This is a genomic window from Natronolimnobius sp. AArcel1 (genome assembly GCF_011043775.1).
Classification (GTDB): Archaea; Halobacteriota; Halobacteria; order Halobacteriales; family Natrialbaceae; genus Natronolimnobius.
The window spans coordinates 510,241-624,329 of record NZ_JAAKXY010000001.1; the positions used below are offsets into that span (position 1 = coordinate 510,241).

General features: G+C 59.4%; 112 protein-coding genes (2 of these 112 only partly in view). 58 read left to right on the plus strand and 54 right to left on the minus strand.

Annotated elements, in window-relative coordinates; translation table 11 throughout:
• Positions 1-106, minus strand: the 5' portion of a protein-coding gene (locus G6M89_RS02445; protein WP_165160205.1) for a hypothetical protein. Its footprint begins 98 nt before the window's first position; 106 of the gene's 204 nt are visible here — the first part of the coding sequence; it begins with the start codon at positions 104-106; the stop codon falls past the left edge of the window.
• Between the two features lie 217 nt (positions 107-323).
• On the opposite strand from G6M89_RS02445, the gene G6M89_RS02450 reads away from it, so the two are divergent.
• From G6M89_RS02450 to G6M89_RS02515, 14 genes are all read left to right on the plus strand, one after another.
• The gene (locus tag G6M89_RS02450; RefSeq protein WP_165160206.1) at positions 324-683 is read left to right on the plus strand and encodes a hypothetical protein; all 360 of its coding nucleotides are present in this window, start codon (positions 324-326) and stop codon (positions 681-683) included.
• Positions 684-775: 92 nt separating this feature from the next.
• The gene (locus tag G6M89_RS02455) at positions 776-1,804 is read left to right on the plus strand and encodes an LLM class flavin-dependent oxidoreductase (protein ID WP_165160207.1); all 1,029 of its coding nucleotides are present in this window, start codon (positions 776-778) and stop codon (positions 1,802-1,804) included.
• Between the two features lie 345 nt (positions 1,805-2,149).
• Positions 2,150-2,536 (plus strand): hypothetical protein, encoded by a 387-nt coding sequence (locus G6M89_RS02460; protein ID WP_165160208.1) that lies wholly within the window; start codon positions 2,150-2,152, stop codon positions 2,534-2,536.
• Positions 2,537-2,660: 124 nt separating this feature from the next.
• Complete coding sequence (locus G6M89_RS02465; protein ID WP_165160209.1) at positions 2,661-3,272, plus strand: translation initiation factor IF-2 subunit beta; 612 nt, start codon at positions 2,661-2,663, stop codon at positions 3,270-3,272.
• Positions 3,273-3,365: 93 nt separating this feature from the next.
• A complete protein-coding gene (locus G6M89_RS02470; RefSeq protein WP_165160210.1) occupies positions 3,366-4,583 on the plus strand; it encodes a Xaa-Pro peptidase family protein in 1,218 nt (405 codons plus the stop codon).
• A gap of 86 nt (positions 4,584-4,669) precedes the next feature.
• Positions 4,670-5,314: an HAD family hydrolase gene (locus G6M89_RS02475; RefSeq protein WP_165160211.1), complete on the plus strand. Its 645-nt coding sequence runs from the start codon at positions 4,670-4,672 to the stop codon at positions 5,312-5,314.
• Complete coding sequence (gene cbiB, locus G6M89_RS02480) at positions 5,311-6,285, plus strand: adenosylcobinamide-phosphate synthase CbiB (RefSeq protein ID WP_343162615.1); 975 nt, start codon at positions 5,311-5,313, stop codon at positions 6,283-6,285. The genes G6M89_RS02475 and cbiB overlap by 4 nt, the downstream gene beginning before the upstream one ends.
• Positions 6,282-7,130: an adenosylcobinamide-GDP ribazoletransferase gene (gene cobS / locus G6M89_RS02485; RefSeq protein ID WP_165160212.1), complete on the plus strand. Its 849-nt coding sequence runs from the start codon at positions 6,282-6,284 to the stop codon at positions 7,128-7,130. The genes cbiB and cobS overlap by 4 nt, the downstream gene beginning before the upstream one ends.
• Positions 7,130-7,705: an NTP transferase domain-containing protein gene (locus G6M89_RS02490; RefSeq protein WP_165160519.1), complete on the plus strand. Its 576-nt coding sequence runs from the start codon at positions 7,130-7,132 to the stop codon at positions 7,703-7,705. Before cobS ends, G6M89_RS02490 begins: the two co-directional genes overlap by 1 nt.
• A gap of 18 nt (positions 7,706-7,723) precedes the next feature.
• The gene (gene cobT, locus G6M89_RS02495; protein WP_165160518.1) at positions 7,724-8,764 is read left to right on the plus strand and encodes a nicotinate mononucleotide-dependent phosphoribosyltransferase CobT; all 1,041 of its coding nucleotides are present in this window, start codon (positions 7,724-7,726) and stop codon (positions 8,762-8,764) included.
• Complete coding sequence (locus tag G6M89_RS02500) at positions 8,754-9,827, plus strand: aminotransferase class I/II-fold pyridoxal phosphate-dependent enzyme (protein WP_165160213.1); 1,074 nt, start codon at positions 8,754-8,756, stop codon at positions 9,825-9,827. Before cobT ends, G6M89_RS02500 begins: the two co-directional genes overlap by 11 nt.
• Complete coding sequence (locus G6M89_RS02505) at positions 9,827-10,639, plus strand: adenosylcobinamide amidohydrolase (RefSeq protein ID WP_165160214.1); 813 nt, start codon at positions 9,827-9,829, stop codon at positions 10,637-10,639. Before G6M89_RS02500 ends, G6M89_RS02505 begins: the two co-directional genes overlap by 1 nt.
• A 53-nt stretch (positions 10,640-10,692) precedes the next feature.
• A complete protein-coding gene (locus G6M89_RS02510) occupies positions 10,693-11,175 on the plus strand; it encodes a hypothetical protein (RefSeq protein WP_241175188.1) in 483 nt (160 codons plus the stop codon).
• 110 nt (positions 11,176-11,285) lie between these two features.
• The gene (locus G6M89_RS02515) at positions 11,286-11,516 is read left to right on the plus strand and encodes a hypothetical protein (RefSeq protein ID WP_165160215.1); all 231 of its coding nucleotides are present in this window, start codon (positions 11,286-11,288) and stop codon (positions 11,514-11,516) included.
• A 42-nt stretch (positions 11,517-11,558) separates the two neighbouring features.
• On the opposite strand, the gene G6M89_RS02520 is transcribed toward G6M89_RS02515, so the two are convergent.
• A complete protein-coding gene (locus tag G6M89_RS02520) occupies positions 11,559-11,759 on the minus strand; it encodes a hypothetical protein (protein ID WP_165160216.1) in 201 nt (66 codons plus the stop codon).
• A gap of 114 nt (positions 11,760-11,873) precedes the next feature.
• On the opposite strand from G6M89_RS02520, the gene G6M89_RS02525 reads away from it, so the two are divergent.
• The 3 genes from G6M89_RS02525 to G6M89_RS02535 all read left to right on the plus strand — a co-directional run bounded on the left by G6M89_RS02525 (position 11,874) and on the right by G6M89_RS02535 (position 13,540).
• Positions 11,874-12,596, plus strand: coding sequence for a fumarylacetoacetate hydrolase family protein (locus tag G6M89_RS02525; protein ID WP_165160217.1), 723 nt, complete (start codon positions 11,874-11,876; stop codon positions 12,594-12,596).
• Positions 12,597-12,672: 76 nt separating this feature from the next.
• Positions 12,673-13,185: a hypothetical protein gene (locus G6M89_RS02530; protein WP_165160218.1), complete on the plus strand. Its 513-nt coding sequence runs from the start codon at positions 12,673-12,675 to the stop codon at positions 13,183-13,185.
• Positions 13,186-13,255: 70 nt separating this feature from the next.
• Positions 13,256-13,540 (plus strand): translation initiation factor eIF-1A, encoded by a 285-nt coding sequence (locus G6M89_RS02535; RefSeq protein WP_087713748.1) that lies wholly within the window; start codon positions 13,256-13,258, stop codon positions 13,538-13,540.
• Between the two features lie 115 nt (positions 13,541-13,655).
• On the opposite strand, the gene G6M89_RS22835 is transcribed toward G6M89_RS02535, so the two are convergent.
• Positions 13,656-13,772 carry a phosphohydrolase gene (locus G6M89_RS22835; protein ID WP_394352354.1) on the minus strand — a complete coding sequence of 39 codons (117 nt, stop codon included), beginning with the start codon at positions 13,770-13,772 and terminating at the stop codon, positions 13,656-13,658.
• 205 nt (positions 13,773-13,977) lie between these two features.
• Here G6M89_RS22835 and G6M89_RS02540 point away from each other — a divergent pair, with 205 nt between their 5' ends.
• From G6M89_RS02540 to G6M89_RS02555, 4 genes are all read left to right on the plus strand, one after another.
• A complete protein-coding gene (locus G6M89_RS02540) occupies positions 13,978-15,492 on the plus strand; it encodes an NAD(P)/FAD-dependent oxidoreductase (RefSeq protein WP_165160219.1) in 1,515 nt (504 codons plus the stop codon).
• Positions 15,493-15,573: 81 nt separating this feature from the next.
• Complete coding sequence (locus tag G6M89_RS02545; protein ID WP_165160220.1) at positions 15,574-16,431, plus strand: prenyltransferase; 858 nt, start codon at positions 15,574-15,576, stop codon at positions 16,429-16,431.
• Positions 16,424-17,305, plus strand: coding sequence for a bisanhydrobacterioruberin hydratase (gene cruF, locus G6M89_RS02550; protein WP_165160221.1), 882 nt, complete (start codon positions 16,424-16,426; stop codon positions 17,303-17,305). Before G6M89_RS02545 ends, cruF begins: the two co-directional genes overlap by 8 nt.
• A gap of 71 nt (positions 17,306-17,376) precedes the next feature.
• On the plus strand, positions 17,377-17,700 hold the full coding sequence (locus G6M89_RS02555; RefSeq protein ID WP_165160222.1) for a hypothetical protein: 324 nt from the start codon (positions 17,377-17,379) through the stop codon (positions 17,698-17,700).
• A gap of 349 nt (positions 17,701-18,049) precedes the next feature.
• Here the strand turns inward: G6M89_RS02555 and G6M89_RS02560 are convergent, their stop codons facing one another.
• From G6M89_RS02560 to G6M89_RS02575, 4 genes are all read right to left on the minus strand, one after another.
• Positions 18,050-19,006 (minus strand): phytoene/squalene synthase family protein, encoded by a 957-nt coding sequence (locus G6M89_RS02560; protein ID WP_165160223.1) that lies wholly within the window; start codon positions 19,004-19,006, stop codon positions 18,050-18,052.
• 63 nt (positions 19,007-19,069) lie between these two features.
• Entirely contained in the window at positions 19,070-20,704 is a 1,635-nt protein-coding gene (locus G6M89_RS02565) for a bacterio-opsin activator domain-containing protein (protein WP_165160224.1), read from the minus strand.
• Positions 20,705-20,888: 184 nt separating this feature from the next.
• Entirely contained in the window at positions 20,889-21,917 is a 1,029-nt protein-coding gene (locus G6M89_RS02570; protein WP_165160225.1) for a hypothetical protein, read from the minus strand.
• A gap of 119 nt (positions 21,918-22,036) precedes the next feature.
• On the minus strand, positions 22,037-23,266 hold the full coding sequence (locus G6M89_RS02575; protein ID WP_165160226.1) for a TIGR00300 family protein: 1,230 nt from the start codon (positions 23,264-23,266) through the stop codon (positions 22,037-22,039).
• Between the two features lie 127 nt (positions 23,267-23,393).
• Here G6M89_RS02575 and G6M89_RS02580 point away from each other — a divergent pair, with 127 nt between their 5' ends.
• The 14 genes from G6M89_RS02580 (at position 23,394) to G6M89_RS02645 (ending at position 36,833) form a co-directional block, all read left to right on the plus strand.
• On the plus strand, positions 23,394-23,555 hold the full coding sequence (locus tag G6M89_RS02580) for a hypothetical protein (RefSeq protein ID WP_165160227.1): 162 nt from the start codon (positions 23,394-23,396) through the stop codon (positions 23,553-23,555).
• A gap of 56 nt (positions 23,556-23,611) precedes the next feature.
• Positions 23,612-24,028, plus strand: a complete 417-nt coding sequence (gene msrB / locus G6M89_RS02585) for a peptide-methionine (R)-S-oxide reductase MsrB (protein WP_165160228.1) — start codon at positions 23,612-23,614, stop codon at positions 24,026-24,028.
• Between the two features lie 69 nt (positions 24,029-24,097).
• A complete protein-coding gene (locus G6M89_RS02590; protein ID WP_165160229.1) occupies positions 24,098-24,304 on the plus strand; it encodes a DUF2196 domain-containing protein in 207 nt (68 codons plus the stop codon).
• Between the two features lie 89 nt (positions 24,305-24,393).
• Positions 24,394-25,275, plus strand: a complete 882-nt coding sequence (locus G6M89_RS02595; RefSeq protein ID WP_165160230.1) for a YihY/virulence factor BrkB family protein — start codon at positions 24,394-24,396, stop codon at positions 25,273-25,275.
• 42 nt (positions 25,276-25,317) lie between these two features.
• Positions 25,318-25,800, plus strand: a complete 483-nt coding sequence (locus tag G6M89_RS02600; RefSeq protein WP_165160231.1) for a hypothetical protein — start codon at positions 25,318-25,320, stop codon at positions 25,798-25,800.
• 54 nt (positions 25,801-25,854) lie between these two features.
• The gene (locus G6M89_RS02605) at positions 25,855-28,785 is read left to right on the plus strand and encodes a bacterio-opsin activator domain-containing protein (RefSeq protein WP_165160232.1); all 2,931 of its coding nucleotides are present in this window, start codon (positions 25,855-25,857) and stop codon (positions 28,783-28,785) included.
• 107 nt (positions 28,786-28,892) lie between these two features.
• The gene (locus G6M89_RS02610; protein WP_165160233.1) at positions 28,893-29,033 is read left to right on the plus strand and encodes a rubrerythrin-like domain-containing protein; all 141 of its coding nucleotides are present in this window, start codon (positions 28,893-28,895) and stop codon (positions 29,031-29,033) included.
• Between the two features lie 4 nt (positions 29,034-29,037).
• Positions 29,038-30,357, plus strand: coding sequence for a glutamate dehydrogenase GdhB (gene gdhB / locus G6M89_RS02615; RefSeq protein ID WP_165160234.1), 1,320 nt, complete (start codon positions 29,038-29,040; stop codon positions 30,355-30,357).
• Between the two features lie 174 nt (positions 30,358-30,531).
• On the plus strand, positions 30,532-32,370 hold the full coding sequence (locus tag G6M89_RS02620) for a PAS domain-containing protein (RefSeq protein WP_165160235.1): 1,839 nt from the start codon (positions 30,532-30,534) through the stop codon (positions 32,368-32,370).
• 158 nt (positions 32,371-32,528) lie between these two features.
• Positions 32,529-33,305, plus strand: coding sequence for an NAD(P)H-hydrate dehydratase (locus G6M89_RS02625; protein WP_165160236.1), 777 nt, complete (start codon positions 32,529-32,531; stop codon positions 33,303-33,305).
• A 43-nt stretch (positions 33,306-33,348) separates the two neighbouring features.
• Complete coding sequence (locus tag G6M89_RS02630) at positions 33,349-34,038, plus strand: class I SAM-dependent methyltransferase (RefSeq protein ID WP_165160237.1); 690 nt, start codon at positions 33,349-33,351, stop codon at positions 34,036-34,038.
• Positions 34,039-34,062: 24 nt separating this feature from the next.
• A complete protein-coding gene (locus G6M89_RS02635) occupies positions 34,063-35,190 on the plus strand; it encodes an alanine--glyoxylate aminotransferase family protein (RefSeq protein WP_165160238.1) in 1,128 nt (375 codons plus the stop codon).
• 61 nt (positions 35,191-35,251) lie between these two features.
• Complete coding sequence (locus G6M89_RS02640) at positions 35,252-35,539, plus strand: hypothetical protein (protein WP_165160239.1); 288 nt, start codon at positions 35,252-35,254, stop codon at positions 35,537-35,539.
• A gap of 94 nt (positions 35,540-35,633) precedes the next feature.
• Positions 35,634-36,833, plus strand: a complete 1,200-nt coding sequence (locus G6M89_RS02645; RefSeq protein ID WP_165160240.1) for a redox-regulated ATPase YchF — start codon at positions 35,634-35,636, stop codon at positions 36,831-36,833.
• A 29-nt stretch (positions 36,834-36,862) separates the two neighbouring features.
• Here the strand turns inward: G6M89_RS02645 and G6M89_RS02650 are convergent, their stop codons facing one another.
• Positions 36,863-37,069 (minus strand): hypothetical protein, encoded by a 207-nt coding sequence (locus tag G6M89_RS02650; protein WP_165160241.1) that lies wholly within the window; start codon positions 37,067-37,069, stop codon positions 36,863-36,865.
• 109 nt (positions 37,070-37,178) lie between these two features.
• Between G6M89_RS02650 and G6M89_RS02655 the strand changes: the two genes are divergently transcribed.
• Positions 37,179-37,823, plus strand: a complete 645-nt coding sequence (locus G6M89_RS02655) for a hypothetical protein (RefSeq protein ID WP_165160242.1) — start codon at positions 37,179-37,181, stop codon at positions 37,821-37,823.
• Here the strand turns inward: G6M89_RS02655 and G6M89_RS02660 are convergent.
• From G6M89_RS02660 to G6M89_RS02675, 4 genes are all read right to left on the minus strand, one after another.
• The gene (locus G6M89_RS02660) at positions 37,820-39,664 is read right to left on the minus strand and encodes a carbon starvation protein A (protein ID WP_165160243.1); all 1,845 of its coding nucleotides are present in this window, start codon (positions 39,662-39,664) and stop codon (positions 37,820-37,822) included. The genes G6M89_RS02655 and G6M89_RS02660 overlap by 4 nt on opposite strands.
• 185 nt (positions 39,665-39,849) lie before the next feature.
• Positions 39,850-40,800 carry a TRC40/GET3/ArsA family transport-energizing ATPase gene (locus tag G6M89_RS02665; protein ID WP_165160244.1) on the minus strand — a complete coding sequence of 317 codons (951 nt, stop codon included), beginning with the start codon at positions 40,798-40,800 and terminating at the stop codon, positions 39,850-39,852.
• An 8-nt stretch (positions 40,801-40,808) separates the two neighbouring features.
• Positions 40,809-41,105: a hypothetical protein gene (locus G6M89_RS02670; protein WP_165160245.1), complete on the minus strand. Its 297-nt coding sequence runs from the start codon at positions 41,103-41,105 to the stop codon at positions 40,809-40,811.
• Positions 41,106-41,225: 120 nt separating this feature from the next.
• Complete coding sequence (locus tag G6M89_RS02675) at positions 41,226-43,199, minus strand: hypothetical protein (RefSeq protein ID WP_165160246.1); 1,974 nt, start codon at positions 43,197-43,199, stop codon at positions 41,226-41,228.
• A 160-nt stretch (positions 43,200-43,359) separates the two neighbouring features.
• On the opposite strand from G6M89_RS02675, the gene G6M89_RS02680 reads away from it, so the two are divergent.
• Positions 43,360-44,607, plus strand: a complete 1,248-nt coding sequence (locus tag G6M89_RS02680) for a GTP-binding protein (RefSeq protein WP_165160247.1) — start codon at positions 43,360-43,362, stop codon at positions 44,605-44,607.
• A gap of 17 nt (positions 44,608-44,624) precedes the next feature.
• Here the strand turns inward: G6M89_RS02680 and G6M89_RS02685 are convergent, their stop codons facing one another.
• Positions 44,625-45,032, minus strand: coding sequence for an SRPBCC family protein (locus G6M89_RS02685; protein ID WP_165160248.1), 408 nt, complete (start codon positions 45,030-45,032; stop codon positions 44,625-44,627).
• A gap of 89 nt (positions 45,033-45,121) precedes the next feature.
• Between G6M89_RS02685 and G6M89_RS02690 the strand changes: the two genes are divergently transcribed.
• Positions 45,122-45,346: a hypothetical protein gene (locus G6M89_RS02690; protein WP_165160249.1), complete on the plus strand. Its 225-nt coding sequence runs from the start codon at positions 45,122-45,124 to the stop codon at positions 45,344-45,346.
• A gap of 55 nt (positions 45,347-45,401) precedes the next feature.
• A complete protein-coding gene (locus G6M89_RS02695) occupies positions 45,402-47,045 on the plus strand; it encodes a spermidine synthase (protein WP_165160250.1) in 1,644 nt (547 codons plus the stop codon).
• A 65-nt stretch (positions 47,046-47,110) separates the two neighbouring features.
• On the opposite strand, the gene G6M89_RS02700 is transcribed toward G6M89_RS02695, so the two are convergent.
• The 9 genes from G6M89_RS02700 to G6M89_RS02740 all read right to left on the minus strand — a co-directional run bounded on the left by G6M89_RS02700 (position 47,111) and on the right by G6M89_RS02740 (position 57,745).
• Positions 47,111-47,326 carry a hypothetical protein gene (locus tag G6M89_RS02700; RefSeq protein WP_165160251.1) on the minus strand — a complete coding sequence of 72 codons (216 nt, stop codon included), beginning with the start codon at positions 47,324-47,326 and terminating at the stop codon, positions 47,111-47,113.
• Positions 47,327-47,802: 476 nt separating this feature from the next.
• Positions 47,803-50,007, minus strand: a complete 2,205-nt coding sequence (locus G6M89_RS02705) for a glycoside hydrolase family 3 N-terminal domain-containing protein (protein ID WP_165160252.1) — start codon at positions 50,005-50,007, stop codon at positions 47,803-47,805.
• A 125-nt stretch (positions 50,008-50,132) separates the two neighbouring features.
• Positions 50,133-51,245, minus strand: coding sequence for an ABC transporter ATP-binding protein (locus tag G6M89_RS22725; RefSeq protein WP_165160253.1), 1,113 nt, complete (start codon positions 51,243-51,245; stop codon positions 50,133-50,135).
• Positions 51,242-52,387: an ABC transporter ATP-binding protein gene (locus G6M89_RS22730; protein WP_165160254.1), complete on the minus strand. Its 1,146-nt coding sequence runs from the start codon at positions 52,385-52,387 to the stop codon at positions 51,242-51,244. Before G6M89_RS22730 ends, G6M89_RS22725 begins: the two co-directional genes overlap by 4 nt.
• Positions 52,388-52,389: 2 nt before the next feature.
• Positions 52,390-53,463: an ABC transporter permease gene (locus G6M89_RS02720; protein WP_343162616.1), complete on the minus strand. Its 1,074-nt coding sequence runs from the start codon at positions 53,461-53,463 to the stop codon at positions 52,390-52,392.
• Positions 53,450-54,463 (minus strand): ABC transporter permease, encoded by a 1,014-nt coding sequence (locus tag G6M89_RS02725; protein ID WP_165160256.1) that lies wholly within the window; start codon positions 54,461-54,463, stop codon positions 53,450-53,452. The genes G6M89_RS02720 and G6M89_RS02725 overlap by 14 nt, the downstream gene beginning before the upstream one ends.
• A gap of 36 nt (positions 54,464-54,499) precedes the next feature.
• Positions 54,500-56,284 (minus strand): ABC transporter substrate-binding protein, encoded by a 1,785-nt coding sequence (locus G6M89_RS02730; RefSeq protein ID WP_165160257.1) that lies wholly within the window; start codon positions 56,282-56,284, stop codon positions 54,500-54,502.
• Between the two features lie 198 nt (positions 56,285-56,482).
• The gene (locus tag G6M89_RS02735; RefSeq protein ID WP_165160258.1) at positions 56,483-57,421 is read right to left on the minus strand and encodes a HEAT repeat domain-containing protein; all 939 of its coding nucleotides are present in this window, start codon (positions 57,419-57,421) and stop codon (positions 56,483-56,485) included.
• Between the two features lie 78 nt (positions 57,422-57,499).
• Positions 57,500-57,745: a hypothetical protein gene (locus G6M89_RS02740; RefSeq protein ID WP_165160259.1), complete on the minus strand. Its 246-nt coding sequence runs from the start codon at positions 57,743-57,745 to the stop codon at positions 57,500-57,502.
• A gap of 154 nt (positions 57,746-57,899) precedes the next feature.
• On the opposite strand from G6M89_RS02740, the gene G6M89_RS02745 reads away from it, so the two are divergent.
• A complete protein-coding gene (locus G6M89_RS02745; protein WP_165160260.1) occupies positions 57,900-59,000 on the plus strand; it encodes a Gfo/Idh/MocA family protein in 1,101 nt (366 codons plus the stop codon).
• A gap of 22 nt (positions 59,001-59,022) precedes the next feature.
• Here the strand turns inward: G6M89_RS02745 and G6M89_RS02750 are convergent, their stop codons facing one another.
• The 5 genes from G6M89_RS02750 to G6M89_RS02770 all read right to left on the minus strand — a co-directional run bounded on the left by G6M89_RS02750 (position 59,023) and on the right by G6M89_RS02770 (position 65,616).
• Positions 59,023-59,760: a sugar phosphate isomerase/epimerase gene (locus tag G6M89_RS02750; protein WP_165160261.1), complete on the minus strand. Its 738-nt coding sequence runs from the start codon at positions 59,758-59,760 to the stop codon at positions 59,023-59,025.
• A 96-nt stretch (positions 59,761-59,856) separates the two neighbouring features.
• A complete protein-coding gene (locus G6M89_RS02755) occupies positions 59,857-60,738 on the minus strand; it encodes an NAD(P)-dependent oxidoreductase (RefSeq protein ID WP_165160262.1) in 882 nt (293 codons plus the stop codon).
• A gap of 66 nt (positions 60,739-60,804) precedes the next feature.
• The gene (locus tag G6M89_RS02760; protein ID WP_165160263.1) at positions 60,805-63,381 is read right to left on the minus strand and encodes a glycoside hydrolase family 2 protein; all 2,577 of its coding nucleotides are present in this window, start codon (positions 63,379-63,381) and stop codon (positions 60,805-60,807) included.
• A 299-nt stretch (positions 63,382-63,680) separates the two neighbouring features.
• Complete coding sequence (locus tag G6M89_RS02765; protein WP_165160264.1) at positions 63,681-64,484, minus strand: IclR family transcriptional regulator; 804 nt, start codon at positions 64,482-64,484, stop codon at positions 63,681-63,683.
• Positions 64,485-64,536: 52 nt separating this feature from the next.
• Positions 64,537-65,616 (minus strand): Gfo/Idh/MocA family protein, encoded by a 1,080-nt coding sequence (locus tag G6M89_RS02770; RefSeq protein WP_165160265.1) that lies wholly within the window; start codon positions 65,614-65,616, stop codon positions 64,537-64,539.
• Positions 65,617-66,285: 669 nt separating this feature from the next.
• Between G6M89_RS02770 and pdhA the strand changes: the two genes are divergently transcribed.
• The 3 genes from pdhA (at position 66,286) to G6M89_RS02785 (ending at position 68,363) form a co-directional block, all read left to right on the plus strand.
• Complete coding sequence (pdhA, locus tag G6M89_RS02775; RefSeq protein WP_165160266.1) at positions 66,286-67,413, plus strand: pyruvate dehydrogenase (acetyl-transferring) E1 component subunit alpha; 1,128 nt, start codon at positions 66,286-66,288, stop codon at positions 67,411-67,413.
• Between the two features lie 73 nt (positions 67,414-67,486).
• Entirely contained in the window at positions 67,487-68,011 is a 525-nt protein-coding gene (locus G6M89_RS02780) for a hypothetical protein (protein WP_165160267.1), read from the plus strand.
• A 172-nt stretch (positions 68,012-68,183) separates the two neighbouring features.
• Entirely contained in the window at positions 68,184-68,363 is a 180-nt protein-coding gene (locus G6M89_RS02785; RefSeq protein ID WP_255487951.1) for a zinc-ribbon domain-containing protein, read from the plus strand.
• 184 nt (positions 68,364-68,547) lie between these two features.
• Here the strand turns inward: G6M89_RS02785 and G6M89_RS02790 are convergent, their stop codons facing one another.
• The 9 genes from G6M89_RS02790 to proC all read right to left on the minus strand — a co-directional run bounded on the left by G6M89_RS02790 (position 68,548) and on the right by proC (position 77,172).
• On the minus strand, positions 68,548-68,907 hold the full coding sequence (locus G6M89_RS02790; protein ID WP_165160269.1) for a cupin domain-containing protein: 360 nt from the start codon (positions 68,905-68,907) through the stop codon (positions 68,548-68,550).
• 3 nt (positions 68,908-68,910) lie between these two features.
• Positions 68,911-69,699, minus strand: a complete 789-nt coding sequence (locus G6M89_RS02795) for an SDR family oxidoreductase (protein WP_165160270.1) — start codon at positions 69,697-69,699, stop codon at positions 68,911-68,913.
• 73 nt (positions 69,700-69,772) lie between these two features.
• Positions 69,773-70,081: a hypothetical protein gene (locus G6M89_RS02800; protein WP_165160271.1), complete on the minus strand. Its 309-nt coding sequence runs from the start codon at positions 70,079-70,081 to the stop codon at positions 69,773-69,775.
• Between the two features lie 200 nt (positions 70,082-70,281).
• On the minus strand, positions 70,282-71,982 hold the full coding sequence (locus G6M89_RS02805; protein ID WP_165160272.1) for a methylmalonyl-CoA mutase: 1,701 nt from the start codon (positions 71,980-71,982) through the stop codon (positions 70,282-70,284).
• A 100-nt stretch (positions 71,983-72,082) separates the two neighbouring features.
• Positions 72,083-73,213, minus strand: a complete 1,131-nt coding sequence (locus G6M89_RS02810; RefSeq protein WP_165160273.1) for an acyl-CoA dehydrogenase family protein — start codon at positions 73,211-73,213, stop codon at positions 72,083-72,085.
• A gap of 87 nt (positions 73,214-73,300) precedes the next feature.
• Complete coding sequence (locus G6M89_RS02815) at positions 73,301-74,260, minus strand: NAD(P)-dependent oxidoreductase (RefSeq protein ID WP_255488033.1); 960 nt, start codon at positions 74,258-74,260, stop codon at positions 73,301-73,303.
• Positions 74,261-75,577 (minus strand): glutamate-5-semialdehyde dehydrogenase, encoded by a 1,317-nt coding sequence (locus G6M89_RS02820; RefSeq protein ID WP_165160275.1) that lies wholly within the window; start codon positions 75,575-75,577, stop codon positions 74,261-74,263.
• Positions 75,570-76,403: a glutamate 5-kinase gene (gene proB / locus G6M89_RS02825; protein WP_165160276.1), complete on the minus strand. Its 834-nt coding sequence runs from the start codon at positions 76,401-76,403 to the stop codon at positions 75,570-75,572. The genes G6M89_RS02820 and proB overlap by 8 nt, the downstream gene beginning before the upstream one ends.
• On the minus strand, positions 76,396-77,172 hold the full coding sequence (gene proC, locus G6M89_RS02830) for a pyrroline-5-carboxylate reductase (protein ID WP_165160277.1): 777 nt from the start codon (positions 77,170-77,172) through the stop codon (positions 76,396-76,398). Before proC ends, proB begins: the two co-directional genes overlap by 8 nt.
• An 833-nt stretch (positions 77,173-78,005) precedes the next feature.
• Here proC and G6M89_RS02835 point away from each other — a divergent pair.
• A complete protein-coding gene (locus G6M89_RS02835; RefSeq protein WP_165160278.1) occupies positions 78,006-78,449 on the plus strand; it encodes a universal stress protein in 444 nt (147 codons plus the stop codon).
• Between the two features lie 149 nt (positions 78,450-78,598).
• Here the strand turns inward: G6M89_RS02835 and G6M89_RS02840 are convergent, their stop codons facing one another.
• Positions 78,599-79,522 carry a TRAP transporter substrate-binding protein gene (locus tag G6M89_RS02840; protein ID WP_165160279.1) on the minus strand — a complete coding sequence of 308 codons (924 nt, stop codon included), beginning with the start codon at positions 79,520-79,522 and terminating at the stop codon, positions 78,599-78,601.
• A 361-nt stretch (positions 79,523-79,883) separates the two neighbouring features.
• Here G6M89_RS02840 and G6M89_RS02845 point away from each other — a divergent pair, with 361 nt between their 5' ends.
• Together G6M89_RS02845 and G6M89_RS02850 are read left to right on the plus strand one after the other, a co-directional pair.
• Positions 79,884-80,414 carry a TRAP transporter small permease gene (locus G6M89_RS02845; RefSeq protein ID WP_165160280.1) on the plus strand — a complete coding sequence of 177 codons (531 nt, stop codon included), beginning with the start codon at positions 79,884-79,886 and terminating at the stop codon, positions 80,412-80,414.
• 2 nt (positions 80,415-80,416) lie between these two features.
• Positions 80,417-81,712: a TRAP transporter large permease gene (locus tag G6M89_RS02850; protein WP_165160281.1), complete on the plus strand. Its 1,296-nt coding sequence runs from the start codon at positions 80,417-80,419 to the stop codon at positions 81,710-81,712.
• 297 nt (positions 81,713-82,009) lie between these two features.
• Here the strand turns inward: G6M89_RS02850 and G6M89_RS02855 are convergent, their stop codons facing one another.
• The 3 genes from G6M89_RS02855 to G6M89_RS02865 form a co-directional block, all read right to left on the minus strand.
• Complete coding sequence (locus tag G6M89_RS02855; protein ID WP_165160282.1) at positions 82,010-84,193, minus strand: LUD domain-containing protein; 2,184 nt, start codon at positions 84,191-84,193, stop codon at positions 82,010-82,012.
• Positions 84,186-84,686, minus strand: coding sequence for an LUD domain-containing protein (locus G6M89_RS02860; protein ID WP_165160283.1), 501 nt, complete (start codon positions 84,684-84,686; stop codon positions 84,186-84,188). The genes G6M89_RS02855 and G6M89_RS02860 overlap by 8 nt, the downstream gene beginning before the upstream one ends.
• Before the next feature lie 208 nt (positions 84,687-84,894).
• Positions 84,895-85,674: an IclR family transcriptional regulator gene (locus tag G6M89_RS02865; RefSeq protein ID WP_165160284.1), complete on the minus strand. Its 780-nt coding sequence runs from the start codon at positions 85,672-85,674 to the stop codon at positions 84,895-84,897.
• A 667-nt stretch (positions 85,675-86,341) separates the two neighbouring features.
• Between G6M89_RS02865 and G6M89_RS02870 the strand changes: the two genes are divergently transcribed.
• On the plus strand, positions 86,342-88,600 hold the full coding sequence (locus tag G6M89_RS02870; RefSeq protein WP_165160285.1) for an NADP-dependent malic enzyme: 2,259 nt from the start codon (positions 86,342-86,344) through the stop codon (positions 88,598-88,600).
• Between the two features lie 31 nt (positions 88,601-88,631).
• Positions 88,632-89,984 carry a glycerate kinase gene (locus G6M89_RS02875; RefSeq protein ID WP_165160286.1) on the plus strand — a complete coding sequence of 451 codons (1,353 nt, stop codon included), beginning with the start codon at positions 88,632-88,634 and terminating at the stop codon, positions 89,982-89,984.
• Between the two features lie 23 nt (positions 89,985-90,007).
• Here G6M89_RS02875 and pdxA read toward each other — a convergent pair whose 3' ends face one another.
• A complete protein-coding gene (gene pdxA, locus G6M89_RS02880) occupies positions 90,008-91,042 on the minus strand; it encodes a 4-hydroxythreonine-4-phosphate dehydrogenase PdxA (RefSeq protein ID WP_165160287.1) in 1,035 nt (344 codons plus the stop codon).
• The gene (locus G6M89_RS02885; RefSeq protein WP_165160288.1) at positions 91,029-92,297 is read right to left on the minus strand and encodes a four-carbon acid sugar kinase family protein; all 1,269 of its coding nucleotides are present in this window, start codon (positions 92,295-92,297) and stop codon (positions 91,029-91,031) included. Before G6M89_RS02885 ends, pdxA begins: the two co-directional genes overlap by 14 nt.
• Positions 92,298-92,568: 271 nt before the next feature.
• Between G6M89_RS02885 and rdfA the strand changes: the two genes are divergently transcribed.
• A complete protein-coding gene (gene rdfA, locus G6M89_RS02890; protein ID WP_165160289.1) occupies positions 92,569-93,201 on the plus strand; it encodes a rod-determining factor RdfA in 633 nt (210 codons plus the stop codon).
• 153 nt (positions 93,202-93,354) lie between these two features.
• On the opposite strand, the gene G6M89_RS02895 is transcribed toward rdfA, so the two are convergent.
• A complete protein-coding gene (locus tag G6M89_RS02895) occupies positions 93,355-94,431 on the minus strand; it encodes a Vms1/Ankzf1 family peptidyl-tRNA hydrolase (RefSeq protein ID WP_165160290.1) in 1,077 nt (358 codons plus the stop codon).
• Positions 94,432-94,546: 115 nt separating this feature from the next.
• Complete coding sequence (locus G6M89_RS02900; RefSeq protein WP_241175189.1) at positions 94,547-95,557, minus strand: DMT family transporter; 1,011 nt, start codon at positions 95,555-95,557, stop codon at positions 94,547-94,549.
• Positions 95,558-95,806: 249 nt separating this feature from the next.
• On the opposite strand from G6M89_RS02900, the gene G6M89_RS02905 reads away from it, so the two are divergent.
• The 3 genes from G6M89_RS02905 (at position 95,807) to G6M89_RS02915 (ending at position 99,342) form a co-directional block, all read left to right on the plus strand.
• Entirely contained in the window at positions 95,807-96,622 is an 816-nt protein-coding gene (locus G6M89_RS02905) for a winged helix-turn-helix domain-containing protein (RefSeq protein WP_165160292.1), read from the plus strand.
• Positions 96,623-96,910: 288 nt separating this feature from the next.
• Positions 96,911-98,605, plus strand: coding sequence for a methyl-accepting chemotaxis protein (locus tag G6M89_RS02910; RefSeq protein ID WP_165160293.1), 1,695 nt, complete (start codon positions 96,911-96,913; stop codon positions 98,603-98,605).
• Entirely contained in the window at positions 98,602-99,342 is a 741-nt protein-coding gene (locus G6M89_RS02915) for a bacteriorhodopsin (RefSeq protein WP_165160294.1), read from the plus strand. Before G6M89_RS02910 ends, G6M89_RS02915 begins: the two co-directional genes overlap by 4 nt.
• A gap of 39 nt (positions 99,343-99,381) precedes the next feature.
• Here G6M89_RS02915 and G6M89_RS02920 read toward each other — a convergent pair whose 3' ends face one another.
• Positions 99,382-100,773, minus strand: coding sequence for a uracil-xanthine permease family protein (locus tag G6M89_RS02920; RefSeq protein WP_165160295.1), 1,392 nt, complete (start codon positions 100,771-100,773; stop codon positions 99,382-99,384).
• Positions 100,774-100,891: 118 nt separating this feature from the next.
• Positions 100,892-101,446, minus strand: coding sequence for a hypoxanthine/guanine phosphoribosyltransferase (gene hpt, locus G6M89_RS02925; RefSeq protein ID WP_165160296.1), 555 nt, complete (start codon positions 101,444-101,446; stop codon positions 100,892-100,894).
• A 178-nt stretch (positions 101,447-101,624) separates the two neighbouring features.
• Between hpt and lrp the strand changes: the two genes are divergently transcribed.
• The gene (gene lrp / locus G6M89_RS02930) at positions 101,625-102,083 is read left to right on the plus strand and encodes an HTH-type transcriptional regulator Lrp (protein ID WP_165160297.1); all 459 of its coding nucleotides are present in this window, start codon (positions 101,625-101,627) and stop codon (positions 102,081-102,083) included.
• 976 nt (positions 102,084-103,059) lie between these two features.
• Here the strand turns inward: lrp and G6M89_RS02935 are convergent.
• The 3 genes from G6M89_RS02935 to G6M89_RS02945 form a co-directional block, all read right to left on the minus strand.
• Positions 103,060-103,425 (minus strand): zinc ribbon domain-containing protein, encoded by a 366-nt coding sequence (locus G6M89_RS02935; protein WP_165160298.1) that lies wholly within the window; start codon positions 103,423-103,425, stop codon positions 103,060-103,062.
• A gap of 81 nt (positions 103,426-103,506) precedes the next feature.
• Positions 103,507-104,130 carry a TetR/AcrR family transcriptional regulator gene (locus G6M89_RS02940; RefSeq protein WP_165160299.1) on the minus strand — a complete coding sequence of 208 codons (624 nt, stop codon included), beginning with the start codon at positions 104,128-104,130 and terminating at the stop codon, positions 103,507-103,509.
• 175 nt (positions 104,131-104,305) lie between these two features.
• The gene (locus tag G6M89_RS02945; protein ID WP_165160300.1) at positions 104,306-104,977 is read right to left on the minus strand and encodes a DUF502 domain-containing protein; all 672 of its coding nucleotides are present in this window, start codon (positions 104,975-104,977) and stop codon (positions 104,306-104,308) included.
• A gap of 441 nt (positions 104,978-105,418) precedes the next feature.
• Between G6M89_RS02945 and G6M89_RS02950 the strand changes: the two genes are divergently transcribed.
• The 3 genes from G6M89_RS02950 to G6M89_RS02960 all read left to right on the plus strand — a co-directional run bounded on the left by G6M89_RS02950 (position 105,419) and on the right by G6M89_RS02960 (position 108,603).
• Positions 105,419-106,750 carry a metallophosphoesterase gene (locus G6M89_RS02950; protein ID WP_165160301.1) on the plus strand — a complete coding sequence of 444 codons (1,332 nt, stop codon included), beginning with the start codon at positions 105,419-105,421 and terminating at the stop codon, positions 106,748-106,750.
• A gap of 72 nt (positions 106,751-106,822) precedes the next feature.
• Complete coding sequence (locus G6M89_RS02955; protein WP_165160302.1) at positions 106,823-107,836, plus strand: ATP-binding cassette domain-containing protein; 1,014 nt, start codon at positions 106,823-106,825, stop codon at positions 107,834-107,836.
• Entirely contained in the window at positions 107,833-108,603 is a 771-nt protein-coding gene (locus G6M89_RS02960; protein ID WP_165160303.1) for an ABC transporter permease, read from the plus strand. The genes G6M89_RS02955 and G6M89_RS02960 overlap by 4 nt, the downstream gene beginning before the upstream one ends.
• A 4-nt stretch (positions 108,604-108,607) precedes the next feature.
• On the opposite strand, the gene G6M89_RS02965 is transcribed toward G6M89_RS02960, so the two are convergent.
• Positions 108,608-108,886 carry a hypothetical protein gene (locus tag G6M89_RS02965; RefSeq protein WP_165160304.1) on the minus strand — a complete coding sequence of 93 codons (279 nt, stop codon included), beginning with the start codon at positions 108,884-108,886 and terminating at the stop codon, positions 108,608-108,610.
• A 64-nt stretch (positions 108,887-108,950) separates the two neighbouring features.
• Positions 108,951-109,976: an LLM class flavin-dependent oxidoreductase gene (locus G6M89_RS02970; RefSeq protein ID WP_165160305.1), complete on the minus strand. Its 1,026-nt coding sequence runs from the start codon at positions 109,974-109,976 to the stop codon at positions 108,951-108,953.
• A gap of 306 nt (positions 109,977-110,282) precedes the next feature.
• Here G6M89_RS02970 and G6M89_RS02975 point away from each other — a divergent pair, with 306 nt between their 5' ends.
• Complete coding sequence (locus tag G6M89_RS02975; RefSeq protein ID WP_343162619.1) at positions 110,283-110,744, plus strand: DUF4385 family protein; 462 nt, start codon at positions 110,283-110,285, stop codon at positions 110,742-110,744.
• 37 nt (positions 110,745-110,781) lie between these two features.
• Here G6M89_RS02975 and G6M89_RS02980 read toward each other — a convergent pair whose 3' ends face one another.
• From G6M89_RS02980 to G6M89_RS02990, 3 genes are all read right to left on the minus strand, one after another.
• Entirely contained in the window at positions 110,782-111,657 is an 876-nt protein-coding gene (locus G6M89_RS02980) for a M48 family metalloprotease (RefSeq protein WP_165160306.1), read from the minus strand.
• 217 nt (positions 111,658-111,874) lie between these two features.
• A complete protein-coding gene (locus G6M89_RS02985) occupies positions 111,875-112,915 on the minus strand; it encodes a hypothetical protein (RefSeq protein WP_165160307.1) in 1,041 nt (346 codons plus the stop codon).
• A 234-nt stretch (positions 112,916-113,149) separates the two neighbouring features.
• Complete coding sequence (locus tag G6M89_RS02990) at positions 113,150-113,386, minus strand: hypothetical protein (protein ID WP_165160308.1); 237 nt, start codon at positions 113,384-113,386, stop codon at positions 113,150-113,152.
• Between the two features lie 296 nt (positions 113,387-113,682).
• Between G6M89_RS02990 and G6M89_RS02995 the strand changes: the two genes are divergently transcribed.
• Positions 113,683-114,089, plus strand: partial view of a glycosyltransferase family 2 protein gene (locus tag G6M89_RS02995; RefSeq protein WP_165160309.1) — the 5' portion only. It continues 304 nt past the right edge of the window; 407 of the gene's 711 nt are visible here — the first part of the coding sequence; its start codon is at positions 113,683-113,685; its stop codon lies beyond the right edge, outside the window.

Here is a 114,089-nt window from a genome sequence, read left to right on the forward strand (position 1 = left end):
TTGGGACGAATCTCTCATCATCGAGGCGGCGCGCAGCGTAAGCAGATCCGCAGGTGGTACACTGCACCATTGTTCGATCGGTTGATTCGGACTCTCCCTGTTCCATTGACGAAGCGATTGGTAGTGTCAAATATAACCGTATTGTTGTTACAACAAGAACAACGGTACTGCGGATTCAATAGGTGATGAGCGGCGAGTAAAACGCGTATACATGCGAAAGAGAGATGTCAAGCGACGTGCTATTGCAGTTCGAGAGTGGCATATCCAACGTGATTAGCCGATGTGATTTTTATATACCAGCCCGATTGACTTCTCATGGGCGTATGAACCGGACGGATACAGTGCACATTCTTGCCAGTGCGGACCGCCAGATCGTCCTCGATGAGTTACTCGTCCGCAACGAGGAGTTGGCTGTCGAGACGCTCTCGGAAATTGTCGCTGCCCGTCGGCACAAACTCTCTCCAGAGAGCGTCACCGAGACGATGGTCAAACAGGCACAGATTCGACTGGTTCATGAACACCTGCCGACGTTGGCCGATGCGGGCATTATTAACGTTTCGTGGTCGACACAGACGATAACACTGTGTGATGGCGAGAATACGACACGATTGCTCGAGACGGCTGCGGAGTTAGATAACTGGCCGCCAGCGGATCTACAGGAGCCCTCGCGTCGCAAACACTGAGCTTCCGCAGTGATTTTCTCGAGATTGTCACGGATGGCGGTTAGATTCGCCGAGACGAATGGACTTAGTGGGGCTTCGACGTAGCTACGAGCATGGTTCGATTCGGCTGGTTTGCCTCTCTCGAGGAGTTCACGCCAGATGAGTGTTTGCAACAGGTCGAGCTCGCCGAACAGTACGGGTTCGACACGGCATGGGTTAATGATCACTTCCACCCCTGGTTCGATCACAAACAGGATGGCTCGTCGGCCAACGGCGGGAACTGTTGGGCGTGGCTGCCGGCCGCGCTCGACCGCACTGACGACCTCGTCATCGGGACGGGCGTCACGGGCATTATCCACCGCTATCATCCCGGTAACGTCGCCCACCGACTGGCCACGCTCGAGGAGATGTACCCTGATCGGGTCTTCCTTGGCGTCGGCTCCGGCGAGGCACTGAACGAGAGCCCACTGGGGCTGCCAATGCCTGGCTTTGGCGAGTCCGCAAAGCGAACCGCCGAAGCGATTCGGATGATCCGCGCACTGTTCGAAAACGAGTTCGTCAGCTACGACGGCAACTTCTGGTCGCTCGAGGAGGCAAACCTCTATACGGGGCCAGATGAGGCACCGCCGATCTACATCGCCAGTAACGGCTCGACGCTTGCGCGAATGGCCGGCGATCTCGGCGACGGCTACGTGACCGTCTTTGAACACCCAGAGCGCGTCCAAGACGAGTTGTTCCCGGCCGTCGAAACGGGCGTCGAGAAATCCGATCGCAACGAGTCGATTAACGACCTCGATCGCTCGATCCACTTGCACGTTTCCTACGACCCCGACAGCGAGGAGGCCGCACTCGAGCCATGTCTCCCGTGGCGAGGCACGATGCTCGATATCTTCTTCCAGGCGGATATCGCCGACCCGCGCGTCGTTCAGGACCACGGCGACAAGGTCGACCCGAACGTCCTCCGCGAGGAGATGACGATTACGACCGACCCACAGGACATCGTCGACGTCACCCAGAAGTACGTCGATGCTGGCTTCAACCACATCGTCTATCAGAGCCACAGCCCCGATCAGGAAGCGTTCTGTCAGGTGCTCGAGGAAGAGGTCTTCCCGCGCTTCGACGAGGGCGACGCCGACCTGTAGACGCTCAGTGCCCGGCACACATTTTTGAACGAACGACTGCTTCTCACGGAGCCGTCGCTCTCGGTTGTGGGAAATGACCCTGGATAAGAGGTAGCCGTTGGGCAACGCGCCACCGTTTTCCAGGGGCAGGTATCAGTTGGTACTCAGGGCACATAAATTGTTCTTGAGGAGTGTGCAAGTGTCTCATACACACTCCCAAATACTGTCTTTTGAATGTCAATACATTCGAAATACCACTGCCAAAGTGGCCGTATCACATAGCTACCTTAGTGACACGTCAGTAATGACAATCACCACGCAAACGCCAGCCGATTTCTTTTCTGTCAAGTCCTGAAACGCCCTAGTATGAGCGACGATGATCCCTCTCGAGACCGTGTGCAAGATCGCGCTGCCCAACGCAAATCCCAGCGTGCAGACACTACAGAATCGATTCTCGAGGACGTCGAGCGCCACCTGGGTGACCTCGAGTATCCGACGACGAGCGAGGAGATAGCGGCGGAGTATGGGAGTGAGCCAATCGATATGCCGAACGAGACGGAGTCACTCGGCAGCGTGTTTGACCGGCTCGCGGGAGAACAGTACGACAGTCCGGAGGAGGTTCGCGAGGCCGTCTACGGAGAGATTACCGGGGAGGCTGGCAATCAAAACGAAGCCAATCCGGAACGCGATCTGTCGGCGGTCGACGAGAGCACGCAGGGGTCGCCGAGCGAACGCGGCGGCGACTCGCTGTAAGTGGCGATTGCCGTGGGCCGCGAGTGCGAGCAAAACCGCCGCACTAGCGGCGCTCTCGAGGGTCGGCCGGTCGCCGGACCACGATAGCAGAACCGATTTACGTCAGCGTCGTTTGGTCTCGCGTATGGATTACGAATCGAGTCTCGACCGTGCGATGGAGGACGTTCCCGACATTGGGGGCGACGAACAGCGATTGCAGATCCCGGACGCCAAAGCCCAGAAAGACGGGGCGTTTACCCGATTCCGGAATCTCGGCGAGATTGCCGATGTGCTCTCGCGTGAGGACGAACACCTCCACCGGTTCGTCCAGCGTGAGATGGGGACCAGCGGCAAACTCGAGGACGGACGCGCCCGCTACAACGGGACCTTCTCGGATCGGGACTTCGAGCTGGCCGTCGATGCCTACGTTGATGAGTACGTGCTCTGTTCGGAGTGTGGACTGCCGGATACGCGCCTCGTGCGCGAAGACCGCACACCGATGCTTCGCTGTGACGCCTGTGGTGCGTTCCGCCCGGTTACGAAACGCTCGGCGGCAAGCCAGCAGCAACAGCAGGCCGACGCCGTCGAAGAGGGCAAGACGTACACCGTCGAAATCACCGGCACGGGCCGCAAAGGCGACGGTGTCGCCGAGAAAGGCGAGTACACCATCTTCGTCCCCGGCGCATCCGAAGGCGATGTCGTCGAGATTTACATCAAGAACATCTCGGGCAATCTGGCGTTCGCGCGACAGGCCTGAGTTTCGGACACAGCGAGACGCGTTCGTGTCGGGATGAACCGACCGACTGCCGCCTCCTGAACGTTTTTATCGTCCGTCCGTTGTTGATGGCGTATGTCGACACCCACACGAGTTCCACCCGAGGAGTTCGACAGCCGCCTCGAGTGCATCCGCGAACACCTCGCTGAGACCGACGCTGACGCGGGCATCTGGTTCGGCGCGACGAGCATTGAGTACCTCACTGGATTCGACCATATCCAGACCGAACGGCCAGTTATTCTCGCAGTAACTGACGAAGAGGTCGCCCTCACGGTACCCCGACTCGAGGTCGACCGCGTCCAAGAGAATCCCTGGATCGACATCGTCGCCCACTACGACGACTACCCCGGTGGCGAGCCGGTTCGGACCGCAATCGAAATGTTCGAGGGGCTCGAGCGACCGATAGAGAGCGTTGCGGCCGACGCCGAGGGCGCGCCGGGGACGATGGGGTATCAGGGGCCGGCGCTGACGGAGTTTCTCGAGGTCGAGACGCACCGTTGGGTCTCGCGCATGCGCTGGGAGAAATCCGAGACAGAAGTTGAGCTGATACGTGAGTCCGCAAAATGGGCAAACCTTGGCCACCGGTATCTTGCGGACTACACCGAGGTCGGCGCACACCCGGCGACAGTGAGCCAGCGCGCCTCGATGGACGCGTCGCGAGCGATGCTCGACGCACTTGGCGATCAGTACGCTCCACGCACTCGCGGTGGTGGTCCCGTTCATGCGGGCTACATCACCGGCGAGCAGACGCGCCTCCCCCATGGCCACACAGCGAACCGTCGCCTCGAGGCCGGTGACGCGATGATCACCGGCGCGACTGCCACCGTCGATGGGTACTACTCCGAACTCGAGCGAACGATGTTTCTTGGTGAGCCAACAGATGAGCAAGAACACTACTTCGAGCTCATGTGTGAGGCCCAAGACATTGCAATTGACAAACTCGGTCCTGGCGTGCCGATCGCAGCCGTCGACCGCGCGGTGCGAGAGTACGTCGAGGAACAGGGAATCGCGGACCTCGCCCAGCACCACGTCGGGCACAATATCGGACTTGGTGGCCACGAACCGCCCTACATCGACCGTGGTTGGGGCGACCATTGCGAGAGCGAGCACACGACCTACAACTCCGACGACGCAGTGATGCAACCCGGCCACGTCTGGACAATCGAACCTGGCATCTACACGGAGACGGACGGCTACCGTCACTCCGATACGATTGCGATCACGGAAGACGGCATCGAGTGGCTTACCTACTATCCACGCGACCTCGAGTCGAACATCATTTCACTCGAGTGAGCCAGGACGTGAGCGAAGAGACCGAGGCGAACGCGAGACGCGCCTGAACCGCGACAGTAAAGTCCACTTGTGCTAGTCACACTGCTGTGGCAGTCTCGTTCGATCTCTTTGGAACGCTGGTTCGTGTTGAGACGCCGGATGACCCGGCAACAGCCGTTGCGACGGAACTGTCCGCACGCGATGTGGACGTGCCTGCCGACTGGGCCGACGCTTACACCGAGGCTCACGTCGACGCGCCCGAACACGCCGAGGTGCCACTCCCCGCACACGTCGGCCACGCACTCGCGAGTCGCGGCGTCGACTTCGAACACAACGCTGTCAGACGCGCCGTCGTCGCCGCGTTCGATCCCGACGTCGAGACCAGAGACGGCGCACTCGAGGCGGTCACTGCCGCCCGCGAGCGAGGACCAATCGCTATCTGTTCGAACTGCAGCGTCCCCGAACTCGTCGCTCGCACGCTCATTCGCGCTGACGTAGACCGCGACGCGTTCGATGCCGTCGTTACGAGCGTCGGCTGTGGCTGGCGCAAGCCCGCGCCCGAAATCTTCGAACTGACGGCCGAGGAACTCGGTGTCCCTGCCGACGAACTGACCCACGTCGGAGACGACCCCCAAACTGATGGCGGGATCGAAGACGTTGGTGGGACAGCGCTGTTACTCGAGGACCGAACACTGACGACCGTTGCTGAACGGTTCCACAACCGTAGCCCAGCAGACAACGAACAGTCGTGATACTGACCACGCTCGGGGTGATCGCGCTCGCCTGTAGCCTCGACCTGCTGGTCGGCGAGCCACGGACCGGCCTCCATCCCGTCGCGTGGTTCGGCCGACTGGTCGATCACCTCGAGCGTGACTGGAGCGCGACGGCACGAGGCCAGCGACTGGCAGGCGTCGCAATCGCAGTCCTCGCACCGCTCGTCCCCGCTGGCGTCGCCGCAGGCGTTGTCCTCGCGGGAACCGCACTCCACCCGTTCATCGGTGCCGTCGCCGCTGGCCTCGTGCTCTTTCTGACGACCAGTTTGCGTGCCTTGCTCGAGTTGACCGAAACGGTCATCGCAGCAACCGAGGGCGACCTCGAGACTGCCCGCGAGGACGTTCGGGGGCTGGTCGGCCGCGACGCCTCGAGTCTGTCCCCGGCGGAGATCCGCAGCGCCGCGGTTGAGAGCGCGAGCGAAAACCTCGCGGACGGGTTCGTCGCGACGCTGCTTCCGTTTGCGCTGTTCGCACCGCTCTCGTTGCCCCTCGCTGCCGCCGCTGCAGCGTGGGTCAAAGGCGTCAATACGCTTGATTCGATGCTTGGCTACCCCTCGAAGCCCATCGGCACCGCGAGCGCGAAACTTGACGATTACGTCATGTGGATTCCCGCACGAGTAACAGCCGTGACACTCGCGATTGGTGGGGCAGATCCGTTCGCACTTGGACGCGCTCGAGCGTGGGCGCGCGAACCACCCTCTCCGAATTCGGGGTGGCCGATGGCGACGCTCGCCTGCGTGCTCTCGGTGCGCCTGCACAAGCCGGGCGTGTACGATCTGAACCCCGACGCAAACCTGCCGACGCTCGCAGATGGCGAGCGCGCGATCACCGTCGTTGGCGTCGCGGCAGTCGTCGCAGTCGTCGTCGCTCTCGGGGTTGCGCTCGGAACCGCAACGCTCGGTTCGACACTCACGGAGTCAGCAGCGGTGACGGTGGTGAGCGGGCGATGACCGAGAGAACAGAGCCGAGTGAGAATGTGGACGCTGAAGGGGACGCAAACGGCGCTTCGGCGGGATCGGATCCGGCCTCGAGCGACCCGGAAACCGGTTGGATCGGCGCGATCCGCGGCGGCGTTGGCTTTCTGACGCGGCTTCCGGTGGGTCATCGGGAAGGCGACTGGGCGGCGTTCCGGTCGCGACCCGCCGTGTTTCCGCTCGTCGGACTGATTGTCGGCGCTCTCGCGGCGATTCCGTTACTCGCGACCGAGACGCTTCCCGGGCCGACCGTTGCCTTCGGCTACGTGCTCGCAGTGTACGCCGTCGCGGGCATTCACAACCTCGACGGTGTGGCAGATTTGGGCGATGCGCTGGTCGTCCACGGCGACCGAGAGCGACGCCGCGAGGTGCTCAAAGAGACGACGACCGGCGTTGGCGCGATACTGGCAGTCGCCGTCGTCATCATCGGACTCGCCCTCGCAGGACTCGGACTGGCCGGACTCCCCGTCCTCGTCGCCGTCGGCATCGCCGTCGGTGCCGAGGTCGGCGCGAAACTCGGCATGACCGCAATGGCCTGTTTCGGCGAGGCGAGCCACGACGGGATGGGAAAACAGGTCATCGACGCGGCGTCTCCCGGGCGATTCATCCTCCCCGCTGGGGTCGTCCTCGGCGCGGCAGCACTCGTCTGGCCACAGCCGGTTGCAGTTGCCGTCTGTGGTGCACTCGCAGGCATCACACTCCCCTGGTACTGGGCGAACCGCAAACTCGACGGTATTAACGGCGATATCTTCGGCGCGGCCAACGAACTCGGCCGCGTCGTCGGCGCGCACGCGGGGGTGATCGCATGGATGCTCTTGTGATGTGTGGCGGCGACGGCACCCGCCTCGAGAGCGCCCACGAAAAGCCGTTGCACCCCATTGACGGGGTTCCGATGGTCGAGCGTGTGCTCGCAGCGCTCGAGTCAAGCCACATCGAAACGAACTACGCTGCCGTCTCGCCAAACGCGCCAAAAACACGGACCCACCTCGAGTCCATCGCGAGCGACGAGGCAAGCGTCCACCTGCTCGAGACGCCCGGCAATGGCTACGTGTCCGACCTCGTGGCACTACTCGAGCGCGACGAGATCGACCGACCGGTGCTGACCGTCGCCGCGGACCTGCCGCTGCTCGAGGCGGCAACGATTGACCGCGTGCTCGAGTCGCATGAACGCGGCCCGCGCGAGTGCTCGCTGACCATCTGCGTGCCCGTTGCGCTCAAGCGTCGACTCGGCGTGAGCGTCGAGACGCGACTCGAGGAGGCCCCCCACCTCGCGCCAACGGGGCTCAACGTCGTGGGTGCTGGCGAGCTGACCGAGCACATGCGAAGCTACAACCCGCGACTGGCGGTAAACGTGAATCGACGCGAAGACAGCCACCGTGCGGCCCAACTCCTGTAAGACACCCAGATTTAGATGATGCGCGTACTTCTCGCCGCTGGAACGACCGAAACGGCACTGATCGACGGCATTAGCGCCGCTGGCGCGACCCCGGACCTGATGAACTACACGCCCGCAGCAGATGCAGAAATTCTCGCCTATGGCGAGCCGACGGGGGCACCCGTGACGCCGGTGAGCCCGACCGGCTGTCCGACGCCCGCGGCGATCACCCGCGCGGTGCGGGAGGTCGTTGGCTTCGACCTGACAGTCGTCGACGCCGGACTCGCCCGGCCGACGATGGCCCCCACAGTCGCACTCGGCGCGGCTCCCGGTACTGATATTCGCGTGCCTGAGGCCGTTTCCGACGCGGCGGCGATTTTCGACCGCGCGTACGACTACGGCGCGAGTCTCCCTGACGATGAACTCCTGATCGGCGAAACCATCCCCGGCGGAACGACGACCGCACTCGGCGTTCTCACCGCGCTTGGCGTGCCTGCTGGCGTGTCCTCGTCGCTCCCCGAAAATCCGCTCGAGCAAAAACGCCGGGTCGTCGAGACTGGCCTCGAGCGAAGCGGGCTCGATCCCGGCGACTGTGAGACGGAGCCACTCGCAGCAATCCGCGCCGTTGGCGACCCAGTACAGGCAACCGTTGCGGGTATCTCGGCTGGCGCACTCGAGTCGGGAACCGACCTCACTCTCGCAGGCGGCACGCAGATGGTCGCTGTCGCGGCTCTTCTGCGCCAATCCGGCGTCGACGCACCCTTCTCGGTTGCCACCACGTCGTTCGTCGCCGCCGAGCAAGGGGACGAACTCGCGGACGCCTGCGCCCGCCTCGAGTGTGAGCTAACGGTGACTGATCCGGGCTTCGACGACCGTGATCACGTCTCGATGGAACGCTACTGTGTCGGCGAAGCAAAGGAGGGCGTCGCGATGGGTGGGGCGCTCTCGCTCGTTCCAGACGGACGGCTCGAGGCGGTACTCGACCGAATCGAACTCGTCTGTGATCGACTCGGTGTCGACGGCGGCGACGGTGCTGGGACTGAGCCGACAGACCCACCGGAGGGCGCTCATGGACCCTGAGTCGATACGGACGGGCGAGCGCGTCCCACACGGCGGCGAACCCGATCAATCGCTGCTCGATTTTTCTGCGAACACGAACCCGCAAACGCCGGACGGCGTCGAGGCGGTGTACGCCGACGCACTCGAGGCCTCGCGGCGCTATCCCGACGATAGCTACGCCGACTTTCGAGACGCGGCAGCCGCGTTCGTTGGCTGTGATCCCGCGCAGATCATCCCGACGCCCGGCGGGCTGGCTGCGATCAGACTGGCGATGGAACTCACGCTCGAGCCCGGCGACGAAGCGCTGGTACCTGCGCCCAGTTTCGGCGAGTACGCTCGGGAGGTCCACTTGCAGGGCGCGACGCCACGATATATCGACGCCTCTGAACTGCTCGAGGTAGAGACCGACCTCCTCGAGTCCTGTGCGCTCGCGGTCGTCTGCACGCCGAACAACCCCACGGGAGCGGCCGCCGATCCGGACGCGCTGACTGCGTTCGCTGCTCGCTGTGACGACGCCGAAACGACGCTGCTGGTCGACGAAGCGTTTCTTGGCTTTACTGACCTGCCGTCGGCAGCCACACTCGAGCGCGAGCACGTCATCGTTGCCCGGTCGCTGACCAAACTGTTCGGTTTGCCGGGATTACGCGCCGGCTTCGCCGTCGCATACGGAGAGCAACGTGATGCCCTCGAGACGGCCCGGCGCGCCTGGTCGCTGGGAACGCCAGCCGCACGAGTTGGTGCCTACTGTTTGCGACAGGAGGCGTTCGTCCGTGAGACGCGCGACCGCGTCGCCAGCGAGCGCGCTCGAGTATGTGGAGCACTCGAGACCGAGTGCGGATTCGACGTGGACCACTCCGATGCGCCGTATCTGCTCTGTGACGTCGGTGAACGCTCGGTGACGGACATCCTCGCGTCTGCGCGCGAAGCGGGTGTCGTCATCCGGGACGCAACGACCTTCCCCGGCCTCGAGTCACACATTCGGGTTGCGATCAAAGACCGCGACGCGAACGACGAACTGCTCGCCGCGCTCGGTGCTGAGATGGATGGAAACGAGACGAACGACTCGAGCGGAGGGGCTGACTGATGGACGAGGCCGACACCGACTCGGTGGATGAGCCCGCATACGCTGCGGTCCGACGAGACGGCGTGCTCTGTGTTCGTCGCTCTGGAACCGAGTGGCTCTCGACCGGCTGGGACGGTGGGCGGTGTCAAGCTGATCGAGCGTACAACATTTCCGTCCCCGAAGAGTGGGCGCGAACCGATCTTGAGGCCTACACGAGCGAGCGGATCGGACGGGCCGGATTCAACGAAGCAGATTCCAAGCGTCCGGTTCTGCTGACCGGTGTCGACATCGCCGATGCTCGAGGCGCACGCTGTGGGTCGGTCACAGCCTACGCAACTGCCGGGATTTCGAACCCGGCGGCGCTGCCGATGAACCCCGACAAATCGGATCAATCTGGCTCGAACTCGAGCGGCGACGACGCACCGACCCGGCCCGGAACGGGCACTGTCAACCTCATCGTTGGGACAACGCGTGCGCTTGCGTCGGGCGCATTAGCGAACTTGATCGCCGTGGCAGCGGAGGCGAAAGCGGCGACATTACTCGCCGAGACCGGTTTTCCGGGGACCACGACAGACGCCATTGTCGTCGGCCACGATCTGGAGGGTGAGTCGGTGCCCTTCTCGGGGACCGGAACCGAGGTCGGTGGCGCAACGCGTGCCTGTGTCCGTGAGGCCGTTCGCGCCTCGTTGCAGGCACACTACGCCGAACGGACAGAACAGGTGCCTGCATCGGTCGACGAGGCAACCCACGGCGTCTCGACAACCGAGCGAGCGACTGTGTTTCGACCGGGAGACGCCACCACGGACGGCGACAACGAGCAGCGCCCGTCATAACAGCGACCCTCGAGAACAGATCAGATAAACGTCCTCGAGCGTAACAGAGACCAATGGGGGACCACGATACAGCGCCGAAGGACGAGGACGAAGCAGACGGCAACTCCGAGCCTGAACCTAAGACACGGCCAGATCCGTCCGCAATCCGCTCGCTTGCCGTCTCACCCGATGATGTCGTCAACGCCTATATCTACACGCAGGAAAACCCCGGCGAGGCCGTCCTCCGCGTCACACCGCCGTTTCACGGCCGAATGCGAGCGCGTCTCCACGCCTACCGTGTCGACGATACCCACATGACCGGCGCACTCCACATCCGGCCCGCCGAACTCATTGCAGACGAGATCGTCGATGCGTATCCACAACTCGAGGATGCCGCCGAGACGTCCGTGGATGAGACAGACACCGAACGCATCCGAGAGCGCCACGCCGATTCACACGAGCAGTGGCGCGAAAACGCAACGGAAGCGATTGCAGAGACCATCACACTCGAGACGCCCGCCGGTTCACAGCAGGTGTCGATCAAACGACTCGGCTGAGAATAGAGTCGACCCACCCACCAATTCACCGGCGTCACGCGATTTGTCGTCTACTTTCACTTTCACTGCGGACGGATCGGTTTGACATACAAACAGTCTAACTACTCGGTATGACACTGATCGTCGACGCCACGACCGACCCCACGATGACGGCCGCCTCGAGCGAGGACTCCTCAGCCGATTCGACTGAAACAGCAGCGAACGCTCGAGAACGCCGTCGAATCGACGTCACCGAGATGCCGGCTGACGATATCGCAGGGTTCGTCGATGAAAACGTCGACACGCATCGCGTCTCACTCGAGAACTGCGGCGCGCGAACCTACCTGCTCATCGAAGAGTAACGCACTCGGTCCCGAAATACCGGACACAAGCCAACCGACACGCTATCGGAGCCGACGGTACGCACGCAGTCCAATTGAGACGGCCGTTCCGAAGCCGGGGATGCGCGAGGAAACGGCGGCTGCACCGAGCAACAGCGCGCCGCTCTTTCGTCTCCCCTTCAGAAACTCCATGCCCGCGTCGACAAGCGTCGTGACGACGCCTGCGTTCTGTAGCAGCTTCGTCCGGTCGGTTGTGGTTGCCATAGGCGTCATACGAACCTGCGCCGAAAAGTCGGCCGGGTTGCACATGCCATGGACTCGAGGTGGACACAGTACCGGTATCGGTACGACTAATCCGTCAGCGACCACAGCACCAGTATGCGAGTCGCGAGAATCGCGACGGCCGACGGGGTAGTGACCGGACGATACGAAAACGGCGTCGTGTACGGCGACGACGAGATATATGAGGTCGGCGAAGATGGCGAGTTGTGCGCTCCCTGTGAGCCGTCTGCCCTCTATTGCGTTGGGCGAAACTACGCCGAAACGCTCGAGCAGATGGAGTACGACCGTCCCGACGAACCGGACTTCTTCATCAAACCACCCGTCTCGGTGCTGGCCCACGAAACGGACATTCTCTATCCAGAATTCACGAACGAACTCACATACGCGGGTGAACTCGCTGCAGTCATCGACAAGGAGTGTCACGACGTGAGTGAGGACGAGGTATCAGACGTTGTCCGCGGCTATACGATCATGAACGACATGGATGCACTCGACCAGCAGGGCCGCACCGCACGGAAGGCATTCGACGGCTCCGGGCCACTCGGGCCATGGCTCGAGACAGACCTCGATCCGACGGGTATCGATATGTACACAGATGTTGGCGGCGAGCGCCGTCAGGAGGCGAACACGGAATTGATGTTGTTCGAACCCGACGAGATCATCTCGTATCTCTCGCGGCGATTTACGTTCCAACCGGGCGACGTTGTGGCGTTTGGCAGCCCGGCGAATCCGGGAGTAGTCGAACCAGGTGAGGCGGTCGAAATAACTTACGAAGGCGTCGGGACACTCCGAAATACGGTTGTTGACCCGAGTAAATGAGTACGACTGACCGAGCGGATCCAACGCCTCGACTCGGGAAGAAAGGCACTTCCGCACGCGCTTCCTCCCCTCGTTCGTGAGCAGCGAGGCCCCCCGTCGCGTCGAAGTCTATCCCGACCGCGAGGTCGTCGTCGAGTTCGATCCTACCCTCACGTTCGAGTGCGTCGACGACTGTACGTGGTGTTGTCACCACGGCGTCTTACTCTACGACCGCGACTTACTCGAGTTAGCCCAGCGGGCAAACCTCGCGGAGACGACGACGGACTTTCGCGGCGAGAAGTTCGTCACCCGCGAGGAGAAAGGCCGCGACGAACACGTCGCCGAGGACGGCTGTGCCTGTGCCTTCCTCCGGGAGGACGGCCTCTGTACGCTGCATCTCGAGGAGGACTGGAAACCCACCCGCTGTTCGGTGTTTCCGCTGGGCGTCTGGCTCGAGGATGGCGACCTCCACGTCGATATCCGTGAGTCGGCCCACGAGCACTGTGAGGGGTTAAACGTCAGCGAACGCAGCGTGATCGACAATCTCGAGGCGTTCTTACCAGAAATTCTGTGGGACCTCGAGAATCCGGACTCTGATCGAGAGCTGTGAGCAGTCTTTTCAAGAGTCATGTTACCACGGCTCTCCAATCTTTTAAACGTCTTCCGTTCGTAGGACAAGTGTGACAGAAGAATCCGGGCGTCGGAATCTCCGTATGCCCAACAACGATGAAGTATTCGCCGTCGTCACCGAGCACCTCGGTGGGAACCACGTTCAACTCCGCTGTGCAGACGGCGAGGAGCGTCTCGGACGCATTCCGGGACGAATGAAATACCGGACCTGGATCGAGCAAGACGACATCGTCGTCGCCGAGCCCTGGGATTGGCAGGACGAGAAAGCAACGATTGAATGGCGCTACACCAGCCAGGACGCAGATCAGCTCCGTCGCGAAGGCCACATCGACTGATTTCTACGTGCGGATACCGCCGCGTGCTTGCTGCCCGACGGGGGCCGAGCGATTGCACTCGAGGCGGAGTAGACGATAGAGGGCGCTAGATACGCAGGCCAAAGTGTGAGCGATATTACTGATAGCCACGCTGTGTCTGATACATTAGTTCCCACAGCGCATCCTCGATGGACTCGTCGGTCTGTTCCTCGAGCTTTGCGTACAATTGCTCCGAGACGGTGACTTCTGGCATCATGTGGGTGTATACCAGCATTGAATATAAAGGTACGCAGATACGGAATCGAGTTAATTATGCTGATGACAGTCATCAGATTGGATCGATGACGTGAGCGACCACCACAGATGAGTGTTCGATTCTCGCGTGTTGGCACCGTTCGGTCCGATACCCTACACAGTATGGTATAGGCTTTTCACTGCGGCGACAGTCACGAATACCTATGCAACCGCTGACCGATGAGTCTGTAGTCGTTGTTGGAGGTGGTGTCGGTGGCCTCTCGAGTGCGTGTTATCTCGCTGATGCCGGCGCTGACGTCCACGTCCTCGAGAAAAACGAGCAACTCGGCGGCCGAGCAAGTCGACTCGAGCGCGATGGCTTCCGATTCGATATGGGACCGTCGTGGTATCTGATGCCCGATGTCTTTGAGCGGTTTTTCGACCATTTTGACCGGACGCCCTCGGACTACTACGAGTTGACGCATCTTGACCCACACTATCGAATTTTCTTCAAGGACGGGGATCAGGTCGACATTACGCCAGACCTCGAGCGCACGAAAGAACTGTTCGAGGAGTACGAGGAGGGCGCTGGCGAGCAGTTAGAACGCTATCTCGAGAAGTCACGCGAGAATTACGAGGTTGGGATGGAACACTTCGTCTACGAGGATCGCTCGAGACTGCGGGATTTCATCGACCTCGATGTGGCGCGTCAGGCCCGCGGCCTGTCGCTGTTGGGGTCGATGCAGGGCCACGTCGAGAGCTACTTCGACCATCCAAAACTCCAGCAGATCATGCAGTACACGCTGGTCTTTCTCGGGGGGTCGCCCTCGAACACGCCAGCGTTATATAACCTGATGAGCCACGTCGATTTCAATCTCGGTGTCTGGTATCCTGAGGGTGGTATCGGCGCGGTCATCGACGCCATTGTTGAACTGGGAACCGAACTTGGCGTTACCTACGACACGGACCGGCCAGCAACAGCGATCAAAGGCCGCGAAGGTGCCTTCCTCGTCGAGACGCCCGACGGGCCGGTTCGCCCCGACTTGGTCGTGAGCAACACCGATTACGCCCACACGGAACAGGACCTGCTGCCAGCAGAACAACGTGGCTACGACGCCGACTACTGGGACTCACGCACGTACGCTCCCTCCGCGTTCTTGCTCTACCTCGGCGTCGAAGGCGACGTCGAAGAGTTGGCCCACCATACGCTCGTCCTGCCGACGGAGTGGGACGGCCACTTCGAGCAAATTTTCGATGAGCCAGCGTGGCCCGACGATCCGGCGTACTACTGTTGCGTTCCATCCGAAACGGACGACACCGTTGCACCTGATGGCCACAGCGCCCTGTTCGTCCTTGTGCCGATCGCGCCAGGGCTCGAGGATACCCCAGAGATCCGCCAGGAGTACCGCGACGAAGTGCTTGCGGATATTGCGACCAACACTGGGACGGATATTCGTGACCGGATCGTCCTCGAGGAACAGTTCTCGGTCGAGGATTTTGCCTCACGATACAACAGCTACGACGGGACGGCGCTTGGACTCGCGCATACGCTTCGCCAGACGGCGCTGTTTCGGCCGCCGCGGCGCTCGAAGGAGGTTGATGGTCTCTACTTCGTCGGTGGGGATACGACCCCCGGAATCGGCGTCCCAATGTGTCTCATCAGCGGCGGGTTGACGGCCGAGGCAGTCGAAGCGGATTACGGCCACGCATCACACCAGCACCACTCGAGCGCGGAGTGATCGACACGTGAGTACAGCGTCCCGATCGACGCATCGCCAGCGGGCACGGAGCCACTGGATTCGCGAGGACGGGTGGCCCTGATGGGAGACAGCAACAAGACGCAGACAGGCTCTCTCGTGTATCTGCTCTCGCTCTCGAGGCCGCGTTTTTGGCTCTACCTCGCGGGACCGGTGCTGGTTGGGGTTGCCTACGGGGCGGCCGCTCCAGCCGAGGTAGTCACGCCTGCAGCGGTCGTGTTGTTTGCATACTTTCTGCTCCCGGCGAATGTGTTTCTGTACGGAATCAACGACATCTACGACCGCGAGATCGACGCTGCAAATCCGAAGAAAGACGAAAAGGAGAGCCGGTATCGTGGGCAGCGAGTCGTCCCACTGCTGGTCGGACTCTGCGGGGCGCTCCCGCTCGTTTTCGCGCCGGTTGTACCGACTCCCGCGTGGCCGTGGCTCGCTGCATTTGTCGTGCTTGGGGCCGCCTACAGCGCGCCACCAGTGCGATTCAAGACAACTCCCCTACTGGATTCGGTCTCGAACGGCCTGTACATCCTCCCGGGCGCGGCGGCCTACGCGGCCGTCGCTGGGACGCAGCCACCCGTCCTCGCCGTTGTCGGCGGCTGGCTCTGGGCGATGGGCATGCACACGTTTTCGGCGATCCCAGACATCGAACCCGACCGTGAAACGGGTATTCGGACCACGGCGACCGTGTTGGGAGCACAACGGACCTACGCCTACTGCGGGGCCTGCTGGCTCGCGAGCGCACTCGCCTTTGGCGCACTCGACGTGCGACTGGGCGCGGTCATGCTCGTCTACCCCGTCCTCGTGGGGGCAATTGCCACCGCGAGCGTCGACGTCGACCGCGCGTACTGGTGGTTCCCGGCAATCAACACCGTCGTCGGCGCAGTGCTGACGATGGGCGGACTCTGGAGGTTGCTCTATGGATAATACAAACACTCGAGCACACGATCACGACGACCGCAACAGCACACGAGCGAACATACAGCATCGACTCGAGCAAATTATTCGGGAGAATCGGTTTACGATCGCGGTTGTGTTCCCGTTCGTTGGCGCGGTGACGCTCGTTGCGAGTGCTGAAGGCTGGCTGACGGGGCCGCTTGCGTACAATCCGCTGTTTATCCTCTTTGGTACGGCAGTTATGCGCTCACCGCTGCTGGTCGGCCTCTTACCACGGATTGGCTGGTGGGCGCTTGGCTGTCTCGGCGTGTTGACGATCTATACGTACGCAATCGAGATGATTGGCGTTCGGACGGACTGGCCCTATGGCGCGTTCGAGTACACGATTCAACTCGGGCCGATGCTCTTCGGTGAGGTCCCGATAGCGCTCCCGCTGTTTTTTATCCCACTCGTCTTGAACGCATATCTGCTGACGTTGTTGGTACTCGGTGACTGGCGTGATCGGCTGTTCGTCCGAGTGCCGGTCGCCATCGCTGCCGTCGTCGCAGTGGACGTCGTCCTGGACCCTGCTGCCGTCGCTATCGGCTTCTGGGAATTCGACTCGGGTGGATTCTACGGCGTTCCGCTCTCAAATTACCTTGGATGGGTTCTCTCCGGAACTGTTGCTATCCTCCTCGTGGAGTTGGCCTTCGACCGAGAAGCACTCCTCGAGCGCGTCGAAGAGTGCGTGTTCATCCTCGACGACCTCGTGAGCTTCGTATTGCTGTGGGGCGCGATTAATCTCCTCTATGGCAACTGGATTGCAGCAGGTGTCGCCGGGCTGTTCTGTCTTGGACTGTTCAGTACGGATCGGTACGACTGGGAGATGGTTCGAACCGCGATTCCGTCAATAAATATGCGGTAAAATATCTCTTAGAAGTTCTCTTTGGCTAAATTTGAAGAGGATTTTTACGTAAGGGCGTTATTGGACCGAGTATGTCCGAAATTGGAACTATGATCTTGGCGCTCGGATTGATCGGCGCAATCATCGTCCTGCCGCCGACGGCAGCGGTGTACTACAACGCCCGCCGGAAGCGCCTCTCGACGGCGATTCCCTGGGCCGTAGCGATGGGGCTCAGTACCTGCCTCGCAGTCGTGGCGTTCGGACTCGAGGCCTATGGTGGCTTGGCCACACCGCTGCTCGTCGGTGGCTTGTACCTCTATCGGACGCGGTCGGTTGAGACTCCCATGTCTCGCAAAGAGCGGGCGAACGAAAAAAACGAGGGAGACTACGAACACAGACACAGCTGGTACCGGTAACAGCACGGTCTACAACTGCAAACCGAACTCGCGGGTCGATTAGACGAACACTGCCGAAATCGAATCGCCGGTCAGCATGAGCAGACCGACAGCAGCGAGCGTCAGTACCAGCCAGACGCCGAGAGAGAGACCACCGCCGTCCTAATTCCTGCTCACTCGCTTCAACTGCGAGCAGGTCGTTCTCCGAATCCGGTGCTGCTGGCGACTGCGACTCTCTCGAGGCGTTGTTCGAACCACGCTGGGTGTGTGCCTACGAGGACGGCGTTTGCGTACTGTTGCTCATACCTCTGTGTTCGGACGAACCAGACACAAACGGATGGCTACGATATTTGCGGCCTTGATAAGCAGGTTACTGCGTCGGGACGCTGTCACCGTGACCGGGGCTGCGGCCATGGGGGTCGGGATCAACGGTCGGAACCGCCGAGACGCGGTGAAATACCGCTTCCGGGTCTCGATTCCAGTGCCAGTGCCAGCGCGTTTTCGCTAGACACCAGAGTTTGCGCGTTGTCGAGAGAGCGGGCTCAGTGGAGAGTACATCGTACTCCTGGTGACGAATAAGTGCATGATGTTCCGCGTAAAGCACGGCCGACAGTAACACCGGCAACTGGCAATCTTCGGGCAAGTACCGAATTCCAGCCACGCCCTCTCGATACAGTTCTTCTGCTCGTTGCAGTTCGTGTGCCATCGCCGCCGCAAAGTCATCGGAGTACTCGAGACGTTCGATCTGTGCGTCACTGACGCCGTGTTCCTCGAGGGTCGCTTGCGGAAGATAGATACGATCCCGGTCAAGGATGTCTTCGCGAACGTCACGGAGGAAGTTCGTGAGTTGGAAGGCTTCGCCGAGTTTGACCGCGTGTGGAAGCGCCGCCTCCTCCATGTCGGGTTCCATGATCGCCGTCATCATCACACCGACAGCAGCCGCTGATCCGCGCATGTAGGCCTCGAGATCAGCATACGTGTCGTAGCGACTCGTCTCAATATCAGTCGCCATGGCATCGATGAACTCGTTGACCTCCTCATCGGCAATGCCGTGCCGGTCGCGAAGTTCGATGAACGCCTCGAGAACCGGGTCGTCGGGATCCGTCTCACCAAGTGCCTGTTCACGAAGCGACTCGAGTTCGGCCCGTTGTTGTGCTGGCGGGACGCCGTCGGCATCGTCGACAACCTCGTCTGCGATCCGAAAGAACGCATAGAGGACGTGTGTCGAGTGTCGAACACGCTCCGGGAGGAATTTTGTGGCAAGATAGAACGTCTTTCCGGTGCGGCGTTGTATCGCCTTCCCGGCGTCGATGTGTTCCTGTTTCATTGGTGACTAGTAATCCGGACGCACCGGTTGGTGTCTCCCCTACAACAAGTATATATAAAATAGCTAGCCCTCACTAGTCGGGTCCGCGGCAAACAGTTCCTCGAGCAATTTTCGCTGTGCGGCGCGGAGGTGCTGGTGAAACGTCGATCGGGAGACGCCCATCGAATCAGCCAGTTCCTCACCCGAGACATCACGTGGCCACTCGAAATAGTTGGCGTAGTAGGCCTTTCGAAGCGCCATCTGCTGGCGGTCAGTCAGGCGTTCGTCGAGTTGTGCGGTGATGTCGCGAGGCGTCTGTGTTGGCTGGTCAGTCTCGTGGTAGCTGAGTAACTCGACCCGGTCGTAGCGCTCCGTGACGGTATTGTACGCCGACCGAGCAGACTGCCCGTTTGGCAACTCGAGTGCCAGATCAGCGACGCGATCGTCGACGTCAAGGCGCTGGATCATCGCGCCGTGGTTCGCAAGCGCCGTTACGAGCCCAGACGAGAGTGCGACCTCGAGTAAGACGCCTTCCTCGTACTCGGTTACAACAGACGCCCGCTCGATGGCATCGATATCCGCGGCCGCATCGACCACGCCCGCTGTCCGATCGACATGAAAGAACGCAAGCGGCGTGCCGTGTTCGTCGTAGGTTATTCCTCGATAGGTAAGCGTCGCCTCGAGTGCATTGGCAAGCGCCGTGACGAACAGCGACGAATCTTCGATCGCCACCTCGAGTTCGACGACGGTCTCAGTCGTAAGCATACGTCGGGTTTCGATCGCATTGAGTGCGGTCGAGACCGTTCCCGCGAGCGACTCGAGAACTGGCAGTTCGCGGCCGTCAAAGACGTTCGGTTCGTCGGCAAACAAGACGAGTACGCCGTAAGTCACATCGCCGTACTCGAGTGGAATCGCGACGACAGAGTGAAACCGCTCACCGGCACAGGTGGGCCACCAGCGGTCGGCGTCATCGAACGTCGCAATATCCTGAATAACGTGTGAATCCCCACCCTCGAGCGCCTGCACGGCGGGGTGGCTCTGGGCATCGCCAGCGTCGAGGACGAGGTCGGCATCCTCGAGTGGGACGTCGTCGTGGCCAGCCCATGCCTGTGGCGTGATTCGCTGTGTCGCGACGTCGACGCGGCCGATCCAAGCGAGGACGTACGGCTCGGTATCAACGAGGCGCTGACAGACGCGTCGTTCGATGTCATCGCGGTTGCCTGCGCCGACAGCGGCATCGGTGACGTCACGGATGAGGCCGTCGACGCGATGGAGGACGTGCTCTAAGGCGCGATGCTCTTCACGTACCTGTTCGGCTGAGGCTTCGGCGGCGATTTCGGCGAGTTTCCGTTCAGTGATGTCGAGGTGGACAACCGAAACCCGTGTCTCATCATCGACGGTAAATCGACTCGCACGCATCAGGAACCATCGTTTCTCCTCCGGAGAGTGACATGGATACTCCATCGAGAACGTCTCCTGTTCACCAGCGAGAACGGCTGTGATACCGTTGACTGCTTGTTCGGCGTGTTCGTCGTCATCACGGTCCATCGCCGCGGTTGCGACGTAATTAACGCCAATGTGATCATTGGGTATCTCTTCGCCCTCAAACGTGCGCCACGACTGATTTGTGAGTAGAATCTCCCCTTCGTCGTCGAGTATGGCGACGGTGATCGGGAGTGTCTCAAGGGCGGCAGCGGCGAGGTTATCCCGGGAATCCATCGTTGCACACGATAAGGTGCAGACGACTATAATGGACACGGACGAAGGATTTCATCACGAACTCGTCCCGACGGTGAGTTCTCGGTTCAGTGATCGGCGGATTGTGAATCTGGACTGCGTCGGCACCGATACTCATTTTCGGTCCGCTCGCTGTCTTGGGACATCCGCAGTTTTCGCCGATCGCTTACCGGAGACCGAAGGCGACGTCGTCATTTTCACAGCGGGATTCGGCCGTTTCGCCGGCTTCGAAATGTTCGTCACCCTCAGCGAAATTACCGCTCGCGTACGCGTCGGCGCCGCGGGAGTAGTAATCCGCCGCGTCACTGAACGCCTCCATCTGACAGGAGAGATCAATCAGATCTGCACGGAACGCAGCCGGTGCATCGTCTTCGGCGTCGTTGAACGTAGTATACGCAATGTCGAATTTTCCCGCCGCCGACGAGAACTCGTCTGATGCCGTGGTGAAGTCCTCCCGTTCAAGGGCATCGGCGCCGGATTCGAGCGGAATCATTGCTTTTGTCAGCTGTTCGCACCCGGTAAAGAACACGTCAAGAACGGCCAGCGTTTCGTCGATTTCTTTGAGATCAGTCTCCAGTTCCACGCGGTCAATCTCGTCGACATCTTCGAGCGCCGCCGTATCGATGTCGTCGAACGTCGATTGAGCGACTGTCACGCTATCCTTCGCCTCGTCGTTGTACGCGCTCGCCTGTGCTGCAGCGTCGACCGCATCATCCCACCGCCCTTGATCCAAGTACTGTTCCCAGACCTCAAACTCGTCGAACGCGTCGCTAACTGCCGAGATCGCACCGACAAAATCGCGGAAGAAGTCTGCTGTGTCTTCGAGCGCGTGGATCGTCTCGAGTTGGTTGTCGGTCGCCCCATCACGAGCGTCCTCAAGGTCGCTCTCAGCGTCGTCAATCCGTGCATTGATCGGCGCGGTCTCGATTGCATATGACTCGCTCATTGGATCGTCGGCTTCGTCGAGCGCTTCCTCAAACTCGTCAGCAGCCTCGCCAAGGGTTCTATCGCTCGACTCAATCAGTTCCGCCGACTCTCCCCCCGTTTCGTCATCGGTTGACTCGTCGTCGGTTCCGGACTGACCAGTATCCGAATCATTGGGAGTCGAACCGGTATCACTGTCGTCGAGACATCCCGCAATCGAAAGGGTCACAGCCGTTCCCCCGAGAGCAGTTAAGACCTGTCGTCGTTCCATAGCAGGTTATGTAATCGGCTCCGTAAATACCTCTCGCTGAAGAATCATTTTTGAGTTACAATTTCGCTCAAAGATCTATCAATCAAGTCAACACATCGTATGGGAGACGATACCGCAGGTCACTCGAGTAACTCGTCTCGGAGCATCGGCAGGAACGCCCCGATATCGGTGACGAGTCCGACGGCCTGTGCACTGCCCCGGTCGAGTAACTGGGTGACGGTCGCGGGGTTGATGTCGACACAGACGGTTTTCGTGGTCGAGGGAAGGCAGTTGCCGACGGCCACGGAGTGCAACAGCGTCGAGAGCATGAGGACGAGGTCGGCCTCGTGGGCCTGCTCGCGGATAGCGTTCTGGGCCTCGAGTGCGTCGGTGATCGTATCCGGCAACGGGCCATCGTCGCGGATCGAACCCGCGAGGACGTAGGGCACGTCGTTTTCGATACACTCGTACATCACGCCCTCGTCGACGACGCCCTCATCGACGGCCGCCTCGATTCCACCGAGACGGACGATCTCGCTGATCGTGTAGATGTGGTGTTTGTGGCCGTTCCGCGGGTGCTCGAGACTCTCGGTGTCGACGCCCAGCGAGGTCCCATAGAGGTCTCGCTCTAAGTCATGCACTGCAAAGCCGTTACCGGCGCTGAGTGCGTCGATGAATCCCGCGCTAACGAGGTCTGCCAGCGCGTTCCGACCACCGGAGTGAACGATTGCCGGGCCGCAGACGACAAGCACAGTGCCATCGGCTTCACGCACGTCACGCATTTCGTCGGCGATCTCTTCGATCAACGATGCGGATGGTCGCTCGCTCGAGACGCCTCCTTGCATGAATCCGAAGGAGCCACCGCCGTCGCGGGGGCGTTCAGGCGGTTCGACCCGGATGCCAGTCTCGCCGGTGACGACCAGGTCGCCTTCCTCGACGGCGTTTAAGACTCTGGTCGTGACTCGTGGGGACGACTCGCCGTTTGGTTCCACCACGAGCGCACAGTCCATTTCGACGTTTTCGACGTCGATCCACTCGCCCCCGACGCGAACGGCGGTCGGGTGATTCGTCGTCGAGTAGAACTCGACCGGGACGACACCGTCTTCCGGTGCCTCCTCGAGCGTGGCATCTCGAGGGTCAGCCACGGTCGCACCCTGCTGGTTGAGTTCGTGGAGAATCGCCCGCAGATCGGACTCGGTCTCGGCCATCACCCGTAGCCGGCAGTACGATTCCGCGTGTTTGTGGCGGCCGACCTCGAACTCCTCGACGTCGAACTCGCCGCCCATGTCCATGACGACGCCGAAGCAATGGCCCATCGTCCCCGAGTCGATGATGTGGCCCTCGAGTTCGACGGTACGCGCGACAGTCATTGATTGGCGTTAGCGGTCGAGGGCCGTGAATGTGTGCGTTGTGGGCTGGCAATTGATACTCGCACAGGCTGACAATTCCGATCACGCTGAACGAACCTATATGAGACTCAATAGCATACATTCGCGCATGGCCAGTAACACAGCCACCACGAACTACTCGCGGTGTCGCAACTGTGGGTTCGAAGCACCCGGCGGAGACGACGAGTGGCTCCGCCTCGAGGTGCCGAAACTCGGCCGGATGACCCAATGCCCACAGTGTGAGAGTACAGACGTGATGACCCACCGATAGGAGACGGTTGCGATCGGTGCGGACAGATTCTTTGCCGTCACCGCCATACGGAGCGTATGGGACAACGAGGCGACGCTGACGACCGTCCAGCAGACGACGCAGAGTGGCGTGAGCAACTCAGCGACGAGGAGTATCGCATCCTGCGCGAAGCCGGCACGGAAGCCCCATTCAGCGGCGAGTACGTCGATCACAAAGACGACGGCAGCTACGCCTGTGCCGGCTGTGGGACCGAACTGTTCGACTCCGAAACCAAGTTCGACTCCGGCTGTGGCTGGCCGAGTTTCTACGACACCGACGACGACCGCATCGAGACCCGTCTCGACACCAGCAACGGCATGCGCCGCACCGAAGTACTGTGTGCCGAGTGTGGGGGCCACCTCGGGCACGTCTTCGAGGACGGCCCCGAACCGACGGGCAAACGCTACTGTATCAATTCCGTTGCCCTCGAGTTCGAGGACGAAGACGGGGCGTAAGCTGCCAACACCGGCCGACGCGAATGCAGGCACGACCCTTTTTGACGCCACTGGCTCACACCCACCTGTATGTCAAGCGAATGCCCCACCGCTTCTGAACTCCGCCAGGGCATCACCGTCGAACTCGTCCAGGGCGACCAGGACATCCAATCCGAGGACAGCGAGCCACTCATCGGCGAAATCGGCACGATCTACGAGGACGATCCAGCAGGCCCCAAAGTCGAACTGAAAAACGGCGCAGTCGGCCACGTACAGTCGATCGTCCACGACGAATAGGGCCACTCGAGTGCTCGAGAACCCCAATCCACCACTGAACACTGCGGTGCCGGCCAAACGGACTTGTATCCCCCCGTTGAGGCCACCGTATGGCCGAGTCGGACTCGAGATCGAGTCTCTTTGCCCTCGCTCGAGACGTCGCCGCTGTCGCCCGCGAGCGCCAGATCAGCGTCAAATCCGCTGGTCTGGCCTATCACGGGTTCAACACGCTCGTCCCGCTCGTCATCCTGTTGCTCGTCGGCGTCACGCTCGTCGACGCACTCGAGCCCCTGCTCACCGCGCTCGAGGAAGCAACCGGACTCGAGGGGATGGTCTCGGAGGAGGGCCTCGAGGCGGCGACTGCGGAGGGGAACACTGCTCGGACGTACGCGGCGATTCTGGCGCTCGTGATCTTGCTCTGGAGCGCCATCCGGTTGTTTCAGGCAGTCAACAGCGCCTTTACCGATGTCTATGGCTCACGCAAGACGGAGTCGTACATGACGACGGCGGCGACAGTGACGCTCGTCACGGGATTCAACGTTGTACTGATGATGCTCACGCTGGTCGCCAGTGTGGCACTGGTCAGTATCGTCGGCATCAGCGTCTCAATTCGCGGCGGTGGGCTCGCCGCGACAGCGGCCGGCTCTGTCGTCTTGACCGGCCTGCTGATGGTCGTCTTCCTTCCGATGTACTACCTCTTTCCGCAGGTTGAGGTCTCAGTCCGGGAGGTGTTCCCAGGAACGATCTTCGCGGCGCTGTCATGGGCAGTCCTCGCCGCGAGCTTTCGCTTCTACGTTGCAACCTCCGATAGCGTCGCCCTGTTCGGGATCGCCGGCGCAATCTTGCTCATCCTGACGTGGGTCTACTTCGGAAGCCTCTGTCTGTTACTCGGGGCCGTCCTCAACGCTGTCCTCGCAGATCGCGTCTCGCCCGACGACGGCTGGGTCCCCCTCTGGGGCGTCTGGTCGAAGTACGCCGGCCTGTTCACGTGAGCGACCGGAATCACTATTATTCAGAAGAACAACAGGTTTCCTATGTCGAGTCCACTGCGGTCGGCGTGTGCAGATGCGCTGTCGCAGGCAAAAATCGCCATCGCCATCGGTCTTCCGGCAGCGATGGCCGTCTTTCTCGTCCTCATTGTGGCCCTCGAGATCGCAGGACAAACAACGCTCCTCTCGTCGACACTCGGCCTCGTCGGACTGGCCGCGTGTGCGCTCGTGATCGGACTGCAGGTCGCTGTCGAAGTCAGTGCCATTTCCGAACGCGGTACCGACGCACTGCGTCGCGGTTCGCCGCCCGCAACGACCGCACGATACGTCGCCGTGTCGCTGGTGGCTGGCGCAACCGCCCTGTTTTTGCTCGCAGTCACCGGCATTGGGCTCTCGGCTGCGCTTGGGGCCGTTCGTGGGGACTCCCTCGAGCCCGGCCTGTTGATCGGCCTCGCTGGGGCGTACGTGCTCTATCGCAGTGTAGAGGCGTTTGCTGCGGGTATCCGGGATGAACAGCCCCGCTCGTAGGGACTCCCATCGCGACCGATGGATTCTATCCACCGGCCGTCGTAGAGCCATCGAATGGGTTTTGCATACGCCGACGACGAGCCACGAGTCATCGTCGTCGAACCGGCCGCGGACGTCGAACCAATCACGGTCGAGCGAGAGTTCGCAGCCAGCGTGTCGACAGTCCCAACGGCCACAGACGCCCTCGAAGCGATCTCGAGCGGCGATCTCGACTGTCTCGTTACGCCACAGCGTCTCACCGACGGCTCCGGCCTCGCATTGCTCGAGCGCGTTCGCGAACGCAGTGAGGTGCCAGTCGTCCTCGCCCCGTGGAACGGGGACGAGTCACTGGCGAGCGATGCGGTCGCAGCGGGAGTGACAGAATACGTTCCACGAGACGATGACGCCGCAGCCGACGCCCTCGCGGGGGCACTCGAGCGCGCCCTCGAGACTGGCCACGAACGCGCCGAAACGAAGGCTCGAGCCCGCCAGTTCGATGCGATTTTCGACGACCCTGAGACGGCAGCGTGGGTGCTCGCCCCCGATGGTCACATTCGACGGGCGAACGAGGCTGCACGCGAGGTGATGGACAGCGCAGATGGAAACGAGCGGACGTTTCCGGAGTTGGCGTGGTTCGACGCCGTCGACGGGGGCGAGACCACGGTATCGCAGGTACTCGAGCGCGCACTCGAGGAGAGAAGCGTCGTCCGCCAGGAGCTTCGGCGAACGATGCACGACGCGGGGCCACAGACGCTCGAACTTTCCATGCGGCCGGTGATCGACGGTGAGACGGTTACCGCCGTCCTCGTACGGATGAGCGACGTCACCGAACGTGCGCGTCTCGAGGCCGAACTCCGAGAGTCCGAGGAACTCCATCGGGTGACGCTGAACAACATGACCGATACGATTCTCATTACGGACGAGACGGGTGCGTTCACCTATGTCTGCCCGAACGTCCACTTTATCTTCGGCTACTCGGACGACGAAATCCACGAAATGGGAACCATTGATACCTTGCTCGAGCCTGATCTGTTCGACCGGGAGGAACTCGCCGCCGAGGGCGTCCTGACAAATATCGAGTGTACGGCGACGGATCAGGCCGGCCGCGAACACACGCTGTTGGTCACCGTCCGCGAAGTGTCGATTCAGGACGGGACGTTACTGTATAGCTGTCGTGACATCACGAAACGCAAGCGCCGCGAGGAGGCGCTAACGGCATTGCACCGGACCTCACAGGACTTGCTGTACGCCGAAACAGACCACGAAATCGCAACCGCTATCGTCGAGGCGTCGGCGGACGTCCTCGACCTGGACGCCAGCGCCGCGTTTCTGTTCGATACCGACGAAAACGTGTTGCGTCCGGTCGCCCACTCCCGCGAGATGACCGCTCTACACGGGCCGCTCGCGCCACGGAGAGCCACTCGAGACAGCATTACGGGCGACGTGTTCGTCGAGGGGGAGAGTCATTTCTACCGTGACGTGCAGGAGTCACCGCTGTTTTCGAATCCGACGACAGATATCAAAAGCGTAGGCATCGTTCCACTCGGCGACCACGGCGTGTTCCTTGTTGGTACTGACGAACCGGATGCCTTCGATGAGGTACTGTGTGAGTTGACCGATCTGCTGGCGACGACAGCCGAGGCGGCACTTGATCGGGTCAAACGCGAGCGCGGGCTCCGCGAACGAGATCGGACGCTCAAACAGCGGAATCGACAGCTCGCTCGGCTCAATCGAGTCAACGAGATCATCCGCGAAATCGACGTCGCACTCGTTCGCGCTGAGACGCGCGAGGAGATCGAACGCGCAGTCTGCGATCGGTTGACGACGGCCGACCGGTTCTCGTTCGCCTGGATCGGTGCTGTCAACGCTGGCAGCGATGAACTCGTTCCGCGGACGCGCGCCGAAACTGGACGCGGTAGCGACTACCTCGATGGCGTTTCACTCCACCTCGAGCGTGACGGCGACGACGTGGATGACTCACACAGCGAACCGGCGGTCAGAACAGCCCGCAATCGTGAGGTGACAATCGTCGACAACGTCGCGACTGACCTGCGCGACGCCGCCTGGCGGTCCGAAGCACTCGCCCGCGAGTACCACTCAGTAATCAGCGTCCCAATCGCCTACGATGAGTTCACCTATGGGGTGTTGACCGTCTACGCCGATCGGCCGGACGCCATTGACGAGATGACGCGGGCTGTCCTCGCGGAACTCGGCGAGATCGTTGCCTCGGCAATCGCTGGCATCGAGCGCAAGAGCGCGCTGCTTTCCGAGTCGAGTACACGCCTCGAGTTCGACGTTGCCGATCCGGGGTTCGTCCTCTCACGGCTGGCCAGTCATAGCGAGTGTACGCTCTCGGTCGACGGCGGTGTTCGCCAGCGCGAAACCGGCGTCACGATCTTTGCGACAGTCGAGGGCGCGTCCGCTGGAGACGTTGTTCGCGCAGCCGACGACCTCGTTGCGATCGAGCACGCGTGGGTTCTGGGTGGTGACCGTACCGAGACAACGCCAGACAAGAGCGTCGGCGAGAGCGACAGTAATCGCGGCGACGACGGTAATGGCGCGACCGTCGTCCTGGCACTCGCTGGCCCGTCGCTTGCCTCACAACTCGCTGACCACGGTGCGGTGTTGCGCCACGTTGAGGCGACGCCGGAGCATGCTCGCCTGGTCGTCGAAGTCCCTCACGGCGTCGACGAGCGAAAGACCGCCGACGTCGTTTCGCACACGCTCGCAGACGTCACTCTTCGCTCGAAACAATCTGTTGAGCGAACGACCGGGCGAGACATGCGATCGACACTGCTCGAGCGAGTGACCGACCGACAACTCGAGGTCGTTCAGTTCGCGTACTACGGCGGCTACTTCCAGTCGCCACGCGAGCAATCCGGCGAGGAGATTGCCGAGACGCTCGATATTTCGCCGGCAGCGTTCTACCAGCACAACCGGACTGTCCAGCGGAAACTCTTCGAACTGGTGTTCGACGAGTGGGGGCTTCCGACGGTCGACGAATAAGGGGTTGAATAATGAACCCTCATCGTCGAGTCTGGTGTGATAGTCAACGGCCACATATATCCTAATATCCCTATTATTCTTAAATCGAAGTCGGCCTGACTCCATCCATGAAAGACGTCTATTTCGACCCACGTGAGGAATCGTCGTATGAGTGCTTTGAGTGTGGAACCGTTGTGAACACAGCAACCCCGAAATCCTGCCCGAACTGCGGTGCAGACATGCGAAACCGGCAAACACCGATTGAGTAATACAATGGCCTCTCACGAGCAGTCGGCATCGACGAGCGACGCATCGACGACAGCAACGGATGCGGAGTCACAGACGGAGACAGAACCCGAAACCGCCCTCGAGACGGCGCGCCGACAGCTTGCTCGCGCAGGTTCGCAACTCGAGATTGACGAGGCGATTCGAGAGCGACTCGCCCATCCCGCAAAGGTCCACGAGGTGACGATTCCACTCGAGCGCGACGACGGGACCGTCGAGGTGTTTACTGGCTACCGCGCCCAACACGACAGCGTGCGCGGTCCGTACAAGGGTGGACTGCGCTACCATCCCGAGGTGAGCCGCGACGAATGTGTCGGCCTCTCGATGTGGATGACGTGGAAGTGTGCCGTTATGGACCTCCCCTTCGGCGGCGCGAAAGGCGGCATCGTCGTCGACCCGAAATCGCTCTCAGCAGCCGAAAAGGAACGACTCACGCGCCGGTTCACACAGGAAATTCGCGATGCGATCGGGCCGAACAGAGATATTCCGGCTCCTGATATGGGGACCGATCCCGCGACGATGGCCTGGATTATGGACGCCTACAGCATGCAAGAAGGCGAGACAATTCCGGGCGTCGTTACCGGGAAACCGCCCGCAGTCGGCGGCTCCTACGGCCGCGAGGAAGCCCCCGGCCGCAGCGTTGCGATCGTCACCCGTGAGACCTGCGAGTACGAAGACCAGCCGCTCTCTGAGACCACCGTCGCCGTCCAAGGCTTCGGCAGCGTCGGCGCGAGCGCCGCCCGCTTGCTCGAGGAGTGGGGTGCAACCGTCGTCGCCGTCTCAGACGTTAACGGCGCGGTCTACGAACCGGACGGGCTGGATGTCGCCTCGATCCCATCCCACGATGAGGAACCCGAGGCCGTCACTCGCAACGCAGACGATGTCCTCGAGAACGAGGCACTGCTCGAACTCGACGTCGATGTGTTGATTCCAGCGGCCGTTGGGAACGCAATCACGGCCGAAAACGCCGGTCAGATTCAGGCAGATATCGTCGTCGAAGGCGCGAACGGGCCGACAACGTTCGCTGCCGATTCGATCCTCGAGGAACGCGGTATCACTGTCGTCCCCGACATCCTCGCGAACGCCGGCGGGGTGACGGTGAGTTACTTCGAGTGGCTGCAGGACATCAACCGGCGATCGTGGAGTCTCAAGCGCGTCAACGACGAACTCGAGACAGAGATGGTTCGGGCTTGGAACGACGTGCGCTCGGAAGTCGACGACCAGGACATTCGCTGGCGAGATGCAGCCTACGTTGTTGCTCTCTCGCGTATCGCCGCGGCGCATGACGCGCGCGGACTCTGGCCCTGAGATGAGGTGCAGTCTCCTACTCACGGTGTACCCATCGGAACGGACGGCTTGCTCGAGGACGATCCGCACTCGGGCCCCACTGATCGGTTTACCCGGTTGATAATTGGATGTCGACACATAATTAATACACTATTTATCCATACTTATTTAGTGCTCTACAGCGGGACGTGAAGTGTGTCAACAAGTGACCGACTCCTGGTCGTCAGTGAGCCACTGCGACGGCGATCACAGCGCGACGCATTGCGTGCTGGTGGCTTCACATTCGAGGAAGTGGCCGACGCGACAGCGGCACTCGAGCGATTCGATGCGGAGCCGTTCGAGGGAGTCGTGATGGCGTTTGAGCAAGCGGATGAGAGCAGACTCGAGATCTGTGAGGCGATCCGAGCACGTGATCAGGCGTGTCCGGTCATCGTCGTGGGGGAGCAACCGCAAGCGGCAGTCGGTGCGGTGCTGTTCGACGTGGATGCGACGGCCTACGTTCGACGCGACGCGCCCACGGAGACGCTAGTTGAGACGTGTCGGTCGGCTGTCGATCAGTACCGACGCTGTCGGGATGCAACTCGAGTGGCGAAAGCTGGTGGAGCAGGGCAGTGTCTCGTCCGCGATGGCATTCTCACGTACGTGACGCCATCGCTCGGGAAACTATTCGGAACAGATCCCGCTGCGCTCGAGGGGAGTCCGTTTACTGACCTCATCACGCCAGCCCATCGCGACCGGGTGGCGAACGAACTGGCGACGGTCGAGCAGCCTCGAGAGATGCAGTTTTCAGTCGCCGCAGACGACGGCGGGCGGCGAACGTTTCACGTACAATGGCGGCCAGCGGGCGAAGAACTCGTCGGAACCGTTATCGAAGATACCGAGCGAACTCGACGGATACAATCCTTAGAACGCGACGCAGCGATGCTCGAGTCGTTACTGGAGCACCTGCCGATTTCGATCTACTTCAAGGACAGAGCGAGTCGACACGAGCGAGTCAGTGAGTACATGACGAAGAACAACCCCGAAGCGTTCATCGAGAACAACGAGGGAAAGATTCACCCTCATGCCGAGGACCTCATCGGGAAGACGGACTTCGATCTCTACGCGACGGCGCTCGCTGAGGAGGCAATCGAGGACGACCGAACGGTCATCGACAACGAAGCGACGATCACGGGACGCATTGAGGCGACCAGAACGGGCACGGGTCAGGAATTGTATACATCGACGACGAAAGCGCCATGGTACGACACGGACGGACGTGTGGCCGGCGTCGTCGGTGTCACGCTCGATATCACCGATCGCGTCACCTCTCGGAAGGAACTCGAGCGCCACAACGAGCGCCTCTCGGAATTCGCCGAAGTGTTGACCCATGACCTGCGAAATCCGGTTAACGTCGCTCAGGGCTATATCGACGTTTTGCAGACGGAGTACGACCGCGAGGCAATCGATGCCTGCGAACGATCGCTCGAGCGCATCAGCCGGCTGATCGACGAAATCCGGGAGTTCGTCCTGCAGGGTCGCTCCGTCGAATCGCCAGAGCCCGTCGGCTTGCGTGCGGTCGCGAGACAAGCCTGGAAGACGGTCGACACCAAGGATGCCACCCTCGAGGTAGAGACGACACGCCGCGTGTACGCTGACCCCGAGCGCCTGCAGCGGTTACTCGAGAATCTGTTTCGAAATGCAATCGAACACGGACTGCCCGACCACCACTCCTCAGACGCGAGGAACGAAGCGGACAACACTGCCGCGGACCCGTCGCTGACAGTTCGCCTCGAGTGGACCGGAACTGGGTTCGCCGTTGTCGATGACGGCTCCGGCCTGTCAGAGTCGGGTGACGAGTTGGAACTGCTGTTCGAACGGGGGTATACGACCGCACGAACCGGGACAGGGTTTGGGCTTTCAATCGTTCGTGATATTGCCAACGCTCATGGCTGGAGTGTGTCGGCCGCGACCGGCACGGACGGCGGTGCACGATTCGAATTCGAGAACGTGGTCGTTGTCGATGAGGACATCGGTCAGACGTACGGACTGTGACTGCGTCTCCGACGTGCTGATTGGCACTGCCCGCGCTCGACGCGGCTCACACCGATAAGAGATCCGCATGATGAGACCGATGAAAGAGGTAACGGTCTCGAGTAGGTGCCCGAACACGCCTGCCAAACGCCTACCCAGCCCGCACCACCAGGAACGGTATGGGACGACTGCAACGAACGCTTTCGAACGTTTCTGAGATGACCGGCGTCGATAACGGCCGTGTTGTGGTCGTTGGCGGCAGTATCGACTATCCGACGCAGCCAGCAATTGTTGGTCTCGCAGCACTCCGGACCGGCTCAGATCACGTCCGCACGCTAGTGACAGAACACATCTATGAAATCGTCGCAAGCCAGTCACCAGACCTCCTTGCAAGCAGGTACTCGGGCGAACGCTTCACCGCAGACACCATCGAGCAGGTCACTGAGTGGAGTGAGTGGGCCGACGTGCTCGTCATTGGCCCCGGATTAGTCGATGCCGATTCCGACGCCATCTGCGAGGCAATCGACGCAACCGATGTCCCCGTCGTCGTCGACGCGCTCGCGATCAAACCCGCACTCGAGGCCGACCTCTCGAACGCTGTCTTGACCCCAAGTGGGTCCGAAGACGGCCCGATTTACGACGCGTACGACTCACTCGAGGCGTTCACCGAGGAGACGGGCGCAGTGATTACCCTGACTGGCGAGGTGGACGAAATCGTCACCGCGGGCGAGCGCCTGACAAATGAGACGGGAACATCGGCACTGGCAGTGGCTGGAACGGGCGATACACTCGCCGGGATCACTGCATCGTTGCTCGGGCAAGGCCTTGATCGACAGGAGGCCGCGGAACTGGCTGCCTGGATTCTCGGCAAAAGCGGCGAACTGGCAACGGCTGAGTACGGCCCCGGCATGGTCGCGACGGACGTCATTGATCGGATTCCGAAGACGATTCGCTAGCGACGAGCAAACGATTACCCGGTTTCCGCACGTATGGAGAGATATGTCCTCCCACACTGACTCGAGCGACACCGGTTCGGACAGCGAGACGGTACACGATATCGCTCACCCGCGTTTCGCCGCGCTCTATGACCTGCTTCCCCAGCGACTATTGCTTGGCCCACATCGCGAGTCACTCGCCGTCGAACTGGCCGGACGCGTCCTCGAGATTGGGGCCGGAAACGGCGCGATGTTCCCATTCGTCGCCGAGGAGGCAGCGACCGACACACTCGAGTATCACGCAATCGAGCCGGATCCACATATGCGCGAGCGAGCAGTCGCCACAGCGCAAGAAACCGGGCTTGCGGTCGAGCTTCGGGATGCCCGCGCCGAGTCGTTGCCCTACCCGGACGACGCCTTCGACGTCGTCATCTCGAGTATGGTCTTTTGTACCGTCCAAGAGCCCGAAGCCGCTCTTTCTGAGGTTTTCCGCGTCCTCCGACCGGGTGGCGAGTTTCGCTTTCTCGAGCACGTCCGAGCAGATGGCTGGCGTGAAACTGGGCAGAACCTCCTGACTCCGGTATGGAAGCGCGCTGCCGGTGGCTGTCACCTGAATCGCGACACTGTTGGGCTGTTCGTCAGCCACGATGGCTTCGCAGTCGACGAGATTGAACGGCTTTCGTTCGGTGTCTTCCCTGCGACGCCGTTCGTACGCGGAACCCTGCACAAGAGACGCGAGACGGTCGGGATTTAACGCTGTCCAACCCTGAGTACTCCCATGGCTGACGACCCACTTCGAATGACCCCCGGTCCGACCGCCGTCCCAGCCGCAGTTCGCGAGCGGATGGCCGAACCAATGCCAAATCCCGACGTCGAACCCGAATTCTTCGATACCTATCGCTCGCTGACTGACAGCCTCGAGCAAATTTACGGTGCAGGCGGCGAGGAGTCGACTACGGGCGAACGCAGCGAGAAAACGGGCCGCGACGTGGTCGTCCTCGGCGGCGAAGGGATTTTGGGTCTCGAGGCTGCAATTGCCTCGCTGGTCTCGCCGGGTGATCGCGTGTGTTGTCTCTCAAATGGCCTCTACGGCGACGGATTCGCCGACTTCGTGACCGACTACGGCGGTGAGGCCGTCGTCTGCGAACAGTCCTGGCGTGAGCCGCTCGAGCCCGACGCCGTCGCCGCCGAACTCGAGCGCGCGGCCGACGCTGGCGACCCCATCGACGTGGCGACGATGGTCCACTGCGAGACGCCCACCGGCATGCTAAACGACCTCGAGCCAATTCTGGATGTACTCGACGACCACGGCGTGCTCTCGGTCGTCGATGCCGTCTCCTCACTCGGCGGGACGCCGGTGCCAACCAATCGAATCGATATCTGTCTCGGCGCGAGCCAGAAATGTTTCAGCGCGCCGCCGGGGCTGACAACCTGTGCGATCAGCGAGCGCGCATGGGACCGCATCGAAGCCACCGAGACAAACTCGCTGTACACCAATCTCGAGCCCTGGCGGACCGCCGTCGAGGACGAGTGGTTCCCGTATACGCACCTCTCGGCGAACATTGCTGGTCTCGAGACCGCGACGGAGTTGGTGCTCGAAGAAGGCCTCGAGAACGTTTTCGAGCGCCACGAAGCGGCTGCCGAGTACTGTCGCGAACGTGGTGCCGAGATGGGGCTCGAGACGTACGCGACCGAGTCAGCCGCCTCCCCGACCGTCACCGCACTCGAGGTTGACGGTCGCGCCACGGAGCTACAGGAGGCGATGCGCGACGAGCACGATATCGTCCTCGCAACTGGGCTTGGCGAGCAGACTGACGACATTCTCCGTATCGGTCACATGGGTCACAATGCCCGTCTCGAGCGAGTAACGGAGACGATGGACGCACTCGAGGACATCCTCGAGTGACAGCGTCGGGCCGGAAGCTGCAGGTGCAACCGTTTCCCGGCGGTCGGTGGTAGTATTCGTCATGTCCAGTCCCGACGAAGAGCCGACGGAGAAGCCGACCAATGATAGGCAGGAAGCCGAACGCGAGGGACAGTGGATGGCTCGCAACTGGCTGGGAATCGCGGCTGTCTCGATTTTTGGGCTGTTACTCGTCGCGATTGCCTTGATGCAAGCAACTGGCTTAGTGAGCATCTTTGCGCCGGTCGCGGACACGGCGACCCAGCAATGGGCACTGTTTGGCGTGCTCGTACTCGTCTGGCTCGGCCTTGCCGGTTGGAGTTGGCGAGCAATTACGAGCAGCCCGAAGTAACGCACACCGATTCAGCAAGCCTGTGTGATGAGACAACCTAGCACTGCTGGAGCGGAGAGAAACCCGTTTAGGTGGCGCTCGCGCAGACGGGGTAATGAGTAAGAGTTACCGAATCGGACTCGTCGGCAAACCCTCTGTCGGCAAGTCCTCCTTTTTCAACGCGGCGACGATGAACGACGTGCCAGAGGGCGCGTACCCGTTTACGACGATCGACCCAAGCGTCGGCGAAGCCTACGTCCGCGTCGACTGTGCCGCCCCCGAATTCGATGAGGAGTGCACGCCGAATGTCGGCTACTGCGACCACGGCACTCGCTTCGTCCCAACGAAACTCGTCGACGTGGCCGGGCTCATTCCCGGCGCACACGAAGGCGCCGGCCTCGGCAACCAGTTCCTCTCTGACCTGAACGAAACCGACGTCCTCGTCCACGTCGTCGATTTCTCCGGCAAAACCGACATCGAGGGCGAAGCCACTGAGGGCCACGACCCGCGCGACGATATCGCCTTCTTGGAGGAGGAACTCGACCAGTGGTATCTCGACATCCTCGAGAAGGGAATTAATAGGTACGAGTCGGGCTACACGACCGAAGACGACGCCATCGAGGAAGAACTCGCCGAGCAGATGAGCGCGTTCAAGACCAACGAAGACGAGATCAAACGCCTGATCCGGCGCGTCGACATCGGCTTCGACCCCGAGGAGTGGGAGGACGACGACCGACTCGAGTTGGCCCGCGAAATCCGAACGGAGACCAAGCCGATGGTCATCGCGGCGAACAAGATGGACACGCCCGAGGCGCAGGCGAACTACGAGGAGATCACGACCGATCCGGAGTACGAGCACCTGACGATTGTCCCCTGTAGCGCCCACGCCGAAAAAGCGCTCAAGTCCGCCGACAAAGCCAGTGTCGTCGACTACCGGCCCGGCGATTCTGACTTCGAGATCACGGGTGATGTCTCAGGTGACCAGGAGGAAGGCTTAGAACAGATTCGTGACTTCCTCTCCGAGTACGGCGCGACGGGCGTCCAGGCAGCCCTCGAGACGGCCTTGTTCGACGTTCTTGGCGTGACGCCCGTCTTCCCTGGCGGTGCGAATGGACTGGGGAACGAACGCGGCGAAGTCCTGCCGGACTGTTACTTGATCCCGCCGAACTCGACCGCCGAAGACTTCGCATACAGTCTCCACTCCGACATTGGCGACGGCTTTCTCCACGCCATCGACTGTCGGTCAAACCGCCAGCTCGGCAAGGATTACGAGGTCGAATCGCGTGACGTCATCGAGATTATCACAACGAACTGATCGCTCGAGTACCTTGAGTGTGAGTTGTGCTAGTGGTTCCAAACAAATCGCGTGACTGCTCGATGGGCCCGGTCAGTGAGTCGCAAGAGCCAATAGCCGGGCGAGACCATTCGCAAGTCGCGTTCGTCGCCGTAAGGGTCGCGTTCACTTCGTTCGTCGTCGTCTCGACCCGCGTTCGCAACGTCGACGGCGGTCGACATCGAGCAGCGGCCGCAGGCTTCGCGGTCGGTTGCCATGAGTTTTCGTACGTCTCGCAATGGGAAACGATTTGCGCCACTAAAATTCACTGTCGACGAACTCGTCTAACGCCGACGCACTTTTCTCGCCCCCGTGGCATCACCAGCCATGGACGGAACCGAGCGCGAACAAACCGGTGACAATGCCGAGGACGAACGGGCAAGGCAGACCGACCTTCCAGCGGAACTACTCGAGAACGTCCCTGTGTGGGATGACGAGTACATTGATCGCGTGAGTGATCGGCTCATGCATACCTATGATCTCGAAAAGGACACTCGTGTCGCCGGCGAATCGTTCGACCTGTCTGGGGAACTCAGAGTCGAAAGCAGCAAACACCTGTTTCACCCGTCAGTCCAGTACGCAAATCATCATATGCGCGAATTTCTCTACGCGGACCGGCGCTCGAGTGTAACCGTTCACGATCTGGAGCGTGTAATTGACCTCGGCCACGAACTGGCGGACAAACGAGTTGAGGCGAACGACCAGCATCGAGCGACGGAGTTTACGTTCGTGTTGATCGCGCCAAAAGTGACTGACGACGTCAAGGCGTTCGTCGATGGCTTCACTGATCGGACGCTGATCCGTTTCGGATTCTACGGACACTACGAGATACACTGTTGCGTTGTTGCCCCTGAACGCGAGCATCTCGTCGCGAGCGACCGAACGGAGATCGGCGAGGCGTTTCGACTCTGGGACGCACCTGAGGAAAAAAGCGGATTGTTGACCCGGTTTCGGAAGACCGTCTTCCGTTAGTCGTCGTCTCCCGGCGTTTGGCCAGGATCTGTCTCGAGCAAGTCATCGCGCTTCGTCTGGAGGTGCTCGTACCCCATTCGAAGGATCGAAATTGCGAGCCAGATGAGAACCAACGCGATAAGCACTCTGGTCCCAGCCGACGCAATTTCGAGGAATGTCGCCTCTGCCCACCAGTCTCCGTCCATGAAGTTCTGGTAGACGTTATCGTAGACAACCAGCCATAGGAGACCGCAGATGGTGATGATCGTCATGATGACGACCGGAACACCGGTACTCACGAGCTGTTTGGTATCCTTCCAGTTCGCCAACCAAACCGTCGCTGTTAGCAAGGCGAGCGCAGCAAGCAACTGATTTGCGCCGCCAAACAGCGGCCACAGTTCGTCCCATTGGCCGCTCGAGACGAGGATGAACGCGGCGAACGTTGCGATTGCGGTGTTGACGTACTTGTTCGAGGCGGTCTTCTCGACATCGGTCTCGGGCGTTCCGATGAGTTCTTCGATCATGTACCGGCCAAGACGGAGGCCAGTGTCGAGACTCGTCAACAGGAAGCTAACGAAGACCAGCGCCATGAAGATCTCACCGTACTGGAACGGAATGTTGAGACTCGTCAGGATGAGGCCACCACCCTCGGCGAAGTTGGGAAGTGCCGCACCGATTCCATCTACATCCTCTGGGTCGACTTCGATAGCGATGACGGACACCGCTGCTAGCGCGACTGCCGCGAGCAGTCCTTCAGCAAGCATTCCGCCGTAGCCAATCAGACGAGCATCGCTCTCGCGGTTGAGTTGCTTTGAGGTCGTTCCCGACGAGACAAGCGAGTGAAAGCCACTGATCGTCCCGCAGGCGATCGTGATGAACAACAGCGGGAACAGCGGCATCGCTGCAGGCGCGAGGTCGCCGCCAAAGAAGCTCGTATACGCTGGAAGCTCCGTTGTCAGGGGCTCATCGGACGTTCCGAAGAACGTCCCGATCCCGATTGCGACGAGCGCTCCGCCGACACCTGCATACAGCAGGAATGACGAGAGATAATCACGCGGTTGGAGCAAGACCCACACTGGCAGGATGCTGGCAACGAAGGCGTACAACAAGCCAACGATGATCCACGCGGCAGTGTTGCCGCTCTCTAACACGGTCGCACCGGGGACCCACATTCCATCGCCGGGGAACAAGACGATCGTATTCTCCGCCATTCCGCCCGGTTCGAACAGCGCAATCGGATACTGGATCCCGACCCAGATACTCCCGAAAACACCAAGGACGAACAACACTGTTCCACCGAGGAACGGCAGGTTAAGTTGGTACAGCCAGACCCCGGCAAACAGCGCGAGCGTAATGTACAACACGCTCGCCGTCGCCGCCGGTGGGTACGTATCGAGAATAATCGCAACCAGCAACGCGAACACTGCCACGACGAGGATGATGACGAGAAACGCAAACCAGAGGAACATATTCTTCCCCCGCTCGCCGATATACTCGCCGATGATGTACCCCATCGACTTCCCCTCGTGGCGAATGCTCGAGGACAGTGACATGAAGTCGTGAACGGCACCCATCAGAGGATTCCCAATCGCGACCCACAACATTGCTGGCAGCCAGCCCCAGACGAACGCAGCGGTAATTGGGCCGGCGATTGGTGCACCACCTGCAACACTCGAGAAGTGATGTCCGAGCAACACCGGTTTCTTCGATGGGACGTATTCTTGACCGTCCTGATACTTGTGCGCAGGCGTCTCGCGCGAGTCGTCAAGTTCGACGAATCGTGAGAGGTATCGCCCATACCCGATATAACCGACGGTGAACATCGCGAGTATTGTCGCGACGATCCAGATTACCCCTGTCATACCTTTCCAAGGGGGTTATTTGAGTAGCACAATATAAATTGTGTGGATAAAATCACCAATTCTGTACGTTCTCGCCTTCATACTACTGACTGTGTGTCAGTATTGAATAATCGAGGCTATACTGACACCACCGCTGCTCTCAGGCGATTTAAGTGATCAACGCCCATGGCACGAGAGCGCGTCTCTCAGATAGTAATCTCGAGTTCGGCGGCGACACCGTCCAGTTCGTCGAGACCAATCTCGGTAACGCGTGTCTCGAGTTCGGCAACAACCGGTGGTTCGAGATCGGTGTGCGCACTCTCAAGGCGATCACGTTCGGTCGCGACTCGAGACCGCAGATAGCGTGCTCCGCGTCCGTCCTCATCGGGATCCGGTGCAGGTGTCAGCCGATTTGCAACGAGTCCGCTAACCTCGAGTCCCTGCTCGGAGAGATCCTCGATCGCGCGTTCTGTCTCCCTGATGGATAGCGAGTCGGGGTTGAACACGAGGACGAACGACGCCTCTTCGCGCAGCGTCTCACCAGCGTACTCGAAAAACTCCTTTCGCTGCTCGAGGTGGGCAAGAACGGGATCGCCCTCGAGAACGCGACGGGGCTCTCGACCGCCGAGTGCGGCCTTCTCGTAGCGGTCGATACTCTTGCGCCGTTTCGCCATCAGCCGGGTAATCCACCCCTCGAGCAAGTCGGGAAGCGAAAGCAGTCGTAACGTCCCGCCGGTGGGAGACGTATCGAAGACGATCCGATCGAAGCGGTCGGTATCGCGCATCACGGTGACGAACCGATCGAATAGCGCAGCCTCATATGCACCGGGCGTGCCGTGTGCCATCTCGATCTGCCTATCGACCGTGTTGACCATCGCCGCTGACACCTGATCAGACAGCGTTCGCTTGATATCTGTGAGATGGCGTGAGACCTCCTCCTCGGGATCGATCTCGAGTGCGAAGAGATTATCCACGCCGTCGACCGCTCGTGGGTCATCACCGAACGATTGATCAAAGAGGTCACCGACCGAGTGGGCTGGGTCCGTCGAAACAACGAGCGTCTCGAGACCCGCCGCTGCGCACCGGTACCCGTACGCTGCCGACACTGTTGTCTTACCAACACCGCCTTTCCCGCCGAAGAAAACGTACCGATCCATCGCCGTCATTAGAAGTGATATTGGCGGCCCTTTCGCTCGAGGAGTGTACTGCGGTCCCAGAGACGTCGTTCCCACGCATCGAACTCGTCTTCGAGATACGGGAGGAGTTCGGCGGTGTAGTACGATACCGGCGATGGAACACCGAACGCATCAGGAAAGCACGCGAGCATGAACGCATCCTCGAGATCTTCAGCCTCCGATTCGATCTTTTCGTACGCTGGATGCGAAATCATCCCGTGATACAGTCCGCGGAGCCACTCCTCGAGATGGGCCCTGAAAGTAGCGATCCGTTCGGCAAGAGTCATCACTGGACATGCTCGAGTATGAGACCAAAAAGGTGTCGCGTCCGCATAGTGGACACATCGGCTGGCTGTCGACACAACCGGGAACTGGGATCAGTGGAGATTCCAGCGTATCGGTTGTGATTACTGCTCGACGAACACCGACCCGACGTGTGACTGCTCGTCGTATCGGAGCGTAACGTCTCTGGCATCGTCGACACCGAGGTCGACCGTGTCGCCCGCTTCGAACGTCCCGTCGACTTCGTCTGCAAGCGAGAGTTGCTCGCTGCCATCATCACTCCAGATATCGAGTTCGAGGTCTGCAGCCGAGAGTTCGTCGCCACCGGCGTGTTCGACGCTCCCGTCATCATACTCGAGTTCAATCGACGGGCTGGTTTGTGTTGCGCCGACATGCAAGTCGTCATCGCCCCAGACAACCGAGACTCGATGGTTGCTTTCGACGGACAGTGCAATCGTTGCGTCGTCGCCGTCTGTGAGCGTTTCGTACTCGTCGGCCCACTGTGTGTCGGCGGGTTCGTCCTCGATGAGCAGTTCGTACGCCTCAGCTGGCTGTTCGACATCGGTCTCGAGAGTCGCGACGAGCTGTTCGTCCGCATACTCGTACTCGAAGTCAACGACGCCTGGTGGGTTGATCTGGTACTGGTTCAGTGAGTCCTGACTCGACGTGCCGCCCCAGGTGACAAGGAGCTGGTCACCAGGTTTGATCTCGTCGAGCGTCGTCTCGGCACCCGCCTCGAGCACGCCGTCCCAGGGTTGGTGTTTGTATTGTGGTTCAGGTTCGACCCGTTCACCGTCGTCTGTGATGTGTCCGTGTGGAGACTCATCGTAGACGACGAGATGGATGTCCTCACCCTCGAGCGGGAACTCATCGAGGTACGTAACATCGATTGTTTCAGCCTCGTAGTCGTACTCGAACTCGAAGTGGAAGGAGTTGAAGATGGTCGTTGCGCTGCCGCTCGACCCCATCTCGTGATCGTGTTGCATTCGAATCGAGGTGTTGGGCTCGACAGCATCCATCTCGATGACGATCGTATCGCCTTCCTCGATCGTTCCGTGGCCGTCGGCCCAGATGTCGGCATCGTACTCCTCGTCGTTAACCTCGAGGGTTAGATCCTCGACTGGCGTCGGATCGCCGCGTCGAAGTTCGATCTCGAGGAGGTCGTCGTCGGGGTCGACCTCATCGACCCGGAACGAACCGGGGCTCTCGTGGTCTCGAATCTCACGCTCGGCCTCGAGGTCGCGTTCGACGGTAAGCGAGACGAATCGACCGTCAACGTCAGCTGTCGGTTCACTTTCGGTTGACATGTATGCGAAGTCTGCTTCGATCAGTTCGATGACTTCGTCAGTGATCTCGTCCTCGTCGTCGAAGGCGATGACGTAGGACAACTCGATCGTGTCGCTGTCAATGACAGTTTCGCCGTACGCGACGTACACTATGTCGCCCCCGTCATCGTCGGGGTCAGCGAGCAGCGATTCGTCGGTGAACTGGACTGTGTAGCTATCGGCGTCACCGACGCGATCGATCGCGTCGGCGAGTTCGTCGTCGGTCTCGAGCAGACTATCGGTGTCGCCATCGACTGCGCTAAGCGCATCGTCGAGAACAGCCTCATCGTCGACGACGAACAGGAGGTCGTCGAGACTGGCGACGAATCCGTCGCCTGTGTCGACTTCGTATCGGTCATACTCGTGGCCGTCGTCGGTTTCGGCTGTTTCGCTGTCGTCTTCGATTTCGAACGCTCCGGCGAGTATGCGAATCGGTTGGCGGTAGTCGTCGTCATCGAAGCTGGCGACAGAGACCTCAGTAGCGATCGAATCAGGATCGACATCGATAGCTGGGACGTGTGGTCGTTGTTCGTGTGGTTCATCGGCCTCACGCCGTCGGGTGTAGTCGACTGCGTTGACGACGAGTGACTCACCACCGGCTGATGCTGGGAGATACGCAAGAACCGACTCGAGCGCGACCGTATCGGCATCGGTTGCACCGTCAGTATCAGTGTCAGTGGAGGACTCGTCAGTGGCGCTCGCGCTGGCACCGGTGAGCGCGATGGTTGCCGTCGTAGCGATACCACCGAGGAGGGTTCGGCGGGGATATTCCATGCGAGCTAAACTCTCTTTTCTTCTAACAAGTATCTTCCTATTACATTCGCCGACACGGAGTCTACGAGGGACGACTGACGGACAAGCAAGATCGCAGGAGATAGCGTCTCGTTTCGCCGGGAAGGGATGGTTCTTTTCTGTCGAGCCACGACCCACCGGCATGCACGCGACGATCCCCGTTACCGTCCTCTCAGGGAGTCTCGGCGCGGGAAAAACGACACTGCTCAACCACCTTCTTCGAACCGCAGACGAGCGCGATCTTGCCGTGCTTGTAAATGACATGGGCAAGGTGAACGTCGACGCCGAACTGGTCGCCGAAGGATCCGACCTAGATGTCGAAAATGGCGTCGCAGAACTGTCAAACGGCTGTATTTGCTGTGAACTTACAGATGATCTCGAGACCGCTGTCGTCCGGTTAGCCCGCGAGCGCGAGTTCGACCACCTGATCGTCGAGTCCTCTGGTATTTCAGAGCCAGAACCAGTTGCAAAACTGTTCACGACAGCCTCGCGCGTGGCTGCACGCTATGAAATCGACGCGCTGGTGACCGTCCTCGATACACGTCTGTTTCTCGATGCGTTTGCTGGTGACGAGGTCCCCGAGCGAACCGGTGAAACCGACGACTCGAGCACCGATGGGGAGACGCGCCCGCTTTCGGATCTCCTGATCGAGCAACTCGAGACTGCACACGTTGTTTTATTGAACAAGACTGATCTGTGTGATCCCGATGAACTCACGGAAGCAACAGCGCTCGTGCAAGCGTTACAACCGAGTGCCGAAACGATTGAAACAGAGTTCAGTGCCGTCGACCCCGACAGCGTGCTCGATACAGATCTGTTTGATTCCGGTCAACTGGCTGAGCTGGCCGGCTGGAAACGTGCGCTGGATGAGAGCGATGACGACCAGTCAGACCACCACCACGGAGGCGACGGGCATCACGATGACGGTCACGCCCATCGTCATCCAGACGAACGCTACGGTATCGACTCGTTCGTCTTCCGGAACCGCCGTCCATTTCACCCGGAGCGACTCGTCTCGTTCTATCGGGAACTGCCGACAGAGGTCGTCCGATCGAAGGGAACAGCCTGGGTCGCCGGTCGAGATGTGAAAGTCGGGCTCTCACAGGCAGGCCAGTCAGTCCGTGCAACCGTTCGAGGGCCGTGGATTGCCTCACTCCCGGCGGTTGATCAGGAGCTGTACCGAGCGAATCGACCCGGCCTCGAGTGGCACGACGACCATGGCGACCGACAAACAGAACTGGTGTTCATCGGTACCGAATTCGACGAAGAACGGCTTCGGAATCGTCTCACGGACTGTCTGGTCGACGACGGTGAGTGGGAACACGCCGACGCACTCGAGAATCCGTTCCCGACCGAGGCCGGCGAGGCAGTCGTCGTTCGCGAGCCGTAATGAGGTTCTGAGGCCGCTCACTCGAATGCCGACTCGAGTGCGTCGGCGGCGCGTCGTAGTTCACCGCTGCGTTTCCAGGCAGCAATTCGATCCCCGAACGGAAGGGGCGCAGCAAGCGAGACGGAAGACCTGAGCGTCACGATGGTTCCTGCGCTTTCTTCGGTGAGTTCGATCCAAGTCTCCATGTGCGAAAACGGGCCGTGATCGCCCTCTTGTGTATAATAAATCGAATCGTCGTGTTCTTCGAATCGGAGTGGCAGTTCCATGCCTGGCCCGCTCGCGACAACAACTGTGGCGTCAGCCGTGTCCTCGACGTGGGAGACGCTAAAACTTCCCTCGGCGTCGACAATGGTCGCTGGCTCGAGCCAGTCCGCGATTGCAGATTTTGGGGCGGTGATCGCTCGTGAAACCGTCACTTCACGCATATGCCACCATGCGTCGCGGCTTATATAAACCCCGACGACTGAACCAGCCGACAGAAACGGCTAAGTGACAGACGGTCTCGTGTCTGGACATGCCGAGTTCTGACGACAACCGAGACGGGTTTCGCGACGGACTCGAGTCCTCGAGTGGTGACCCTCGTGTCCTGTTTGCCATTAACGCACTCCTTTCGGTGCTGTTCGCCTGGTTGTTGGTCTGGGTTGCTGATATTATCGATATCGTCGAATTTTCGGCTGTAAACGTCGCTCTCGTTGCAGTGGGTGTCTTCGCGCTGACGTACGTTGTGACGTCTCCATGAGTTGCGTGCTCTCGAGGCGACAAGTACTCAGCGCCGGACCGGTTTCACACAGGTGATGGATATACGGAGTGCCGTTGCGTACCGGCCAACGAAGCCGGAGCTTGCGGTATTCGTCTCGGGGATCACCAGTATGGGCCTCGAGATTCTCGCGGTCCGAATCGTCGCGCCGCAGTTCGGCAGCCACATATACACCGTTGGCGGCATTTTGACGGTCTGTCTCGCGGCGTTGAGTCTTGGCTACTGGCAGGGTGGCAAACGGGCGGCGTTCGCCACGAACCGGGAAATGTCCTGGCTCATGCTCGGGACGGCAGTCTACATCGGCGTCGTCATCTACGCGAGTGACCTGTTGCTGACACATACGTCAGTGCTTGCGCTGCCGCCGCGATATGCCTCGCTCCCGGCGGTCATCGTCCTGTTCGGTCCGCCGACGTACCTCCTTGGCTTTATCAGTCCCTATGCGGCTGAGCTCTCGGCGAAAGAAGGCACTGGTGAGGCCTCTGGGCACGTCTACGCACTTGGAACGATCGGCAGCATCATCGGCTCGGGGGCGACGACGTTCCTCCTGATTCCCGTCCTCACCGTCAGCCAGATCGGACTGCTGTTCGGCCTCATCCTCGTCGGAACGGCACTCGCACTTACTGGCCCGACACCCCCACGAAAGCCGACCGTCGCGAGCGTGCTCGTCGTTCTATTGCTCGTCGGCGCGGCCGGCGGCACACCCGTCGAGTTCGACCATCGCGGCGACATCGTCTACGAAACCGGAACCGCCCACCAGCAACTCGAGATTATCGACAGCGGGAGCGAACGGACGATGTACTTAGACGGCGCTCGCCACAGCGCAATGGATCTCGAGGAGCCTGATCGCCACGTCTTCACCTACACGAAGTACTTCCACCTGCCCATGCTCATGGCCGACGATGTGAATGACGTCGACCGCGTGTTATTCATCGGCGGCGGTGGCTACACCGGTCCACAGGACTTTGCAGACCAGTATGACGCCGAGATCGACGTCGTCGAACTCGATCCCGAGGTCACCGACGCCGCAGACGAGTACTTCGGCCTCGAGCGCGACGAGATGAACATCCACACCGAAGATGGTCGCCAGTTCCTCGAGCAAACTGACGACACCTACGACGTGATCGTGATCGACGCGTACAAACAGGATCAGGTGCCGTTCCACCTCACGACGACGGAGTTCATGGACCTCGTCTCGGACCGATTGAGCGACGACGGCATGCTCCACGCAAATGTCATCGCCGCGCCAAGCGGGCCCGCCGCCGAGTTCTATCAGGCACAGTACCACACGATGGCGGAGGTGTTCCCCGAACTCGAGAGTTACCGAACCTCTGACTCGAGTGCGATCCAGAATATTCAGATTGTCGCCTCGAACGAGCCACGAGAGCTGTCGGCTGCGGATCTCGCCGAGCGAAACGACGAGCGTGACCTCGGCGTCGACCTCTCAGACGCAATTGAGAACCGAATGTCATCGCCTGATACCGACGACGCGCCGGTCTTGCAAGACGACCGTGGCGAAGTCGATAGCCTCCTCGATCCAATGCTTGGACAGCGCTACGTGATCGAAGAGACCAACACAGGGTCCAACGAGACAACCACCACTGATCCACCTCAGTCTGCGCTGACTGCGCCGACAGCAGCGACTGACGCGTCAGCGACCACAGCACCGAGTTACGGGAAATAAATGGCTCTCGAGAAGACACACCGAATCAAACCTCGCCGATAGACAAACGCGGTGGGCAGATCTGCTCAGCGATAAATTTCCTGATAGCGCTCGCGATACTCACGGAGTGCAATCCGGGCATTTCGGCGCGATGAAAAGCCAAATCCGACCGACAGGCACGACTCGGTTGGACACTCCCACCGGAACGTCTCTGTCGATGGATCTCTCGAGACCGGCACATCGGTTTCACAGCGTGGACACCGCCACCCCCACCGCAGGTCGCGTACGTACTCTCGTCCCATTCGTCGTACGCTCGACTAGCCGACTCCCTCGCTATAGTCGCCCGGCTTCACACGTTCAGTAGTTATCAGTGAGTGTGAGTACTCGAGAAGGGAGCTAACATACCAGAGTGAATATACTACAGTGAAATACTCAGAATCAGTTTATGAAACGCACTCATAGGGATGAGAGAAGAAATTGCCTCTAAAGATACTGAAGTGCCGGAACTTGAATCCTGGAAGGGATTTCGGAGGCACCTGTTTTGAGATAGATCTGCCGTCCACTTGGCCGTCTAAATTGACTTTCTGCGGGTTACCGGCTCTCGAGGACAGATTCAAGTCCAAAATAACTACCAGAATATATAATACTATACTTTACGAATATATACTCGGTAGAGCACAGCCACATTGCAATGGCTGCTAGTCATCAAGAATAAACGAGCAAACCAGACTGCAAACCCGAATACGGCACGACAAATCCTGAAATCAGCGCCTGGCCCTTACCGAACCTCGAACGTCGTCGAACACTCGTCACAGGTCAGTTCGAACGCTCCTGGCTCAACAGTTCGGCGGCCTCGAGCGTCAGTCACAGCGAGTGCAGCGTTCGGAATCGTCACTGACGCGGTCGTCGACTCGCCGGCCTCGAGCGAGACGCGCGTAAAGGCAACGTGTTCGCGGACCGGACGGACGATGGAACTCACCTCATCGCGCAAGAAGAAATCAAGCGCGCGAGCGCCGGCGCGGTCGCCGGTGTTCTCGACGGTGATCGTCGCCTGAACGGACTCAGCAGGGCCAATTTCGTCGTCCTCGACCTCGAGGCTCGAGCACTCGAAGGTGGTGTAGCTTTCGCCGTGGCCGAATTCGTAGAGCGGATCGTACGTATCTGGGTGCTCATCAGCGCCAATCGGTGTCGGGTGAGCGTAGTAGTTAAACCGCGAGGGCAACTGCTCGGCCGACCGTGGAACACTGATCGGGAGGCGTCCTGCGGGGTTGTGCTCGCCGAACAGGACGTCTGCGACAGCACGGCCACCCTCGCTGCCCGGGTAGTACGACTGCAAAATGGCTGGCACGTGCTCGTCGGCCCACGAAATCGCGAGCGGACGACCCGTAATTGTCACCAGCACAGTCGGCGTCCCCGTCGCGTGAACGGTCTCGAGCAGGTCCCGCTGTGCGGCGGGCAACTCGAGTTGCGAACGCGTTGGGAACTCGCCAGTCTCGCCGACCAGTTGCTTCGGTCCGAACTCGTGGAAGTACCAGTTTTCGCCACAGACAACCACCGCAACGTCCGAGTCGGCTGCCGCGGATTCGACAGCCTCGAGATTGACTGAACCGGTCATCGTTGCACCCTGTTCGTACCGAACTGTCGTCGCCTCGCTGACGCGGTCTCGGACTCCCTCGAGAACGGTCGTTCCGGAGTCTGGCTCGGGATGCTGGACGCTCCAGCCGCCGTACTGATGGCGCAAGGAGTCAGCGTTCGGCCCGGTCACGAGGAGCGACTCGACCGACGGCGACAGCGGGAGCAGGCCATCCTTGTTCTTCAGGAGCGTCTGAGAATCTTTGGCCGCCTCGTAGGCTGCCTCACGGTGCTCATCCCGGCCGACCACCTCGCTCGTTCGCTCGAGGTCGACGAACGGGTCGTCGAACAGCCCGAGGTCGACTTTCAGCGCGAGAATGCGATCAACTGCCTCGTCGATGCGTTCCTCTGAGAGTTCCCCCGTTTCGACGAGCGACTCGAGGTGGGCAGCGTACTCGCCATGGCCAACCGAGACCTGATCGAGACCGGCCTCGACGGCCAGTTTCGCCGAGTCGCGCTGGGAGGCCGTCACCCGGTGGTCGTCATGGAGATGGTCAACACCGCCCCAGTCGGAGACCACAGCGCCGTCGAAGCCGAGCCGTTCGCGAAGCAGTTCCGTGAGATAGCGCCGCGAGCCGTGGGCGGGTTCACCATCAATCGAATTGTAACACGGCATCACGATGGAGGGATCGGCTGCGAGGGCGTCCTCGAACGGCGCGAGCAGTTGGCCGTACATGGTTGTACTCGAGCGGTCGACGACGGCGGCGTCCTCGCCACCGGCCGAGTCGCCGTAGGCCGGGAAGTGTTTTGCCGTCGCAGCGACCTGCGGGCTGTCGGTCGTCGACTCTAATCCGGTGATTGCTGCCGCACTAAACTGCCCGCACAGAAGCGGGCTCTCGCCGTACGTTTCGAACGTTCGGCCCCAGCGCTGGTCTCGAGCCACGTCGGACGTCGGCCCGTAGTTGACGTTCGCACCCGTTGCTCGCATCTCGGTTGCCGTAATCTCGCCAGCCGTCTGTGCGTGGTCGGGGCTGCGGGTTGCAGCGACACCGAGGCCGTGGGGAAACACTGCTGCATCGTGGACGTACGCGTGCCCGTGAACAGCGTCGACGGGCAACAGAAGCGGGATGCCGTGGCTGGTCTCCTCGAGTGCCGTGCGCTGGAGGTCGTTCGCAATTTCGGCGACGCGTTCTGGGTCGTGGTAGCGGGAAACGCCAATTCCGAACGCTGCGACGGTGCCGACGTTGTCTTCGACGACTTCCCGTTGTGCATCGTCTACAGAGACATCCCGTTCACCCATCGACCCGACGAACGTGCCAACCAGTTGCCCGACCTTCTCCGAGAGCGTGAGTTCGGATCGCAGTGTCGCGACCGACTCCGGTCTCGACTCGCCATCGAATTGCGCAGTCATACCGTCCACTTACACCAGCCAGTACATAAATCATTAGTATTTACTCGAAAAATAGTAAATTGGGATTGTCGACATGCCAGTGATCGTACCAGCATAACCAGGGGCCGAATCGAGACACTGCGCCGTCAGTCCGACGATGAGGACGCAGGTGCAGACTCTCCAGAGCGTGGGTCGTCGTCAGTCCCCGGAAGCGGGTCGCTCGACCAGTACTCGTGGCCGTCATCTTCGCGGAAGCACGCAACCTTGTGATCCGTACTGAGTTGGTACGCAGGCGGCTGTGTCTCGCCGCGACAGGCCTCGCGTGCTTTCGGACAGCGGGTGTGGAATCGACAGCCCGCTGGTGGATTCTTCGGGTCGGGAATGTCGATTTTGCGAACCGGCGGCTCGCCACCGTCGGCACCCGCTCGCAAGTCCGGCGTCGCCCAGCGAAGCACCTTCGTGTAGGGGTGTTTTGGGTTGTTGATGATCTGCTCGGGCGGCCCGACTTCGACGAGTCGCCCGAGATACATCACCCCGATCCTGCCGTCACCATGAGATGCAAAGTACCGCGCGTTCGAGAGGTCGTGTGACACCGCGACGAACGATGTATCGAACTGCTCCTGTAACTCGAGCATGAGATCCATCATCTCGACGCGCAACGAGACGTCGAGTGCCGAAATCGCTTCATCAGCGAGGATGAGATCGGGATCCATCAACAGCGCCCGGATGAGTGCAACCCGCTGTTGCTCGCCGCCTGAGAGCTGGTGTGGATACCGACCGGCGTAATCGCCCGGCGGCGTCATCCCCACGCGCTCTAACATCTCGAGGACTTCGCGGCGACGGTCACCGGCACTCATTTCAGTTTGCCACCGTTTGAGCGGTGCCTCGAGGATCTTCATCACGCGCCGATTCGGGTTGAGCGAACTGCCAGGGTCCTGATGGATGATCTGCAACGAGCGTCGGATCTCGTCGTAGGGAATGTCGACATCGCCGCGTCGGTCTTTGGCATCCCAGATGTCTTGGCCGCGATAGCGGACGCGACCCCCAGTCGGTCGCTGCAGGCCAATTGAAGTCTTTCCGAGCGTGGTCTTGCCACAGCCGGATTCGCCGACCAGCGCGACCACGTCGTTTTCCTCGATATCGAGCGTGACATCGTCGACGGCGCGAACAACGTCTGGGTCGCCGAAATCGAACAGTCCCGTTTCTTCTTCGAAGTGTACTTCGACGTTCTCGAGTGAGACGAGTGTCTCTGCTGTCATCGGTCATCACCTGCTGGATCAGCAGTATCGGGTCGTGGTGGGTCCCCACGGCCGTACTCAGTCGTGTCGTTGTGCATCGTCGTGTTTGTCTCGACCTCACCGTCGATGTTGAACGGAATTTCCGCGGCTGCCTGTTGCCAGTGATAGCACGCAACGTTGTGCTGGTCGGAAACCGCCTGATAGTCCGGGTCAGACGACTCACATTCCTCGTCCGAAAGCGGACAGCGCGGATGGTACGAACAGCCCGCGGGCACGTTGACAGGGTCCGGTGCCGAGCCCTCGATGGCCTGCATCTCCGAGAGCGGCGCGTCGAGATTCGGCGTCGAGTTCAGTAGTGCCCGCGTGTAGGGGTGTGCTGCGTTGCCGAGAATCTCGTCAGTCGCACCGATTTCGATCATCTCGAAGGCGTACATCACCGCCATTCGATCGGCGAGTTCTGCAACCAGCGGTAGGTCGTGTGTGATAAACAGCAGCGTCAGATCGTACTTCTCTTGTAACCCCTCGAGCAGGGACAGAATTGACCGTTGCATCAACAGGTCAAGCGCCGCCGTCGGCTCGTCCATGACGAGCACGTCCGGCTCGAGAATCACCGAGAGCGCGATCAGTGCGCGCTGTTTCATCCCCCCCGAGAGTTCGTGTGGATACGACTCGAGGACGCGTTCTGGCTCGAGATACAGATCCGACAGGAGTTGGTGGGCGCGGGCCATCCCCTCGTCGATGTCGTAGTGGTGTGCACTGAGAGTTTCCTCGAAGTGTGCGCCGACGGACATCGTGGGATTGAACGAACTCATCGCACCCTGAAACACCATCGAGATGTCTTCCCACCGGAGCTGTTTCAGTTCCTGATCGTCGAGTTCGAGGACGTTGATCGGGTCGCGGTCCTCGGGATGATAGGTAATCTCGCCCGAGAGAATCCCCGGATCGACGACGGCGTCGAGCAACGCGGACGCGAGCATCGATTTCCCGCTCCCGCTCTCGCCAACGACACCAAGGATTTCGTTTCGCTCGAGGTCGAGATTGGCGTTATCGAGCACTCTCGAGACGCCACGTTCCATATCGAATACCACTTCGGCGTCTCTGATCTCGATGATTGGATCGGCCGTCTGGTACAGTTCGCGGTCAGTTGTGGAGTCGTGTTGCATGCTCATTGTGTCACCGTCGTCATCGGATCTGGTTCGTCGCTCTCATCTGGGTCAGTCTCACCTTCGTGTCGCGTGCGGACGCGTGGGTTGAACAGCCGGTCGGTCCCCTGTGCGAACAGCATCAGGCCAAACGAGAGGATTACGATGGGCAACATCGGGACGACCAACATGTACGTCGCGTTCGGATTGAGCAGCGCACTCGCGTTTTCGTACGCGAGGTTCATCATCACACCCCAGTTTTCCACTCCTCTAAAGGAGAGGAATCCGAGGAAGTACAGCGCAACGCTGTCGTAGATTACCCGTCTCGAGGCGAACACGAAGTTGACCAGAATGTATGGCATCAAATTCGGGAGCACATCCTTCTGAATGATCGTTCCCGTCCCGATGCCCATCGTCCGCGAAGCCTCGACGTAGGAGTTCTCACGCAGGGACAGAACCTGTGAGTGAATCGTTCGGGCGATGCCCGCCCAGACGTTGATCGTAATGATGATCCCGATCAGCGCTGGCGATTGTGGCTCGATCAGAACGACGAGGACGATCACCAGCGGGAGGCCAGGAATCGTCATTGCGATGTCGCTTGCGGTCATGAGGATGGTCTCCGTCCGACCGCCTTTGTAGCCGGCGACAGTGCCGACGATCGTTGCGACGATGATCGTAAAGACGGCACCGGCAAGGATCATCTGGATCATCGTCGGCGTCGCGTGAACGACACCAGAGATCATGTCACGACCACTCATGTCGGTGCCAAGCGGATGACTCATATCCTCGAACGGCTGTGTTCGGGGCTCTCCCTGGCCGGCAACCGGTTGTTCGATCAGCGTGAGTCGATCCAGCAGCCACCACGTCGACGACGAGATCCAGGCGACGAGTCCCATCCCGAGGAATCCGAAAATGATCAGTAGACCGATCTTCGTTCGCCAGTCCGACCACGCGATATGGAACGGCTTGGTGATCGACTCGTTGACCCACTCTTGGGCTCGTTGTTTGTGCGTTACTTGTGTGATCTCGGATTGGGAGAACATTCCCCCGTCCGTCCGTGCGTCACTCCCGTCGGCGGTGTCGTCAGTACGCTTCACCCTCATCACCCGATTTGATCCGCGGATCTAGTTTGCCATACGTCGCATCACCGATCCAGATAGCGATCACCACCCCGAACGTGATGACGAGGAACGTCCCCATCATCAGCGGCATATCGCGGTAGATGATCCCTTGCTCCATGATGAAGCCGATCCCCCGGTAATTAAAGAGGATCTCGAGGATGATCGAGCCACCGAACATGAATCCGATGGAGATCAGCAGGCTGGTATACAGCGGCAACACGGCGTTGCGGCCGACGTACCGAAGTGCGATGCGCCGATCCGACAGGCCACGTAACTGTGCGACTCTGACGTAATCTTCACCGAGTGTTTGGATGCTGTTTCCGCGCATCGTCAGGGCAAGCAGTCCGTAGCCGGTGATGATGAACGACAGCGCAGGCAACATGGCGTGGTGGAGCGCACCGAAGATGAACTCAAATGAGAGTCCGGGATCGACACCTGATGGATAGCGCTCACCAGTTGGGAACAGCGGTGTCCGATAGCCAAGCAGTGCGATGAAGACGACTGCAGCAACGTAGTACGGCACGGAGCTAAGAAAGATCCCAACGCCCGTGTTGGCAAGGTCGAAGTACGACCCTTCCTTATAGGCCATGATCGCCCCCAACGAGAGTGCAAGTGCGAACATGCCAAGCGTTGCAAGCGCCATCAGGAACAAGGTCCACGGCAGGACGTCTGCGATCAAGGTGTTGACCTGCTCGTCGTAGCGAATCGAGTAACCAAAGTCACCCTGTGCGAGGCTCGACATGTACTGATAGTACGCCTCGTGGATCGGTGCATCCGGATCAACCTGTAGCTGTGCGGCAATCTGTTCTCGTAACTGTTCTCGCGGGATGTTCGTCCCGGGTGAGTTTTGCTGAATCTGGGTCGCCATCATGTCCGCCGCACCGCCGGGCATGAGTCGAATAAGGCCGAACGAAAGCGTCGCGACTGCCCAGAGCGTAAAGAGTGCTTGTCCCGTCCGCTTGATAAACCACTTCATAGAGCGTTTATATGCTGATATCGTGTCGCGTTGTCGTCAGTTCTCTGCAGCGGCTGTCGCTTTGAGTTCGTCCTGTTTTGCGAGCCAGTACAGCGGCCAGAACGCCATGAAATGCTCCGAATCATCCGTGTGTGGGAACTCCCAGCCGTCTCGAGAGAGGAACGACTGTTCGTACTTCTCGTCGACAAGGTACATCGGCAGATCCTCGTTGAAGAGTCGTGCGAGGTTCTCGACGCGGTCTTGAATTTCGTCATCGTCGTTCGAGTTTGCAATCGTCGAAATTTCCTCGCGTGGATTGACGCTAAGTTCGCCACCATCGCCGTCGTCGACGGTAATCTCCTCGTCTTCGGGGTAGTTGAAGAAGTTCGGTCGGCCGTGGTCTGGATTCTCGAACTTCCACCGGAACGAGAAGTACGGATGATTCATCGAGGCGTTGCCACCCTCGGTGTGGTTGTAGGCGGCGACGGAGAAGTCACCATTGGCCAGGTTATCGCTCCAGACACCCTGGTCTTCAGTCTGGAGTTCTGCGTCGAAACCGGCGCTATTGAGTTGGTCGACCATGGTGCTCGTCGGCGTCACCCAGTCACCCCATCCCGCCGGAGCGATAATCTCAAACGAGAGTGCCTCGCCGTCTCGCTCCCAAGTATCGTCTTCATCTTCACGCTCGTAGCCAGCTTCCTCGAGCAGCTCTGTCACCATCTGCAGATCCTGTGCGTAGCTCTTGTACTCGTCTGTGTCGACCCAGTCGTCAAGTGCAGGAACAGTCAGGCCAGCCTGCACCGGGAACTCCATTTTGGTGTCCGAACCGGCCGACGCAATCGCGGCATCGGTATCGACTGCGTAGGCAAACGCCTGTCGCACTTCCCGGTCGCCGAAATGCTCGTCTTCGAAGTTGAACACCATTCCCAGTCCGAAGCCGCCGGGAATCTGGATCTGCTCCAGTGTGTCCGGGAACTGTTCAAGTGCGCCAGGACCGGCGAACAGGCTGTGAATGCCGTCGATTTCCTGTGCAGCAAAGGCCTGATGAAACCCTTCGTTGCCACCAGACTGGTGGCCCATCTCGTAGCCATCCCAGTTGAAGTTGTCTGCGAGATGGTGATCATCGCGAACGCCGAACAGTGCCTGGCCCTCTTGGACCTCCTCGAGGTCTATGGGTCCGGACGGCGTCGGTTCATCGACATCGTGACCGAACAGGTCAATATCTTCGTCATCAGCAGGGTCATCGGAGTCGACGACCTGCTCGTGGACCTCGGCCCAATCGGCTGGCGGGTGATCGAGCTCGCGGTCGAGGACGACGTGGCGCATGACGTCGTGGTTCGTCCCCTCATCAAAGCCGATTTCGACGGTGTAGTCGTCGACGGCTTCGATGTCGTCGGCATCGGTGAAGTCGTAGATGTCGTCCTCGAGCGCTTCAAGAAGCTCGAGTTGCATCACGAAGTCCTCGGCGGTGATTTCCTCGCCGTCAGCCCAGGTGAACTCGTCGCTGATGTGCAGCGTCATGACGCCGTCGTCGATATCCCAGTCCTCGACGGCGTGTGGGTAGTAATCGTCCTGTCCGACGAGGTATTTCGTCCATTCGGCGAACAGTGCAAACGAAATATGTGAGTAGCCCGCCCATGGATGCGGATTATACTGAAAGTCCGTAATCTGATGTTCGCCGTCGGCCGTCCGGAAGTACGCGTCGGCGTGGTCGACGACCTCCTGATCAGGATTGACAGCGTCTTCGTCATCGGTCCCATTCCCGTTCCCATTTCCGTTGTCATCGCCGCCGAAACAGCCTGCGAGTGCGGCTGCGCCCGCTGTCCCCGTGACAGCAAGCATGTCTCGACGTGACACTATATTGCCATAGTCTACCATGCAATTTCCAATGTAAACCCAACCCACATAAATGATTGGGTTTGTTGACTGTAAACAAACAATAGTTGGGCACGGATAGCTGGCTTTGCGTGTCAAAACACCCCGCAGCAGCGCTCTTTTCCGGGATTCACCGATTGGGGCGATCAGTCACCTCGAGTCCGGTCACGACTCACTCTCGCTCTCGAGCCAGTCTGCCGTCTCCGTCGCGAGTGTAGCAACATCGTCGCTCGCCTCGCTCTCGGCAAACTCTTGGAGCCGACCGATTGCCGTCGTTGCCTCCGCGTATCCGAGCGCACGGACCGCTCGAGCGCGGACAAACGAGACATCGTCCTCGAGTCGAGCAATCAGCGGGCCGATCGCGTCCGCGGCGTTGTCGGGGTCGGCCTCAGCGATGTGTCGAACAATCTCGATAGCCCCACCGCGAACGGACGGCTCCGCATCAGCAAGTGCTGGCACAATGGCCGGGAGACGCTGTGCACACGTCGCCGGCTCGATGCGAGCAATTTCGACAAGGATATTCGCGATCACTTCTCGCGTCCCAACGGACCGCATCCGGCTGCGGGAGAGTTCGCTCCCACGGCCCGTCAACATCGACACTCGAGCCGTCTTTTCAGCCGGGGAGAGGTCTGGGGCGTCGACGAGTTCCTGTGGATCATTGACCGTTGGGCCATCGACGAGTAACTCGAGGAGTCGGTCAGTGTGAGGGACGAACGCCGATGCGTGCGAGTCGGTCAGCGGCGCGAGCGCACCGGCAGCCCGAAACCGAAGTAAGGGCGGGTCACACTCGAGCAGTTCGACGAGCGTTGGAAGAGCCGAGACCATCGACGATGGCCGCTGGCGGGCAAGCGTCATCGCCGCCATCGCCGCGGCGCTCTGGACAGCAAGGACATCGTCCTTGAGAAGCGCGTGAACACGGTCGGTGTATTCGAGTGCCTGCTCGAGGTCGTACGTGGCGAGTACCGAAACAGCCTGTAACGCCGTTGTCCGGTCGCTTGCCAGATCGGCATCGAAACACGATTCTACAACCTCGAGGTCGATCGCGTCAGGATTGGACTGTACCGCGGCTCGCAGTGCTGTCACGTGCCGTTGCTGTGTCGACATCGTTCACAACGATGATGATAGATCGGCATATAGTTGGCGGTTACGGGGATGTCTCCTGTGAAATAATCAGACGGCCCATTACTCCGGTTGTTCGAACTCGTTGGTTACCTGCCCGCAACGCCAGACACAGTACGCGGCGGGAACGATTGTCAATCCGAGAAGCGCGATGGTGGTCAGCGAGATAACATACGCGTCCGTCTGTTGGTCTCCGAGAGCCATCGCCACCACCGTGAGCGTGAGCAACGTCGTCGTAAAAATCAACAGTAAGCGCAGGTACGGACGGTAATCACAGACGGAGTCCCAGAACTTCTCCCGGCCACTCATACTCATCTGACCCACACACCTCGCTGTCGGTTCGATCCCCGCAGATGCATACCGGTGTAGTTGCACCCTCCTCCCTAAAGTGTTGCGTCGGTATCGTATTTCGGCGTCAGTCGAATCGAAAACGCTAACCGCCGCGTTCGGAAACTGCGAGGATATGAGCCAGTACACAGTGGCAGTCATCGGTACCGGCCCCGACCCAGCTAATCCAACACTCGAGGGGTTCGCGATGGGCTACAGACACGCGGAAGGCTACCGAAGCCACGACCAGTGCGAGGTCGTCGCCTGTGCCGATATCGTCCCCGAAAACGGCGCGGCGTTCGCCGAGACGTTCGAGATCGACGCCGAGTACGTCTACGAAGACTACAACCGACTGCTCGAAGAGGTCGAACCGGATATCGTCAGCGTCGCGGTCCCGCCGGCGATTCACGAACCCATCGCCACCGACTGTGCGAAACACGACGCTGTGCAGGCGATCCACTGCGAAAAGCCGATGGCCGATAGCTGGGCGAGCGCCCAGCGGCTAGTCCAAACCTGCTGGCGCTCCAACACCCAACTGACGTTCAATCGCCAACGCCGTTTCGCCAAGCCGTTCATCGAAGCCAATCGACTGCTTGAGGACGGCGCAATCGGCGACCTCGAGCGCATCGAAATCGGCTGGGGCGACTTCTACGATACGGGCGCACACACGGTCGACCTCGCCACGATGTTCGCCGGCGACCAACCTGCCGAGTGGATCATCGCCCAACTCGACTACCGCGAGGAAGACGTTCGCTTCGGCGCGCATCAGGAAAATCAGATGTGGGCGCAGTGGGCCTACGACAACGGCGTTCACGCCGTGCTCTCGACCGGTGCGCGAACCGAGGTCGTCGGCGCCGCGTTCGTCCTCCGCGGGAGTGAGGGCACGATCCGCATCGACGCCGACGACGGGCCGATGCTCGAACTCGAGCAGGCTGGCGACCGAACGCCAGTCGACGTTGACGGCGAAGGAATCCACCGGACCAATGCCGAACCCGACGGTCGCTACGGCTCACTGCTACACGACCGCGCGATTAGCGATCTGGTCGACGCACTCGAGACCGACACGGAACCGGCGCTCAGCGGTCGAATCGGACTCACCACTGCCGAAATCCTCTTCGGTGGCTACGAATCCGTTCGTAAACGCGGTCGCGTCGAGTTCCCACTCGAGATCGAGGACAATCCGTTCGAAGCGATGATCGACGACGGGACGCTCACGCCCGAACCCGCAGAGGAGTGAGTCGGCCCGCTATTTTGCAGTATTAGCGAAGCGACTCGAGCGTCTCGGCACCGTTTTCGAGTGACTCGCGCGGGTTTTCGGGGTTGTCGTGTTCGTAGATGTACCACTCGACATCGGCGCGGGCAACGGCCTCGGTGACGGCCTCGAGGTCGAGGTCGCCTGCACCGAGTTCGACGCACTCCATGGTCTCGCCGTCAGCGTCGGCGAAGTGAGCGAGCGAAATGCGGTCGGCGTACTCCTCGACGTACTCGGCTGGGTCGACGCCGCCTGCCTGCGCCCAGCCGAGGTCGATCTCGAAGCCGATCTCGGCTCGAGCGAGTAGTTCGTCCATCGCCGCAGCCTCGCCGAGGGAAACGAACTCCTGGTCGTGGTTGTGATAGTGCAGGTCGAAGCCGTCGTCCGCGAGAGCGGATTTGACAGCTTCGAGTCGGTCGGCTGCGGCTGCGACGGCTTCCTCGGACTCGAAGTGTTCGGGATCGAGCCATGGAACGACGAGCGTCTCACAGCCGAGTCGGCCGTACAGATCGACCATCTCGTCGTAGCGCTCCTCGAGATCCTCGAGGCCGACGTGGGCGGCAGCAACGTCGAGGTCATTGCGCTCGAGTGCGTCGAGAACGGCGTCGACATCAGTCTCGTCCTCGCGAATGCGAAGGGCAAATTCGACGCCCTCGAGTGGGGTCTCCCCGACGAGGTCGAGAATGTCAGGCAATGGTGCGTCGATATCCCGGAGCGAGTACAGCTGGACTGCGGTTCGTGCCATGCTGTGACAACGACCTGCCCAGACGATAAAGGTGGTGACGGCGGCCGGGACCGCCGGTTCGACTGCCGACGTATCGGTTTGCGTCGCCGGCCCCGCCTACAGGTCGCGCCAACTCCGTTCCGGCTCCCAACCGAGCAGTTCGCGGGCCTTCTCGGTACTGATCAGTGCCTCGTGACCCTCGAGTGGGGACTGAATCTCTGCGTCAGGGAAGTACTCCGCAGCCAGCGTTGCAGCGTCGACTTCGGCCGACGTATCTCCAGCGACCGCCCAGAACGCCTCGTGGCCGTCGAACGCAGCTTCGACCGCATGACGAGCGATCGACGCCGCATCGTCGATATGGATGTAGGAGAACACAACAGCTCGAGTCGTATGATGCCAGGCGTCTTCGAGGCCCTCGAGCGAACGATCCGGCTCGACGAACTCCTCGCGAAGTTCGTCGTCGGTCGCAACCCACGGATACCGAAGCGAGGTAATCGTCGGCGCGTCGGGCTGGCGTCCGAAGCCGTCCGCGGTGACCTCCATCGCGTGCTTGCTCATCGCGTAGGGGTCTCGCGGCGTGAGCGGGTGGTCCTCGTCAACCGGCAGGTATCGGACGTCCGTCGGCGCGTCCTGATAGGCCGCCCCCATCACGTTGATGCTCGAGGGGAGAACAATCGACTCGAGTCCGAGTTCGGTGGCGGCCTCGAGGACGTGATATGCGGACATGACGTTGCTCTCGTAGGTCCGGAATCCGGGATGCTCGGTCGGGCCTGGAATCGTGCCCATATGGATCACTGCATCCACGTCGCTGCGTGCGATTGCGCCGTAGGTGTCGCCCGCATCGAGGAGATCCGCCGAGCAAAACGCGTCCGAAATGTCTTCGCCACGCCGCCCACGGGAGATATTGACCGTCTCGTAGCTGTGGTCCGCCAGTTCGCGGAGAATCGCCTCGCCAATCTTTCCGTTGCCGCCCGTGACCGCAACTCGTTTGATTGTCATACCGCCAGTATACGGCTGTACGAACCGAATAGCTGTCGATTCCAGCCAGTTTGGGACGGCTGTGCTTTAGGAGTACGTCGACCACAGGCTGCGCACTGATAACGCCTCCTCGAGGTCTGCATCGCTCACATCCACTTCCTCGAGCGGGACGCGAACCTCCTCGCCGGGGACGAGATGGAAATAGTTGTCCGCGAAGCGACCGGGCAGTGACCGCGCCTCGAGTTCGACGAACAGCGCTGTGGAATCCGACTCCACAGTCACTGTGCCGTCGGTAACGTCGACACCGAGGTCCGGCTCCGAGAGGTCGAGGTGTTTGAACGGCTCGAAGAAGGCAAAATCGGGGGACGACTCGACCGGCGCGTCCGTCTCGAGTGTCGACCGGACGAACACAGCGGTCGGGTCGGCATCGCCGAACGCCGAATCGGGCACTGTTGCAACGGCGCGACTCTCTTGGGCCTCGAGCGAGACCGACTCCTCGCGAGTGAACACGCACTCGCCATCGAACGTATAGGCTTCAATCGTGAGCGTCCCCTCGAGTGGCTCGAGTCGGTCGCTGGTCACCCAGATCTCAACGGAACAGTCGCGCTCGCCGTTCTCACCGTCGGTGTTCAGGTTCAGTTCTTTCTCGCCGTCGTCGAGACCTGGCCGGACCGACGAGACCAGTACGGGCTCGTAGAAGCGTTTCGCCATGTAGTGGAGCACCTTCCACTCGCCGCCGTACTCAATCGACGACCACGAGGCGCAGGGCCAGAGGTCGTTGAGTTGCCAGTACAGCGTTCCCATGCAGTACGGTTTCAGCCGCCGCCAGTGCTCGATGGCCGTCTGCATCGCCAGTCCCTGCTGGACCTGACTGAGGTAGACGAGATCGTCGAATTCGAAGGGCACACGGAAGTGATCCGCCATTCGCTGGAGAATGCGCTTGTTCCCACCGGGATTGCGCTGGTGGTGTTCCATGATCGGCGCGGTCGGATTCAGTTGATCGTCCGGAACAACTGTTGAAAGCAGGTCACTCGAGGCAAAGGACTGATAGCCGAACTCGGAGACAAACCGCGGTTTTACGGTCAGATAGTCTGCGAAGGGCTCGCCATCGTGCCAGACATCCCAGTAGTGAATGTCGCCGCGAGAGTGGTCGTGTGGCTCGAGTTCGCCGGTGTCTGCAAAGAGGCCGCCGCTCGAGGGCGATCCCGGCCAGAACGTTCTGGATGGGTCTTCCGCGGCGACGACGGGCGCAATCGTCTGGTCATTGAGGCGCTCGTAATCGGTGTAGAACGCCTCGATGTGTGGATTGTCGTCGAACCAGTTGACCAGCGACATTTCGTTTTCGTTGTTCCCACACCAGAGCGCGAGCGAGGGGTGGTTTGCGAGCCGACGCACCTGATAGCGAACCTCCGCTTCGACAGAGTCGAGGAACTCGTCGCTTGCGGGGTACAGCGCACATGAGAACATGAAATCCTGCCAGACGAGCACTCCGAGTTCGTCACACAGATCGTAGAACCGCTCGAGTTCGTAGTAGCTGCCGCCCCAGACCCGGATCATGTTCATATTCGCCGCGACAGCACTCGAGAGGAGTTCTTCGTAGTCTTTGTCGTCGACGCGGCCACGCAGCGTCTCGGTCGGAATCCAGTTAGCCCCCTTCGCGTAGATTCGGTTGCCGTTGACCGCGAACGCGAACGTCTCGCCGCCGTCCTCGGTCGGCTCTCTCACGAGTTCGAGGTCACGAAAGCCGATTCGGTCGGTGACGGTGTGGGCGGCCGCTCCATTCCGAAGCGTCACCTCGAGCGTCGACAGTGGCTGCTCGCCGTAGCCGTTCGGCCACCACAGGTCGGGGTCGGAGACGGTGAGTGCTATCGTCGCCTCGTCCTCGCCTGATGCAAGCGTCACCTCCCGCGTCGCCCGTTCGCCGTCGAGATTGGCCTCGAGCTGGTAGGTCCCGCCTGTTGGCGCGTCCGTACCGACGCGAATCGAGAGTGTGACATCGCCGTCCTCGTGATGGGTCTGTTCGGTCGTCGTATAGGAAATTTGGGGGCTCGAGTAGCCGACGATTCGGATATCGCGCCAGATGCCGACGCCGGGGAGACACGGCCCCCAGTCCCAGCCGAAGTGATACTGTGCCTTCCGGATGAAGTTTCGTCCCGGCTGGTCGACCGGGTAGCGAAGCAGTGGCACGTCGTAGGGATACTCGTCTCGCTGGGCGGCCGCGTACTCGACTGGTGAACGAAACCGGACCGCAATTCGGTTTTCGCCGGGCTCGAGCACCTCGGAAAGATCGAACGTGTATCGGCGATGCATGTTGTCCGTCTCGCCGACCGTCGTCCCATTGACTGCGATTTCGGCGACCGTATCGATGCCGAGACACTCGAGCTCGAGTCGATCGTGGGTAAGCAGTGACTCGCCGACGTCGAACGTCCGCTGGTACACCCAGTCCGTTTTGCCGACCCACTGGTGAGTGAGTTCGTTGTCACCGTCGTAGGGATCCGAAATGATGCCGGCGTCGAAGAGATCAGTGTAGACATCGCCCGGTACAGTGGCGCGTACCCATTCGGTAGCTTCAGCGATATCTGCGTCTGCTGCCCGAAACTGCCAGGTACCAGTGAGTGAACGGTGACTGTGCTGTTGCGTCCGTGTCGGATCAGATCGTGCCATGGTTGCCAAGTAGCGCCGGTCTGCCGCGATCGCGCCACGGCAGACAAACTGGAATCATCCGCTGTTCCGGCTGTATCGTCTCTATACACCACCAGGCCACATACAAATATGTTATGAGGTGCATAGAACAACAGTGTTTGAGATAGTCAAAGTGACTGTCGTGAGAGAAGTAGCCTCCTCGAGACGCTTGTGAAAACCGCCAACAGTCGGGGAACAGTCATCTACCATGGCGATTGCCTACGACGTGCAACCAGTCAGTCGGCGACAGTGGTTTCACATCATCAAACCTCTCGAACTGACTACTGCGGAACGTTCTCTTCCCACTCAGAGTAGGTCGTATTCACTTCCACGACACCGACGATGTTCTGCAATTGATTTGGGATTGTCGTCGAGAATCGATCACCGGTGAGTCGCGACGTTGGCCCAGAGACACTGATCGCACCCAACAGTTCGTCGGATCGATTCGTAATCGACACCGCGACACAGCGAACACCCTCGTGTCGTTCCTCATCGTCAAACGCTACATCGCGGGCGCGAATCTCCTCGAGTTCAGCCACCAACTCATCGCGGTCCATAATCGTCTCCGGCGTAAACGCTCGCAACTCGAGGTCATCGAGCAAGGCCTCTACACGCTGTGCCGGTAACGCAGCCAGAAACGCCTTCCCAGCGGCCGTACAGTGCAGTTCCTCGACTTGACCGACGTACGAACGAGCCTGATCGACGTGTGCACCAGTCGACTGATACAGCGTAATTCCGCGCCCGCGTTGCTCGACAGCGAGTCGAACCTCTTCGCCCGTCTCGGCGGCCAGTCTGTCTACATCGTTTTTCGCCAGCTGATAGAGTCGCTGTCCTGCCCTCGCCTGGCCGCCGTAGGTTAGAAACTGCAGCCCAAGTCGGTAGCGGCCATTTGTTTTCTCGAGGCAGTTGTACAACTCGAGGGTCTTCACGTAGTGATGTGCCGTACTCTTTGACATCCCAATATCGGACGCGATTTCGGTTACTCCGGCTTCCTCGCGGCGACGAATCGACTCGAGGATCTCGAGCATCGTCTCGATCGATTTGATCGTTTTCCCCGTCTCCGACCCCGAGCGTTGGTCGTTCATACTTCTTTCATCCATGGGCGAGTACAAATAAGTGCTGGGCGTTGGGAACCGACTACGTCTCGGTCTCTGTGTAGATGCGATCGACGCCGCGTTGGGTCGTGAGTGCCTGTCGAACATTACACTGCTCTGGGCGTGTCTCAGTGACGACCGTCTCGAGGAACGTTGCAAGTTCATCACGGAAAGGATCGTTCTGCTCGCAAACGATTTCTGAGTTAACGAAGTGGTCGGCCGCACCACCACGCACTTCATACAGCGTGAGGTCGTTTCGTTGATCGATCCACGGATCGATCTCGTCTAAAGTGTTCGTAATATCGAGCGACGCACCTGCTTCCGTCCCTCGAACGTCGTAGGAGTGAACTGATTCGGCGTTCGTTGCCCATGCAACCTCGATACTCGCTGTACAGTCATTTTCGAACTCGAGGAACGTATGCACCGAGTCTTCGACATCGTACATCCGCGCCTCGCCATCTTCACCCCACATCTCCAGATAGGAGTAGTCCTCTCGCGGCCCAAATTCCGAATTCGATTGACCAAGAACGTTGTCGATTGCTGGCCAGCCACAAAAGTACAGCACCATATCCAGCGCGTGGCTGCCGAGGTCCATGAGTGCGCCGCCACCAGCAATCTCTCGAGACGTGTACCACGTGCCACGCCCCGGCACCCCGCGCCGGCGAATATATTTCGCCTGAATGTGGGTAATATCGCCGAGGTAGCCCTGGTCGATGTAGTCTTTCAACACAGTGCAGGGATTGCGAAATCGGTGGTGATAGCCGACCATGCACACCCGTTCCGTCCGTTCAGCGACCTGTGCAATGCGTTCTGCACTCTCGACGGTATGTGCCAGTGGCTTCTCGAGTAACACGTCCAGGCCGGCCTCGAGCGCTTTCGTCGCGACGGGTTCGTGAAATTTCGTCGGCGACGAGATGATCACGGCGTCGATTGGTTCGTCAAACAGATTTGACGGGTGCTCGAACGTCTCCGTTTCAAACTCCGCAGCGAAGTCAGCCCGGATCGTCGGGTCCGCATCAGCCCCCAGCACGTCGTGACCTAACTCTTGAAGCGCCCGCGAGTGTCGCGTTCCGTGGCTTCCCAGCCCCACGATCCCGATCGTTAGTTGCTGCCGATCGTCCATAGAACCCTCGAGTAACGCAGACGAAATAAAGGTTCAGCATCACGTACCATACTTGGCGTGACCACTCATCGCAGTACCGAACCGGCGCACTGGTGCAGGGTGCTCGCACACAATCGTCGGTTCCTGTGCAGTTTGTTTGATGATATCAAAACAGCAATTGGCCAAGTGAACGCAACCTCGAGTCGAGCGTCGCTCGAGAAGTGAATTACAGTTGTATAGTTGTAAACGGAAGCCGAATAGTCGTTGGAGAGATTCCGGCGGACGAAAAGACAGGCTGTCGGTCTGTTCACGAGGCAATTATGAGGTCAATCGTATATATTTCAACCATAATATATTTTGTCCTTTTTATCGGAGCAAAATACTATCTGTGAAGAAAAGAAGAGACATAGCTCAAACAGGGAGTAGCCAGCATATTGTCCCCTAACTGGACCATAGTGCTGTTCTTGTTGCACCATCATAGCGAAATGGAAAGTAAGGCAAGTTTTCAGTTGTATCACCAGAGACCCCATTTAACGTGCCCTATAGTCATCTCTGGTGGGTTTCTGGCTATCCACACACATATTATAATCTGTTTTATATTTCCTACCACTCATATATTAGGATTTGGTATTTAATCATCTCCGGCTCACCAAACGAGTGTTTATTACAACTGCCTCCGATCGTGGGTACATGTCACAGGCTTCGCTCGAGTCAGTCGTCTTCGACCGAGCGCCGTGCGACCAGTTGCAGGTGCTCGATACGGACGGCAACGTCGTCAGTCCCGAACTCGAGCCAGTACTCGAGGATGAAACGCTTCGGGCGATGTATCGTGATATGCGCTTTGCACGGCGATTCGACGAACGAGCGATTAGTCTCCAGCGGCAGGGGCGAGTTGGAACGTACGCCTCGCTTGCGGGCCAGGAAGGGTCACAGATTGGGTCGACGTATGCACTTGCGGATGCGGATTTGCTCTCCTATCAGTACCGCGAGCACGGTGCGGTAATCGCACGGGGACTTCCGTGGGAGTATCTGTTATACTGGCTCGGCCACGAAGCCGGAAACGCTGCGCTTGCCGACCTCGAGATCTTTCCGCTCAATATTTCGATTGGGGCGCACCTTCCCCACGTCGTTGGCTGGTCGTGGGCGGCACAGTTGAAAGACGATGATCGCGTCGGTGTTGTCCACTTCGGCGATGGGGCGACCTCCGAGGGCGACTTCCACGAGGCGCTCAACTTCGCTGGCGTCTTTGACACACCAACGATTTTCGTCTGTAACAACAACCAGTGGGCGATTTCGGTTCCACGAAAGGCACAGACCGCGAGCCAGACGATCGCGCAGAAAGCACACGCCTACGGCTTCGAGGGCGTTCAGGTCGATGGCATGGATCCGCTCGCCTGTTACGTTGTCACACAGGCCGCACGAGCAAAGGCGCTCGAGCCGACCGATGGGCGCGCCCGACCGACACTTATTGAAGCCGTCCAGTACCGCTACGGCGCACACACGACAGCTGACGATCCATCCGCATACCGCGACGAAGCCGAGGTCGAGCGGTGGCGAAAGCGGGATCCGATTGACCGCTTCGAATCGTATCTTCGTGGACGGGACCTCCTCGATGACGGCCAGATAGAGACGATCGAAGCCAACATCGAATCGACCCTCTCTGAACTGATCGAACGCGCCGAAGCGGTGACAGCCGATCCACGGGCGATCTTTGAACACGTCTACGACACGCCGACACAACGACTCGAGCGCCAGCGGAAGACCCTCGAGCAGTACAGAGCCGAACACGGCGACGAACGGTTACTCGAGGACGAGTAAACTGCCGCGATTGTATATAAAGCGTACACGGGGACAGGCAAGAGGCTATCCGAGTCTCGTTCAGAGTGAGAATATGCAACTCGAGGAGCAACGACGGGAGACACAGACGGAGGCGACGCCAAATGCGGCCGCGTGGCACGGGACAGTGCCGAGCGCGCTCGACGTGCGCGTGCTTGGATTGGTCGGTGTCGTCGCAGCGCTGGCAGCCTCGCTGAATATTCCGTTTGGTGGGGGAGCGATGGCAGCCGGTGCGTTCGTCGTCATCGCAGCAGGCGGCGCTGTCGTTCATATACTTGGTGAGCGGAAACTCCGGCGAATTACGGCCGGACTGGTCGAACGCTGGGTCGATGCTGGCGGGCAGATCACAGACGTAACGCGCTCGTCCGACGGGTTACAGACGAAGTGGACCGTCGAGACGCCAGACGGTGACATCGTCATCGGCGGGCTCGCATTGGTGCCGATTGCTCGTCTTTCGGTCGAGTGGCAGGGCGTCGGCGATACGATGGACGCGAGTGACGCCGAGGAGAATCTGGACAAACTCGCTGCCGGACTGTACAAGGAAATCTTCGCGATTGGGTCGGCCCCACAACGACCCTGAGACCGACCAAAAACAGCGCTTTCTCGCGAATCGATTCGAGCCTCGAGACGGATGGCAAACAGCCTCGTCGTCGTGATATTTTGTACACTAGTAACGGACAACACAATGGTTGTTGAGACACATCATCCACAGGCGACTCCTAACAGACATTCGCTTGAGAGTAACATTTATATTGGCAGACATTGTCACACACGTCTGTGAAAGCCGTATGAAACGATGGGAAAGCAACTACGAATGCAAAGAATGCGAGATAACGGTTCATCCCGTTTCGTACCGTGCCGCCTGTCCCGACTGTGGCGAACCGCTACAGACGAGCGGCAGAACACCCTCGAGGTCGAGCTACGGTAGCTAAAGTAGTCAGTGCCAGCATGGACGTCCGAATCGCATCCGACTGTGCAATCGGTATCCAGCAGTGGCAGGTGTTCCGATGACACCGCCACAGTGGAAGTCGACCCCGTACTGGATGACAGTCAGTACCGGCGACGAGTAGTCAGATTCAACCGCGAACCGGTACGACAGACCACGTGGTACGTTCGTTAGTCATCTGCGTCGTCCTCGCGGTCCGTCCAGAACTCGAACGACCGACCAGGTGCGAACACATCGAGTCCGACCGCCCGCTCGTCGCCCGTGTTTTCGACCGCATGCGATTCCCAGGCGTCGAGCCAGACGGAATCGTACTGCTCGAACGTCACCGATTCGTCTTCGGTTCGAACAGTCAGTTCGCCCTCGAGACAGAAACAGACCTGCTCGTGTTCGTGGTCGTGCATCGGCGAACTGTGGCCTGGGGGTTTCTCGAACCACTCGAAACTAAAGCGGTCGCTCCCGGCTAACGCTGCGCGTTGCCACCCGGCGTCGGGTTCGTACGTCTCAGCGTCGTCGAACGAAACTGGCTCCATCCGTTAGAGGTTCGACCCGGTCGTGCCGCCGTCGATGACGATGCTCTGGCCGTTAATGAAGCCAGACTGTGGCGAGGAGAGGAACGCGACGGTGTTGCCCAGTTCCATCGGATCGCCGACGCGCTCGAGTGGGTTGGTCGCCCAACTTGCCAGTCCCTCCTCGTAGGAGTCGTACTCGCCACGCTCGACGCCCTGGTCGACGAGTTCCTCGATACGAGCCGTCTCGTGTGGGCCGGGAAGCACTGCGTTCGCCCGAACGTCTGGCGCGAATTCCTGAGAGAGCGTCTTCTCGAGGCCGATGACGCTCATCCGGACCGAGTTCGAGAGGACGAGGCTGTCGATTGCCTCCTTGACGCTGCGGGAGGTGATGTTGACCATCGTGCCGCCATCGCCGTCTTTCAGGTGTGGCTCGGCTTCGCGAGCGAGGCGGACGACGCTCATCACGAGCAGGTCGTAGGCCTGATACCAGTCGTCGTCATCGGTCTCGAGGAACGGGCCGGATGGCGGGCCGCCGGCGCTGGTGACGAGGTGGTCGAGGCCACCGAACTCGTCGACAGTTGTCTCGACAAGTGTTTTGATATCGTCTTCGTCGGTGAGATCAGCCGGCTGGGCGACGACCTCGCCCGTTGCAACGTCTTCGATTTCGGCTTTCGCTTCGGCGAGTTGGTCCTCATCGCGGCCGTTGATGACGACGTTGACTCCTTCGCGAGCCAGCGCCGTTGCCGAGGCCTTGCCGAGTCCACTCGAGGAAGCTGTTACCAGTGCCGCGTTGCCGTCGATTTGCAGATCCATATCGTTCGTACACCGCCGCGAGAGAACGAAAAAGATTGTCGTTGCGGTAAGGGGACGTTCGCGAGCAGCGTACCTATCGGCCGGCGATGATCCCGCCGTGGCTGTGCTCGCCTCGGATGCGATAGAGCAGAAAGTAGATCCCGACGGTACCAAGCGTCAGGAGCAAGAATCCGCCGGCAAATGCAGTGAACACGATGGCGATCTCGCGGACCGCGGCCGATGCAGGACCACCGGCGACGTAGATGGCACCGACGATCAGTGCGAGGACGCTCGTCACACTCGTCGCAATGATCGCACTCGAGGCAAGGATATCGACGACTCTGTGTGAGCATCGCAGTCCGAGGTCGACGTAGGCTCGAGTGTGTGGGCGCCGTTCACTCATGGACACCGGACTCGAGCAGAGGTGGTTGGATGTGCGGGTGGAGGCGGGGACCGATGGACATAGGGTTATTTGTTGGTACTCGTGACAACCATATAAAATTATAGTTCGATAATCAGTACCAGTAACTGCTGATCGGCAGGGAACCAACACCACACAGCACGCAAGAGCGTCTCGCTGAACGACTGTCACCCCGGCGCGGACTATACTGGACTGAGTTCCTCCTGATACGCGCCGTGATGGTCCTCGAAGACCTGCATAATTTCGCCCATTGTCGCGTATGCTTTCACCGCATGAATAATGGGGGGCATGACGTTCTCATCGCTGGCAATTGCGTCAGATAGCGCCTCGAGGCGGACATCAACGGCGTCATCGTCGCGCTCGGCTTTGACGGACTCGAGGCGCTCGAGTTGCCTGTTTCGAGTGGTCTCGTCGACCTGGAGAATGTCCGGTGCGGTGTCCTCTGCAATCGTGTACGCGTTGACGCCGACGACGGTTTCCTCGCCGCGTTCGACGCGTTGTTGGTACTCGTAGCTGGCGTCGCCGATTTCACGCTGGAAGTAGCCGTCGCTGATGCCGGTGAGGACGCCATCGCGAATCGACCCATCGCCCAACTCTCCGATCTCCTCGAGATATACCATGATCTCCTCATCAAGTTCGTTCGTCAGCGCTTCGATGGCGAAACTACCGCCCATTGGATCGACGATATCAGCCGCACCGGATTCCTCTGCGATGATCTGTTGGGTTCGAAGTGCGACGCGGACGGCCTTCTCGCTCGGCAACGCCAGTGCCTCATCGAAGCTGTTGGTGTGCAGTGACTGAGTGCCGCCCAGCACGCCCGCAAGTGCCTGAATCGTGACGCGGACAATATTATTGAGCGGCTGTTGGGCAGTCAGTGACTGGCCCGCCGTCTGTGTATGGAATTTCAGACGTTTGGATTCGGGTTCGGTTGCGTCGTACCGGTCTTCCATTACGCGGGCGTAGACGCGACGAGCAGCACGGAACTTCGCGACCTCCTCGAAGATCGAGTTATGCGAGTTGAAGAAAAACGACAGCAGCGGGGCAACGTCGTCGATATCGAGGCCACGCTCGAGGCAATCCTCCACGTAGGCAAAGCCATTGGCGAGGGTGAACGCGGCTTCCTGTGCGGCTGTCGAACCGGCTTCGCGGATGTGATAGCCCGACACCGAGATTGGGTGAAAGCGCGGGGTTTCGCCGGCCGCGAACTCGATTGTATCTGTGACGACTGCGAGTGAGGGCTCGGGTGGGATTACCCACTCCTTTTGCGCGATGAACTCTTTGAGCATGTCGTTCTGAAGTGTGCCACGAATCTCATCTCGAGGCACGCCCTGTTGATCGGCCAGCGCGACGTACATCGCGTAGATCACCGGCGCAGAGGGGTTGATCGTAAAGGATGTCGAGACGTCGCCGATGTCGATGCCGTCGAATAGAATCTCCATATCGCGGAGGGTATCGACCGCGACGCCTTCCGTGCCGACTTCGCCCTCGCTCATCGGATGATCCGAGTCGAGGCCCATCAGCGAGGGCATGTCGAACGCCGTCGACAGCCCGGTCTGGCCCTCCTCGATCAGGTACTGAAAGCGCTCGTTCGTCTCCTCTGCCGTTCCGAAGCCGGCGAACTGGCGCATCGTCCACGTCCGCCCGCGATACATCGTCGGATACGGGCCGCGCGTGTACGGTGGCTCGCCGGGGAATCCGAGATCCTCGTCGTACTCGAGGTCGGCGATATCGTCGTGCGTATACAGGCGCTCGACCTCGTGATTCGACACCGTGGCGAACCGCTCTTGGCGCTCGCCGTGGCGCTCGAGGGTTGGCTCGAGTGTCTCACGTTCCCAGCGCGTGCGCCCGCTGCGGACCGCCTCGAGGTCGTCGTCATCGAACATGCACGCTCTATCGGCGTCCGGAAGCTAAAGTGTTGGTACCACACCACACGGCGAGAGTGGACGGAAGTGGACACGACTGGGCAGCAGCCGACAGTACCGCTCACTCGAGGACGTGCCGAGCGATCACTTCTTTCTGGATTTCGCTGGTGCCTTCGTAGATTGTGGTGATTTTGGCGTCGCGGTAGTAGCGCTCGACGTCGAAATCGGTCGTGTAGCCGTAGCCGCCGTGGATCTGGACGGCTTCGTTTGCGACGTCGACGGCGGTTTCGCTCGCGAAGTACTTCGCCATGCTCGCGGCCATCGGGTCGACGCCCGCTGTGTTCTTCCGTGCGGCGTCGCGAGTCAGCAGGCGAGCGGCTTGGACGTTCGTCTGCATCTCCGCGAGTTTGTGCGAGATCGCCTGATGGTCGCTGATTGGCCGGCCAAACTGCTCGCGCTCCTTGCTGTAGGCTACGGCATCATCGAGGGCGGCCTGAGCCAGGCCAACGGCCTGACTCGCGATGGCGATTCGCCCGCCAGTCAGGATCGAAAACGCGGCTTTCAGTCCGTCACCGACCTCGGTGAGTCGATTTTCTGCGGGGATTCGAACGTCGTCGAAGATGAGCGTCGTCGTATCGCTCGCCCGAAGGCCGAGTTTGTCCTCTTTCTTCCCGACCTCGAGGCCGTCGGTGTCTTTCGGGACGAGAAACTGGGTGACTGTCTCGGAGTCGTCGCGGTCGGTTTTCGCGAACAGGATGACGACGCCTGCGCGCTCGCCGTTGGTGATCCACTGTTTCGTGCCGTTGATCACGTACTCCTCGGCGTCCTCGTCGAAGCGTGCCTCAGTGCTCATCTCGGCCGGATTCGATCCTGCCTCGGCTTCTGAGAGTGCAAACGCACCAACCGGCCGGCCCTCAGCCATCTCCGGGAGCCAGTCCTCGATATGGGCCTGTGTGCCGAACTCGCGGAGACACGACGTTGCGAGCGAGTGGACCGACAGCGCCGTCGCAAGCGAGAGGTGCCCAGCAGCCAGTTCCTCGTAGACGATACTTGCCGTGAGCTGATCAGCGTCGAACCCGCCGTACTCTTCGGGGACGGTCAGTCCAGTCAGATCGAGGTCTGCGAGGCTATCCCAGACGGATTCGGGAAACTCCTGGTTCGCATCCGCCTCCTCGACTGCAGGCTCAACCTCCCGTTCGACGAACGACCGCACCGTGTCCCTGATGAGTTCCTGCTCGGCTGAAAGCGCCATAGCAGAACATCGACCGTCATCGTCGTAAACGTGCTGGCGCATCACACAGTCTGGAGGTGTAGTCCTCGAGTCGCCGCTCTGTGCATCTCAGCTGTCGTTCTCGCCATCCTCCATCCCATTGAGCACCTGCCAGTACGTACGCAGCGCTGCGGCGTGGCCCTCCTCGTCGCTGGTTCGCCGAACGGTTGCCTTGTACGCTTCCGCCAACACACCGGCAAGCGGCAGCGCCGTCTCGGTTTCTCGAGCAACCTGTCTGGCGTAGCCGATATCTTTGTGCCAGATTGCGAGACCGCCCAGCCCCTCGATATCCTGGCTGAAGTCGCCGCTGAAGTATCGCTCCCAGATATCGAACTCGAGGAAGTCCACGAGTGGGTCTGGGTCGACATCGTTCGCGCGCATGAACTCGATAATCTCGGCGTCGATGGCGTGGTGGCCCGCATAGCGCACCTGCAATCCGAGTTTGAAAATCGTCGCATCGCCGACCGGCCCGATTCGAGTGTGGTCCGTACAGAGCGAATCGAGGAGGTCGCTCGCGGCGTCGTAGTCGGCTTCGGAGCCGCCGACGATCATGTGCATGCCCTCGCGTGGAGAGCCGCCCGTGATCGGGGCCTCGAGAAATCGGATGTCGGCGTCGGCACAGAGTGTCTGGCACTCGAGGCTTGTCTCGGGGAGCGTCGTCGTCACGTCGATGATGAGCGAGGGAAGCGACTCACTGGCAAGGATGCCATCAGTGCCCCCCATCGTCGCCTCGACTTCGGGCGTGCCTGGAACAGCCATCACGACGGCATCGACCGCTGTTGCCAGTGCCGCCGGCGAGGTGGCGCGACTGGCACCCCGCTCACTGGCTCGCTCGAGTTTCGTCTCGTCGATATCGTACACCGTGACGTCGTAGCCATCAGCGAGCAGGTTCTCGAGGAATCCGTTGCCGATGTGCCCGACGCCGATGACACCGATGTCGTCCATGTGTATAGGCCTCGAAGGAGATGAATAAACGTTGGCGCAGCGGCGGTCGATGAGTGTCGCCCCGAATCGTGAAACCCGAATCAGTTAGTTCTCGAGCCAGTCGCCGTCGAACTCCTCGTGGAGGTACGGTTTCGCATCCTCGCCAGCGTAGGTCGCGACGATGTGGCCATCTCCCTCGAGATGGTACTTGTAGGTGGTCAGCCCCTCGAGGCCGACGGGGCCGCGAGCGTGGATTTTACCGGTGCTGATGCCAACCTCGGCACCGAGACCGAAGCGGTAACCGTCGCTGAATCGGGTCGAGGCGTTGTGGAAGACGCTCGCCGAGTCGAGACTTCGCATGAATCGGACGGCGCGGTCGTCGTCCTCGGTGACGATGGATTCCGTATGCTTCGAGCCGTACTCGGCGATGTGATCGACTGCGTCCTCGAGTGAGTCGACGAGTGTAATCGAGAGGATGAGATCGCCGTACTCGCTCGCCCAGTCCTCGTCGGTTGCTGGCTCCGCCTCGATGATCTCCCGGACCGCCTCGCTGCCGCGGAGTTCGACGCCGGCATCCTCGTAGCGCTCGGCGATCTGTGGAAGGAACTCGTCAGCGACGGATTCGTGGACCAACAGCGTCTCGACGGCGTTACAGACAGCGGGATACTGCACTTTCGCGTCGAACGCGATATCGGACGCCATCTCGAGGTCTGCGTCGTCGTCGATGTAAACGTGACAGATTCCCTCAGTGTGGCCGAGCACCGGGATGCTCGTGTTGTCCTGAATATACTCGACGAACGCCGAACTGCCCCGTGGCATCAGGAGGTCGATTGCATCGTCCATCTCGAGGAGGGCGTCGACGTCCTCGCGTGCCTCGATCAGCTGTGCCCAGCCAGTCGGGAACTCGTCGGTCGCCTCTCGGATGATGTCGTACAGCACGCGGTTGGAGTGACTTGCTTCGCTTCCGCCTTTCAGAATCACGGCGTTGCCGGATTTGAGGCTAAGCGCGGCGATCTGGACGAGCGCGTCTGGGCGGGATTCGAACACCGTCCCGACGACACCGATTGGGACGGCGAGTTTGTACAACTCGAGGTCTTCGTCGAGTCGTCGCGAGACGAGCGTCTTCTCGAGCGGGTCCGTCTGCTCGGCGACGCTCCGAACCATCTCCGCGATATCCTCGAGTTTCGACTCGGAGAGTTTCAGTCGGTCGACGAGCGCCTGGCTGTACTCGCCTTCTTCGAGCAGTTCCTCGCCCGCGGCGACGTCTTTCTCGTTCGCCTCGAGAATTTCGTCCGTGCGCGCTTCGATTGCGTCGGCAATCGACCGCAGACCCGCGTTGCGCTCGTCCGCCGAGCACATTGCAAGCCTGCGTGCGGCAGTCTGTGCCTCATCGACTTTGGCTCGTGCTGTCTGTTCAGTCATTGATGACTCCGTTTATTGGGATAAATAGCGTTCCAACCGCCTTTTCAGCTGCGATTTTCTCGAGCACATCCGGTTCGGTGGACTTGGCGATGATTGCTGGAATGCCGTACTCGCTGACGTCGCGTGCGCCCTGGACTTTCGTCTGGATGCCACCGAACTCGCTGGTGGAACTGTCGTCGATAATCGCTTGCACCTCGTCGTAGTTGCGACCGACTCCCTCGATGAGCGTCGCCGTCTCGTCTTCTTTCGGATTCCCGGTGTAGACGCCGCCAACGTCGGTCAGCGTCACGAGCAAATCCACCTCGATACCGACCGCGAGCGAGGACGAAAGCATATCGTTGTCGCCAATGCGAATCTCCTGCGTAGCGACGGCATCGTTCTCGTTGATAATCGGAACGATGCCCCACTCGAGCAGCGTGTCGATCGTGTTCTGGACGTTCGTAAATCGCTCGGGGTTCTCGAGGTCGTGCTGGGTGAGAAGCAACTGGGCGATTTTCTGGTCGTAGCGCTCGAAGCTCTTGGTGTACTCACGCATGAGGTGGCTCTGACCAACCGTCGATAATGCCTGGGACGCTTCGACGGTGTCGCCATCGTAGACGATTCGCCCCTTTCCGGCACCGACGGCTCCTGAGGAGACGAGAATTACGTCTTTGCCTCGGTCACGGAGCGCAGCGATATCATCGACGAGTTTATCGAGTTTCTCGATGTCGAGTTTCGAGGCCGCGTTGGTGAGCGAGTTCGTCCCAGCTTTGACGATGACGCGATCTGCGTCTGCAGCGAGTTCCCGTGCCTCCTCGAGTTCGGATTGGGAAACGCCCTCACTCATCGCCATATGCCTCCGCGAGTTCGCTCGAGCGGCGTTCGGCTGCCAGTACCGCATCAGTGACCGCCTCATCTGCGTCGCTGTCCCACAGGACGTCCATGCCTTCGATTGTCGTCCCGTTTGGCGAGCAGACAGCGTCGATGAGATCATCGATTGCTTCGTCAGAGCGCAACACCGTCTCAGCAGCGCCTTTGAACGTCTGTGCGGCGAGCGTTCTGGCGTCGTCGTCGTCGAGCCCAGCCTCGACGCCCGCAGATTGCATCGCACCCAGCAAGTAGAAGACGAACGCCGGGCCGCTTCCGTTCACCGCAGTCGCGATGTCCATCTGGGACTCGTCGATTTCGACGAACTCGCCGACAGCATCGAGCATTGCGCGAACCTCGTCGGTGACGCTGTCGGCCGTGACTGCCGCAGCCATGTTCTGTGTCCGCGCCGCGAGATTCGGCATCACTCGCACGACCGTCGCCGGTGTCTGTTTTTCGACGGTGTCCGTCGAGACGCCAGCCGCGATCGTCACGAGTGTCTGCTCAGCGGACAACTCGAGTTCCTCGAGGAGGACAGAGACGACCGACGGTTTCACTGCGATGACGACGAGTCCGATCTCTGTGGCCACGCTGAGGTCGGTTGTCGTCGTCTCGCAGTACGGTGCGACTGCAGCGAGCGCATCTTCGTCGATATCGCACGCTGTCAGCGTATAATCATCCGTTTTGGAGAGTCCCTCGAGTAAGGACGCCCCCATGTTTCCGCAACCGATCACGCAGACTTCAGTCATCCTAGTTCACAGGAGGTGCGCAAGAGAACATACAATTTGGCTTTTTGCTTAATCGACGGAGCCGTTGTATCGGTTGCAGAATCGACACGCGAAACTGACCCGCTCATTGCGGCCATACTGGTATCGTTCTGGACACGTTCATAAATTCGTCTCAGTTTATATTACCAGGGACGAGAAGACATATCTAAAGATGTCGTAGTTATGATGTGTTGTTGGCCATACCACATTTTGGTAGCAATAGGATAATAACGCTCGGATAAGGTATGTTTTGGAGAGATGGAATAGAGAATGTGTGGATATACTATGCGTTCCTAAAATTAGGGCCCAAATATCGTATGAGAGGGAACTCGACTCGAGTTACTACGCGAATTGGGGGTCCAGAAACGGTTCCTGCGGGGTTAAACAGCAATTTGTATTTAGAAGTATCTGATTTCAGCCTATTGTTCACTTCCCTGATAATAAATTCCGATATAGTTTAAAGCCGGTTTCATTCAGGAGGAGACAGCTGGTGACAAGTAACGAAACAGTGTATGAATTGTATCGAGAGCGATACGCTGTCCAGAACAGAGTACAGGAGTAACAGCCAATGTAAATCGTATCGTGCGATATAGAATCTGCTCAAGGACGCTGTTAGGATACCAAACTGGTTCGACTCCTGTTGATCCGTTGTAGATGATTCGTTGCTCAGTCAGAGAACGAAATACAGTATGGCTCGGTAGACAGTACGCTGCAACAGGTGTACCTCGTGTCCGCCAAGTTCACAAACAGCATCGCAATCGTCGTGTACTGACGGTGGGGATACGTTTTTAATCACGACCCTCGTCATGTTTGCTATGGCCTCGGTACTCGTACTCCTACTGAACGACACGCCTGATCAAAAACTACTCGAGACAGCGAATCAACACATATCTGGCACCGACATGTCTGCTGTCGTCTGCCGACTCATCGATGAGAGCCAGTATCAGAGCGAACTTCCGCAAAATGCCCGCTCAGGAAACGAACTCTCGAGCATTGACGAACTCGAAGCCGATGCGACCGAGACGGCTGAAGCCGTCGTGGCATCGACGTTCGACGACGACAGTGCAGTCACAGCCCATGGAATCGTTGGTCACATCCCAGATGCAATTCTCGAGTTCGCGGCCGAACACGAGTGTGAACACATCTTTGTGACCGGCCGTAAGCGATCACCGGTTGGGAAGGCGCTCTTCGGAGACGTTGCACAGCACGTTCTTCTCGAGTTTGATGGACCAGTAACAGTAACGACCGTCGACGAGTAAGCGTAACGCAGGGGACAACGAACGCCTGTAATTCACGGTAGAAGCAAAGCACTTGCGACGCAAAGTGCCTGTTATTCTCACGGGAGCGGACAGGGCTTAAGAGAGACAAGACTCGTGACGGACGCTGGGTCGTTGTCGGGTACCGGAATTCAGAGGTTCTGCCAGTCGTCCCAGGAGCCTTCCCATGTAGAGTCGAACAGGTCTTCGACAGCCGGCTCAGCCAGATCAGCAAACGCATCCTGATCGACATCGTCGACAACTTCCATACCGTCGTCTTCGAGTTCTGCAATCAAGTCATCCTCTTCATCTTCCGCCCGATCGCTGGCATCCAACGACGCCTCTTCGGCAATCTCGAGGATTGCATCCTGGTGTGCCTCGTCGAGACCCTCGAAGAAATCGTCGTTAACATACAGACCACCCGCTTGGACCTGGTGCCCAGTCAGGCTGAGATAGTCCTGGACTTCCTGCAGATTGTGTGAACTGATCTGCGCGATGTCACCCTCGGAGGCATCTGCAACACCCTGCTCGAGCGCACTGTAGAGTTCATCGAGTGCAACAGACGTTGCGGATGCACCGATCTCTTCCCAGATCGTCACCCATGGATCGAGTTCAGGAAGGCGCAGGTCGACTCCGTCGAGATCATCAGGTTCGGTGACTGCCTGATTTGCCGTGAAGTGGCGGAGACCGCGGAAGATGAACGAGCCGACGTGGCGCTGATTTCCTTCGTCAATCAACGTCTCTTGGGCGGGTTCGAACTCTTCGCTGTCTTCGATATCGCGAAGGTGATCCAGATCCTCGAGGACGAATGGGTTGTCAAAGAAGTAGTACTCAGACGCGAACATCTCGTATGGGACGCCGCCACCGGAGTGCATTTCGATGACGCCTTCTTGAACCTGTTCGGCGATTTCATCCTCTGCCCCGTAGGATCCGCCGGGGATCACTTCGATCGAAACAGCGCCATCCGTCTCGTCTTCAACCTGTTCAGCGAAGTCTTCGGCAGCGTCGACGAGTACGTGTCCCTCTTCGAACGAACTCGCTAACGTTGCGTCTTCGCCGCCGTTGTCGTCGTCCATACACCCAGCAAGTCCAGCAACGCCGAGTGCACCGAGACCAATTGCTGAACGACTCAATACATCCCGCCGGGTACTGCTCGTGTAGTTACCGCTCATAACGTCACTCGGTGGTTTTGCCTGATTCCTCATGACTGTTTCGATTAGCAGAGCGTTGTTTCGTGCCGTTAGCTCGCAGTCACTAGTCAAGAGCGCAAAAAAAGATCACAAAATAGGCTTGGAAATGTATCACCTGCAACTTCACTATCCAACTGACTCGAGCGAGATCTGTCATACAAAAGTGAAGTGAAACCGTCTCGATCACAGGTTTTCCGCGCCTGCGATGAACATAATGCTTATTTGTCCACGACGTAATCCGCTTGATATGGAGGTCGACCAGTCACTAGACATCTCACAGGAGTCCCTCTTCGATCGGGTCGTCCTGTTCCTTGCGGCCGGCATGTTCACGCTGATGATCGTGCTGGCAACGATGCAAGTACTGATTCGAACCCTGAACCTACCGATTACCGCCCAGTGGACTGAACCAGCAGCGCGATTTACACTGATCGTTGCAACGTTCTTCGGCGCAGCTGTGGCGTCACGGAACCGCGAGCACATTCGAATGACGTTCGTCCTTAACAAACTCGAGGAGAAGCGCCCGGACGTGAGGCAGGTGTTTGACCTGATTAGTTCGGTCGTCGTTGTTGTTTTCGTTGTGTTCGCACTCTCAGGGACAGTCCCCGCAATAGTCAACAACTGGAACTCGAATCTTGGCGGTGTTGGCTTCGTCACCAGTGGGCTGTTGTACCTTGGAATTTCGGTGGGCCTTGCGTGTATGCTCATCTACGAGTCACAGGTACTGTACAACGAACACCTTCAGAAACGGTTCACCCGTTCAAGTGAGGAGAGTGAGTGACGATGGAACTGGCACTAATTGCGCTGTTGTTCCTCGGGACGTTGCTCGTGTTGTATGCCTTCGGCGTTCCAGTAGCGGTCGCAATGGGGGCAACGGTCCTCACCGTCATGGTTTCGCCGTTTGGTCCGGATCTAAACCCCTCACTGCTGAGCAATCAGCTCCTGTTTGGGTTGAACTCCTTTACGATGCTGGCGATTCCGTTCTATCTCGTTCTCGGTCGGTTGATGAACCGGAGCGGGATGACAGAGGATATTTTCGACTTCGCCAATGCTGTTGTTGGTCATATCAGAGGTGGCATCGGTTACGTCAACGTGACAGCATCGATGATCTTCTCCGGGATGTCTGGACTTGCGCTCGCTGACGCTGCAGGCCTTGGCCGCATCGAGTACTCGGCCATGCGCGAGTACGACTACGATAAGGACGTTGCACTCGGGATTACCGGGAGTTCGGCCATCATTGGCCCGATTATTCCGCCGAGCGTTCCTATCATCATCTACGGCGTTCTCGCCGAAGAATCGATCAGTGATCTATTCCTCGCGGGAATTGTCCCCGGATTGCTGATTGGCGCTGTATTGCTTGGAATGGTCGGAATCGTCGCCGTGCGCCGTGGGTACGGTGGTACCGGGACATTCGAGATTATGAACGTCCTGCGAACCTTCTCCGGTGCGTTTGCCGCGCTGGTAATTCCGGTGCTGATCGTTGGCGGAATCCTCTCCGGACTGTTCACCGCAACTGAGGCCGGCGCAATCACCGTTGTCTACGTGCTGATTGTTGGCACTGTCTGGGGCGACCTTACGACCACCGCAGTCCTCGAGGAGATCCGTGATGCGACAGTCGAGACCTTTGCGTTGACGTTCATTATCGCCGTTGCCGCGGCATACGGACTTGTCGCACTCGAACTCCGTCTGCCGATGCTGATGGCGGATGCAATCACGGGCGTAACGGAGAACCCCACGATGGTTCTGCTCTTGCTCGTCCTTCTGTTCCTGCTCGTTGGAACGTTCATGGAAACCATCGCTGCGATTTCGATTCTCGTTCCCGTCCTGATGCCCGTTATCGACATGGTCGGCATCGACCCGATCCACTTTGGGATCGTTATGATCCTGACGCTCATGATCGGCCTGCTGACGCCGCCGCTGGGGGTGATCCTGTTCGTCCTCGAGAAGGTGACTGATGCGACGTTCGAGGAAGTCATGTACGCGGTTATTCCGTGGTACATCCCGCTGTTCCTCGTGCTCATCCTGGTCATCTTCGTCCCTGAACTGGCGACGTACATCCCGTACGAATACGGCCAGTAAGGCTTGAATCTGCGTCACATCGCTTTTTTCGCGTCACCCAATCGAGTGGAGAGTACCTGATACGGGCAGTTGTAAGTCATAGACTGTGCAACGGCGACGTATTGTGTATGCCAATAGATCGGTACGACTGCCTGTCTGAACCGTCTCAGATGAGTCGTTATCTGTTTCACTGCGTGAGAGATCGCACCAATACACTCGAGTGCTCCCCACACTGTGTCTCGAATTTTCTCAGTGGAAGACGCCAATCCACTGTCATCCGAAAAGTCGCAAAACGAAGAGCGCAGACAGACCGCTGCCCTATGTGTATGTGGGGTCGATCAGTTCGATTGGGTGGGGCGGCCGGTCGCCTGAAAGATCAGCGAGTTGGTCCTGACAGGACGTTCCACTCGCAACTGCGGGAACGCCAGCGTCTTCGTGCTGGTCTTTGAGTCGGGATCCAACTTCCATGCTGAGTTCGTAGTACTCGTTCTTGTAGCCAAAGGAGCCTGCCATGCCACAGCACTCGGTTTCGCTTGTCGTAATGTCGTACTCACAATCCTCGAGAATCGCCGTCGTATACGGCTCGAGGCCGAGCGTTCGTTGCTGACAGTGGCTGTGATAGAACACCTGTTCGTCGCCGCCAGTGGCGAGTGCGTCGAGGTCAGCACCGTTTTCCCGAAGCCCGTAGACGTACTCCATAATCTCGTAGCTGTTCTCGGCCAGCGCATCGTAGTCGTCGGTGTCAACGAGTTTTTCGTACTCGCGTTTGAACATCGCGAGGTCGCTTGGTTCGATCACGACGACGTCGTAGTTCGCTTCGATGTACGGCCTAAGACGGTCACAGACCGCCTCAGCGTGCTCACCTGCCGTCTCGACCATCCCCTGTGAGAGCGGGGCGCGTCCGCTCGATCGAACCGGCGGCATCTCGACGGCGACCCCAAGTGCCTCGAGCGTCCGAACGGCAGCTTTCCCGCGGCCGGGGTCGACGTAGTTGGTGTAGAGGTCGGGATAGCAGACAGCGCGCCGGATTGGGTCATCAGGGTCGGTTGTCTCTCGAGCCTCGAACCATTCACGGAAGGTTTCGCGTTCGAACGACGGCAGTTCGCGCCGAGAGTCGATTCCGAGAACACGCTCCATGAGGAGCCGATTCGGTTTCAGATTAGCAAGCCAGTTCGAGACAGGAGCCGTTGCGGAACCGAGTTTCGCCATCGTCTCGAAGTTCCCGAAGAAGCGCTTGCCGAGGTCCATCCCAGCAGGCTCTTCATCGGGAGTCAGTCCATCGACCAGGTGATCGAACGTCGCTGGATCTTTCCCGCGGTTGATCCGGTCGCGGACGACAGTGTTGATCCACGGAATATCGATTTTGACCGGGCACTGGTTGACACAGCGCGAGCAGCCGGTACAGAGGTCGTTGAACTCCGCAGCGCTCTCTTGGCCGTGCACGCCGGCTTCCCAGCCGGTTGCGATACCGCCGGTGTAGGTCTCGCCACCGAAGGCGTGGCCACCGACGGACTGGAAGTTTGCACACGAGTTCAAGCAGGCCGAACAGCGCACGCAGTACAACGTTTCGCGCAACTGGTCGTCCTCGCGCATATCCATCCGACCGTTATCGATCAGCACAAGGTGGAACTCGCGTTTGTCAGCCTCGACCGGCGGCGTATCGACGGGCGGCGAGAACAGGCTCGTATAGGAGGTAATCGCCTGGCCGGTACCAGAGCGGGCGACCAGCTGAACGAACGTCGCGATATCCTCGAGCGAAGGAACAATTTTTTCGACTCCGGCGACCGCAATGTGTGTGTCCGTCGCCTCGACGACCTTTCGGGCGTTCCCCTCGTTCGTAATGAGGGCCATCGTTCCCGTATCGGCCGCGAGGAAGTTTGCGCCGGTCATGCCGACATTCGCCTCGTCTATTCGCTCGGCAAGATGGTCTCGTGCGAACGCGGTCAGTTCCTCAGCCGTTTCTAACGGCTCGTCGTGATCGAAGTGCTCGTTAAACAACTCGGCGATATCCTCGCGAGACTTGTGAAGCCCGGGACCGACGATATGAGAGGGCTCTTCGTCGGCAATTTGGATCACCAGTTCGCCAAGGTCGGTTTCAACGGGGTCGATACCGGCGTCCTCGAGCGCGTCGTTGACCGCAATCTCCTCGCTGGTCATTGACTTGCTCTTGACGACCGTCTCGGCGTCGGCGTCCCGACACACCGTCTCGATGTACTGGTTTGCGTCTGCAGCGTCGTCGGCGACGTAGACGGTCCCGCCGTTTTGCTCGACGCGTTCGGTGAGTTGCTCGATCAGTTCCGGCAGGCGTTCGATGGCGTCTTCTTTTATCGAGCGCGCTCGCTCGCGCAGTTGGTCGTGTCGCTCCTCGCCGAGTTCGTCAAAGGAGTCGTAGCGCCGGTCATTGAACAGCCGCGTATTATCCGCGACGGCCTCGCCCTCTGTTTCCATCAAGTGACGGATGTGTGCTGCTGTATCGCCTCTCGAGTTGGGTTCACTACTCATCGTCGATCACCACAATGTGGAGTTCTGCAGGACCGTGAACACCGGTTACCAGCGCACCCATGTCACCAGTCGAACTTGGGCCAGTGACAATGACGGCGTCATTCGCGCCAGTTTGGTACCGCTTGGCGAGCCTGGCGAACGCGGATTCGACATCAGCGACGATATTTGTGCGCTCGACGACGGCAATTTGTCGCTCCGGAAAGAGACTGATCGGGCCAGTACCGTCATCCGAAGACGGGATCACAACGCTCCCAAGTGATTCGATACCAAGTGGTGACGCAGTGATTCCGGTTCGAGCGGCCCGCAACGTTTGTTCATCCGGTGCCGTCTCGAGGTCGTCTGGCAATGACACGTCCTCGATTTCGAGCGGAACACCGACCGCCGGCTGTTCAGTCAGTTCCTTGAGGGTCTCCGTTGCAGCCGTTCTCGAAACCCTCTGTACGGAGGCACCGGCCGCAGTTGCGGCGCTCGAGAAGTCATCAATCGCGCTCATAGATTTTGCCCTCCAGCGTAGGCAAAACCCTCAGCTAGTGGGGATAATCCCGAATCTCTGCGAGCCATGCGTATGCCACTAACGCAGGTGCACATGCGAATAAAGGTTTCGCGCTTCGGCTGTCACGCTGTTTCGACCGGCATGGAACAGAGGGTTTTGATCCGGCTGTTGCGACTCCAAAACATAGTATAGTCACTAACAGGAGGCCTCAGTAGTGATTGTACCGAAGTTCGGCGACGTTTGCACGGTTCCTGACTGCATTGATGATCTCTGATTTGATCTCGGTTTCATCAGCAGTATCGACGAGTCGTTGGCGCGGGCCTGAAACGGACAGTGCGCCAACGACAGTGTCCGAGTCCGTATCAAAGATGGGAACCGCAATGGCAACCAATCCGTTTCGATGCTCTTCATTTTCAACAGCGAAGCCGCGTTCACGAATCTGTTCAAGCTCGTTGAACAGCTGTTCGCGCTCGGTGATCGTCTGATCCGTTGCCTGTGGCAAGCCGTGTTGGTCGATGATTTCCTCAACCCGATCTGATGAGAAGTTCGCGAGTAACGACTTTCCGATTGCAGTCCAGTGCATGTACGTGAACTCACCCGTCGACGTATTATCGTAAATCGCCTCTCCTAACTCTGCCTTGTACAGGATAACTCGCTTTCCGTCCTGTTCAACACCGAGATTTGCCGCCTCCTCGACATCAGTCGCAAGCTGATCAACCTCTTCTCGAGCAGCCCGATAAACGTTGTTTCGGCGACGAACAATGCTCCCTGTCTCGAGAAAGCGAAGTCCAAGATCATACGTTCCGTCTATTTGAATTGCGTATCCGTTGTTTCGCAGTGTCTGGAGGTGGACGTAGACAGTGCTTTTTGGCATATCGACACGTTCTGCGAGAGCTGAAACTCCGATTGGACCGTGCTCACGAAGGCAGGTCACGATTCGCAATGAGTGTTCGACCGATTGAATGGACGAACTGTTTCGGTTTGTCATACGCCGATACAGCCACTATGCTCGTATATACACTGCGGTCAGTTTCATAGATGCGTTCGTGAGGAATAAACGGACGTCTACTACTGGGTTTGCCTTGCCGCCTGTGTTTACAACAATACTGCTGTAATTCGAGTGGGCTACTGCTTGTGAATCGGTACTACAACGCAGAGAAACGAACATAGCTCGAGAGTGGACAGCAACCAGGCATCAGAACTAGGTGCCACAATCATATCATATTCTAATCATTTTATTAGAAATGAAGGTTTGAATTTATGAATTCATAAGTAGGGTCGTTATCATAATGCGGTTAAATCACTCCTTATTAGAGTAAATACTGAAAATTATACAGTTATTACCAAATAGTCCGATGTATGCAGCCAGAATATTCACACTATATAAATGGAATAGAACTATAATAAAAGTGCAAATATATGTGGCAGAAATATGTTTTCTGCACAATGGTAATTCCCTGGCTTTATCAGACACACATATCGTTCATCGCTCACGAACAGATGTTCGCCCTCACAAGATCGAAAGTACACCAATACAGATCAAACAATATCACTCGAGAATGACAAGCAAGAGTCGATAACGAGGAAATAGCGACGATTGACGCGAATTGGGTCGGTTTCCATAGGCTTTTGAGCGGATACGCGCACTACTGCATATGACTCTTGAAGACGATTCCCTCGAGTACCACGCGGCGCGCCCGCCAGGAAAACTCGAGACAACGACGACGAAGCCGACGAACACCCAGCGCGAGTTGAGTCTCGCGTACTCGCCGGGTGTCGCGGGCCCGTGTCGTGAAATTGCGTCGGATCCGGATGCGGCCTACCAGTACACCGTCAAAGGGAACCTGGTCGGTGTCGTTTCGAACGGCTCTGCGGTGCTTGGACTTGGAGATATCGGCGCACAGGCATCGAAACCCGTCATGGAAGGCAAAGGCGTCCTCTTCAAGCGATTTGCAGATATCGACGTCTTCGATATCGAACTCGACCACGAGGACCCAGAGGCCTTCGTCGAGTCTGTCGCAGGGATGGAGCCGACATTCGGCGGAATCAACTTAGAGGATATCAAAGCGCCCGAGTGTTTTACCATCGAAAGCCAGCTACGCGAGCGTATGGACGTGCCGGTCTTTCACGACGACCAGCACGGCACCGCGATCATCAGCGGCGCGGCGCTGTTGAACGCCACCGAAGTTAGTGGCAAGGACCTCGCTGACCTCGAGGTGACGTTCGCCGGCGCTGGCGCTGCCGCAGTCGCATCCGCGCGGTTCTACGTCTCGCTCGGTGTCAAGCAAGAGAACATCACGATGGTCGACATCGACGGGATTCTGACGACCGAGCGGGCCGAGGATGGCGATCTGAACGCCTACAACCGAGAGTTCGCTCGCGACGCTCCCGAGGGTGGACTCGAGGAGGCGATGGTCGACGCGGACGTGTTCGTCGGGCTTGCAGCGGGCGATATCGTTAGCCAGGAGATGGTCCGGTCGATGGCGGACAATCCGATCATCTTCGCGATGGCGAATCCAACGCCCGAAATCAGCTACGACGCGGCGAAAGCGGCGCGCGACGATACCGTCATCATGGCGACTGGGCGCTCTGACTACCCGAATCAGGTCAACAACGTTCTCGGCTTCCCGTTCATCTTCCGTGGCGCGCTCGACGTGCGCGCGACCGAGATCAACGAGGCCATGAAAGTCGCCGCCGCCGAGGCGCTCGCGGCACTCGCAAAAGAGGACGTGCCAGACGCCGTCCGCAAGGCCTACGGCGACCAGCCCCTGCAGTTCGGCTCCGAGTACATCATCCCGAAGCCGATGGACCCGCGCGTGCTCTTCGAGGTCGCGCCAGCGGTCGCAAACGCCGCCATCGACAGCGGCGTCGCCCGAACCGATCTCGAGGTCGACACCTACGTTGAGGATCTCGAGGCCCGACTCGGAAAGTCCCGCGAGATGATGCGCGTCGTGCTCAACAAAGCCCAGAGCGATCCACAGCGCGTTGCACTCGCGGAGGGCCACAACGAGAAGATCGTCCGCGCGGCCTACCAACTCGAGGAACAAGGCATCGCCGAACCGGTGCTGATCGGCAACGAAGAGCGAATCAAACGCATCGCCACGGAACTCGGCCTCGAGTTCGAGCCGGCCGTGGTCGACCCGAAAGGCGGGTCGTACGACGAGTACGTCGATGCGCTCTACGAGCGACGCCGACGAAAAGGAATCACTCGCCGCGAGGCCGCGGAGTTGATCGAGGACAGCAACTACTTCGCTTCGGTGATGGTCGAACAGGGCGACGCCGACGCGATGCTGACCGGACTGACCCATCACTACCCCTCCGCACTGCGCCCGCTCCTGCAGGTCATCGGCACCGCAGACGACGTCGACTACGCCGCTGGCGTCTACATGCTGACGTTCAAGAACCGCGTCGTCTTCCTCGCGGACGCGACGGTTAACCAGGATCCCGATGCCGAAACGCTCGCGGAAGTCACCCGCCACACGGCCGATATCGCCCGGCGGTTCGACGTCGAGCCACGCGCCGCCTTGCTGTCGTACTCCGATTTCGGCAGCGTCGACAACGAGGGAACCCGCAAGCCACGGCGCGCAGCAGAGTTGCTTCGCACCGACTCGGAAGTTGAGTTCCCCGTCGACGGAGAGATGCAAGCGGACACTGCCGTCGTCGAGGAAACCCTACAGGGAACCTACGAATTCGCCAACCTCGAGAAGCCGGCGAACGTGTTGGTCATGCCGAATCTCGAGGCGGGCAACATTACCTACAAACTGCTCCAGCGACTCGGCGGCGCGGAAGCGGTCGGCCCAATGCTGACGGGAATGGCAGAACCGGTCCACGTCCTCCAGCGTGATGATGAAGTCAAAGACATCGTAAATCTGGCAGCTGTCGCATCGGTCGAAGCCCAGCAATCCTCGCAGTAGATACATACCCTGCGGGATGCGAAGCTGACATATGACCGATCTCCGCTGTCATCGCCGAGATGCCATCTGCCAAAGTGCGGCCCACGAGGTCGCACTCGAGTGCCTGCTCGCTGGCATTCGAGCCGCACAGCCGTCCGCTCGAGTCGCCGAGACGCTCTCGGTCAACGACGGAACGCTCACCGTCGAGACTGACGAGGTGAGCGAGTACGATCTCGAGGCGTACGATGACGTGGTCGTGCTCGGCGGCGGAAACGCCGCAGCGCAGTTCGCCTCGGCGCTCGAGGACGAACTCGGCGAGTGGCTCACCGGCGGGGTGGTCGTCACGGATGATCCAGCCGAGACGAGCATCGTCAACGTGCACGCGGGCGACCATCCGATTCCGAGCGACGACGGCGTGGCGGGCACGGAGCGCGTCCTCAAGGCTGCAGACGCGTGCGGGGAGGACGACCTCGTGCTGGCGACGATTACAGGCGGCGGGAGCGCACTGCTTGCAGCCCCCGCACCAGGGCTGGCGCTGTTGGACCTGCAAGCCGTCACCAACGAACTGCTGGCCTGTGGCGCCACAATCGACGAGATCAACGCCGTCAGAAAACACTGCTCGGCGATCAAGGGCGGCCACCTCGCTCGCGCTGTGGCACCAGCATCCCTCGTGACGCTCGTCCTGAGCGATGTCGTTGGCGACAATCTGAGCGTCATCGCCAGCGGCCCGACCGTTCCCGACGACTCGACGTACCGCGACGCGCTCGGCGTCCTCGAGCGCTACGACCTGTCCGTCCCACAGGCCGTCTGGGACCATCTCGAGGCAGGCGCGAACGACGAGCGACCGGAAACACCCACGGCAACAGACCCGGTGTTCGACCGCACCCACACGCACGTTCTCGGCAACGGCCGAACGGCACTCGAGGCAGCCCGCGAAAGCGCACTCGAGGCTGGCTACGAGCCACTGATACTTGCCTCGGGTGTTCGTGGCGAGGCTCGAGAGGCCGCACTGACACACGTCGCGATTGCAGAAGAATGCCGTAAAACGGGGTTACCAGTCACCCCGCCAGCGGTCTTGCTTTCGGGCGGCGAAACGACGGTCACGCTCGGCGACGACCCCGGTGCGGGTGGCCCGAATCAGGAGTTCGTCCTGAGCGGTGCGCTCGCACTTGAGGACGAGGAGATCGTCGTCTCGAGCGTCGATACGGACGGCATCGACGGCGCGACCGATGTCGCCGGAGCAATTGCAGACGGGTCGACAATTCCCGAACAGGCGGGCCGCGATGCACTCGAGCGAAACGACGCACTATCGGTGCTCGAGGAGGCAAGTGCCGTGATTCGCACAGGCCCGAGCGGGACGAACGTTAACGATCTGCGGGCAATCGTCGTCGAGCCGTCGGAGTAAGCCAGAGCCAATGTCAGCGTCGGTCACTCTGCTATTTGCTCGTGGTCGCTTCGCCGCCGAGCCATGTCTGCAGCAATCTCGACGGCGTCGATCAGGCTTGCTTCGGAGGCAACGCCCTCGCCAGCGATGTCGAAGGCGGTGCCGTGGTCGACGCTCGTCCGAACAATTGGGAGTCCAATCGTGACGTTGACACCGGAAACGGCGTCGTCGCTCGAGAAGCCGAGCGTTTTGATTGGGATGTGGCCCTGATCGTGGTACATCGAGACGACGCAGTCGTAGTTACCGCGAGCAGCCTGCACATAGACAGTGTCGGGCGATTCCGGACCCTGTGCGTCGATGCCCTCCTCACGGGCCGCCTCGACGGCTGGTCGGATTTCGGCGTCGTCTTTGTCGCCGAGCAAGCCGCCATCGCTCGCGTGTGGATTGAGGCCGGCAACGGCGATTTCCGGGTCGCCGATACCCAGATCTCGCAGACCGGCGTCGGTGACGCGGATCGTCTCAAGGACGGTTTCAGTTGTAACCAGTTCGCAGGCCTCCCGCAGCGGGACGTGCGTGCTGACGTGGGTAACGATCAGGTCGTCTTCGACCAGCATCATCGAGTAATTCTCGGTGTCTGTGTAATCGGCCAGCATCCCCGTGTGACCGGCGTACTCGCTACCCGCGAGGCGAGTCGCCTGTTTGTTGATGGGCGCTGTCGCCATCGCGTCGATCTCGCCTGCGAGTGCGAGTTCGATCGCGCGCTCGATATATGCGAGACTCGCCTCGCCGTACTCCTCGCGAACAACACCGTACTCGAGGGCGTCGCCGTCGACAGCGCCGAGATCGAGAACCGGAATCGTGGTCGGATCGAACGACGCGTCAGAAACGGCGTCGACAGGCGCAATCTCGAGGTCGCTGTCGCACACGTCCAGTGCCTGTTCTAAGACACTCGCATCGCCGATGACGATGGGATTCGCTACGTCACACAGCCGTTCGTAGGCGGCGACGATGATCTCGCTGCCGACGCCCGCGGGGTCACCCATCGTTACCGCGACAGTCGGCCGGTCACTCGCAGTCATTGCGCTCGGCTAGCGCTGTGAGACAGTTAACGATACTCTTCTCCGTGCCGAAGCCGCCGGCTTTCGTGATGACTCGCGACCCCGCGAGGTCGCCATCGACGAGGTAGCCAACCGGAATGCCGTCACCGACTGACGCTCCCGTGAGTTCGATCGTCGTCACATCGAGGCGCTCGAGTGTCGATCGAGCGACCGAGCCGCCGGTGAGAAACAGTCCAGCGAGCGGTGCCAGACGAGCGGTTTCAGCGGCTGCCGTCGCAAGCGCCGTGCTGATTCGATCGCCCGGATCGTCCGTGCAGTCGGCCGCTGCTGCAGCCTCGCGAGCTTTGTCGACGTCTGCTGACTCGAGCGCGCTCGTCACGACTGCCTCGCCGTGTGCCTCGAGCCGGTTGCGGATTGCTTCGGCCGCGGCCGTCCCTGCCGTGTGCGGATCAGTGACAGCCTTGGCGGGGTCGATGCGGACGATTCGATTGTCGGAGACGGCACCGAGTTGCTCGAGCGTGCGCTCATTGATGCTGCCGACGACGCCGAGGACATCGCCGGTGGGCGACTCGAGCGCGGGTGAGTCCCCAGACTGCGGGACCGCCAATGCGCTCGCTAAACCGCCGCTACCGACGAACAGCACCGTTTCCTCGAGTGACTGGGCTGCGGTCACAATCGACTCGAGATGTCGCTCGTGGAGGGCGTCACAGGTGACGAGCGTCGGTTCGCCGGAGAGTGTAGCCTCGAGAGTCGTTCGGATCGCATCGCTCCCAGCGGCGACAGTGTCGATAGACAGCGGCTCACAGTCGTACGGTGACGCCTCGAGTTGAGACTTGACCGTGGACGATTCGACGCCGTAGCCCGCCTGTGCAAGCGGGATGCCATCGACGAACTGGATGCCGTTTGCGGTGAGACGGCCCGTCGCGGGAAACGCGGGGGCGACGACGGCAATCGAGGCATCGATCGCGTCGACCGCAGCGGTCACCTCGCTCGCCACGTTGCCCCGCAGCGTCGAGTCGACTTTTTTGTAGACGATCGAAGGTGTATCTGCGAGCAGGCGAGAGACAGTCGCACCCGCCGTTTTCTGCTCGAGTGCGCGCGTGTCTGCGTCCACAACGAGCACGTCCGGATCGGTCTCGACAGCGCCAGGGCGCTCGAGCCCGCTCGAGTCCGGACCGGCGAGAACGACCTGTACCGACCGGCCGTTTGCGGCGAACCCTAGTCCGGTGTCCATCGCGCCGGTATAGTCGTCTGCAACGACGAGCGCGCGTTCCATGGCAGTACGTTTGGATGGTGGTACAAACCGTTATCTCATTGTGTGTCGGTTCCCAAACCGAGACTATCTGATTTTCTAGATGTTGCCAGACAACAAATTAATCGAACACGAATACACAGCATCTGGGCCACCTACTGGAGGCAACAGTTGACGGCGCGTCAGCCACGCGTCTGACGCCTGTTCGGCCGGTATTCACACCGATTACGCCAGTATTCTTGTAAACAGCCGATGTGCGGAAAGATTTTTCTTACCCCCGCGATTACTACTGGTAGTGACTCAGACGACGCCCGACGAAGCGAGCGAGGCCTGTGGCTGTAAGGTCGGCCGGATCGCCGGGAAATACGATCTCATCGACCTCAACGACGACCTCGTCCGTTACTGGACTGACCGCACGGAGGATCGGTATAGCACCCGCGACCTGGCTGAACACGTCAACCAGCGCGTCCTGGAGGCCGCACTCGACGAGGCCGGCTTGCAGTACAAAGACGGAGAGGTCGAAAACACCTACCGGCTCCTGACGAGCGACGACGTCAGCAGCGGGACACGCGTCCAGACGCGCAAGGAACTCGAGCGAGATTCGGTCCCCGTCGAAACCGTCGAGCGCGATTTTATCTCCCATCAGACGGTCTATAACCACCTCACAGACTGTCTCGAGGCCGAACTCGAAGAGCCAAGCGATGCGGAGAAACTCGAGCGAAGCCGCGATAAACTTGGTGCGCTTCGCAACCGAACCGCAGCGGTGACTGAGGATACGGTTGCCCAACTCGAGCGTGGTGACGTCCTCGATATCGGCGAGTTCAACGTGCTCGTCAACGTGACCGTGACGTGTGAGGACTGTAAGACCCAGTACACGATTCGGGACTTGCTCGACCAAGGCAGCTGTGACTGCCAGTCTGCAGACTGAGGCCCAATCCGGTGACGGTCTGACGCTGATTCGTCGACGAAGTGGCGAGTGCGCTGTAGATTTTTCTGTAGGAACGCATCTGGTCGGATAGACTGAGGACAGCCCAATATACCACGGGCACATAATACATTGGTAACTGGTACGTCTCGCAGATCAGTCGATCGGAAACCGCAACAGCGCAGCAATCCCGTCGAAGGCCTCGAGGAAGCGCTCGCCGTCGGCGAAGTCATCGGGCACGACGACCGTGTCGCCGCCTTGCTCAGCCGTTCGGTCGCCAAGTGGCTGGAGTCGCTGCTCTTCGAGGCCGGTCGAGAGCAGTAGTCGGTCAACGGCATCATACTCGAGGGCATCGTCAACCTCGTCGTAGCCGTAGGCGACGGCCTCGTCATCGTCACGAACGCCTGCGAAAAAGTCCTCGAGTGCGTCACGAGCGTCACGGCGGTCTCGCTCGTCAATCGCCTGCTGGCCCGTTTCGGCGAGTTGGCGAAGCCCCTGTTCAGTGGCGTATTCGACGGCGAATTCGCCCTCGAGCAGGTCCTCGAGTCGGTGATCGAGGTCGGTTTCTTCGCGGAAGGTTTCAACCGTTCCAGTCGTCCCACCGAGAAGGACGGCGTGGGCGCCTTCATCAACGAACTCGAGTGTGGCGCGTTCAGCGACGGTATCGAAGAAGTCGCGCTTTTGGCGTTCGCGGTCGCGTTCGAAGCGTTCAGCGGACTGGCCACCGGCGCTTGATTTGCCTGGCACGTCGCTGTCGAAGCTATCGATCGGTTCGACACCGGTCTCATCGAGCCAACCAAGGGCTGCACCGCCGCGTTCGACGACGAGCAGTCCGTACGTCGAATCGGGTTCGGTCACGTCCTCGAGTGGCGAAAGGTCGAACTCGTTTGCGTGCTCGTAGATCGACTCCTCGATCGCAATTGGGAGATCGTCGAAAACTGTGAGCAGTTGCTCGCCGTCGACAGCCCCGGCGTAGATTGCGAGGCCGTTTTCGGGGATCTCGTCGTACTCGGTGAGCGCGCTGCGGACGCTCTCGAGGGAGTCGACGAGCGGTGTGGGAAGCGATTGCTCGTCGAGTTGGGAGGCTTCGGCGTAGTCCGTCTCGACGGGCTGGCGAGCCTCACCGATGGAGTCGTCAGGTGGCACGGCAAGTGTGACGAGAATATCTTGGTCGGCGCTGGCCGCAGCAAGGCGCTCGAGTCGGTCGTGAAGTTCGTAGTGAGCCATCGACATAGGTGAGTATCGTCACACGGCATGCACTGCGTGCCGAGCAACGGTGTGGAAGTTGATGGACGTGCGTCACGGAGTTGAAAAACTGGCTGGCGCTCTCAAGGCGGTGTGTAGTTCGTTACTCGGATGAGTGACGTGACTCTTGCTCGAGTCTCGCGTGGTCGTCCGACAGTGACTGGATCGTCGCCGGGAGACACGCAGAGAGATCGTATTCGTAGAGACACGTGGGGACTCGCGTCCGCAGATCCACCGACGCGGTTCCGAGGATGGCGAAGCCAGCGAAGATGATCAGGAAACCAACGAGGGCGCTGGCGGCGAGTTGTTCGCCAAGCAGCGCCCAGCCACCGAGCGTCGAGACGACTGGCACAACATAGAAGACCAGATTTGCCTGAATCGCCCCGCTCGAGTCGAGCAGTGCGAAGTACGCAAGATAGGCGAGCACACCGGCGAAGACGCTGACGTAGCCAAGCGCGAGAAGTGCCTCCGTTGTCCAGGAAATTGCACTGAACGACTCGCCGGCAAACGCCGAGAGACCGTGTGAGAGGGCCGCGGCAAGTGGCAGCCCCCAGGCGATACGAACCGTACTCGAGAGCGTCGCGTTGGCGCGGCGGATGAGAACGGCACCAAGTGCGGCGCTGACTGCGCCGGCAAAGAGAATCGCTCGGCCAACGGCGTCACCGCCGACGAGGCTTGCGGCGTCGGGACTGACCACGAGGATAACGCCGACAAGTCCGAGTCCCATTCCGACCGCGCCGCGGGGAGAGAGGCGTTCGTTCGAAAGGAGGACGGCAGCAAAGACCGGCGTCAAGATTGGGTTGAGGCTGAAGACGATTGCGCCGACGGCGCTCGTCGCATACTGCTGGCCGACAAATAAGAGCGCGTTTGCCAACCCGATAACGAGGCCCCCTGTTGCGAGGATACCGATGAAATCGCCCCGCGTGGAGGGCAGCAGTTCCTCGCGCGAGGACGTCAAGAGTACGTAGCCGCCCAACAGTACCGCTGCAACGTCGAATCGAAGCGCAACGAACAACAACGGCGGGAAGTACTCGAGTCCAGCCTTTGCGGCGACGAACGTCCCACCAAAAAAGAGACTCGAGAGGGCGAAGAAGATGGCTGCTCGTCGATCCATTAGACACACACCTCTAGCGGGGCGACACGAGCGAGCGATAGATCGGTGTGACAAACTGTCCATTTGTCACGGGAAGAGCAACGTATGGTGGAAGGAAAACGCATACGAGAGCATATGATGCCAGCAGTCATATGTTGTCTCAGAAAATATTTCAGGAACCGAAAGCTATGTTCAGTGTGCCGCGATTTCACGGAGTGAAACAATTTCACAGGGCGAAAATACTTTGGTGGCTCGTGGACAACGATCAGTATGGAACCGTCGGAGGCGTCACTCGAGGAGATCGAGTTTCTCTCACTCTCGCCAAATCGGGTTGCAGTTCTCGGGTTACTCGCCGAGGAGAGCCATACGCGAACCGAACTGGCCGGTGAAACTGGCGCATCACAGGCGACGCTCGGGCGCATTCTCAGCGATTTCGCTGACCGCTCGTGGATCACGCGGGCCGGCAGCGAGTATCGGGCAACGGCAACCGGCTGCCTTGTCGCTGCCGGATTCGACGATTTACAAACAATTCTCGAGACCGAGCGCAAGCTGCGGACGATCGTCGAGTATCTGCCGAGCGAGGAGTTCGAGTTCGACATTCGGCGACTCTCGGACGCGACGATTACGCTCCCGACGCAGACGCGGCCGAACGCGCCGTTACAACGGTTGCTGTCGTTGCTGCGCGAGGGGGAGCGCGTCCGCGCTGTCTCACACGCGTTTAACGAACAGACTCTCACTGTGGTCCGCGAGCGCACCGGCGCCGACGTGCAAACGTTCGAGGGCGTCTTCTCACAGGATGCAATCGATGCACTCGAGGCAGACCCCTCTCTGCGGTCCCCGTTTCGAACCCTCCTCGAGAACGAGCGGGCGACGGTTCGTACTCGGCAGGAAGGCGTTCCGATCGCAGCGATGGTTATCGACGAAACCGCTTACTTGCTACTGCGAGACGACCATGGCGTGTTGCGGGCCGCAGTCGACACTGACGACGACGCGGTCCGGTCGTGGGCACACGAGCGATTCGAAGCGTACTGGGCGGATGCAACACCGCTCGAGGCTGGCGATCTTTCGTCGTCAACACCCGAATAGCGGACGGAAAAGTGGTGCCAAACCGACTAGTGATACCACTGCAATACTCACCAAAATCGTACAGACATGTCAGGATATCATTAGCCATTTAAAGTATACTTTTGTTGCCACCATGAATGTATTCTCCGTCAAAAACCCGTTTACACGTGTCCTCTGTTGTTCACAATCGATCGATTGGCAGTAGGAAATTAGGAATTATCATACGGCAATAACAATTATCACAGTTCGTACGAGATGAGTCAGTACGATGGGACTGAAGGCACCAGTGGCAATTACGGGGGGGAGGCAATGATAGCACGAAACGTCGTGACACGACGGATCCGTCGCCAGTACAGCGCAAAGATTGCAGCGTCGATCGGTACGATCATTGCCGTCACACTCGCGTTCGGCGTTGTTTTCGGCTATTACATCGTCTCGAGCCCGCCAGAGGAGGCGACGACACGAGGAGTGGGCGCGTTGACCGGGCTGTTGGTCATCTTCATCATGAATCTCGGTCTGTTTGGGATTGTTACTGGCGGGAACACCGCACTCTCGTTGCAACAACTCAGTTCGAAGACGGAACGCATCGGTGACGGCGAGTTCGATGTCGACCTCGAGACGGGCCGAAACGACGAAATCGGTCGACTGTACGCGACGATTGGACGAATGCGCGACTCGCTCGAGGAGTCACTGATAGACCTCGAGACTGAACGAGAACGCGCCCAAGAAGCCAGACGCGAGGCTGAGCAGCGGGCCGACGAACTCGAGGCAGAGCGAGAGCGAGTCGAGGCGACACGCCGGGAGGTTGAACAACAGAACGAGGCGCTGATCGCCGAGGCCGAACGTTTTTCGGCGACGATGGATGCCTGCGCTGACGGCGACCTCAACCAGCGTCTCGAGCCAACGGTCGATAACGAGGCGCTCGTGGCAATCGCTGACTCGTTCAACGAGATGGTCGAGACGATGAGCGAGACGATCACGGATATCCAGACCTCCGCTGAGACAGTCGAAGACGCCGCAACTGGCCTCCAAGCCTCGAGTGCACAGATTCAAGACGCGAGCGAGGAGGTCGCCGCGTCGGTCCAGGAGATCGCAGACGGCGCGGCGACACAGACCAACGAACTCGACGCTGCGGCGAGCGAGGTCAGCAACCTCTCGGCCGCGACCGAGGAGGTCGCCTCGACAACGGCCGCGGTTGCAGAGCAGTCTCGAGAGGTTGCAACGCTCGCTGCGGACGGTCAGTCAGTCGCCTCGACCGCTGTGACGACGACGGACTCGCTGGTCGAAAACACCGACGCCGTCGTCGAACAAGTCGACGAACTCGAGACCGAAACCGAACAGATTGGCGAGATTATCGCGCTGATCGATGACATCGCTGATCAGACGAACCTCCTCGCGCTGAACGCCTCGATTGAGGCGGCAACGGCCGGCGAAGACGGTGACGGCTTCGCGGTCGTTGCAAGCGAGATCAAGTCGCTCGCCGAGGAGACGATGGCTGCCGTCGACGACATCGAGACGACGCTCGAGTCGATCCGAAATCGGACCGAGGCCACAGCGGCCGATATTACGACCGTCGACGCCGAACTCGAGGAGACAGCATCGCTCGTGGCCGACCTCGAGTCGCGACAGGAGACGATTACCGAGGAAGTCGAACACGTCGACGAAAGCATTCAGGAGATTGCCCACACGGCTGACGATCAGGCAGACTCCGCTCAGGAGTTGACGACCATCGTCGACGAGGTGGCAGCCGTCTCGACCGAGACGGCGAGTGCCGCACAGCAAGCTGCAGCGGCCGCCGAAGAGACGACAGCAACGATCGAGACCGTCTCTGGAACTGCAACCGGGCTCGAGGACGACGCGACAGACCTCCGTGAGTTACTCGAAGCCTTTCACATCGATAGTCTCGGTTTGAGTTCATCCAATTCGAGTTCGAACACCCATGGTGGCTCGAGCACGCCGACAGCCAGAACGCCGCTTGGATCCTCCGGAGGTGAGACGCGATGATCGATCCAGTAACACTCAATCTGACTGGGGCCGGACTGCTCGGACTGGCAACGCTGGGATTCCTGTGGTATGCCCAAAGGCACTCGCCAACGGGTCGGCGCTACGGATACGCCGCCGTCGTCGCGAGTGGGGCAATGGCACTCTCGTATCTCGGGATGGGCATCGCGCATGGCGCAGGCTTCGAGACGGATGCGATCCGCTTTGTCGGCTACACGGGGCTCTGGACGGCGATCTGTCTCGTGGTAACCGGTGTTGCCGGTGCTGGAAGATACCTGACGAGTGCGTTACTGGCAATTGTGCTTACACGCCTGTGGGTAACCTACGCGAGTTGGCAGCTCGAGGGGACGATTGGGACGGTGTTGACGCTTGTCCCGTTCGTCTTGCTCGCTGCCGGCATCTACCTGCTGTTCGGCCCGTTCATGCGGGCAGCGTCACGAGTCAGTGGTGAGCGACGCCTCCTCTATACGAAACTGCGGAACCTGATCGTCCTCGGCTGGATTGCACTCGTCGTCACCGGTATGCTTGGTGAAGCAGCAGCGCTCACCGATGACTTCATTAGCCAACTGGTTGCCGCCTACGTCGAAGTGATCATCGTCGTCGGCTTCGGTGGCATTGTCCTCCGGAGTGCAGACGCACTCACAGAGACTGCAGCGAGCCGACCACTCCTTTCGCTTGGGTCCGGGTCAGATGCGGACACACTCGAGGCAGACACTGAGACACAAGCAGAATCGATCTGAGCAGGCCCGAACGGGCTACGAAACCGGCGGATAAACCAGTTAGTCGTCGCTCGAAATGCTCGCGGTTTCGTTTTGTTCGGGTTCAGAGCGATCGAACAGCGGGCTCTGTGGACCGGGGACGAAGGTGTTCAACAGGAGCGCAGAGAGCGCCGTGACGATAACCGGCTGACCGAAGAACAATTCGGCGTCGCTGGGCAGGCCCGAAAGCGCTTCGGGCGTAGTTGCAATCCCGAGTCCGAGTCCGAGCGAGACAGCGACGATTACCATGTTTCGGCGGTCAAGGCTCGCGTTCGTGATAATGAGCCGAACGCCACTTGCGGCGACCATGCCGGCCATGAGCAAGACGGCACCACCGAAGACCGACGACGGAATCGTTGTGACAGCAGCGCCGATGATTGGACTCAGGCCGAGCAGTGCAAGGATTCCACCGCCGATACCCACGACGTGGCGACTCATCACGCCCGTGAAGTTCACGATGCCGACGTTCTGGGAGAACGAGGTAATCGGGAACGCAGCAAAAATCGAGCCAATTGAACTCAAGAATCCGTCATTAAACAGGCCCCCGCGGAACTCCTTTGTGGTTGGGTTTCGGCCTTCTGCAGCCGTCACCCCCGACATATCACCGACTGTCTCCATCGCCGAGACGAGAAAGAGCACGGCGAACGTCGCAATCGCAATCGGCTCGAACTCGAGGCCAAAACGTGTCGGTTCGGGGAACGCGATCAGTGCAGCATCCCCAACCGGCGAGAAGTCAACGATCTCGAGGCCGGTGCCGAACGTGAGTGCAATGGCTGCGACGTAGCCGACGACGATGCTGATGAGTACGCTCAGCAAGCGTGTCACACCGCGTGTGAGCATGTTGAGAACGACTGCGACGCCAAGCACGAGACCAGCCAGACCGAGGTGATACAGTGCACCGAAGTCAGCGGCATCACTCCCACCCGCTGCGTATTCCATTGCGACGGGGATCAAATAGAGTCCGATGATCACGACGACGAGTCCCGTGACAAGCGGCGGGAAGAAAGGTTTGATGCGCTTGAACTGCCAGCCAATGAGTCCTTCCACAACGAAACCAGTAACCAAAATCGCACCGAACACGGCCGCTAAGCCGTAGTCAAGCCCAATCGAGATCGACGCTCCGACAAACGTGAAACTCGAGCCCATGACAATCGGCAGTCGAGCCCCAACCGGGCCGATAGTATAGGCCTGAATCATCGTTGCAATCCCCGAGAACAGCATCACCATCTGGACGATGTAGGCAGTATCCGCGGGGTTGAGGCCGACATCACCCGCGACGATGTATGCAACCGCCGTCGCTGGCACGATCATCACGGCAATATGCTGTAACCCAAGCAAGAGTGATTTTGGTAACGGCGGTTTCTCGTCAACGCCGTATTCGATCTGAACGCCCCTATCCGTTTCAGACGACATTGTGTGACCGCCACGTTGCAGATAGGTGTACAAAAAGGTTCGTAAAGACGGCTAGTACGCCCCAAACGATACACAAGTATGCATGAATAAAGATGTCTTAGAAATGAAAGTTGAGCGGCTACTGCTCGTCGTGTACCGTCACGTCACCATCCTCGACTGTGATGTCGATCAGACTCGTCGCGTCGTATTCGGTGTTGTCGAGTGCGGAGTCGCCGACTTTTCGCATTACGACAACGATATCGGCGATGTCGGCACCGATGTCATCGAGCGCCTCACAGATCGCTGCGAGTGTGCCACCCGTCGAGAGCATGTCGTCAACGATCACGACGCGGTCGCCCGCCTCGATGTCGTTGATGTACATTTCCGACTCCGAGTAGCCCGTCTCCTGGTGCAGCGAGACCTCACCCTCGAGACCGTACGGACGCTTACGGATCACGACGAGTGGGATGTCGGTCTGCAGGGAGAGCGCCGTTGCGAGGTGAATGCCCATCGCTTCGGGGGCGACGATTTTGTCGACATCCAGGTCAGCCGTCTGCATGACCTCGACGACAACTTCCCGCAACAGGTCGGGCTCGAGGCGGGGAACGCCGTTGCTGATCGGGTGAACGAGGTATTCGTAGCCGTCTTTGTCGATAATCGGTGCATCGTCCAGCGACGCGAGGAGTCGGTCCATACTGCTGGTTCGGAAAATCCATCCAAAAGTCGTTCGCTCTCGACTCTCTGTTGATTCACTCGGTTCCGAATACCTATGGCGGAACAATGTATGCTCAGTCCCTTTACAGACGTATCGTTTCATGCAATTAATCGAATTTTCGTAAACATCTAGTAGTGGAAGCGAGTCATCCTTCAGTATGACGTACGAGCATCTCGACTCGGACCTCGTCAACGAACTGCTTGGGAACGGCCGCGCGAGTCTGCGAAGTCTCGCCGAAGAACTGGACGTTTCCGTGACAACCGTCTCGAATCACCTCTCTGACCTCGAGGACGAAGGCGTTATCGAGGGCTACACGCCGATTGTCAACTATGACGAAGTCGGCTACGACGTGACTGCAATTATGCAACTCAAAGCCGAGGGGAACGCTCTCCCCGAAATCACGGAGACCCTACAAGATCACGAACAGATGATCTCCGTCTACGAAGTCACTGGCAACTACGACGTCATCGCCATCGGCAAGTTCACCGACACCGATGATATGAACGATCAGATCAAGACGCTGTTGACCGATCCAGACATCAACCAGTCGAACACCAGTGTCGTTCTCAATAGCGTCAGCGAGAACGAGCAGTTCGAACTGGACACCGACGCGTAACAACCAGGACAACACCATCCGACTGCGACTGGCATTCGCCAGTCTGGGGCAATCGATACAGTCGGCTGTCACACTCCAGTTGCGTTCTGTCTCTCCTCGAGTGTCTACTGCCCGACTTGACAATACCGGAACGGTCTGTTCCAGTGGTGCCAACATTCGAAATAGACAGTTTCGGCAGTAGTATTCTAGACCGATATATTGTGGATAAAGCGTAGACAGTTCTCGAGGATGACAACAGATCAGTATTAGAGTCACGAGATACAACAGTGCCAACCATATTCGTCAAGTTTTCAGATTACCGGTCAAATTCGACAGACTGTGGTTAGATTTCGGCACAGTGTTTCTTGTACGGACTCAGCTGGAGTGTCAGTCTGGGAGCGCACAAAAGTACAGGTTGATAAATATACTAGATAGTGGTAAGTCTGCATAATAAACAATACATAAACATGATTATCGCAACAAGAGCAGGGCCATTCCAAGAGCGGTGACTCGAGACATACAGAGGATAACTGAACAGTTGTTTTGTTTATAAGAACGACGTGAAACGTCAAAGACGCCAAAGACAGAGAGAGAAAGAAGGATCAAAACGCTTGAGACTGGTGAAATCTCGGGTAGCGTTCGATCCACTCCCTTCACACCGACGCTGATGGGGCAATCAGCTTCGTAGCGAAGCGAGCTGGTGGAACCCAGCACATATGACTAACCGTTCGTTCAATATAGGTCTGTTGCCTCGTTTCTCAGTCTGGAACCGCGCAACTGAGAAATATCTGCGCCGCTGGAGGCTGAACAGAGACTGAATGAATAGTCAGTAACAGTTAAGACGCTTGCTGACTAACCAGTCAGCCAGATAGGGATGTTACTACTTACATTCGTATGAATGTAAGTTTCCTCGAGATCTACGGATACAGGCTGTAACACACGGATTAAGAGATGATGGAAAATCCACGCACTACACTGGTCGCGACAAGTATACGTCTTACCTGTCGGGGTCCGCTGTGGCACACCACGGACAGAACGACAGTTCTGTGTCGAGTTCCCGGTAACACGACGAACAACGGGCCGTTCCCTGGGCCTCGAGTTGGAGGTTGTGATGCTGTGCAAGGAGGTACGCATCAAGTACGCAAAGAGTACCGACAATCACGAGCGGGAGACCATCCCAGAGGGTTGCCGATCCGACGTCAGTGAACACCGATTCGGGGACAAAAACGAACGAGACGGTGACCAAGAGGGTAATCCAGCCCAACGCACGGAGCCACCGTCGGAGATAGAGCTGTCCAAGTCCGGGAACAAACAGCGTCAATCCGGCTGCGAGCCACGGCCGCTTGGATGATTGGTCGCCCATACACTGACTGAATGATTAGTCAACTATAAGCGTTCCGTCGACAAACTACTATCAGAACGTGAACCACACTCACCACCTCAATTACGTATGCAATGTGCGTTCGATATGAGTCTCAATTAGCGCTCGATTCCGATCGAGAAGATCGCGATCGTCAAGCGCCGTTCCTCGCTCCATGGCCCCATACAGCATCGAAAACAGTAACTCAGCCTGGCTCTCAGGGTCCACAGCGACGAATTGTCCGGTTTCGACTCCCCATTCAATCGTCTCCTGCAGTGTTTCGATGATGATTTGATCAGATCGCTGTATCTGCTCGTGATACGTACGGTTATGCGGTGCTTGTGACCGAGCCTCAAAAAACGCTTGTCGGAACTGGAGTTGCTCGTCATCCATCTCCGTCGGCAAGACGCGGTCGATAACTGCCTGCAGTTGGGCGGCCGGCTCATCGTAGTCCGCATCGATAAGTGAGGCCTCGAGACGTTCACATAACTGGGTGAAAAAGTCGTTGAGAATGGCTTCCTTACTGTCGTAGTGGTAATACAGCAGTCCTTTGCTCTTTTCGAACTCGGCTGCAATCTGAGACATCGTCAACTCCGGATAGCCGTTTTTCGAGAGTGCACGATACACTGCCCACATGATTTCCGTGCTCGTATCAGCAGGTTCCTCCCCTTCGGACCCCGACCAGTTCGTGCCCGACGTGTCTGCCATACGCCCTCGAACGATTGTCGAGCATAAATAGTTCAGGATCGATCCACTTGCTGAGTGTCGGTGCCGTACTCCGAGTGTAGAATAACTATTCACTGACCGCACATGAAACATAATGTGAGTTGGATCGCTCGTCTCGTCGTGACGTCGATACTATTGAAACAGAAATAACAGGTAGTTAGGTGTCGTCGGACCGCGACGAGGATGCGGAAACGACATCGATTGGCACGCCACTCATTCCTCGATCAGTATCCGCATCGCCGAATCCGGCGCTCAAGACACGCGTCAATGCCTCTTCGGAAGTTTCATCTAGTGAAGTCACCTCGTCGGGATCAACTTCGACAAGAAAACCGGTTGTGATATTCGGCGAGGTCGGGATGAAGTACAGTTCTCGATCGTCAGGGGCCGGTTGGCCGGTTTTGAACGCGGTCATTCGTATCTCATCCCAGACCTCGAGTTTGACGGGCTCTTGGAGTTGGTCCTGATCACCAACTGCTGTTTCAGCAGCGGTCTTCGAGGCATTGTAGACGACCCGAACGCCGGGTATAGAGTTCGCACCAGAATCAAACATCCGCTCAGCAACGGGGCCAACGGTAGTTCGCATCATCGATCCACAGCCATACAGGATAACCGCAAGAATACCCATAGACACCACAACTCGGAGGAATGCCGTTGCCTGTTCGCGGGCCATCTCGTCGGCGATGACCCCCTCGAGAAGCCAGTCTGGAACGAGGAACCCAGGGGTCAGACTTTCGATGAAGCCATAGAGCAAGTAGAGCACGAACCCAGTGACGAGCACCGGTGCGAGAACGATCAAACCGCGTGCGAAATCTCGTTTCCAGGTAGCCATCTGTACGAAGCCTGTCGTTCATATATATGATCTGCTGGGACACTAATCAATCTATCGTCATCCTGAAACCGATGGGCAACAACGGGCTGAGCACTACTGGCCGACATACTCACCATCATCGTAACAGCAACGCTATGATTCGAGTGTAACGTACTCGAGAAGTCGTTCCCGGAGGCCATCACAGAGCAGATAGTTGGTTGATAGTGAATCGAGTTTGGTCAGAGAGTGGATGAAGATCTATAACACAGTTTCTCTACACACAGATTCAGTGGCGCATGTCAACGACAGTGATTCAAAGACAAATAACGACTCGAGACAAACTTGCTCAAGTGGTATATATGAAGGTCGGAATAAGTGGTGTCAAGGTATCTAGAGGCGGCAATACATCGGTCCTCACACGAAAACTCAAACTTTTTCACCGAACGGGTCAACGCGTGGCTAATGGCCGACACCGGCGACGATCGTGTCTACTACGTCATCAGCGATCTGCACATCGGTGGCGATGAACAACTCGAGGAACTACCGTTTCGCGAGGAGTTACTCGCGTTTCTCGAACGGCTCGAAACGACAGACGAGAACGCTGAGTTAGTGATCAACGGCGACGCGTTCGGGCTGTGGGAGATCACCCACACCGATGGCATCGAAAAGTTCGATCTGCTCGAGGAGACGTATCCAGAACTCTTCGAGCAGTTGCGGGCAACGGGCGAGCAGATTCCGATTACGCTCTTGCCGGGCAACCACGATCACGAACTGGCAGCGTACGATGCATACGTGGATCGGTTTGCGGCGTACAACGTCGACCTCGTCCAGGAGCAGTCGACGACCCGTCCACTCGGTGACCGGGTGATCCACTTCGAGCACGGGAACCAGCAGGACCCAAACAACCGAATCGAAGACTGGGGAAGCCCGCACGCGTCGCCGCTTGGGTACTATTACAATACGCTCGTGACGAGTCGTGCTGGACGCGTCTCCGATCGCGGCCGGTACAACTGGCTCAAAGACGTCCAAGCGGTGACCCCGACCGAATGGATGCCGATCTGGCTGGCTTCGAAGTACTTCTATCGCGAGATGAACCCGTTATTGCGGTATGCGCTGGTGCCGTTCTTGCTGTTGTTCAACATCAGTGCGATTCTCGCAATTTTCGCAGGGCTCGATCTCGCAGGCATCTGGTCAGAACCCGTCGATGACGCGACCGCATTTCTTGGCCAGTTTGGCATCGCTGGCACCGCGGTCTGGTACTTACTCGCTGTTAACATCGCTGTCGCCGGGTTGCTGTTGCTCGTCGGAGTCCCCGTCTACTTCTTGCGACGGGACATCAAGCGGACGATCAATCGGTTCGGCATCCTCGAGACCGATCTGACGGTCGACCCAGCAACGCCGTACGAGACGGCTGCCCGAAACGTCTTCGAGCAGCGCCCGGACACTGCCGTCTTCTGTTACGGCCATACACACCGACCGGAACTTCGACAGGTCGATGGCAGAGCCCTTGTCAACTCCGGCACATGGCTGAAGCGACTCCACCGACGGGATGGCGTTACTGGGCTGCTGCCGCCCGTTTTCTATCCGTCCTATCAGCTCTGTACCGTCCGGATCGCCGCGGTTGATGGCGACATCACCGTCGACCACCAGGCCATCGAAAAACCAAGCCCAAGCGGCGAGGAACTCACACTCACCGAACGGCTGTTGACACTCGGCCGCACGCCAAACCCCGAACTCCCCGAGGGAACCGTCCTCGAGGATGCAGTTGCCGAAAGACAACAACCAGAGCACTGAGACCACCCAGTCGCCGTGAGAGTCGTCTCTTGATGCAAACATTGATTGGTCTGCTGAAACTATCTGTGAGCGATGACTGCGATTTCTGTCGACGGACTCACCAAGGAGTTCGGCGACGTCACTGCGGTGCGTGAGCTCTCGTTTGCCGTCGAATCCGGTGAGTTATTCGGACTGCTCGGCCCGAACGGCGCGGGCAAATCCACGTTGATCAAGATGCTCGTCACTCTCCTCCAGCCGACGGCCGGAACCGCGACGGTCGACGGCCACGACATCCACGACGAGCGTGGAGCCGTCCGCGACAGTATCGGAATCGTCTTTCAGGAACCCGCACTCGACGAGGAATTGACCGGTGCCGAGAATCTGGCACTTCACGCCCGAATGTACGGCCAGCGAAAGGCCGAACGCGAACAGCGCATCGACGAGATCCTCGAGTTAGTCGACCTCACCGATGAGCGAGACGACCTCGTCGAGAACTACTCCGGTGGAATGAAACGCCGCCTCGAGATCGGACGGGGTTTGATGCACGAGCCATCGGTGCTGTTTCTCGACGAACCAACCGTCGGGCTGGATGCGCGCTCGCGGCGCGACACCTGGGAGTACATCCAGCAAATGAACGACGAATCCGGGATTTCGATCGTGTTGACGACCCACTACATTGAGGAAGCAGAACACCTCTGTGATCGCGTCGCGATCATCGACGACGGCCACATCGCTGCCCTCGACGAACCCGCTGCGCTCAAAGCCACACTCGGTGGCGACGTCGTCACCCTCGAGGTCGACGGCGAGACGACGCCGTTGTGCACCCGCCTCGAGCGCGAGCCGTGGGTTGCCGAGTACGCCGACAACGACGGTGTGATCCATGTCACACTCGATACCGCCGAGTCGCGCATCGCTGATCTCGTTCGTCTCGCAGACGCGGCTGACGTGCAACTCTCCTCAATTGACCTTCGAAAACCCAACCTCGAGAGCGTGTTCCTCTCGGTGACGGGCAGTACGTTCGACGAACGCGACGCCGTAGGGGCACCATCAGGCGATAGCGCCTCTGGAAAAGAGCAACCGCTCGAGTCGCCAGAGGAGGTTCAATGAACCGTATCGACCCACTTGGCATCTACGGGCTGTGGCTACGGGATATCAAGCGCTTCCTGCGGACGCCGTCGCGAATCGCAGGCGCGCTCGCGATGCCGTTGCTCTTTCTCGTCTTTCTTGGCTACGGCTTCGAGGATGCAGCGCTGCCGGGACTTGCCGACGACATCGACTACATTCAGTATCTCGTGCCTGGAATCGTCGGCTTTACCATGATGTTCGGTGCCTCCTTTGCTGGCCTCTCGATTCTCTCTGATCGGGATGTCGGCTTCCTCAAGGAGATTCTGGTTGCACCGATCAGCCGGACCTCAATCGTCCTCGGGCGTATCGCTGGCGGGTCCACAACCGCGTTCTTACAGGGTATTCTCATCCTCGTGTTCTCGGTTCCCCTTGGGTTTCGGTTTGCGAGTCTCTTCTCGCTGCCACTGGCGTTTGGCTTTCTCGTCCTGATTGCGGTGACGTTCGTCGGCTTTGGCATCGCACTCGCCTCGCAGTTTCGAGACAGTGAGGGATTCATGCTGATCGTCCAGTTCATCATCTTCCCGCTGTTTTTCCTCTCGGGCGCGCTGTTTCCGATCGACGGCCTTCCTGGCCCCGTCCAGTATCTCGCCTACGTGAACCCGCTGACCTACGGCGTCGACGGACTCCGCGCGGTGTTAATTCAGGAGTCGATGTTCCCTGTCCTGTTCAACGCCGGCATTCTCTCCCTCTCATCGCTCGCAATGGTCGCACTTGGCGCGTACCTCTTCGAACGCGTTGAAGCCGTCTGACCGCTCAAATCGCATCATCCGGCTCGTGTTCAGCAGCCATCCGTCGTGCCTCAGTGGCGTACTGCTCTCGCAGTGCTGGCTCATCGACGCGTCCGAGATTTGCAGGGTCGGCATCGACAGCAGCGGTCGTCTCTCGAACGTCAGCAGACGACGTGAGTGCTCGCTCTTTGCGAAAGTACTGTGATCCATCAGGCGTCGCGTAGGTCAGAATAATCAGGTTCTGCTCGTCGTCCGAGTACGTCCGTTCAACGAGCCAGACTTGAACCGCGTCTTCATTGTCCATACAGGGCCAGTCACCGACCGGCCCGAAATAGCTCGGTGGTCGATACAGTAGACACCAGAGACGATCAGCCCTCGAGTCCAATCCCCTCAGCGAGCAACTCGTGTGAGCGCAGGACGTCGTCGTGGTCCGCGATGAGATTCTGGACAATGACCTCGTCGACGCCGACGCGGTCAGTCAGTTGCTCGAGCAGGTCGCCAATCGTGTCCGGACTGCCCGAAATCGAGCGTGGCCAGCGGTCCTCGGGAAGCGGGTTCGGTGTCGGGTCGGGAACCCCACCGAGTTCGTCGATTGCCTCCTCAACGGGCGGCAACGAACCAACGACACCCTGGCGCATTCGCTGGTAGGAGGCCTCTGCAGTGGCGCGAAGCCGTGCGGCCTCCTCGTCGGTTTCGCCACAGGCGACGTTGACCGCGAGCATGCCTGTTGGCTCGTCGGGGCCAGCGCCGAACGCGGATGGCTCGAAGTTCTCGCGATACACCGCGAAAGCGCGCTCAGCGAGCGTCGGTCGGATAAACGCCGCAAAACAGTAGCGCAACCCGAGTTCGCCCGCGATTTTCGCACTCGAGGGACTCGAGCCGAGGACCCAGATTTCGGGGACGCCGTCCTCGCTTCGGGCGAGTTGGAGTTCGGCAGCGGGGTCGGTACTGGGAAAGCCGTCGTAAAGATAGCGAGCGGTTTCTTCGATTTTCTCGGCGTGGTCGCCGTCGGGGTCCTCTTTGCGACGGTCAGTGCCGAGTGCGCGGTCGGCCGCTGGGACACCCGTTGCCCGCCCGAGACCGAGATCAACCCGATCCGGAGCCAGTCCGTCGAGCGTGCTGAACGTCTCGGCGACCTTGAATGAACTGTAGTGATTGAGCAGGATCGTCCCCGACCCGATTCGGATGGACGACGTTTCGGCCGCGAGGTGGCCGATGAGGACTTCTGGCGTCGTGCTGGCGATTGAGTCACCCAGCGCGTGGTGCTCAGCGAGCCAGTATCTCGCGTAGCCGTGTTTCTCGGCCAGTTGCGCGAGTTCGACCGTATTCTCGTAGGCATCGGTCGCGGACCCACCCGCCGGAACAGGCGCGAGATCGACGATAGAAACGTCCATGGAAACGGTTGGGAACGCCGTCGTATAATCGTTATTCTCCCGCCTCGAGGCCGATTCTACAGTCTCGAGTCAAGCGAGCGTATGCTGTGGCAGTATCAAAGGTGGGTAGCGACAATCGAAAGCAGGTCCATGCAGAACAGACTTAGTACTAGCTATTTAATATACAATGGAATTTGTCAATCTTGACAGTCAGTGCGAAAGCAACGTGCTAGTACAGGTGGCAACTGACGGGCCTCAAACGAAGCACGCTCGGCACGAACTGCACTCGTGACCGACGACGATTCGGCCTCGAGCGAGAGCAAGAGCGTGAGTGATCGCCCACCACATCAGACAGATGAGGTGGCACACGACGTCAACTACCGCGAAGCGCCCGAGGCATACGACAGTGGCCGTGGCGAGGAGGGCGTGTTCAAGGTCCAACCCTACAAATCAGAACTGCTCCCGCTGTGGGGATACGCCGATCACGAAACCGCAGACGAGAGTGGCGAAGCCATCTACCGGCAGTTTCAGCAGTACAAAGCCGATGACGACTTCGTTGGGATGGATATGGCCCGAAAGTACCTCCAGATGGGATACACACGAGCGATGCGGTACGCAAAATACCCTGGTGGACAAAAGTACGAAAACGGACAGGAACGAGAACCTCTCTTTTGGGCAGACAGTACAAAGCGCAACGCTGCACTCGTCTATGACGTCTGGCTCTCGCTCGTTCGAGATGACGACCGCTATCAGGAACTCGAGTCAGCACATCGTGATCGTACTGAGTGAGACGATTGCGTGGATGTGACGAGAGAACAGAGAGGCGCTACTCCACTGTGTCGGTCTGAAGCTGGCGGAGGCGCTGGATTCGCTTGTGCGTCGGTGGATGCGTCGCACCCGTGGGAAGTAGCGACCGCGAAGGGACGATACAGAAGGCGTTGAACCCCGCAACACGGCGGAGATCGGTGTCCGGCGGCGTGGACGCCGAGTGTAACGTCGCGAGGGCGCTGGCGAGTGCAAACGGCTTGCCCGTAATAGCGACGGCACCACGGTCAGCAGCGTACTCGCGATATCTCGAGAGCACAAGTGTCCCCGGCAGCGTGACGAGATAGATCGGCACGCCGACGAACAGGACGTACAGAGCGATCCAGAACGGGAACCCGACGACCATCGTTGCGGGCGTCATGGCTCGAGTCGCCAGCGTGATCGCAATAATCGAAATCGTCGTCGGGAATCCGGCAATCGTCATCACCGCCGAGTCGCTGTTCTTCAGATGGGCGAGTTCATGGGCGAGTACCGCCTCGAGTTCGTCCCCCTCGAGCGTCTGGAGGAGGCCAGTCGTCACACAGAGGACGGTTCTCGAGCCGGTTCCCGCCGAGAGCGCGTTCGGTTCGTCGGCGGGGATAACGGCGACTGGCGGGCGCGGGATGTCTGCTTGCCGTGCGAGACGCTCGGTGGTGTCGTACAGCGGCGGATACTGCTCGCGGTCGATAGCGACGGCGTTCGTTGCCCAGTAGGCGACGTAATCAGCCTGCGTGACACAGCCGATGAGGACGAGCGCCAGGACGGCACAGATCACGAGTGCGAGTCCCGTGGGTGCAAGCGTAAAGAGGACGCCAAGCAACACGCCATAGCCCGCGAGCGTGAGGATGAGCGCACACAGCATCCGTCCGAGGAGACGAGTGTCAGTCGGCCGGTTCATACGAACACAACAACTGGTGTGGACATATAGCTAACTAGTTGTTTCTGACACCGATTCAACGTCGCTGTTGGACATGGATTGCCGACTACCGCCGGCTCCGGTTCGTCGCCGTTACACAGTGAATTGTGGGTATAGGCCACTGTCTGTCAGTAAACGAGAATAGTGTGCCAAATCGGCGGACCGTCGCAACGTATCCCACTTTGAAGAAGTCTATCGCTCAGTACTGGTGTTCGAAGCGGAGCTCGTGAGACTCATATGAGTAGGAGTTGACACCGAGTTCAGCACACTGTGACTCGAGATCGGCTGGACGGATAGCGGTGTACTCATCCACTTCCGTTTCGAGATGCTTGCAGAACGCAATTGTGATGTCTCGGGCCTCATCGCGACTGTCTGTGGCCTCGAGAACCACCGCTAGATCCGGATCGTCGTAATCGGGTTTGATGACGTAGTCACCCGGTGTGAAGGGGTTCTCTGGGTATTCGAGATTCGTGTGTTTGTAGGTGTAGAGTTTGATGTTCTGATCGTCACAGTACGAGGCGAGCTTCGCGGGGTGAATTTCTCGCCAGTTGCCAGGGCCTTCATCGAGCAGATTCGGGAATGTGACGTTTACGGCTTCGCCGTCCATTTCCTGCCCGTATGCGGTCGTATTTTTCTCCGGTGGTAACACCTCGACGACGACTGCAACTGAGGGATCATTGTCTCCACGCTTTATCACCCGCTCACCGGGTGAAAACGGATTTTCGGGTTTCTGGTTGAGGTGTGCTGTATTTGGACCTAAATCGTGGAGTTCGTTCATCGGGCGTGCAGCAAGGTGTGCGAGTTTGTCAGGTTCCTGGCCCGAATACGCCTCCTGCGTGTGGACCTTCGATGTGAGTGTTTCAGTCCGTTCCCAACCAAGAAGGATAAGCGCATCTTCGTTATCTCGGTGCCAGACCATGACGATAATGTCGTCATCTGGGTCGTTCTCGAGAAGGTTTGCAGGACGAAATGCGGAGACATCTCTCGAGGTTTTGACGTCGATTTCGTAGCCAAAGACCTCGAAGTCGTGACCGGAGAAGCTCTCTGGGTTACAGCGACGAATTGCTTCTTCGTTTTCCCAGTTCCACATCTCCACAGGGAGATACTCTCGGCAGAACTGCTCGAACGCCAACTCACCGAGGTTGCCGATGCGTTTCACATCGAGATCACCTGTTCCCTGGATTACTGCTTGATGGTGGGCTCGTTCTCTATCGATTTCGTCCGGTGTATAGAGATACATTACACGCAGATTACCTGTCCGCCACCTATAGTTTTCGTATTGGTGAATACCAATGGAGACGGGAACTACGATGTGGCAACGCCGGAGGAAATCGACGGCTTTGGAGTACTGATGGCCTCGGTACTCATAGGGCTCATCACGACCGGGTGCCGAGTCCGGCTCAGAGCGGAGCAATCGTCATCGGCCGCTCGAGGCTACGAGCGACTGTCCCAAGACGGTTATGGTGAGCCCTTTTCAGTCGTCTCGAGTACCGGATGAGACAATAGCGGCGTTGTGCGCGTCGATGAGACTCTGAATGCGGTCCGTTTGGGTCGGAGAGAACATCGCTTGGACACACCGTGATGGAGATCGGGTGCCGGTGGCCTCACGCGTTGGTGGGGACGTCGGCGTGGCGTGGTCGGTCGTGTCGCTGTCTGGTGTCGCGTCGAAGTCGGTGTCAGTTCGGGGTTGGGTGTGTGGGCTGGAACTCATGGGAGTTGCGTGTATAGGGGTCGTCGAACGGTCGTCTCACAGTGCGTGAGGTCTCGAGGAGTGATCGAAGACGGGCAGCTACAGCGAGAGCGAGCATGGCAGCCGAGTGGTGTGTCATCGGTACCACCTGCTACAGAGCCATTCATCATAAAAGTTCATGTTATAAAATTCGAAATGTGCTGTGTCATAGCATTGCATGAATTGATACTCGAGTTAGTCGCACTCGAGTACCACTGATTCGAGTGGCACCTGAAGCCCGTACCGCTAAGGTCGCCAGCGATGAGCACTCGAGTAGCATGGGACCGAACTCTGGGGAGAGTCAAACACCAGCCGCAGGTGACGCCGACGCACCGATCGACGTGAGTTTCGTCGTCCCGGCTCGAAACGAGGCTGCGTACCTCCGCGGAACGCTTGCGAGCCTTACCGCCCTCGAGACGGCCTACGAGTACGAGGTGATCGTCGTCGACGGGAACTCGAGCGATCAGACGCCCGCGATTGCACGCGAGTACGACGCTCGACTGCTCGAGGGCGATGGCTCGAGTATCGCCCAGGGGCGAAACGACGGTGCCCGACACGCGAGTGGCGACTGGCTGGCATTTATCGACGCTGATACGCGAGTACGCCCGAACTACGTGACTGATCTCGTCGGGTATGCGGAGGCTACCGACCTCGCGGCCGCGAGTTCCTACTGTCGGATGACTGG

Excerpts from the sequence above, each read along its gene's own strand:
- G6M89_RS02450 (WP_165160206.1), top strand. The coding sequence starts at position 324 with ATGAACCGGACGGATACAGTGCACATTCTTGCCAGTGCGGACCGCCAG.
- G6M89_RS02455 (WP_165160207.1), top strand. The coding sequence starts at position 776 with ATGGTTCGATTCGGCTGGTTTGCCTCTCTCGAGGAGTTCACGCCAGAT.
- G6M89_RS02460 (WP_165160208.1), top strand. The coding sequence starts at position 2,150 with ATGAGCGACGATGATCCCTCTCGAGACCGTGTGCAAGATCGCGCTGCC.
- G6M89_RS02465 (WP_165160209.1), top strand. The coding sequence starts at position 2,661 with ATGGATTACGAATCGAGTCTCGACCGTGCGATGGAGGACGTTCCCGAC.
- G6M89_RS02470 (WP_165160210.1), top strand. The coding sequence starts at position 3,366 with ATGTCGACACCCACACGAGTTCCACCCGAGGAGTTCGACAGCCGCCTC.
- cobS (WP_165160212.1), top strand. The coding sequence starts at position 6,282 with ATGACCGAGAGAACAGAGCCGAGTGAGAATGTGGACGCTGAAGGGGAC.
- G6M89_RS02490 (WP_165160519.1), top strand. The coding sequence starts at position 7,130 with ATGTGTGGCGGCGACGGCACCCGCCTCGAGAGCGCCCACGAAAAGCCG.
- cobT (WP_165160518.1), top strand. The coding sequence starts at position 7,724 with ATGCGCGTACTTCTCGCCGCTGGAACGACCGAAACGGCACTGATCGAC.
- G6M89_RS02500 (WP_165160213.1), top strand. The coding sequence starts at position 8,754 with ATGGACCCTGAGTCGATACGGACGGGCGAGCGCGTCCCACACGGCGGC.
- G6M89_RS02505 (WP_165160214.1), top strand. The coding sequence starts at position 9,827 with ATGGACGAGGCCGACACCGACTCGGTGGATGAGCCCGCATACGCTGCG.
- G6M89_RS02510 (WP_241175188.1), top strand. The coding sequence starts at position 10,693 with ATGGGGGACCACGATACAGCGCCGAAGGACGAGGACGAAGCAGACGGC.
- G6M89_RS02515 (WP_165160215.1), top strand. The coding sequence starts at position 11,286 with ATGACACTGATCGTCGACGCCACGACCGACCCCACGATGACGGCCGCC.
- G6M89_RS02520 (WP_165160216.1), bottom strand. The coding sequence starts at position 11,759 with ATGGCAACCACAACCGACCGGACGAAGCTGCTACAGAACGCAGGCGTC.
- G6M89_RS02525 (WP_165160217.1), top strand. The coding sequence starts at position 11,874 with ATGCGAGTCGCGAGAATCGCGACGGCCGACGGGGTAGTGACCGGACGA.
- G6M89_RS22835 (WP_394352354.1), bottom strand. The coding sequence starts at position 13,772 with ATGCCAGAAGTCACCGTCTCGGAGCAATTGTACGCAAAGCTCGAGGAA.
- G6M89_RS02540 (WP_165160219.1), top strand. The coding sequence starts at position 13,978 with ATGCAACCGCTGACCGATGAGTCTGTAGTCGTTGTTGGAGGTGGTGTC.
- G6M89_RS02545 (WP_165160220.1), top strand. The coding sequence starts at position 15,574 with ATGGGAGACAGCAACAAGACGCAGACAGGCTCTCTCGTGTATCTGCTC.
- cruF (WP_165160221.1), top strand. The coding sequence starts at position 16,424 with ATGGATAATACAAACACTCGAGCACACGATCACGACGACCGCAACAGC.
- G6M89_RS02555 (WP_165160222.1), top strand. The coding sequence starts at position 17,377 with ATGTCCGAAATTGGAACTATGATCTTGGCGCTCGGATTGATCGGCGCA.
- G6M89_RS02560 (WP_165160223.1), bottom strand. The coding sequence starts at position 19,006 with ATGAAACAGGAACACATCGACGCCGGGAAGGCGATACAACGCCGCACC.
- G6M89_RS02565 (WP_165160224.1), bottom strand. The coding sequence starts at position 20,704 with ATGGATTCCCGGGATAACCTCGCCGCTGCCGCCCTTGAGACACTCCCG.
- G6M89_RS02570 (WP_165160225.1), bottom strand. The coding sequence starts at position 21,917 with ATGGAACGACGACAGGTCTTAACTGCTCTCGGGGGAACGGCTGTGACC.
- G6M89_RS02575 (WP_165160226.1), bottom strand. The coding sequence starts at position 23,266 with ATGACTGTCGCGCGTACCGTCGAACTCGAGGGCCACATCATCGACTCG.
- G6M89_RS02580 (WP_165160227.1), top strand. The coding sequence starts at position 23,394 with ATGGCCAGTAACACAGCCACCACGAACTACTCGCGGTGTCGCAACTGT.
- msrB (WP_165160228.1), top strand. The coding sequence starts at position 23,612 with ATGGGACAACGAGGCGACGCTGACGACCGTCCAGCAGACGACGCAGAG.
- G6M89_RS02590 (WP_165160229.1), top strand. The coding sequence starts at position 24,098 with ATGTCAAGCGAATGCCCCACCGCTTCTGAACTCCGCCAGGGCATCACC.
- G6M89_RS02595 (WP_165160230.1), top strand. The coding sequence starts at position 24,394 with ATGGCCGAGTCGGACTCGAGATCGAGTCTCTTTGCCCTCGCTCGAGAC.
- G6M89_RS02600 (WP_165160231.1), top strand. The coding sequence starts at position 25,318 with ATGTCGAGTCCACTGCGGTCGGCGTGTGCAGATGCGCTGTCGCAGGCA.
- G6M89_RS02605 (WP_165160232.1), top strand. The coding sequence starts at position 25,855 with ATGGGTTTTGCATACGCCGACGACGAGCCACGAGTCATCGTCGTCGAA.
- G6M89_RS02610 (WP_165160233.1), top strand. The coding sequence starts at position 28,893 with ATGAAAGACGTCTATTTCGACCCACGTGAGGAATCGTCGTATGAGTGC.
- gdhB (WP_165160234.1), top strand. The coding sequence starts at position 29,038 with ATGGCCTCTCACGAGCAGTCGGCATCGACGAGCGACGCATCGACGACA.
- G6M89_RS02625 (WP_165160236.1), top strand. The coding sequence starts at position 32,529 with ATGGGACGACTGCAACGAACGCTTTCGAACGTTTCTGAGATGACCGGC.
- G6M89_RS02630 (WP_165160237.1), top strand. The coding sequence starts at position 33,349 with ATGTCCTCCCACACTGACTCGAGCGACACCGGTTCGGACAGCGAGACG.
- G6M89_RS02635 (WP_165160238.1), top strand. The coding sequence starts at position 34,063 with ATGGCTGACGACCCACTTCGAATGACCCCCGGTCCGACCGCCGTCCCA.
- G6M89_RS02640 (WP_165160239.1), top strand. The coding sequence starts at position 35,252 with ATGTCCAGTCCCGACGAAGAGCCGACGGAGAAGCCGACCAATGATAGG.
- G6M89_RS02645 (WP_165160240.1), top strand. The coding sequence starts at position 35,634 with ATGAGTAAGAGTTACCGAATCGGACTCGTCGGCAAACCCTCTGTCGGC.
- G6M89_RS02650 (WP_165160241.1), bottom strand. The coding sequence starts at position 37,069 with ATGGCAACCGACCGCGAAGCCTGCGGCCGCTGCTCGATGTCGACCGCC.
- G6M89_RS02655 (WP_165160242.1), top strand. The coding sequence starts at position 37,179 with ATGGACGGAACCGAGCGCGAACAAACCGGTGACAATGCCGAGGACGAA.
- G6M89_RS02660 (WP_165160243.1), bottom strand. The coding sequence starts at position 39,664 with ATGACAGGGGTAATCTGGATCGTCGCGACAATACTCGCGATGTTCACC.
- G6M89_RS02665 (WP_165160244.1), bottom strand. The coding sequence starts at position 40,800 with ATGGATCGGTACGTTTTCTTCGGCGGGAAAGGCGGTGTTGGTAAGACA.
- G6M89_RS02670 (WP_165160245.1), bottom strand. The coding sequence starts at position 41,105 with ATGACTCTTGCCGAACGGATCGCTACTTTCAGGGCCCATCTCGAGGAG.
- G6M89_RS02675 (WP_165160246.1), bottom strand. The coding sequence starts at position 43,199 with ATGGAATATCCCCGCCGAACCCTCCTCGGTGGTATCGCTACGACGGCA.
- G6M89_RS02680 (WP_165160247.1), top strand. The coding sequence starts at position 43,360 with ATGCACGCGACGATCCCCGTTACCGTCCTCTCAGGGAGTCTCGGCGCG.
- G6M89_RS02685 (WP_165160248.1), bottom strand. The coding sequence starts at position 45,032 with ATGCGTGAAGTGACGGTTTCACGAGCGATCACCGCCCCAAAATCTGCA.
- G6M89_RS02690 (WP_165160249.1), top strand. The coding sequence starts at position 45,122 with ATGCCGAGTTCTGACGACAACCGAGACGGGTTTCGCGACGGACTCGAG.
- G6M89_RS02695 (WP_165160250.1), top strand. The coding sequence starts at position 45,402 with ATGGATATACGGAGTGCCGTTGCGTACCGGCCAACGAAGCCGGAGCTT.
- G6M89_RS02700 (WP_165160251.1), bottom strand. The coding sequence starts at position 47,326 with ATGGGACGAGAGTACGTACGCGACCTGCGGTGGGGGTGGCGGTGTCCA.
- G6M89_RS02705 (WP_165160252.1), bottom strand. The coding sequence starts at position 50,007 with ATGACTGCGCAATTCGATGGCGAGTCGAGACCGGAGTCGGTCGCGACA.
- G6M89_RS22725 (WP_165160253.1), bottom strand. The coding sequence starts at position 51,245 with ATGACAGCAGAGACACTCGTCTCACTCGAGAACGTCGAAGTACACTTC.
- G6M89_RS22730 (WP_165160254.1), bottom strand. The coding sequence starts at position 52,387 with ATGCAACACGACTCCACAACTGACCGCGAACTGTACCAGACGGCCGAT.
- G6M89_RS02725 (WP_165160256.1), bottom strand. The coding sequence starts at position 54,463 with ATGAAGTGGTTTATCAAGCGGACGGGACAAGCACTCTTTACGCTCTGG.
- G6M89_RS02730 (WP_165160257.1), bottom strand. The coding sequence starts at position 56,284 with ATGCTTGCTGTCACGGGGACAGCGGGCGCAGCCGCACTCGCAGGCTGT.
- G6M89_RS02735 (WP_165160258.1), bottom strand. The coding sequence starts at position 57,421 with ATGTCGACACAGCAACGGCACGTGACAGCACTGCGAGCCGCGGTACAG.
- G6M89_RS02740 (WP_165160259.1), bottom strand. The coding sequence starts at position 57,745 with ATGAGTGGCCGGGAGAAGTTCTGGGACTCCGTCTGTGATTACCGTCCG.
- G6M89_RS02745 (WP_165160260.1), top strand. The coding sequence starts at position 57,900 with ATGAGCCAGTACACAGTGGCAGTCATCGGTACCGGCCCCGACCCAGCT.
- G6M89_RS02750 (WP_165160261.1), bottom strand. The coding sequence starts at position 59,760 with ATGGCACGAACCGCAGTCCAGCTGTACTCGCTCCGGGATATCGACGCA.
- G6M89_RS02755 (WP_165160262.1), bottom strand. The coding sequence starts at position 60,738 with ATGACAATCAAACGAGTTGCGGTCACGGGCGGCAACGGAAAGATTGGC.
- G6M89_RS02760 (WP_165160263.1), bottom strand. The coding sequence starts at position 63,381 with ATGGCACGATCTGATCCGACACGGACGCAACAGCACAGTCACCGTTCA.
- G6M89_RS02765 (WP_165160264.1), bottom strand. The coding sequence starts at position 64,484 with ATGAACGACCAACGCTCGGGGTCGGAGACGGGGAAAACGATCAAATCG.
- G6M89_RS02770 (WP_165160265.1), bottom strand. The coding sequence starts at position 65,616 with ATGGACGATCGGCAGCAACTAACGATCGGGATCGTGGGGCTGGGAAGC.
- pdhA (WP_165160266.1), top strand. The coding sequence starts at position 66,286 with ATGTCACAGGCTTCGCTCGAGTCAGTCGTCTTCGACCGAGCGCCGTGC.
- G6M89_RS02780 (WP_165160267.1), top strand. The coding sequence starts at position 67,487 with ATGCAACTCGAGGAGCAACGACGGGAGACACAGACGGAGGCGACGCCA.
- G6M89_RS02790 (WP_165160269.1), bottom strand. The coding sequence starts at position 68,907 with ATGGAGCCAGTTTCGTTCGACGACGCTGAGACGTACGAACCCGACGCC.
- G6M89_RS02795 (WP_165160270.1), bottom strand. The coding sequence starts at position 69,699 with ATGGATCTGCAAATCGACGGCAACGCGGCACTGGTAACAGCTTCCTCG.
- G6M89_RS02800 (WP_165160271.1), bottom strand. The coding sequence starts at position 70,081 with ATGAGTGAACGGCGCCCACACACTCGAGCCTACGTCGACCTCGGACTG.
- G6M89_RS02805 (WP_165160272.1), bottom strand. The coding sequence starts at position 71,982 with ATGTTCGATGACGACGACCTCGAGGCGGTCCGCAGCGGGCGCACGCGC.
- G6M89_RS02810 (WP_165160273.1), bottom strand. The coding sequence starts at position 73,213 with ATGGCGCTTTCAGCCGAGCAGGAACTCATCAGGGACACGGTGCGGTCG.
- G6M89_RS02820 (WP_165160275.1), bottom strand. The coding sequence starts at position 75,577 with ATGACTGAACAGACAGCACGAGCCAAAGTCGATGAGGCACAGACTGCC.
- proB (WP_165160276.1), bottom strand. The coding sequence starts at position 76,403 with ATGAGTGAGGGCGTTTCCCAATCCGAACTCGAGGAGGCACGGGAACTC.
- proC (WP_165160277.1), bottom strand. The coding sequence starts at position 77,172 with ATGACTGAAGTCTGCGTGATCGGTTGCGGAAACATGGGGGCGTCCTTA.
- G6M89_RS02835 (WP_165160278.1), top strand. The coding sequence starts at position 78,006 with ATGGCCTCGGTACTCGTACTCCTACTGAACGACACGCCTGATCAAAAA.
- G6M89_RS02840 (WP_165160279.1), bottom strand. The coding sequence starts at position 79,522 with ATGGACGACGACAACGGCGGCGAAGACGCAACGTTAGCGAGTTCGTTC.
- G6M89_RS02845 (WP_165160280.1), top strand. The coding sequence starts at position 79,884 with ATGGAGGTCGACCAGTCACTAGACATCTCACAGGAGTCCCTCTTCGAT.
- G6M89_RS02850 (WP_165160281.1), top strand. The coding sequence starts at position 80,417 with ATGGAACTGGCACTAATTGCGCTGTTGTTCCTCGGGACGTTGCTCGTG.
- G6M89_RS02855 (WP_165160282.1), bottom strand. The coding sequence starts at position 84,193 with ATGAGTAGTGAACCCAACTCGAGAGGCGATACAGCAGCACACATCCGT.
- G6M89_RS02860 (WP_165160283.1), bottom strand. The coding sequence starts at position 84,686 with ATGAGCGCGATTGATGACTTCTCGAGCGCCGCAACTGCGGCCGGTGCC.
- G6M89_RS02865 (WP_165160284.1), bottom strand. The coding sequence starts at position 85,674 with ATGACAAACCGAAACAGTTCGTCCATTCAATCGGTCGAACACTCATTG.
- G6M89_RS02870 (WP_165160285.1), top strand. The coding sequence starts at position 86,342 with ATGACTCTTGAAGACGATTCCCTCGAGTACCACGCGGCGCGCCCGCCA.
- G6M89_RS02875 (WP_165160286.1), top strand. The coding sequence starts at position 88,632 with ATGACCGATCTCCGCTGTCATCGCCGAGATGCCATCTGCCAAAGTGCG.
- pdxA (WP_165160287.1), bottom strand. The coding sequence starts at position 91,042 with ATGACTGCGAGTGACCGGCCGACTGTCGCGGTAACGATGGGTGACCCC.
- G6M89_RS02885 (WP_165160288.1), bottom strand. The coding sequence starts at position 92,297 with ATGGAACGCGCGCTCGTCGTTGCAGACGACTATACCGGCGCGATGGAC.
- G6M89_RS02895 (WP_165160290.1), bottom strand. The coding sequence starts at position 94,431 with ATGTCGATGGCTCACTACGAACTTCACGACCGACTCGAGCGCCTTGCT.
- G6M89_RS02900 (WP_241175189.1), bottom strand. The coding sequence starts at position 95,557 with ATGGATCGACGAGCAGCCATCTTCTTCGCCCTCTCGAGTCTCTTTTTT.
- G6M89_RS02905 (WP_165160292.1), top strand. The coding sequence starts at position 95,807 with ATGGAACCGTCGGAGGCGTCACTCGAGGAGATCGAGTTTCTCTCACTC.
- G6M89_RS02910 (WP_165160293.1), top strand. The coding sequence starts at position 96,911 with ATGATAGCACGAAACGTCGTGACACGACGGATCCGTCGCCAGTACAGC.
- G6M89_RS02915 (WP_165160294.1), top strand. The coding sequence starts at position 98,602 with ATGATCGATCCAGTAACACTCAATCTGACTGGGGCCGGACTGCTCGGA.
- G6M89_RS02920 (WP_165160295.1), bottom strand. The coding sequence starts at position 100,773 with ATGTCGTCTGAAACGGATAGGGGCGTTCAGATCGAATACGGCGTTGAC.
- hpt (WP_165160296.1), bottom strand. The coding sequence starts at position 101,446 with ATGGACCGACTCCTCGCGTCGCTGGACGATGCACCGATTATCGACAAA.
- lrp (WP_165160297.1), top strand. The coding sequence starts at position 101,625 with ATGACGTACGAGCATCTCGACTCGGACCTCGTCAACGAACTGCTTGGG.
- G6M89_RS02935 (WP_165160298.1), bottom strand. The coding sequence starts at position 103,425 with ATGGGCGACCAATCATCCAAGCGGCCGTGGCTCGCAGCCGGATTGACG.
- G6M89_RS02940 (WP_165160299.1), bottom strand. The coding sequence starts at position 104,130 with ATGGCAGACACGTCGGGCACGAACTGGTCGGGGTCCGAAGGGGAGGAA.
- G6M89_RS02945 (WP_165160300.1), bottom strand. The coding sequence starts at position 104,977 with ATGGCTACCTGGAAACGAGATTTCGCACGCGGTTTGATCGTTCTCGCA.
- G6M89_RS02950 (WP_165160301.1), top strand. The coding sequence starts at position 105,419 with ATGGCCGACACCGGCGACGATCGTGTCTACTACGTCATCAGCGATCTG.
- G6M89_RS02955 (WP_165160302.1), top strand. The coding sequence starts at position 106,823 with ATGACTGCGATTTCTGTCGACGGACTCACCAAGGAGTTCGGCGACGTC.
- G6M89_RS02960 (WP_165160303.1), top strand. The coding sequence starts at position 107,833 with ATGAACCGTATCGACCCACTTGGCATCTACGGGCTGTGGCTACGGGAT.
- G6M89_RS02965 (WP_165160304.1), bottom strand. The coding sequence starts at position 108,886 with ATGGACAATGAAGACGCGGTTCAAGTCTGGCTCGTTGAACGGACGTAC.
- G6M89_RS02970 (WP_165160305.1), bottom strand. The coding sequence starts at position 109,976 with ATGGACGTTTCTATCGTCGATCTCGCGCCTGTTCCGGCGGGTGGGTCC.
- G6M89_RS02980 (WP_165160306.1), bottom strand. The coding sequence starts at position 111,657 with ATGAACCGGCCGACTGACACTCGTCTCCTCGGACGGATGCTGTGTGCG.
- G6M89_RS02985 (WP_165160307.1), bottom strand. The coding sequence starts at position 112,915 with ATGTATCTCTATACACCGGACGAAATCGATAGAGAACGAGCCCACCAT.
- G6M89_RS02990 (WP_165160308.1), bottom strand. The coding sequence starts at position 113,386 with ATGAGTTCCAGCCCACACACCCAACCCCGAACTGACACCGACTTCGAC.